The sequence below is a fragment of the Streptomyces sp. NPDC002776 genome, assembly GCF_053592195.1.
In genome coordinates this window covers 1-110,574 of the sequence record NZ_JBSFVG010000022.1, presented here as the reverse complement: position 1 = coordinate 110,574, position 110,574 = coordinate 1, and the positions used below count along the sequence as shown (strand labels likewise).

General features: G+C 71.8%; 68 protein-coding genes and 4 pseudogenes. 25 read left to right on the top strand and 47 right to left on the bottom strand.

Annotated features, from left to right (window positions below):
- From ACWD11_RS31425 to ACWD11_RS31410, 4 genes and pseudogenes are all read left to right on the top strand, one after another.
- Nucleotides 1-5,541 (top strand): amino acid adenylation domain-containing protein (locus tag ACWD11_RS31425; RefSeq protein ID WP_451287073.1); only part of this gene is annotated, 5,541 nt, incomplete at its 5' end.
- Nucleotides 5,538-16,451, top strand: a pseudogene (locus ACWD11_RS31420) (amino acid adenylation domain-containing protein); the annotation flags it as partial. The gene ACWD11_RS31425 and the pseudogene ACWD11_RS31420, both read left to right, overlap by 4 nt.
- A complete protein-coding gene (locus ACWD11_RS31415; RefSeq protein ID WP_451287071.1) occupies nt 16,451-23,590 on the top strand; it encodes an amino acid adenylation domain-containing protein in 7,140 nt (2,379 codons plus the stop codon). The pseudogene ACWD11_RS31420 and the gene ACWD11_RS31415, both read left to right, overlap by 1 nt.
- Before the next feature lie 77 nt (nt 23,591-23,667).
- Nucleotides 23,668-24,486 carry an alpha/beta fold hydrolase gene (locus ACWD11_RS31410; protein WP_451287069.1) on the top strand — a complete coding sequence of 273 codons (819 nt, stop codon included), beginning with the start codon at nt 23,668-23,670 and terminating at the stop codon, nt 24,484-24,486.
- A gap of 66 nt (nt 24,487-24,552) precedes the next feature.
- Here the strand turns inward: ACWD11_RS31410 and ACWD11_RS31405 are convergent, their stop codons facing one another.
- The 24 genes from ACWD11_RS31405 to ACWD11_RS31290 form a co-directional block, all read right to left on the bottom strand.
- The gene (locus tag ACWD11_RS31405; protein WP_451287067.1) at nt 24,553-26,391 is read right to left on the bottom strand and encodes an ABC transporter ATP-binding protein; all 1,839 of its coding nucleotides are present in this window, start codon (nt 26,389-26,391) and stop codon (nt 24,553-24,555) included.
- Nucleotides 26,392-26,439: 48 nt separating this feature from the next.
- Nucleotides 26,440-27,432, bottom strand: a complete 993-nt coding sequence (locus tag ACWD11_RS31400) for a TauD/TfdA family dioxygenase (RefSeq protein WP_389420152.1) — start codon at nt 27,430-27,432, stop codon at nt 26,440-26,442.
- Between the two features lie 119 nt (nt 27,433-27,551).
- Nucleotides 27,552-28,928, bottom strand: a complete 1,377-nt coding sequence (locus ACWD11_RS31395; protein WP_451287065.1) for an alkaline phosphatase family protein — start codon at nt 28,926-28,928, stop codon at nt 27,552-27,554.
- Nucleotides 28,925-30,088, bottom strand: coding sequence for a metabolite traffic protein EboE (eboE, locus tag ACWD11_RS31390; protein WP_451287063.1), 1,164 nt, complete (start codon nt 30,086-30,088; stop codon nt 28,925-28,927). The genes ACWD11_RS31395 and eboE overlap by 4 nt, the downstream gene beginning before the upstream one ends.
- Nucleotides 30,089-30,101: 13 nt before the next feature.
- A complete protein-coding gene (locus ACWD11_RS31385) occupies nt 30,102-30,959 on the bottom strand; it encodes a TatD family hydrolase (protein WP_389420155.1) in 858 nt (285 codons plus the stop codon).
- Nucleotides 30,956-31,588, bottom strand: coding sequence for an EboA domain-containing protein (locus ACWD11_RS31380; protein WP_451287060.1), 633 nt, complete (start codon nt 31,586-31,588; stop codon nt 30,956-30,958). Before ACWD11_RS31380 ends, ACWD11_RS31385 begins: the two co-directional genes overlap by 4 nt.
- Entirely contained in the window at nt 31,585-32,484 is a 900-nt protein-coding gene (locus ACWD11_RS31375) for a sugar phosphate isomerase/epimerase family protein (protein ID WP_451287058.1), read from the bottom strand. The genes ACWD11_RS31380 and ACWD11_RS31375 overlap by 4 nt, the downstream gene beginning before the upstream one ends.
- Nucleotides 32,481-33,326, bottom strand: coding sequence for an SCO3242 family prenyltransferase (locus ACWD11_RS31370; protein WP_451287083.1), 846 nt, complete (start codon nt 33,324-33,326; stop codon nt 32,481-32,483). The genes ACWD11_RS31375 and ACWD11_RS31370 overlap by 4 nt, the downstream gene beginning before the upstream one ends.
- Before the next feature lie 25 nt (nt 33,327-33,351).
- Nucleotides 33,352-34,506, bottom strand: coding sequence for an inositol-3-phosphate synthase (locus ACWD11_RS31365; protein WP_451287056.1), 1,155 nt, complete (start codon nt 34,504-34,506; stop codon nt 33,352-33,354).
- A gap of 30 nt (nt 34,507-34,536) precedes the next feature.
- Nucleotides 34,537-35,322: a hypothetical protein gene (locus ACWD11_RS31360; protein ID WP_389420160.1), complete on the bottom strand. Its 786-nt coding sequence runs from the start codon at nt 35,320-35,322 to the stop codon at nt 34,537-34,539.
- A 59-nt stretch (nt 35,323-35,381) separates the two neighbouring features.
- On the bottom strand, nt 35,382-36,599 hold the full coding sequence (locus ACWD11_RS31355) for an FAD-dependent monooxygenase (RefSeq protein ID WP_451287054.1): 1,218 nt from the start codon (nt 36,597-36,599) through the stop codon (nt 35,382-35,384).
- A gap of 55 nt (nt 36,600-36,654) precedes the next feature.
- On the bottom strand, nt 36,655-37,641 hold the full coding sequence (locus ACWD11_RS31350) for a beta-ketoacyl-ACP synthase III (protein WP_389420162.1): 987 nt from the start codon (nt 37,639-37,641) through the stop codon (nt 36,655-36,657).
- Nucleotides 37,638-39,374, bottom strand: coding sequence for an acyl-CoA dehydrogenase family protein (locus ACWD11_RS31345; protein WP_451287052.1), 1,737 nt, complete (start codon nt 39,372-39,374; stop codon nt 37,638-37,640). The genes ACWD11_RS31350 and ACWD11_RS31345 overlap by 4 nt, the downstream gene beginning before the upstream one ends.
- Nucleotides 39,375-39,419: 45 nt before the next feature.
- A complete protein-coding gene (locus ACWD11_RS31340; protein WP_451287050.1) occupies nt 39,420-40,637 on the bottom strand; it encodes a beta-ketoacyl-[acyl-carrier-protein] synthase family protein in 1,218 nt (405 codons plus the stop codon).
- Nucleotides 40,634-40,879: an acyl carrier protein gene (locus ACWD11_RS31335; RefSeq protein WP_389420165.1), complete on the bottom strand. Its 246-nt coding sequence runs from the start codon at nt 40,877-40,879 to the stop codon at nt 40,634-40,636. Before ACWD11_RS31335 ends, ACWD11_RS31340 begins: the two co-directional genes overlap by 4 nt.
- A 100-nt stretch (nt 40,880-40,979) precedes the next feature.
- Nucleotides 40,980-41,906, bottom strand: coding sequence for a 3-hydroxyacyl-CoA dehydrogenase family protein (locus ACWD11_RS31330; protein ID WP_389420166.1), 927 nt, complete (start codon nt 41,904-41,906; stop codon nt 40,980-40,982).
- Nucleotides 41,907-41,935: 29 nt separating this feature from the next.
- Nucleotides 41,936-42,991: an HAD-IIIC family phosphatase gene (locus ACWD11_RS31325; RefSeq protein WP_451287048.1), complete on the bottom strand. Its 1,056-nt coding sequence runs from the start codon at nt 42,989-42,991 to the stop codon at nt 41,936-41,938.
- Nucleotides 42,988-44,136: an acyl-CoA dehydrogenase family protein gene (locus ACWD11_RS31320; RefSeq protein ID WP_451287046.1), complete on the bottom strand. Its 1,149-nt coding sequence runs from the start codon at nt 44,134-44,136 to the stop codon at nt 42,988-42,990. The genes ACWD11_RS31325 and ACWD11_RS31320 overlap by 4 nt, the downstream gene beginning before the upstream one ends.
- The gene (locus tag ACWD11_RS31315) at nt 44,120-44,392 is read right to left on the bottom strand and encodes an acyl carrier protein (protein WP_389420169.1); all 273 of its coding nucleotides are present in this window, start codon (nt 44,390-44,392) and stop codon (nt 44,120-44,122) included. Before ACWD11_RS31315 ends, ACWD11_RS31320 begins: the two co-directional genes overlap by 17 nt.
- A gap of 24 nt (nt 44,393-44,416) precedes the next feature.
- Complete coding sequence (locus ACWD11_RS31310) at nt 44,417-45,424, bottom strand: 3-oxoacyl-ACP synthase (protein ID WP_451287044.1); 1,008 nt, start codon at nt 45,422-45,424, stop codon at nt 44,417-44,419.
- A gap of 1 nt (nt 45,425) precedes the next feature.
- Entirely contained in the window at nt 45,426-52,382 is a 6,957-nt protein-coding gene (locus tag ACWD11_RS31305; protein ID WP_451287042.1) for an amino acid adenylation domain-containing protein, read from the bottom strand.
- A gap of 14 nt (nt 52,383-52,396) precedes the next feature.
- Nucleotides 52,397-60,574 (bottom strand): amino acid adenylation domain-containing protein, encoded by an 8,178-nt coding sequence (locus ACWD11_RS31300; RefSeq protein ID WP_451287040.1) that lies wholly within the window; start codon nt 60,572-60,574, stop codon nt 52,397-52,399.
- 589 nt (nt 60,575-61,163) lie between these two features.
- Nucleotides 61,164-61,406 (bottom strand): EF-hand domain-containing protein, encoded by a 243-nt coding sequence (locus tag ACWD11_RS31295; RefSeq protein WP_451287081.1) that lies wholly within the window; start codon nt 61,404-61,406, stop codon nt 61,164-61,166.
- Between the two features lie 354 nt (nt 61,407-61,760).
- The gene (locus ACWD11_RS31290; RefSeq protein ID WP_451287038.1) at nt 61,761-62,540 is read right to left on the bottom strand and encodes an NAD(P)H-dependent oxidoreductase; all 780 of its coding nucleotides are present in this window, start codon (nt 62,538-62,540) and stop codon (nt 61,761-61,763) included.
- A 139-nt stretch (nt 62,541-62,679) separates the two neighbouring features.
- Here ACWD11_RS31290 and ACWD11_RS31285 point away from each other — a divergent pair, with 139 nt between their 5' ends.
- Together ACWD11_RS31285 and ACWD11_RS31280 are read left to right on the top strand one after the other, a co-directional pair.
- Nucleotides 62,680-63,528, top strand: a complete 849-nt coding sequence (locus ACWD11_RS31285; protein WP_451287037.1) for a helix-turn-helix transcriptional regulator — start codon at nt 62,680-62,682, stop codon at nt 63,526-63,528.
- Between the two features lie 160 nt (nt 63,529-63,688).
- Nucleotides 63,689-64,050, top strand: a pseudogene (locus tag ACWD11_RS31280) (transposase); the annotation flags it as partial.
- A 45-nt stretch (nt 64,051-64,095) separates the two neighbouring features.
- Here the strand turns inward: ACWD11_RS31280 and ACWD11_RS31275 are convergent.
- The gene (locus ACWD11_RS31275; RefSeq protein WP_451287035.1) at nt 64,096-64,644 is read right to left on the bottom strand and encodes a putative immunity protein; all 549 of its coding nucleotides are present in this window, start codon (nt 64,642-64,644) and stop codon (nt 64,096-64,098) included.
- A gap of 300 nt (nt 64,645-64,944) precedes the next feature.
- On the opposite strand from ACWD11_RS31275, the gene ACWD11_RS31270 reads away from it, so the two are divergent.
- Entirely contained in the window at nt 64,945-65,148 is a 204-nt protein-coding gene (locus ACWD11_RS31270) for a cold-shock protein (protein WP_451287033.1), read from the top strand.
- A 269-nt stretch (nt 65,149-65,417) separates the two neighbouring features.
- Here ACWD11_RS31270 and ACWD11_RS31265 read toward each other — a convergent pair whose 3' ends face one another.
- Nucleotides 65,418-66,821, bottom strand: a complete 1,404-nt coding sequence (locus ACWD11_RS31265; RefSeq protein ID WP_451287031.1) for an FAD-binding oxidoreductase — start codon at nt 66,819-66,821, stop codon at nt 65,418-65,420.
- 695 nt (nt 66,822-67,516) lie between these two features.
- On the opposite strand from ACWD11_RS31265, the gene ACWD11_RS31260 reads away from it, so the two are divergent.
- The 6 genes from ACWD11_RS31260 (at nt 67,517) to ACWD11_RS31235 (ending at nt 77,234) form a co-directional block, all read left to right on the top strand.
- Nucleotides 67,517-69,376, top strand: a complete 1,860-nt coding sequence (locus ACWD11_RS31260; protein ID WP_451287029.1) for a glycoside hydrolase family 15 protein — start codon at nt 67,517-67,519, stop codon at nt 69,374-69,376.
- Nucleotides 69,377-69,421: 45 nt separating this feature from the next.
- On the top strand, nt 69,422-71,131 hold the full coding sequence (locus ACWD11_RS31255; protein WP_451287027.1) for a pyranose oxidase: 1,710 nt from the start codon (nt 69,422-69,424) through the stop codon (nt 71,129-71,131).
- A gap of 29 nt (nt 71,132-71,160) precedes the next feature.
- Nucleotides 71,161-72,102, top strand: coding sequence for a myo-inosose-2 dehydratase (gene iolE / locus ACWD11_RS31250; RefSeq protein ID WP_451287025.1), 942 nt, complete (start codon nt 71,161-71,163; stop codon nt 72,100-72,102).
- A 59-nt stretch (nt 72,103-72,161) separates the two neighbouring features.
- On the top strand, nt 72,162-73,427 hold the full coding sequence (locus ACWD11_RS31245) for an FG-GAP repeat domain-containing protein (protein ID WP_451287023.1): 1,266 nt from the start codon (nt 72,162-72,164) through the stop codon (nt 73,425-73,427).
- Between the two features lie 90 nt (nt 73,428-73,517).
- Entirely contained in the window at nt 73,518-75,881 is a 2,364-nt protein-coding gene (locus ACWD11_RS31240; RefSeq protein WP_451287021.1) for an ABC transporter substrate-binding protein, read from the top strand.
- 45 nt (nt 75,882-75,926) lie between these two features.
- Nucleotides 75,927-77,234, top strand: coding sequence for a hypothetical protein (locus ACWD11_RS31235; protein ID WP_451287019.1), 1,308 nt, complete (start codon nt 75,927-75,929; stop codon nt 77,232-77,234).
- Nucleotides 77,235-77,292: 58 nt separating this feature from the next.
- Here ACWD11_RS31235 and ACWD11_RS31230 read toward each other — a convergent pair whose 3' ends face one another.
- The 4 genes from ACWD11_RS31230 to ACWD11_RS31215 all read right to left on the bottom strand — a co-directional run bounded on the left by ACWD11_RS31230 (nt 77,293) and on the right by ACWD11_RS31215 (nt 80,942).
- Entirely contained in the window at nt 77,293-78,993 is a 1,701-nt protein-coding gene (locus ACWD11_RS31230) for an alpha-amylase family protein (RefSeq protein ID WP_451287017.1), read from the bottom strand.
- Nucleotides 78,984-79,988, bottom strand: a complete 1,005-nt coding sequence (locus tag ACWD11_RS31225; RefSeq protein WP_389420182.1) for a TIGR03885 family FMN-dependent LLM class oxidoreductase — start codon at nt 79,986-79,988, stop codon at nt 78,984-78,986. The genes ACWD11_RS31230 and ACWD11_RS31225 overlap by 10 nt, the downstream gene beginning before the upstream one ends.
- A gap of 287 nt (nt 79,989-80,275) precedes the next feature.
- Nucleotides 80,276-80,569: a hypothetical protein gene (locus ACWD11_RS31220; RefSeq protein ID WP_389420183.1), complete on the bottom strand. Its 294-nt coding sequence runs from the start codon at nt 80,567-80,569 to the stop codon at nt 80,276-80,278.
- A gap of 181 nt (nt 80,570-80,750) precedes the next feature.
- A complete protein-coding gene (locus tag ACWD11_RS31215; RefSeq protein WP_389420184.1) occupies nt 80,751-80,942 on the bottom strand; it encodes an antitoxin in 192 nt (63 codons plus the stop codon).
- A 242-nt stretch (nt 80,943-81,184) separates the two neighbouring features.
- Here ACWD11_RS31215 and ppk2 point away from each other — a divergent pair, with 242 nt between their 5' ends.
- The gene (ppk2, locus tag ACWD11_RS31210) at nt 81,185-82,174 is read left to right on the top strand and encodes a polyphosphate kinase 2 (RefSeq protein ID WP_389420194.1); all 990 of its coding nucleotides are present in this window, start codon (nt 81,185-81,187) and stop codon (nt 82,172-82,174) included.
- Nucleotides 82,175-82,262: 88 nt separating this feature from the next.
- Here the strand turns inward: ppk2 and ACWD11_RS31205 are convergent, their stop codons facing one another.
- A complete protein-coding gene (locus ACWD11_RS31205; RefSeq protein WP_451287014.1) occupies nt 82,263-83,216 on the bottom strand; it encodes a cupin domain-containing protein in 954 nt (317 codons plus the stop codon).
- Here ACWD11_RS31205 and ACWD11_RS31200 point away from each other — a divergent pair.
- Genes ACWD11_RS31200 through ACWD11_RS31190 form a run of 3 tightly spaced genes read left to right on the top strand, consistent with a single transcriptional unit; the run spans nt 83,215 to nt 84,070 of the window.
- Complete coding sequence (locus ACWD11_RS31200) at nt 83,215-83,643, top strand: SDR family oxidoreductase (protein WP_451287012.1); 429 nt, start codon at nt 83,215-83,217, stop codon at nt 83,641-83,643. The genes ACWD11_RS31205 and ACWD11_RS31200 overlap by 2 nt on opposite strands.
- Complete coding sequence (locus ACWD11_RS31195; protein WP_451287010.1) at nt 83,568-83,783, top strand: hypothetical protein; 216 nt, start codon at nt 83,568-83,570, stop codon at nt 83,781-83,783. The genes ACWD11_RS31200 and ACWD11_RS31195 overlap by 76 nt, the downstream gene beginning before the upstream one ends.
- On the top strand, nt 83,780-84,070 hold the full coding sequence (locus ACWD11_RS31190) for a hypothetical protein (protein WP_451287008.1): 291 nt from the start codon (nt 83,780-83,782) through the stop codon (nt 84,068-84,070). Before ACWD11_RS31195 ends, ACWD11_RS31190 begins: the two co-directional genes overlap by 4 nt.
- 198 nt (nt 84,071-84,268) lie before the next feature.
- Here the strand turns inward: ACWD11_RS31190 and ACWD11_RS31185 are convergent, their stop codons facing one another.
- The 5 genes and pseudogenes from ACWD11_RS31185 to ACWD11_RS31165 form a co-directional block, all read right to left on the bottom strand.
- On the bottom strand, nt 84,269-84,460 hold the full coding sequence (locus ACWD11_RS31185) for a hypothetical protein (protein WP_451287006.1): 192 nt from the start codon (nt 84,458-84,460) through the stop codon (nt 84,269-84,271).
- A gap of 10 nt (nt 84,461-84,470) precedes the next feature.
- Nucleotides 84,471-84,917 (bottom strand): class I SAM-dependent methyltransferase, encoded by a 447-nt coding sequence (locus tag ACWD11_RS31180; protein ID WP_451287004.1) that lies wholly within the window; start codon nt 84,915-84,917, stop codon nt 84,471-84,473.
- Nucleotides 84,918-85,179: 262 nt separating this feature from the next.
- Complete coding sequence (locus ACWD11_RS31175; protein ID WP_451287002.1) at nt 85,180-86,337, bottom strand: hypothetical protein; 1,158 nt, start codon at nt 86,335-86,337, stop codon at nt 85,180-85,182.
- A gap of 154 nt (nt 86,338-86,491) precedes the next feature.
- Nucleotides 86,492-86,655 (bottom strand): annotated as a pseudogene (locus tag ACWD11_RS31170) (telomere-protecting terminal protein Tpg); the annotation flags it as partial.
- A 427-nt stretch (nt 86,656-87,082) separates the two neighbouring features.
- Nucleotides 87,083-87,532: a hypothetical protein gene (locus ACWD11_RS31165; protein WP_451287000.1), complete on the bottom strand. Its 450-nt coding sequence runs from the start codon at nt 87,530-87,532 to the stop codon at nt 87,083-87,085.
- Nucleotides 87,533-87,770: 238 nt separating this feature from the next.
- Between ACWD11_RS31165 and ACWD11_RS31160 the strand changes: the two genes are divergently transcribed.
- Entirely contained in the window at nt 87,771-88,151 is a 381-nt protein-coding gene (locus ACWD11_RS31160; protein WP_389420189.1) for a hypothetical protein, read from the top strand.
- A 137-nt stretch (nt 88,152-88,288) separates the two neighbouring features.
- On the opposite strand, the gene ACWD11_RS31155 is transcribed toward ACWD11_RS31160, so the two are convergent.
- Nucleotides 88,289-88,885, bottom strand: a complete 597-nt coding sequence (locus tag ACWD11_RS31155) for an exonuclease domain-containing protein (protein ID WP_451286998.1) — start codon at nt 88,883-88,885, stop codon at nt 88,289-88,291.
- 1,142 nt (nt 88,886-90,027) lie between these two features.
- On the opposite strand from ACWD11_RS31155, the gene ACWD11_RS31150 reads away from it, so the two are divergent.
- Both ACWD11_RS31150 and ACWD11_RS31145 read left to right on the top strand, forming a co-directional pair.
- On the top strand, nt 90,028-90,768 hold the full coding sequence (locus tag ACWD11_RS31150; protein ID WP_451286996.1) for a peptidoglycan recognition protein family protein: 741 nt from the start codon (nt 90,028-90,030) through the stop codon (nt 90,766-90,768).
- Between the two features lie 75 nt (nt 90,769-90,843).
- Nucleotides 90,844-92,418, top strand: a complete 1,575-nt coding sequence (locus ACWD11_RS31145; RefSeq protein WP_451286994.1) for a glycoside hydrolase family 10 protein — start codon at nt 90,844-90,846, stop codon at nt 92,416-92,418.
- 193 nt (nt 92,419-92,611) lie between these two features.
- On the opposite strand, the gene ACWD11_RS31140 is transcribed toward ACWD11_RS31145, so the two are convergent.
- From ACWD11_RS31140 to ACWD11_RS31125, 4 genes are all read right to left on the bottom strand, one after another.
- Nucleotides 92,612-93,895, bottom strand: coding sequence for a protein kinase domain-containing protein (locus tag ACWD11_RS31140; RefSeq protein WP_451286992.1), 1,284 nt, complete (start codon nt 93,893-93,895; stop codon nt 92,612-92,614).
- A gap of 104 nt (nt 93,896-93,999) precedes the next feature.
- On the bottom strand, nt 94,000-97,482 hold the full coding sequence (locus ACWD11_RS31135; RefSeq protein WP_451287079.1) for a protein kinase domain-containing protein: 3,483 nt from the start codon (nt 97,480-97,482) through the stop codon (nt 94,000-94,002).
- Between the two features lie 948 nt (nt 97,483-98,430).
- On the bottom strand, nt 98,431-98,958 hold the full coding sequence (locus tag ACWD11_RS31130) for an aspartate carbamoyltransferase (RefSeq protein WP_451286990.1): 528 nt from the start codon (nt 98,956-98,958) through the stop codon (nt 98,431-98,433).
- Entirely contained in the window at nt 98,945-99,394 is a 450-nt protein-coding gene (locus tag ACWD11_RS31125; RefSeq protein ID WP_451286988.1) for a MarR family winged helix-turn-helix transcriptional regulator, read from the bottom strand. Before ACWD11_RS31125 ends, ACWD11_RS31130 begins: the two co-directional genes overlap by 14 nt.
- A gap of 1,060 nt (nt 99,395-100,454) precedes the next feature.
- On the opposite strand from ACWD11_RS31125, the gene ACWD11_RS31120 reads away from it, so the two are divergent.
- On the top strand, nt 100,455-100,586 hold the full coding sequence (locus ACWD11_RS31120) for a hypothetical protein (protein ID WP_451286985.1): 132 nt from the start codon (nt 100,455-100,457) through the stop codon (nt 100,584-100,586).
- A gap of 441 nt (nt 100,587-101,027) precedes the next feature.
- On the opposite strand, the gene ACWD11_RS31115 is transcribed toward ACWD11_RS31120, so the two are convergent.
- The 3 genes from ACWD11_RS31115 to ACWD11_RS31105 form a co-directional block, all read right to left on the bottom strand.
- Nucleotides 101,028-101,747, bottom strand: coding sequence for an esterase-like activity of phytase family protein (locus ACWD11_RS31115; RefSeq protein ID WP_451286983.1), 720 nt, complete (start codon nt 101,745-101,747; stop codon nt 101,028-101,030).
- Nucleotides 101,702-102,196, bottom strand: a complete 495-nt coding sequence (locus ACWD11_RS31110) for an esterase-like activity of phytase family protein (RefSeq protein ID WP_451286981.1) — start codon at nt 102,194-102,196, stop codon at nt 101,702-101,704. Before ACWD11_RS31110 ends, ACWD11_RS31115 begins: the two co-directional genes overlap by 46 nt.
- Before the next feature lie 779 nt (nt 102,197-102,975).
- Entirely contained in the window at nt 102,976-105,834 is a 2,859-nt protein-coding gene (locus ACWD11_RS31105) for a CHAT domain-containing protein (RefSeq protein ID WP_451286979.1), read from the bottom strand.
- A 182-nt stretch (nt 105,835-106,016) separates the two neighbouring features.
- Here ACWD11_RS31105 and ACWD11_RS31100 point away from each other — a divergent pair, with 182 nt between their 5' ends.
- Together ACWD11_RS31100 and ACWD11_RS31095 are read left to right on the top strand one after the other, a co-directional pair.
- Nucleotides 106,017-106,409, top strand: a complete 393-nt coding sequence (locus ACWD11_RS31100; RefSeq protein WP_389420909.1) for a hypothetical protein — start codon at nt 106,017-106,019, stop codon at nt 106,407-106,409.
- The gene (locus ACWD11_RS31095) at nt 106,406-107,305 is read left to right on the top strand and encodes a hypothetical protein (RefSeq protein WP_451286977.1); all 900 of its coding nucleotides are present in this window, start codon (nt 106,406-106,408) and stop codon (nt 107,303-107,305) included. Before ACWD11_RS31100 ends, ACWD11_RS31095 begins: the two co-directional genes overlap by 4 nt.
- Nucleotides 107,306-107,351: 46 nt before the next feature.
- Here ACWD11_RS31095 and ACWD11_RS31090 read toward each other — a convergent pair whose 3' ends face one another.
- Nucleotides 107,352-107,504, bottom strand: coding sequence for an aldehyde dehydrogenase family protein (locus ACWD11_RS31090; RefSeq protein ID WP_451287077.1), 153 nt, complete (start codon nt 107,502-107,504; stop codon nt 107,352-107,354).
- A 14-nt stretch (nt 107,505-107,518) separates the two neighbouring features.
- On the opposite strand from ACWD11_RS31090, the pseudogene ACWD11_RS31085 reads away from it, so the two are divergent.
- Nucleotides 107,519-107,925: pseudogene (locus tag ACWD11_RS31085) on the top strand (transposase); the annotation flags it as partial.
- Between the two features lie 158 nt (nt 107,926-108,083).
- Here ACWD11_RS31085 and ACWD11_RS31080 read toward each other — a convergent pair.
- Together ACWD11_RS31080 and ACWD11_RS31075 are read right to left on the bottom strand one after the other, a co-directional pair.
- Nucleotides 108,084-108,572 (bottom strand): cupin domain-containing protein, encoded by a 489-nt coding sequence (locus ACWD11_RS31080; protein WP_451286975.1) that lies wholly within the window; start codon nt 108,570-108,572, stop codon nt 108,084-108,086.
- A gap of 97 nt (nt 108,573-108,669) precedes the next feature.
- Complete coding sequence (locus tag ACWD11_RS31075) at nt 108,670-109,491, bottom strand: hypothetical protein (RefSeq protein WP_451286973.1); 822 nt, start codon at nt 109,489-109,491, stop codon at nt 108,670-108,672.
- Nucleotides 109,492-110,490: 999 nt separating this feature from the next.
- Between ACWD11_RS31075 and ACWD11_RS31070 the strand changes: the two genes are divergently transcribed.
- Nucleotides 110,491-110,574 (top strand): GlsB/YeaQ/YmgE family stress response membrane protein (locus tag ACWD11_RS31070; RefSeq protein WP_451287075.1); only part of this gene is annotated, 84 nt, incomplete at its 3' end.

Genomic DNA, 110,574 nt, shown 5'->3' with positions numbered 1-110,574 from the left:
TACGGGCCCACCGAATCCACCGTCAACATCACCGAATACCGCCTCAACGGCACCCAGCAAGGACCGGTGCCCATCGGCCGGCCCTTCGCCAACACGGCCGTCTACGTCCTGGACTCGGCGCTGCGCCCGGTCGCCCCCGGCGTCACCGGCGAGCTCTACCTCGCAGGCCACCAACTCGCCCGCGGCTACCACCACCGCCCCGCCCTGACCTCGGAACGCTTCACCGCCAACCCCTACGGCGGCCCCGGCAGCCGCATGTACCGCACCGGGGACCTGGCCCGCTGGACCACCGACGGCCACCTCATCTACGCAGGCCGCGCCGACCACCAAGTCAAACTCCGCGGCCACCGCATCGAACTCGGCGAAATCGAAGCCGCCCTCGTCAGCCAGGGCGCAAACCAAGCCGCCGTCATCCTCCGCGAAGACACCCCCGGCGACCAACGCCTCGTCGCCTACATCGTCACCGACACCTGGGACGAATCCGCGGCCCTGGCAAGTGTCGCCGAGCAGTTGCCCGACTACATGATCCCGTCGGCCATAGTCACCCTCGATGCTCTTCCTCTGACCCCCAACGGCAAACTCGACCGCAAAGCCCTCCCCACACCCACCTACACCACGACCGGCCGAGCCCCCCGCACCCCCCAAGAAGAGATCCTCTGCACCCTCTACGCCGAAGTCCTGGGCGGCCTCGAACGCGTCACCATCGACGACAACTTCTTCGACCTCGGCGGCCACTCCCTCCTCGCCACCCGACTCACCAGCCGCATCCGCGCGGTCCTGGGCGTCGAACTCAGCATCCGTCAGCTCTTCGAAACACCCACCGTCGCCACACTGGCCACCCAACTGACAGACGCCGACACAGCCCGCACCCCCCTCACCCCACACCACCCCCGCCCAGACCGCATCCCCCTCTCCTACGCCCAACAACGCCTCTGGTTCCTCCACCAGTTCGAAGGCCCCAGCGCCACCTACAACATCCCCACCACCCTCCGCCTCACCGGCACCCTCAACACCGAAGCCCTCCACCAAGCCCTCAACGACCTCATCACCCGGCACGAAAGCCTCCGCACGACCATCGCCGAGGACGAGCACGGTCCGCACCAGATCGTGCACTCGCCGCAGGACGTGCCGCTGACCGTCGTGGAGACCGACGAGGAGGAGCTGGCGGCGAGGCTGACCGAGGCCGCGCATCACGCGTTCGATCTCGGGGACGAACTCCCGGTGCGGGCAACGGTATTCAGGGTCTCCGCGACCGAGCATGTGCTGCTCCTGCTGATCCACCACATCGCCAGCGACGCCTGGTCGCGCGATCCGCTGGGCCGTGATCTGACGGCGGCGTACACCGCGCGCCACGCGGGCCGGGCTCCGGAGTGGGAGCCGCTCGCGGTGCAGTACGCCGACTACGCCCTGTGGCAGCACCAGCTCCTCGGCGACGACACCGACCCCGACAGCCTCGCCGGACGCCAGCTCGCGCACTGGAAGGAGACCCTCGCGGACCTTCCCGAGCAGCTCGACCTGCCCACCGACCGGCCCCGCCCCGCGGTCGCGGGCCAGGCGGGTGACCGGGTGGAGTTCGCACTCGACCCGCGCCTGCACCGTCGTACGGCCGAATTGGCGCGGGCGACGAACACGAGCACGTTCATGGTGCTTCAGGCGGCGCTCGCGGCCCTGCTCACCCGGCTGGGTGCCGGGGAGGACATTCCGCTCGGCACTCCGGTCGCCGGGCGCACGGACCGGGCGGCCGAGGATCTGATCGGGTTCTTCGTCAACACGCTCGTGCTGCGCACCGACACCAGTGGCAACCCTGCCTTCCGCGAACTGCTGGAGCGTACGCGGCGCGCCGACCTGGCGGCCTACGCCCATCAGGACGTGCCCTTCGAGCGGCTGGTGGAGGCGGTCAACCCGGCGCGGACCCTCGCGCATCACCCGTTGTTCCAGGTGATGCTGATCCTGAACACCGCCGACGCCGACCCGGAGGCGTCGCTCGCGCTGCCGGGGCTGCGGGTCACCGCGGAGCGGAGCCGGCTGGGCGCGGCGAAGACGGATCTGGCGTTCGCGCTGGTGGAGACGCGGGACGGGACGGGGCAGGGGGCCGGGATCACCGGCGCGCTGGACTTCCGCACCGATCTGTTCGACCGTACGACGGCACAGTCGCTGGTGGACCGGTTCGTGCGGCTGCTGGAGGCGGTCGTCGCCGATCCCGGCGTCCGGCTGTCCGAGGTCGACGTCCTGGCGGCCACCGAGCGGCGTGAGCTGCTGGGCGGGGCGGCCGGGACGGTGCTGGACGGGCTCGACGCGACGCTGCCGGAGCTGTTCGCGGCTCAGGCGGCCCGCACCCCGGACGCGCCGGCGGTGGTGTCGGGGTCGACGACGGTGTCGTACCGCGAACTCGACGAGTGCGCCAACCGGTTGGCGCATCTGCTGCGCCAGGAAGGCGTGCGGCCGGGAACCCCGGTGGTCATGTTGATGGAGCGGTCCGTGACGCATGTCGTGGCCACGCTGGCCATCGGCAAGGCGGGCGGAGCGTACGCCCCGCTGCATGACACGTATCCCGTGGAGCGGATGCGGTACGTGGTGCAGGACACGGCGGCCACGCTGGTCCTCACCGACCGGGCGGAGGCCGCACGGGCCGGTGAACTCGGCGTCCGGGTCGTGGTCCTGGACGAGCACGGCGCCCCGGCCGGCGCGCGCCGTGAGCAGGTCCCGCGCACCGGGCTGCGGCCGGACGATCTCGCCTACGTGATGTACACCTCCGGCTCGACCGGACGGCCCAAGGGCGTGGCGGTCACCCAGCGCGGCGTCGTGGACCTCGTACGGGACCACTGCTGGCGGCCCGGCACGCACGCGCGGGTGCTGCTGCACGCGCCGCACGCTTTCGACGTGTCCTGCTACGAGATGTGGGTGCCGCTGCTGTCCGGCGGCACGGTGGTCGTGGCACCGCCGGGGCAACTGGACGCCGCCTCGATCGTGGAGTTGATCGCCCGGCACGACATCACGGCGATCCATCTGACCGCCGGGTTCTTCCGGGTCGTCGCCGAGGAGGCGCCGGAGTGCTTCGCCGGGGTGCGGGAGGTGCTGACCGGCGGTGACGTGGTGTCCCCTGCGGCGGTCGCCCGGGTCCTCGAGCACTCCCCCAGCCTGGTGCTGCGCCATCTGTACGGTCCGACGGAGACGACGCTGTGCGTAACGCAGCACGAGGTACGAGCGCCGTACTCGGCCCGTACGACGCTGCCGATCGGGCGGCCGACCGGCAACACCCGGGCATATGTGCTCGACCGGTACCTCCAGCCGGTGCCGGCCGGGGTGGCGGGCGAGCTGTTCGTCTCCGGCAGCGGCCTGGCGCGCGGCTATCTGCACCGGCCCGAGCTGACCGCCGAGCGCTTCGTCGCCGATCCGTTCGGCACTGCCGGTGAGCGCATGTACCGCACCGGTGACCTGGTACGCCTCAATGCGGCGGGCGAGCTGGAGTATCTGGCCCGCGCCGACGACCAGGTCAAGATCCGCGGCTTCCGGGTGGAGCTCGGCGAGGTCGAGACGGCACTGGCGGCGCACGAGGAGGTCGCGCAGGTCGCGGCCGTCGTCCGTGAGGACCGGCCCGGCGACCGGCGCCTGGTCGCCTATGCGGTGCCGGCGCGGCATGCGCCGGAGGTGGACCCGGCCGGGCTGCGCGCGTTCGTACGGCAGTTCCTGCCCGACTACATGGTCCCCTCGGCGGTGGTCGTCCTGGACGGGCTGCCGCTGACCGCGAACGGCAAACTGGACCGCCGGGCGCTGCCCGCGCCGGACTACGCGGCGGCATCGAGCGGGCGGGCCGCCCGCACTCCGGTCGAGGAGCTGCTGTGCACGCTGTTCGCGGAGGTCCTGGGCCTGGACGCGGTGGGTGCGGACGACGGCTTCTTCGACCTGGGCGGCGACAGCATCCTGTCCATCCAGCTCGTCAGCCGGGCCCGCGCCGCGGGACTCACGCCTGCCGTGCGGGACGTCTTCGAGCACCAGTCGCCGGCCCGGCTCGCCGAGGCACTGGAACTGCGCGGCACCGGCCCAACGGCCGCGGCGCAGGTGCCGCAGGTCGATCCGTACGGTCCGGTGCCGGCCACGCCCGTCATCGCGCGGGTCGCCGAACTGGGCCTGGGCGGCGACGACTTCAACCAGTCCGTGGTGGTGTCCGTGCCGCCCGCGCTGGACGGGGAGCGGCTGACCGCGGCCCTGCGGCGGGTGCTGGATCACCATGACGCACTGCGGCTGCGCACCGGCCCCGACGGGACCATGGAGGTGTGCCCGCCCGGCGCCGTGCCCGTCGAGGACGTCCTCACCCGTGCGACGGCCGACGCGGCCGTCTCCTCCGACGTCGAGACGCTGGCCACAGAGCTCGCGGAAGCCGCCCGGGACCGCCTCGCGCCGGCCGCGGGCCGCATGCTCCAGGCCGTCTGGGTGGACCGCGGGGACCTGCGCGACGGCCTGCTGATCCTGGTAGCGCACCATCTGGTGGTCGATTCCGTCACCTGGCGCATCCTGGTGCCGGATCTGGCGGCCGCCTACCAGGGCGACGCACCGGCCCCGACCGGCACCTCCTGGCGGCAGTGGGCCACCTCGCTGCACCGGCTCGCCGCCGAGCCGGCCACCGAGGCCGAGCTGGGGCACTGGCGGAACACGCTCGCCGTGGACACGGAGCGGGCGCTCCGCGTGGACCGGGAGCGCGATCTGCACCGCACGGCGGGCCGGATCAGCCTCACCCTGCCGGCCGAGGCGACGCGGGCCCTGCTCTCCCGGGTGCCGGGCGCCGTCAACGCGAGCGTCGAGGACGTGCTGCTGACGGCGTTCGGGCTGGCCGTCGCCGAGTGGCGGCGCGTCCGCGGCGAGGACCCGGACGCCCCGGTCGTCGTCGACCTGGAGAGCCACGGCCGCCACGAGGACGCCGTGCCCGGCAGCGAACTCAGCCGCACCGCAGGCTGGTTCACGGCCCTGTACCCCGTACGGCTCGCGCCGGACGTCGCCGACTGGACCGCCCTGCGCCAGGACACTGCCGCCCTCGGCGACGTACTGAAACAGGTCAAGGAACAGCTACGGTCCGTGCCCGGACACGGCCTCGGCCACGGTCTGCTGCGCCATCTCAACCCGCGTACGCGGGACGTACTCGCCGCCCTGCCCGAGCCGGAGTTCGGCTTCAACTACCTGGGCCGCCGTACGGCGGCGCCGTCCGGCCCGGCGGAGCACTGGAGCGTGATCGGCGGCGGGGTCGCGGCCTTCCGGCCCGCGGCGCCGATGGCGCACGTGGTGGAGATCAGCGCCGTGGCGCAGGACGGGGAGGACGGGCCCCGGCTGCGCGCCGACTGGACGTACGCAAGCCGCGTGGTCCGCAACGAGGACGCCCGGACCCTGGCCGAGCTGTGGTTCCGGACCCTTGAAGCCCTCGTGGAACTCGCCGACCGCCCCGACGCGGGCGGCCTGACCCCGTCCGACGTGACCCTCGCCTCCCTCAGTCAGTCCGAGATCGAGGAGTTCGAGGCCGACCTTGATTCCGAGTGGGAGAGTGAGCAGTGAGCCGGCAACCGACTCGTTCGCGTAGCAAGATCGAGGACATCCTTCCGCTGTCCCCGCTCCAGGAAGGCTTCGTCTTCCTCAGCCTGCTCCACGAGGGCGGTCTCGACCCGTACGTCAGTCAGGTCGCCTTCGACTTGCACGGCCGGTACGACGACTCCCGGATGCGCCGCGCCGCCCGGGCCCTGCTGGAGCGCCACCCGAACCTGCGTGCCGGTTTCCGGCAGCGCCGCAACGGCGCCTGGGCCCAACTTGTGCTGCGGGAACCTGAGTTGTCCTGGCAGGAGCACGACCTCGGCGCCCTGCCGACGGAGGATCGGGAGCTCGCGGCAGGCCGACTGGCCGCGGAGGAGCGCGCCCGGCCCTTCGACCTCGGCCGCCCGCCGCTGCTGCGCTTCACGGCCCTGCGGCTGTCCGCCGACCATGTCCGCCTGGTGATGACGAACCATCACATCCTGCTCGACGGCTGGTCACTGCCGGTTCTCCTCAAGGAACTCATGGCGCTCTACGACACCCAGGGCGACGTCTCCGCCCTGCCCCGGGTGCGCCCCTACCGCGACTACCTGGCCTGGCTGGGCGAGCGCGACCGGGACGCCGCCCGGGCGGCCTGGCAGCACTCCCTGTCCGGCCTGGAGGAGGGCTGCCTGCTCGCGCCGGGCACGGTCGAGGTCGACGCGGCCCCGGAGAACGTCTCCCTCAGCGCGGGAGAGGCTCTCAGCGAGTCACTGGCCGCCTGGGCGCGGGCGACGGGCGTGACCATGAGCACCGTGGTGCAGGGCGCGTGGGCTCTGGCACTGGCCCAGGCCACCGGCCGGGACGACGTCGTGTTCGGCGCCACCGTCTCCGGCCGCCCGCCCGAGCTGAACGGCGTCGAGCGCATGATCGGCCTGTTCATCAACACCCTTCCCGTGCGGCTGCGCCTCGACCACTCCGAGACCCTCACCGGCCTCTTCCGCCGCCTCCAGCACGAACAGACCGCACTCCTCGACCACCAGTGGCCGGGCCTCACCGACATCCAGACCTGGACCGGACACCCCCAACTCTTCGACACCGCCATGGTGTTCCAGAACTACCCCGTCGAGGAGGGCTCCCTCGACACCCCGGCCGACGGCACCCGGCTCCGCGTCGCCTCGGCCGAGATCAAGGGCGGCACGCACTTCGCCGTCAACGTCGTCGCCACGATGCGCGGTACGGACCTCTCCTTCCGCGTCGACTACCGCCCCGACCTCTTCGACGCGACCGACGCACGCGACTTCGGGGACCGGATACTGCGAGTGCTGGAGACTCTGGTCGCGGAGTCCGATCAGCTCGTGGGGCGGCTGGAGACGCTCGAACCCGACGTGCGGGAACGGATGTTGGTGGGGTGGAACGGGGCCGCTACCGAGCTGCCGGACGTGCCGCTGCATGAACTGGTTGCGCGGCAGGCCGCGCGGACGCCGGACGGTGTGGCGGTGGTGAGCGACGGGAACACGCTCTCCTATGGCGAGTTGAACGGCCGTGCCAACCAGCTCGCGCGTTATCTGATCGCGCAGGGTGTGGGGGCCGAGCAGTTCGTGGCGGTGGCGCTGCCGAAGTCGCTGGACGCTGTGGTGTCGCTGCTCGCCGTGGTGAAGGCCGGGGCCGCCTATCTGCCGGTCGACCCGGAGTATCCGGCCGAGCGGATCGAGTACATGCTCGAAGATGCCGCGCCCGTGCTGACGCTCACCGAGCCGATTCCTTACGAGGTGTATGCCGGGCAGTCGGCCGCCGAGGTCGACGACTCCGAGCGGCGGATGCCGTGGGCTTCGGGACATGCGGCTTACATGATCTACACGTCCGGGTCGACCGGGCGGCCCAAGGGTGTGGTCATCGACCATCACGCGCTGGCCACCTACCTCCACCGGGCCGGTAGCGCCTACCCCGCGATGGCAGGCTCCACCGTCCTGCACTCTCCCCTCGCCTTCGACCTGACCATCACCGCCCTGTGGACCCCCCTGACCAGTGGCGGCACCGTCCAGCTGACCTCGCTGGAAGAGAGCAACAGCCAGCCGACACTGGTCAAGGCCACCCCGAGCCACCTGCCGATCCTGGCCAGCCTGCCCGACAGCGCCTCGCCGTCGCAGACGCTCATCCTGGGCGGAGAAGCCCTGCACGCGGATCAGCTCACCACCTGGCGCGAGCAGCACCCCGACGTTGAGGTGATCAACGCCTACGGGCCCACCGAATCCACCGTCAACATCACCGAACACCGCCTCAACGGCACCCAGCAGGGGCCGGTGCCGATCGGCCGGCCGTTCGCCAACACCGCCGTCTACGTCCTGGACTCGGCGCTGCGCCCGGTCCCGCCGGGTGTGACGGGTGAGCTCTACCTCGCAGGCCACCAACTCGCCCGCGGCTACCACCACCGCCCCGCCCTGACCTCGGAACGCTTCACCGCCAACCCCTACGCTCTGCCCGGCAGCCGCATGTACCGCACCGGGGACCTCGCCCGCTGGACCACCGACGGCCACCTCATCTACGCAGGCCGCGCCGACCACCAAGTCAAACTCCGCGGCCACCGCATCGAACTCGGCGAAATCGAAGCCGCCCTCGTCACCCAGGGCGCAAAGCAGGCCGCCGTCATGCTCCGCGAAGACACCCCCGGCGACCAACGCCTCGTCGCCTACATCGTCACCGACACCTGGGACGAAACCGCGGCCCTGGCAAACCTCGCCGAGCAACTCCCGGACTACATGATCCCGTCAGCCATCGTCACCCTCGACGCCCTCCCCCTCACCCCCAACGGCAAACTCGACCGCAAAGCCCTCCCCACACCCACCTACACCACGACCGGCCGAGCCCCCCGCACCCCCCAAGAAGAAATCCTCTGCACCCTATTCGCCGAAGTCCTCGGCCTCGAACGCGTCACCATCGACGACAACTTCTTCGACCTCGGCGGCCACTCCCTCCTCGCCACCCGACTCACCAGCCGCATCCGCTCCACCCTGGGCGCCGAACTCAGCATCCGTCAGCTCTTCGAAACACCCACCGTCGCCGCACTGGCCACCCAACTGACAGACGCCGACACAGCCCGCACCCCCCTCACCCCACACCACCCCCGCCCAGACCGCATCCCCCTCTCCTACGCCCAACAACGCCTCTGGTTCCTCCACCAGTTCGAAGGCCCCAGCGCCACCTACAACATCCCCACCACCCTCCGCCTCACCGGCACCCTCAACACCCACGCCCTCCGCCAAGCCCTCAACGACCTCATCACCCGGCACGAAAGCCTCCGCACGACCATCGCCGAGGACGAGGAGGGCTCTCACCAGGTCCTGTTGGACTCAGCCGAGGTACCGTTCCGCACCGTAGAGGCTACCGAGGGCGACGTGGACGGCCGTGTCACCCAGGACGCCGCGCAGCCCTTCGACCTGAGCACCGAGATCCCGGTGCGGGTGACGCTGTTCAGGATCTCCGCGACCGAACACGTACTCCTCCTGCTGATCCATCACATCGCCAGCGACGCCTGGTCACGCGGCCCGCTGGCCCAGGACCTCACCACCGCCTACACCGCACGCCTCACCTGCCACGCACCGGACTGGCCCCCGCTGCCGGTCCAGTACGCCGACTACGCCCTCTGGCAACACCAGCTCCTCGGCGACGACACCGACCCCGACAGCCTCGCGGGACAGCAACTCGCACACTGGAAGGAAGCCCTCGCCGGCCTCCCCGAACAGCTCGACCTGCCCACCGACCGGCCCCGGCCGGCTTCGGCGTCGTACGACGGGGGCCGGGTGCCTCTGGAGGTGCCCGCGGAGCTGCACGGGCGGATCGCGGAACTGGCACGGGACACGAACACGACGGTGTTCATGGTGGTGCAGGCGGCTTTGGCGGCGCTGCTCACCCGGCTCGGCGCGGGCCAGGACATTCCCATCGGCACACCGATCGCGGGCCGCACCGACGACGCCACCGACCGGCTCATCGGCTTCTTCGTCAACACCCTCGTCCTGCGCACCGACACCAGTGGCGACCCGGCCTTCCGCGAGCTGCTGAGCCGGGTGCGGGCCACCGATCTGACCGCCTACACCCACCAGGACCTCCCCTTCGAGCGTCTCGTCGAGGCAGTCAACCCCACCCGTTCGATGGCTCACCACCCGCTGTTCCAGGTGCTGTTGACCTTGCACAACACTCATGCGGCGGGGGCCGAGGAGACGACGTCCTTCGCGGGGCTGCGCGCGCAGGTGCGGGGCACGGACACGGTGTCGGCGCGGTTCGATCTGTCGTTCGCGCTGGCCGAGCGGTTCGGTGACGGCAACAGCTGCGCGGGGCTGGGCGGCAGCATCACTTACAGCACGGCGCTGTTCGACCGGGAGACCGTGGAGGAGCTCGCCGGGCGGCTGGTGCGGCTGCTGAGTGCGGCCGTGGCCCATCCGGACCGGCCCATCGGGCAGTTGGAGGTCATGTCGGCGGACGAGCGGCGCCGGGTGCTCGGGGAGTGGAACGACACGGCCCGGGAGGTGCCGACCGAGTCGGTGCCGGAGCTGTTCGAGCGGCAGGCGGCGCGGACGCCGGAGGCGGTGGCCCTGGAGTTCGGTGGAGACGTGCTGTCGTACGCCGAGCTGAACGCGCGGGCCAACCGGCTGGCGCGGTGTCTCGTGGCGCGGGGTGCGGCTCCGGGCCGGCTCGTGGCTGTGGTGCTGCCGCGCTCGCTGGACCTGGTGGTCACGCTGCTGGCGGTGCTGAAGTCAGGGGCGGCGTATCTGCCGGTCGATCCCGGCTATCCGGCGGACCGGGTGACGTACATGCTGGACGACGCGACACCGGCGCTGACCTTGACCGAACCGGTCGGCGAGGCGGAGCTCGCGAGGTACTCCGTGTCCGACCTGAGCGCGGCGGAGCTGCGCGGGCCGGTGGCGGCGGCGCATCCGGCGTACGCGATCTACACCTCGGGGTCCACCGGGCGGCCGAAGGGCGTGGTGGTGCCGCGGGGTGCGCTGGGCAACTTCCTGGCCGACATGGGGGCGCGCGTCGCTCCCGGCGCGCTGGACCGGCTGCTGGCGGTGACCACGGTCGGTTTCGACATCGCGGGTCTGGAGCTGTTCCTGCCGCTGCTGCACGGCGCACGGCTCGTGCTGGCCGACGAGGAGACGGCGCGCGATCCGCGGGCGCTGCTGCGGGCCGTCGAGCGCACGGGGGCGACCCTGGTGCAGGCGACGCCGAGCCTCTGGCAGGGTGTGGCGGCCGAGGCGGCGGGCGAGCTGGCCGGGGTGCGTGTGCTGGTGGGCGGTGAGGCACTGCCCGCGGAACTGGCGCGGTCGCTGGCCGGGCAGGCCCGGTCGGTGACGAATCTGTACGGTCCGACCGAGGTGACGATCTGGGCGACGGCCGCGGAGGTGACCGGGACGAACCGGGTCACCATCGGGCGGCCGCTGGCCAACACGCGGGCGTATGTGCTGGACGCGGCGCTGCGGCCGGTGCCGGTGGGCGTGCCCGGTGAGCTGTATCTGGCGGGGGCGCAGTTGGCCGAGGGCTATCACCGGCGTCCCGGGCTGACCTCGGAGCGCTTCGCGGCCGATCCGTACGGTGCTCCGGGCGCGCGCATGTACCGCACGGGCGATCTCGTGCGCCGGGAGCGGGACGGGGCGCTGCGCTATCTGAGCCGGGTCGACCAGCAGGTGAAGCTGCGTGGCTTCCGGATCGAGCTCGGCGAGGTCGAGGCGGAGCTGGCGCGGATGCCCGCGGTGGCGGAGGCCGCCGTGACGGTGCGCGAGGACCGGCCGGGGGATCAGCGGCTGGTGGCGTACGTCGTCGGCGACGGCGCGGTGCCGGGCGCGGGCGAGCTGCGGGAGCATCTGCGGTCGCGGCTCCCGGAGTTCATGGTGCCGACGGCCTTCGTGATGCTGGACGCGCTGCCGCTCACGCCGAACGGAAAACTGGACCGCAGGGCGCTGCCCGCGCCGGACGAAGCGGTGGAGGAGGCCGGCCGGCCGCCGCGCACCCCACGCGAAGAGATCCTGTGCGGTTTGTTCCGGGAGGTGCTGGGCACCGCGCGGTTCGGCATCGACGACAGCTTCTTCGACCTGGGCGGTCACTCGTTGCTGGCGAGCCGACTGGTGAGCCGCGTACGGGCCACGCTGGATGTGGAACTGTCGGTGCGGCAGTTCTTCGAGACGCCGACGGTCGCCGGACTGTCCGCCGCGCTGGAGGCTGCCGGGCGGGCCCGTACGCCGCTGACGGCGCGTCCCCGGCCGGAGCGGGTGCCGTTGTCGCCCGCGCAGCAGCGGCTGTGGTTCCTGCACCGGTTCGAGGGGCCGTCGGCGACGTACAACGTGCCGACCGCGCTGCGGCTGTCCGGGCCGCTGGACCGTACGGCGCTGGAGCTGGCGGTCGGGGATCTGCTGGAGCGGCACGAGAGCCTGCGCACGGTGTTCGCCGAGGACGAGGCGGGGGCGCGGCAGATCGTGCGGCCGGTGGAGCGGGGGCGCGAGCCCCTGGAGGTGCTGGAGGCGACCGAGGAGAGCGTGGCGGCCCGGGTGGCCGATGCCGCGCGCCACGCCTTCGATCTGACGGCGGAACTGCCGTTCCTGGTCCGGCTGTTCCGGCTGTCCGAGGACGAGCACGTGCTGTTGCTGCTCATCCATCACATCGCCTGCGACGGCTGGTCGATGACGCGGCTGGCCCGTGATCTCACCACCGCCTACGCGGCGCGCCGCGGCGGTACGGAACCGGGGTGGCACCCGCTCGCGGTGCAGTACGCGGACTATGCGCTGTGGCAGCACGAGGCGCTGGGCGACGAGGCGGACCCGGAGAGCGTCGCCGGGACCCAACTGGCGTACTGGAAGGAGGCGCTGGCGGGCCTGCCCGAGCAGTTGGAGCTGCCCACGGACCGGCCGCGTCCGGCGGTCGCGGGCTACGGCGGCGACCGGGTCGAGTTCACCGTGCCGGCGGCGCTGCACCGGCGGCTCGGGGAACTGGCGCGGGCCACGCACGCGACGACGTTCATGGTGGCCCAGGCCGCGTTCGCGGCGTTGCTGACCCGGCTGGGCGCGGGCGAGGACATTCCGATCGGGACTGCGGTGGCCGGGCGCGACGACGCGGCGACCGAGGATCTCGTCGGGTTCTTCGTCAACACCCTGGTGCTGCGCACGGACACCGGCGGCAACCCGAGCTTCCGTGAGTTGCTGGGCCGGGTGCGGGAACGCGATCTGGCGGCGTACGCGCATCAGGACCTGCCGTTCGAGCGGCTGGTGGAGGCGCTCAATCCGGTACGCAGCCTCGCCCATCACCCGCTGTACCAGGTGATGATCACGTTCAACAGCGCGACGGAGGCGCCGGGCGTGGTCGCGGACGCGTCGGGTGACACGGGCCTCGCGGTGACGCGGATGGCGGCCCGGACCGAGGTGGCGAAGTTCGACCTGTCGCTCACCCTGGGCGAGGGGCACACGCCGGCCGGGGAGGCGGCGGGGATGCGGGGTTCGCTGGAGTACCGCACCGAGTTGTTCGACCGGGAGACCGCCGAGTCGATCGTGACGCGGCTGCTGGGCGTGCTCGGCTCGGCGGTGGCGGACCCGGATCTGCCGATCGGCGGAATCGGCCTGCTGGATCCGGCCGAGCGGCACCGGCTGCTGGTGGAGTGGAACGAGACCGCTCGTCCGCAGCGGGAGGCGACCCTGCCCGAGCTGTTCGAGGAGCAGGTGGCGCGGACTCCGGGACGCCCGGCGTTCTCGGCGGGCGGTACGACACTGTCGTACGCGGAGCTGAACGCGCGCGCCAACCGGCTGGCGCATCTGCTGGCCGAGTGCGGGGCGGGCCCGGAGCAGGTGGTGCTGATCTCGCTGCCGCCGTCGGTGGAGCTGGGCGTGGCGGTGCTGGCGGTACTGAAGACGGGTGCCGCGTACCTGCCGGTGGACCCGGGGTATCCCGCGGACCGGGTGGCGGTGATGCTGGAGGACGCCGACCCGGTGTGCGCGCTGACCTCGTTGTCCGTGCCCGGGGAGCTGTTCCCGGCACAGTTGGCGCGGCTGGTGCTGGACGATGCGGAGGTGGCCGAGCGGCTCGCCGAATACCCGGAGCACGATCTCGCGGACGAGGACCGTACGCAGCCGTTGTCGCCGTGGAACGCGGCGTACGTCATCTACACCTCGGGCTCGACCGGGCGTCCGAAGGGGGTGCTGGTCGAGCATCAGCCGGTGGTCAACTACCTCGCGGTGTCGGCCGAGTTGTACCCGGGTGTGGCGGGTGACGCGCTGGTGCACTCGCCGCTGTCGTTCGACCTGACGGTGACCGGTCTGTTCGCGCCGCTGCTGAACGGCGGGTGTGTGCACCTGGCCGACCTGGAGGAGCTGCACGAGCGGGCGTCGGCGGGGGAAGTGCCGCCGGAGCTGCCGCAGATGACGTTCCTGAAGGCGACGCCGAGCCATCTGCCGCTGATCACCGGGCTGCCCAAGACCTGTGTGCCGCGCGGTGAACTGGTGCTGGGTGGCGAGTCGTTGACCGGGCGGGCGGTGCGGTCGCTGCTGGCGGCGCACCCGGGGGCGCGGGTGCTCAACGAGTACGGTCCGACGGAGACGATCGTCGGCTGCACCACGTGGGACGCCTCGTCGGCGGAGGACCTCACCGACGGGGTGCTGACCATCGGCCGTCCGTTCCCCAACACGCGGATGCTGGTCCTCGACCGGTTCCTCCAGCCGGTTCCGGCGGGAGTGCCGGGCGAACTGTACGTGTCCGGGGTGCAGTTGGCGCGCGGCTATCTGAGCCGGCCGGGGCTGACTGCGTCGCGGTTCGTCGCGAACCCCTTCGAGGCGCCGGGCGTGGGGGCACCTCCCACGCCTTTCGGGCAGGGGGGGAGGATGTACCGGACAGGCGACGTGGTCCGCTGGAATCGGCACGGTGAGCTGGAGTTCATCAGCCGCGTCGACGACCAGGTCAAGATCCGCGGCTTCCGGGTGGAGCTGGGCGAGGTGGAGGCGGCGCTCGCCCGTCATCCGGGGGTGGCCGAGGCGGTGGCCGTGGTCCGGGAGGACCGCCCCGGCGACCGGCGGCTGGTGGCCTATCTGGTCGAGGCGGACGACTCGGCGCCCGTCGACGCGGAGGTGCGCGAGCACCTGTTGGCGTCGCTGCCGGACTACATGGTGCCGGCGGCGTTCGTCCGGCTGGACACACTGCCGCTGACCGGGAACGGCAAGCTGGACCGCAAGGCGCTGCCGGCGCCGGACTACGCGGCGCTCAGCACCCGGCGGGCGCCGCGCGATCCGCGCGAGGAGGCGCTGTGCGCGCTGTTCGCCGAGACGCTGGGCCTGGACGCCGTCGGCATCGACGACGGGTTCTTCGACCTCGGCGGCGACAGCGTGCTGTCGATCCAGCTGGTGAGCCGGGCGCGCGGCCAGGGCCTGGTCCTGGGCGTGCGGGACGTTTTCGAGCACCAGACGGTCGCCCAGCTCGCGGAGTCGCTTGCGGCGGCACAGCCCGAGAGCGTCCCGCAGGAGGTCCAGGAGGAGCACGGGCCGGTGCCGCTGACGCCGATCATGGGCTGGTTCGCCGAACTGGGCGGCCCCGTCGAGCCGTTCAACCAGTCGGTGGTCGTGGCGGTGCCCGCGGAGCTGGACCAGGGCCGACTGGTGGGCGCGCTTCGGGCGGTGCTGGACCGGCACGACTCGCTGCGGCTGCGCGTCAGCGCCGACTGGGCGATGTCGGTCGCCGAGCCGGGCACCCCGGACGCGGCCGGTCTGCTGACCCGGCACCACGCGCCGGGCCTGGCGGACGCGGACGCGCACGGCGTGCTCACGGAGCTGGCGTCCGCGGCCCGTGACCGGCTCGCCCCGGCCGAGGGTGTCGTACTCCAGGCGGTGTGGCTGGACCGAGGGCCCGAGCAGTACGGCCTGCTGGTGCTGGTCGCCCATCACCTGGCGGTCGACGCGGTGAGCTGGCGTCTGCTGGTGCCGGACCTGGCCGCCGCCTACGAGGGCCGCGAGTTGAGCCCCCCGGGCACGGGCTGGCGCCGCTGGGCCACGACCCTGCGGGACCTGGCCGAGGACCCAGCCGTCGAGTCCGAGCTGGAGTACTGGGCGGACGCGTCCCGCACGGCCGGGCCCGAACCGGCGCTGGACGCGGACCGCGACACCCACGCCCGCGCCGGGCAGGTCGTCCTCGACCTGGACGCCGGGACCACCGAGGCGCTGCTCACCTGGGTGCCGGGCGTCTTCCACGCCGACGTGGAGGAGCTGCTGCTGACCGCGTTCGGACTGGCCGTCGCCGACTGGCGGCGCGGCCGTGGGCACAGCGCCGACGCGCCCGTCGCGGTGGACCTGGAGAACCACGGCCGGCACGAGCACCTCGCACCGGACACCGATCTCACCCGTACGACGGGCTGGTTCACCGCCCTGTACCCGGTGACGCTGAGCCCCGAGGTCACGGACTGGGCGGAGGTCTGGGACGGCGGCGCGGCGACCGGGCGGGCGCTCAGGCGCGTGAAGGAGCAGTTGCGCGCGGTGCCGGGCGACGGCCTCGGCCACGGGCTGCTGCGCTACGTCAATCCGCGCACCCGGGCGCGGCTGGCGGCCCTCCCGGTGCCGGCCTTCGGCTTCAACTACCTGGGCCGGTACACCGGTGGCCGGGCTGCGGGCGGCGCCGGGGAACCGAACGCGTGGAGCGTGCTGGGCCGCGGTGTGGCGGGCCAGCATCCGGACACCGCGCTGGCGCACCCGGTCGACCTGGTGGCGGGCGCCCACGACACCGAGCAGGGTCCGCGGCTGCACTGCGTGTGGACGTATCCGTCGGCCGTACTGGCCGAGGAGGAGATCCGGCGGCTGGGCGAGGGCTGGTTCCGGGCCCTGCGGGCGCTGGTGGAACACGCGGGCCGTCCGGAGGCCAGCGGTCTGACGCCGTCGGACGTCTCCCTCGCCGCGCTCAGCGAGGACGACATCACACGACTCGAAAGCGAATGGGGTTCCCTCTGATGTCCAAGTCCGGCTTGCAAGACATCCTGCCGCTGTCCCCGCTGCAGGAAGGCATGCTGTTCCACAACCTGTTCGACGGCGAGGAGCTGGACGCCTACAACGTCCAGGTCTTCGTGGAGCTGGCGGGCACCGTGGACACCGACCGGCTGCGGGGGGCCATCGAGGCGCTGCTGAAGCGGCACGCGAACCTGCGGGCCGCGTTCCGGCACGAGGGTCTCAAGCGCCCGGTCCAGCTCATCCCCCGTGCGGTGACACTGCCGTGGCGGGAGGAGGACCTGAGCGGGCTGCCGGAGGCCGAGCGGGAGGCCGTGGCGGAGCGGATCGCCTCCGAGGACCGCTGGCGCCGATTCGACCTGGGGAAGCCGCCGCTGATGCGGTTCACCCTGATCCGCCTCGGCGGCGGCCGGACCCGGCTGGTGATGACCAACCATCACATCCTGCTCGACGGCTGGTCCATGCCGGTGCTGCTGCGTGAGCTGATGACGCTGTACACGGTGCGCGGCGACGGGTCGGCGCTGCCGCGGGTGCGGCCCTACCGGGACTATCTGGCGTGGCTGGAGTCCCGGGACCGGGAGGCGGCCCGGCTGGCCTGGACGCAGGCGCTGGAGGGCTTCGACACACCGAGTGTCGTGGCGCCGCAGCGCGGGGCGCTGACCGCGGCGCCGGAGCGCGTCCACTTCGAGGAGGACGCGGCCGTCAGCGCGGCGCTCACCCGGTTCGCACGGTCGCACGGGGTGACCGTCAACACGGTGATCCAGGGCGCCTGGGGGCTGGTGGTGTCCCATCTGACGGGCCGGGACGACGTGGTGTTCGGGGTGACCGTGAACGGCCGGCCGCCCGAGCTGCCCGGGGTCGACACCATGGTCGGTCTGTTCATGAACACGCTGCCGCTGCGGGTCGCGCTGCGTCCGGCGGAGCCGCTGTCGCAGTTCCTGCGGCGGATGCAGGCCGAGCAGACCCGGCTGATCGACCATCAGTGGATGGGGCTCGCGGAGATCCAGCGCTGGGCGGGCTCGGGCGAGCTGTTCGACACCGCGATGGTGTTCGAGAACTATCCGCTGGACTCCAGCCGGAGCCGTCCCACGGCACCGTCCGCGGGCACGGATCTGCCGACCGTCTTGAAGATCCACTCCCGGGACCAGATGCACTACCCGCTGGGGCTGCTGGCGCTGCCCCGCGAAACGCTGCGCTTCTCTCTCGGATATCTGCCGCAGGTGTTCGACGCGGCCAGTGTCGAGCAGGTGGTCGGGGTGTTCCGGCGGGCCCTGCACACGGTGCTGGACAGCCCGGACCTGCCGGTGGGTGCCGTGCCGCTGCTCGATCCCGGGGTGCGTCGCACGGTCGTGGAGCGGTGGAGCGGCTCGGACGCCGGGCGGCCCGGCGAACTGTTCACCCGCCTGTTCGAGGAGCAGGTCGCGCGGACACCGAACCGGCCGGCGCTGGTCGCCGCCGACGGCCGGCTCACCTACGCCGAGCTCAACGCGCGGGCCAACCGGCTGGCCCGGCGGCTGGTCGAGCTGGGCGTGGGACCCGAGCGGTATGTGGCGATCGTGGTGCCGCGCCGCACCGACCTGGTGATCGGCATGCTGGCGGTGCTGAAGGCGGGCGGGGCGTACGTACCGGTCGACCCGGACTATCCGGCCGACCGGATGCGGCACATGATCGAGGACTCTGCGCCGGTCCTGGTGCTGACCACGAGCGACATGGACGCGGTCGTCGGCGAGGAGTGCGGCTGGCCGCTGACGTTCGTGCTGGACAACCCGCGGCTGAACCGCACCCTGAGCCGGCACCCGGGCGGCGATCTGACCGACGCGGACCGGGCCACTCCCCTGCTGCCGCACCATCCGGCCTACGTCATCTACACCTCCGGTTCCACCGGCCGCCCCAAGGGCGTGGTCACCGAGCACCGGGCGCTGACGGCGTTCGTCCGCCACGGCCGGGCCGAGCAGGGACCGCATGTGCGGGGTCTGTCGGTGATGCAGGCCTCGGCGTCGTTCGACCAGAGCGTCGGGTCCCTGCACACCCCGCTGATCAGCGGCGGCTGCGTGCGGCTCGCGGACCTGCCGACGCTGGCGGAGGCCGCGGCGGTCGAACCGGACTTCCGCCGGGCCACGTTCCTGAAGGCCACCCCGTCGCATCTCGCGATGCTCTCCACGATGGACCGCGAGGTGTCCCCGTCAGGGCTGCTCACGCTGGGCGGCGAACAGTTGCGCGGCGACCACCTCACGGCGTGGCGGGCGGAGCACCCGGAGGTGACCGTGGTGAACGTCTACGGCCCCACGGAAGCCACCGGCCACTGCCTGGAGCGCTGGATCAAGCCCGGCACCGAGATCCCCGAGGGCCCGGTGCCGATCGGCACCCCGCACGCGGGCGTGCGGGTGTACGTCCTGGACTCCGCGCTGCGGCCGGTCGCGCCCGGCGTGGCCGGCGAGGTGTATCTGGCGGGCGAGCAGCTGGCCCGCGGCTATCTCAACCGCGCCCGGCTGACGGCCGAACGCTTCCCGGCCAACCCCTTCGGCGCCCCGGGCAGCCGGATGTACCGCACCGGCGACATCGCCCACTGGACCGACGACGGCGAACTGGTCTTCGTCGGGCGCGCGGACACCCAGGTCAAGCTGCGCGGCTACCGGATCGAGCTGGGGGAGATCGAGTCCGCGGTCGCCGCCCAGCGGGGCGTAGTGCGCTGCGCCGTGCTGCTGCGCGAGGACACCCCCGGCGACCAGCGGCTCGTGGCGTACGTCGTCACCGATCCGCAGCGCTGGGACGAGACCGCCGCCCTGACGGGCCTGGCGCGGCGGCTGCCGGACTTCATGATGCCGTCGGCGCTCGTCCCGCTCGACGCGCTGCCGCTGACCACGAACGGCAAGCTGGACCACAAGGCCCTGCCCGCCCCGACCTACTCCACGGCAGGCGGCGGCCGGGCCCCGCGCACTCCGCGCGAGGAGATCGTCTGCGCGCTGTTCGCCGAGATCCTGTCGGTGTCCGACGTGACCGTCGACGACAACTTCTTCGACCTCGGCGGCCACTCCCTGCTCGCCACCCGGCTCGTCAGCCGGATCCGGTCCACGTTGGGCGTGGAACTGTCCATCCGGCAGTTCTTCGAGACGCCGACGGTCGCCGCCCTGTCCGCTGTGCTGGACGGTGCGGGCCGGGCCCGCACGCCGCTCACCGCACGGCCCCGGCCGGAGCGCGTCCCCCTCTCCTACGCCCAGCAACGCCTGTGGTTCCTGCACCAGTTGGAGGGGCCCAGCCCTACGTACAACATCCCGACCGCGCTGCGGCTGACCGGCCCGCTGGACCGGCGGGCGCTGGAAGCGGCGCTGCGGGACGTCGTCGCCCGCCACGAGAGCCTGCGCACGGTCTTCGCCGAGGACGAGGACGGTGCGCACCAGATCGTGCTGGGCCCCGAGCGGGCCGAGCTCGTCTTCGAGACCGCCGACACGAGCGAGGACCGCTGGGAGGAGGATCTCGCCCAGGCGTCCCGGTACTCCTTCGACCTGAGCACGGAACTCCCCGTCCGGGCCCGGCTGCTGCGCGTCGGTGACACCGACCACGTGCTGCTGCTGCTCATCCACCACATCGCGAGCGACGCCTGGTCGCGCGGCCCGCTGGCCCGCGATCTGGCCGCCGCCTACACCGCGCGCTGCACGGGCCGGGCGCCCGACTGGCAACCGCTGCCCGTCCAGTACGCCGACTACGCGCTGTGGCAGCGTGAGGTGCTCGGCGACGACGGGGACGGCGACAGCGTCGCCGGGGCCCAACTGGCGTACTGGAAGCAGGCCTTGGCGGGCCTGCCGGAGCGGCTGGAGCTGCCCGCCGACCGGCCTCGTCCCGCGGTGGCGAGCCAGGCGGGCGACCGGGTGGAGTTCACGCTCGGCGCCGAACTCCATCAGCGGCTGGGCGAGTTGGCGCGGTCCACGGACACCACGCTGCACATGGTGCTCCAGGCCGCGCTGGCGGCCCTGCTGACGCGGCTGGGCGCCGGCGAGGACATTTCCCTGGGCACGCCGATCGCGGGGCGCACCGACGACGCCACCGATCAGCTCGTCGGCTTCTTCGTCAACACCCTGGTGCTGCGCACCGACACCGGCGGCGACCCGACCTTCCGCGAGCTGCTGGCCCGGGTCCGGGCAGCCGACCTCGCCGCCTACACGCACCAGGACCTGCCCTTCGAGCGCCTCGTGGAGGTCCTCAACCCCGCCCGCTCCCTCGCCCATCATCCGCTGTTCCAGGTGGTGCTGGCCGTGCAGAACGCCGGTCCGCGCCCCGGCGACACGGCCGGTCTGCCGACGCTGCCGGGCGGCCTGGTGGTGTCCGGGCTCGGCGGGACGGCCACCGCGGCCAAGGTCGACCTCGGCTTCTCGGTGGTGGAGCGCAGGGCGGAGGACAACGCGCCCGTCGGCGTCGGGGGCGTGCTGGACTACAGCACGGACCTGTTCGACCGCCGGACGGCGCAGTCGCTGGTCGACCGGTTCGTGCGGCTTCTCACCGACGCGGCCGCGCGGCCCGAGGCGACGCTGAGCCGGCTGGAGGTGCTCGGCGCCGAGGAGCGGCAGCGGGTGCTGCACGAGTGGAACGACACCGCCAGGAACCTCGCGCCCACCACCTTGCCGGACAGCTTCGAGCGGCATGTGCGGGAGCAGCCCGACGCCGAGGCCCTGGTGTTCGACAGCGCCTCGCTGAGCTACGCCGAGCTGGACGCCCGTGCCAATCGGCTGGCGCGGCTGCTGGTGGCGCGGGGCGCCGGGCCGGAGCGGCTGGTGGCGCTGGCGCTGCCGCGCTCGGCGGAGCTGGCCGTCGCCGTCCTCGCGGTGACCAAGGCGGGCGCCGCCTATCTGCCGCTCGACCCGGGTCATCCCGCCGGGCGGATCTCCGACACGCTGGCGGACGCCGCGCCCGTGGCCCTGCTGACCACGAGCGCCGTCGCGGCGGAGCTGCCGGAGACGGACGTACCGACGCTCGTGCTGGACTCGGCCGGGACGCTGGAGCAGCTCGCGCAGGCGGACGCGGCCGCTGTCACCGACGCCGACCGGCTGTCGCCGCTGCGGCCCGCGCATCCGGCGTACGTCGTCTACACCTCGGGAACCACGGGCCGGCCCAAGGGGGTGACGGTGACGCACGCGGGCCTGCCCGGGTTGGTGGACATCTTCACCGCGCAGTGCGGGGTGGTGCCCGGCAGCCGGGTCCTGCACCACCTCTCCCCTGGCTTCGACGGCGCCTTCTGGGAGCTGACGATGGGGCTGCTGACCGGGGCGACGCTCATCATCGCTCCCCCGGAGCTCACCCCGGGGCGGGAGCTGGCCGAGCTGGCGGTGCGGGAGTCGGTCACGCACGCCGCGATCACCCCCGGTGTGCTCCAGCTGATCCCGGAGGGGGCGCTGCCGGACGGCATGACCCTCGTCGTCGCCGCCGAGAGCTGCCCGCCCGAGCTGGTCAAGCGCTGGTCCTCCGGCCGTCTGATGCTCAACTCCTACGGCCCGACGGAGGCGACGGTGTGCGCCACCATGAGCCGCCCGCTGGCCGGGCCGGTCGCCCCGCCGATCGGCGGCCCCATCGCCGACACCGCCGTGTATGTGCTGGATGCCGCCCTGCGGCCGGTCGCCCCGGGCGTGCCGGGTGAGTTGTACGTCCGGGGCCCGGGTCTCGCCCGCGGCTACCTGGGCCGCCCGGCGCTGACCGCCGACCGCTTCGTGGCCGCTCCGTTCGGGGCGCCGGGCGGGCGGATGTACCGCACCGGTGACCTGGTGCGGTGGAACGCGGACGGGCAGCTGGAGTACCTGGGCCGCACCGACACCCAGGTCAAGGTGCGCGGCATGCGCGTGGAGCCGGCCGGGATCGAGGCGGTCGTGGCGCGCCGGCCGGGGGTGCGCCAGGCCGCCGTGCTCGTCCGCGAGGACACGCCCGGCGACCGGCGGCTGGTCGGCTATGTGGTGCCGGAGGAGGGCGCGGTCGTGGACGGCGCGGCGCTGCGCGGGCAGGTCCGCGAGGTGCTGCCCGAGTACATGGTGCCCGCCGCGTTCGTGGTGCTGGACAGGCTGCCACTGACCGCGAACGGCAAGCTCGACCACCGGGCGCTGCCCGCGCCGGAGTTCCGGGCGGGCGACGGCCGTGCCCCGCGCAGCCCGCGCGAGGAGGCGCTGTGCCGGCTCTTCGCCGAGGTGCTGCGCCTGGACCTCGTGGGACCCGACGACGGCTTCTTCGACCTGGGCGGCCACTCCCTGCTGGCGGTACGGCTGATCGAGCGGATCCGTGCCGAGCTGGGCGCGGAGGTGGCCGTACGGGATCTGTTCGCGGCCCCCTCGGCCGCCGAACTCGCGGCGCGGCTCGTCTCGCGCGGTGACCGCGAGCCGATGGAGCGGCTGCTGCCGCTGCGCGCGACCGGCTCCGCACGGCCGCTGTTCTGCATCCACCCCGGGTCCGGGATGAGCTGGTGCTACGCCGGTCTGGTGCGCCATCTGCCCGCGGAGATCCCGGTCTACGGCATCCAGGCCGCGGGCCTCGACGGCGACAGCGGGCTGCCCGCGACGCTGGAGGACATGGCGGCCGAGTACGTCGACCTGATCCGGCAGGCGCAGCCCGAGGGGCCGTACCGTCTGCTGGGCTGGTCGCTGGGCGGCAACGTGGCCTTCGCCATGGCGAACGAGCTGCGCGCCCGCGGCCAGGAGGTCGAGCTGCTGGCGTTCCTGGACGCCTACCCGCGGCGGGCGTCCGCCGGGCCCGAACCCGCCCTGGCCGAGGTCTTCGCCCACAACCTGCGTGACGCCGGCTTCGAGGTCCGCGAGGAGGAACTGGCCTCGGGCGCGTTCCCGGTGGCCCGCTACCGGGCGTTCCTGGAGGCCAGCGGCGATCCGATGGGCCGCCTCGACGAGTCCGAACTTGCCGCCGTGTTCAAGGTGTTCATGAACAACGCCCGGCTGATGCGCGGCCATGCGCCGGGCCGCCACGACGGCGACGTCCTGGTGCTGACCGCGGAGCGGGTCTCCGGCGAGAAGCTGGCGCGCCGGGACCACGAGTCGTGGCGGCCGTACGTATCGGGCCGTATCGACCGGGTCGGCGTCGACGCCGACCACCTCGGCCTTGTGCAGTCCGACGCGGCGCTCGCCCGGATCGCCGAGGCGCTGGCCGAGCGGATCGGCTGAACTCCCGCGGGGCGGCGTCACCGGACGCCGCCCCGCCTTTCGTCCCTGCCCGCCACTCCTCACGGAAGGTCACCGCCGTGCCGTTCCTCGACGTCAATGGCGTCCGGCTCAACTACTACGACAACTCACCCCCTGGGACCGGGACTTCGGCCCCGCCCGTGCTGCTGGTCATGGGCTCGGGCGGCAGCGGCCGGGCCTGGCATCTGCACCAGGTACCGGCATTGGTCGCCGCCGGGTTCCGGGTGATCAGCTTCGACAACCGCGGGATCGCCCCCAGCGACGAGGGCGCGGACGGGTTCGGCATCGACGACCTGGTCGCCGACACCGCCGCGCTGATCGAGGAACTGCGGCTGGGCCCGTGCCCGGTGGTGGGAATCTCGATGGGCGCACACATCGCCCAGGAACTCGCCGTGTCCGGGCCCGAACTGGTCGACCGGCTGGTGCTGATGGCCACCCGCGCCCGCTCGGACGCGCTGCGTACGGCGCTGTGCCGGGCGGAGATGGAGCTGTACGCCCAGGGTGTCCGGCTGCCCGCCGCCTACGAGGCGGTGGTGCAGGCCATGCAGAACCTCTCCCCGCGCACCCTCGACGACGACCAGCGGGCGCGCGACTGGCTGGACGTGCTGGAGCTGACGCGGGTGTCGGGCCCCGGGCACCGGGCTCAGCTCGCGGTGGGCGCCATGCCGGACCGGCGTCCGGCCTACCGGGGCATCCGGGCGGCCACCCGGGTCATCGCCTTCCAGGACGACCTGATCGCCCCGCCGGCGCTGGGCCGCGAGGTCGCGGAGGCCATCCCCGGCGCGGAGTTCGAGATCGTGGCGGACTGCGGGCACTACGGCTATCTGGAGGCGCCCGAGGCCGTGAACAAGCTGATCCTGGAGTTCGTGGGGCGGTGAGAACACGGCAGGACAGGACGAAGGGCCTCCCGGCCGAAGCCGGGAGGCCCTTCCGTCGTCACGGTGTCACTTGATGAGCAGCTGGTGCGCGGCCAGTTCGCGGTACAGGGGGTTGGTGTCGGCGAGTTCGTCGTGGCGGCCTACGGCGACGACCTCGCCGTGTTCCAGCACCACGATCTGGTCGCTGTCGACGACGGTGGACAGCCGGTGCGCCACCACGAGCAGGGTGCGGTCGGTGGTGACGGAGCCGATTGCGTCCCGCATCAGCACCTCGTTGCGGGCGTCCAGATTGCTGGTCGCCTCGTCCAGCAGCATGATCGGTGGGGCGGCGAGGAAGGTGCGGGCCAGCGCCAGCCGCTGGCGTTCGCCGCCGGACAGCAGCACACCGCCCTCGCCGACCTCGGTGTCGAGGCCCTGCGGGGCCCGCATGACGATGTCCTCCAGGTTGACCGAGCGCAGCACCTCGCGCATGTCCTCGTCGGTGGCGTCGGGCGAGGCCAGGGCGAGATTGTCCCGGACGGTTCCGGCGAGGACGGGCGCCGACTGCTCGACGTAGCCGAGCTTGTGGCGCAGAGCGGGCCGCGGCAGGTCGCGTACGTCGGTGCCGTCGACGCGGACGGTGCCCGAGGTGACGTCGTAGAACCGCTCGACCAGGGACAGCAGCGTGGACTTGCCCGCGCCGGAGGGGCCGACGAGCGCGGTGCGGGTGCCGCGCGGCACCATCAGGGACACGTCCTTCAGGACGGTCTCGCCGCCCTCGTAGCCGAAGGTGACCTGGTCGAACTCGATCGCGGGCGGTTGCGGGGCGGTCGGCTCGGGCTCGCCGCGTTCGCGCACCGACAGCAGGGCGGCGGGGGTGTCGGTGAGGTCGGACTCCTGCGGCAGCTCCATGACCTCCTCGATCCGGTGCAGGGCGCCGAGGCCCGACTGGAGGCGGGAGTAGGCGTTGAGGGCGCGGCCGAGCGGGAACCACAGCGTGAACAGGAACAGCAGGAAGGAGACCAGGTCGCCGACCTCGATGGCGCCGGAGGCCACGCGGGCGCCGCCGACGCCCAGGACCACCAGGAACGCGACCTGGACAGTGGTGGACGTGATCGGGTTGATCAGCGACTGGAGGCGCGCGATGCGCAGTCCGGCGTCGTGGGCGTGCCCGGCGAAGGCGTCGACGGCCCGTGCCTCGCGCTCCTCGGCGCCGCTGGCCCGGATGGTGCGGACGGCCGAGATGGCGCGCTCCACCGCGGAGGTCATCTCACCGACTCGGTCCTGGGCGTCCCGGGAGGCCCCGCGCACCTGCCGGGACAGTCCCACCACGGCCAGGACACCGGTCGTCAGGCCCAGGGCCGTCGCCCCGAACAGCAGCGGGTCGATCAGGAGCATCATCACCGCCGAGCCGCCCACCAGCAGGACGTTGGTGACGATGTCGAACAGCCCGGAGGTGACCACGGCGCGCAGCAGGGTGGTGTCGGCGCCGACGCGGGAGAGCAGGTCCCCGGTGCGGCGCCGGTCGTACTCGGCGATGGGCAGCCGCAGCAGCCGGGCGACCAGTCGGCGGCGGGTGCCGAGGACCAGGCCCTCGGCCACGCGCTGGAGCAGATAGTCACGGAACCCGCTGAGCACGGCCCCCGCGAGCAGGGCCGCCACGAGCAGCCCGACCAGCCCGGCCACTCCTTCGTCGGCCTCCATGCGGGTCAGCACGTCGCGGATCAGCAGCGGCTGACAGAGCGTCAGCAAGGTGACGGCCAGCGACAGGAGCCCGACGGTGCCGAGGACCGGCCAGTGGCCCTTGAGGTGGGGCAGCAGCGTACGCAGACCCACGTCCCCGGTCCGCCCGCCGGCCGTCCCGGCGGGTGCCGCCGTCCGCGTGGGCGCGGGCGCGGGCCGCTCCCTGGTCTGCGTGCTGGTCATCGCTCTGCCACCTTCTGTCTCGGTCCGGTCGGTCGGCCGTACGACGGGTCAGCCGGCCGCGCCGAGCACATAGCCGTCGGCCGGGCGCAGCGCGCGGGAGCGGCGCAGATCGGTCAGCACGAAGGTGCGCTGGAGCCAGCGGTCGGTTCCGTCGTAGCGGGGGGTGAACTCGGTGCGGCCGTGCACGGTGACCCGGTTGTCGACGATCGCCAGCTCTCCGGGCTGGAGCCGGTGGGTGGCCGCGGTGCGGTCGAAGTGGTCCTGGAGCACCCGCAGCGCCTCGGCGGCGCGCTCGGTGGCCGGGCTGGTGGCGGCGATGTCGACCCGGATGTCCGGGTCGTGGGGGTCGCCGGTGAGCACCGGGGCCGGGGCGGTCTCGACGTCCCCGAGGCCGAAGGAGGGCGGCGGGGCGGTGACGAACTCCGGTGCCCACAGCGCCCGTACGGTCTCGGCGGGCAGCAGCGGCAGCACCTGTCGGATGCAGGCGGTGCGCAACCCGGCCCGGCCCTCGGGGTCGGCGCGCAGGCACAGCAGCATCACGAAGTCGGGGCGGTGCTCGTGGAAGGCGTTCTCGTTATGGAAGGTGAGCAGGGTGGAACCGGCGTTGCCCTGGAACTCCTCCATGCCGGGCACGGGGACGACGTCCTGGACGAGGGCGCCGCCCTTCTCGGGGCGGAACGCTCCGGGGTCGCCGAGCCCGGAGGCGATCATCAGCAGCAGCGCTGCGGCCAGGGAGGGCTCCCGCTGGACCGATCCGTTCACGCTGGGGGTGGGCGGGAGTTCCATCGCGTCGACCGGGAGTCCGCGCAGCACCAGTGCCCCCTGCGGCCCGGAATACCGGCGGAATTCCGCGAGAATTCGGCGGGGCGCCGGCGGCAATTCGTGCCAGGAATTCCGGGCGGCCGCCACCCACTCCGGATCATCGGGCCGACCCGAGGTGCGGCCCGCGAGTTTCCAGGCGATTTCCTCGACGAGCTGCGTGTCCTGGCCGGTGAGGGTCATGTCGTAGGGCGCAGTCGCACGTCCGGTATTCACAGCCATCTTCGGACAGCCTCCGTCCACATCGCTATCGGGTGCACTCCGGACGCTAGGGCGGGGCGTTATCGGCCGCGTATCGGTTCAGCATGTCCGGAGATGCTCTCCGAATTTCCACCCGGCGTTCATGGGCGCAGTTCGGCCAGGTCCAGGAGCAGGTCCTTCACCTCGGTCGCCGCGATCATGTCCCGGACCGGGGCGCCGGCGTCGGAGACCAGCAGCACCGGGCCGTCCTGGGGGTCGTCGGGCAGGCGTCCATGGCTGCCGCGCACCCGGGAGCCGTCCAGGGGGATGACGTTCATCGTGTAGCGCAGGCCGAGCTTCTTGCGGGCCAGCGCCTTCACCGCGCGCAGCTTGACCAGCGGATCGGTGTGGTCGAAGGCGAGTTCGGCCGGGTCGTAGCCGGGTTTGCGGTGGATGTCGACGGTGCGGGCGAAGTCGGGGGCCCGGAGGTCGTCGAGCCAGTAGTAGTAGGTGAACCAGGAGTCCGCGGCGGCCACGGCGACGAGATCGCCGGCGCGTTCGTGGTCGAGGCCGTGTTCCTTCTTGCCGGTGTCGTCGAGGAGCTCGGCCACGCCGTCCACGCCTCGCAGCAGCTCCGCGACCCGGGGCCGGTCGGCGGGGTCGCGGACATAGACGTGGGCCACCTGGTGGTCGGCGACGGCGAAGGCACGCGAGGTCCAGGGGTCCAGGTACTCCATGCCGTCCTGAGTGTGCACGTCCAGCAGTCCGGCGCGGCGCAGGGCGCGGTTGAGATGCACGGGCCGGGTGACCGTGGTGATGCCGTACTCGCTGAGGACGACCACCGTGACGCCGTCGCGGCGGGCGTCGTCCAGCAGCGGGGCGAGGGTGCGGTCCAGTTCGGCGGCGGCGCGGCGGGCGGGCCTGCCGTGCGGGCCGTGCCGCTGGAGGTCGTAGTCGAGGTGCGGTACGTAGACCAGGCTGAGGTCCGGTCGGCGGGTGCGCAGCAGATGGCGGGCGGCGTCCACGATCCACCGGGAGGAGGCGATGCCCGCGCCGGGCCCCCAGTACTGGAACAGCGGGAAGTCGCCCAGCTGGTCGGTGAGTTCGTCGTGGAGCGCGGGCGGGCGGGTGTAGCAGTCGGGTTCCTTGCGGCCGTCGGCGTAGTAGACGGGCCGCGGGGTGACGGTCCAGTCGACGTCGGCGCCCATGGCGTACCACCAGCAGACGTTGGCCACGGTGTAGCCGGGCCGCAGCGACCGGGCGGCGTCCCAGATCTTCTCGCCGCCCACGAGCCGGTTGTGCTGGCGCCACAGCAGGACGTCGCCCAGTTCGCGGAAGTACCAGCCGTTGCCCACGATGCCGTGGCCGGCGGGGAGGCGGCCGGTGAGCAGGGTGGACTGGACGGAGCAGGTGACGGCGGGCAGCACGGTCTCCAGCCGGGCGCGCCGGCCCTGCGCGGCGACCTCCGCGAGGTGCGGCATGTGGGGCAGCAGGCGTGGGGTCAGGCCCACGACGTTCAGCACGAGCAGCCGTTTCACGGGGCGTCCTCCAGCGTCAGGCCGAGGTCGGTCAGGGTGTCCCGGGTCCAGGCGAGTTCGCCGGCGATGCCGTCGACCAGGTCGGTTCCGGTGGGTGCGCCGGGCAGCACCGGCCAGGTGTAGGTCTCCACCTCGACGTGGTCGGTGCGGGCCGTGCCGCCGCCCAGCAAGGCGGTGAGCGCGGCGGTGAGTTCGGGGCGGGTGCTGCGCAGCGGCGGCGGCAGCTCGCGCTGCACGGGCACGTGGTAGTGGATGCGCCAAGGGCCTTCGGCGGGCAGCGCGCCCGCGAGTGCCTCGGGCAGGTCGTCCACGGCCAGGGGCGCTCCGGTGGCCGCCTCCCGGGTCTGGTGCAGGAACCGCCGTTCGTCGAAGGCCGCCACCGCGGCGCGCACGGCTGGGTCGTCGGGCCGGTCCACGTGTACGGCGCAGGAGGCCTGCGTCTTGACCACCGGCAACCGGGCGGCGGCCAGCCGGGCCAGGGCGGGGCCGGGTTCCTCGTGTGCGACGGCGAGATGGCAGGTGTCCAGGCAGACGCCCAGCCACTCCCGGTCCACCGAGTCGAGCAGCCCAGCCGCCTGGCCGGTGGTCTCGATCAGGCACCCCGGTTCGGGTTCGAAGCCGACGCGGACGCTGCGCCCGGTGTCGGCGGCGATCTTGGCCAGGCCCTCGGCGAGCAGGTCCAGATGGCGGCGGAGCAGGTTGTGGCGGTCCGGGGCGAAGGGCTCGCGCCAGGCGAGCGGAAGGGTCGAGACCGAACCGCGCGCCGCGTCGGCGGGCAGCAGCCCGGTGAGCACGCGGGCGCAGGCCAGGGTGTGGGCGAGCCGGGCCGGTTCGGTCCAGTCGGGCCGGTAGACCGCCTTCTTGACGGTCGGGGCGTGGAAACCGGTGTAGGGGAAGGCGTTGAGCGTGACGACCTCCAGGCCGCGCCGGTCCAGCTCCGCGCGCAGGGCCCGCACCGCGCCGGGGTCGGTGTCGAGGACCGTCACGACGGGGGCGGCCAGCCACAGGCCGAGGCCGATCCGGCCGGCCCCGAGCCGTGCGCGGACGGGCTCGGCGAAGCGGGAGAGCTGGGCGACGATGCCGTCGAGGTCCTCCGCGGGGTGCACGTTGGTGCAGTAGGCCAGGTGGACGGTGGTGCCGTCGGGGTGCCGCAGACGCACGTCGGGCCGCCTCCTACCTCTCCCCGCGCCGGATGGAGCTGCCCTCGAACTCCGCGGCGGGCGCGGCGTCAGGGGCGTCGAGCTCCAGGCGTCCGCTCCGGCCGTAGAAGGCGACCGGGTTGCGCCACAGCACCTTGTCCACGGCGTCCTCGTCGAACCCGGCGGCGCGCATGGCGTCGGCGGTGCGGCGGGTCTTGAGCGGGTCGCTGCGGCCCCAGTCCGCGGCGGAGTTGACCAGCATCCGGTCCGTGCCGTACTCGCGCAGCACCGCGACCATGCGCTCCTCGCTCATCTTGGTGTCGGGGTAGATCGAGAAGCCCGTCCAGCAGCCGCTGTCGGCGACCTCGGCGACCGTCACCTCGTTGAGGTGGTCGACCACGACCAGCGACGGGTCGATGCCGGACTCGCGGATCACGTCGAGCGTGCGGCGGGTGCCCTCGGCCTTGTCCCGGTGCGGGGTGTGGACGAGGACGGGCAGCTCGTACTCGACGGCGAGCTGGAGCTGGGCGGCGAACGCCTTGTCCTCCTGCGGGGTCATCGAGTCGTAGCCGATCTCGCCGACGGCCACGACCCGGTCTCGGACCAGGTAGCGGGGCAGCACGTCGAGGACCTCGGTCAGCCGCGGGTCGTTCGCCTCCTTGGGGTTGAGGGCGAGCGCGCAGTGGTGCCGGATGCCGAACTGCTCGGCGCGGTAGGGCTCCCAGCCGAGCAGGGCGTCGAAGTAGTCGGTGAAGGAGCTGACGCCGGTGCGCGGCTGGCCGAGCCAGAAGGAGGGTTCGACCAGCGCGCGGACTCCCGCGGCGGCCATCGCCTCGTAGTCGTCGGTGGTCCGGGAGGTCATGTGGATGTGGGGGTCGAAGATGCGCGTCACGTCGTGGCCTCCGTCGGTGCGGGATGGGTCGTGAGGAAGGCCAGGACATCGGGCGGGACCGGCCTGGCCGCGGCGCGGCGCTCGGTCGCGAAGTCGGCCATCATGCGGGCGAGTTCGGCATCGGCACGCTCGTCGAGACCGGCCACGCCGGCCAGCGGGATCCCGACGAACACACACTTCAGGACGGCCTGCCGGAAGGCGTGGGCGTCCAGGTGGCGGGCGCCGTAGGGGCCGAGGGCGGCGGCGATCAGCCGCGGGTCGTTGGTCCGCAGGGCGTCCTCGGTCAGCCGCAGCGCCCGGTCCCCCAGGCCCGAGGCCTGCTCCAGCAGGGGCAGTGACCTGAGCACGGCCCGCCGTTCGGCCGCCCCGCCGAGGCGGTACAGCCGCGTGGCCACGGCCGCGAGCTGCGCGCCGCGCAGCGGCAGCGCGGCCAGCAGCAGGGCGCGAACGGCGTCGTCGACCGTCCATCCGGCCTCGCCCTCGCCGGTGTCGAGCGGGTCGCGTCCGCAGCGCCGGGCGGCCACGGCGAACAGCCCGTCGACAGCGGTGACATCGTCGCTCACCGCTGTCCGGGCGTCCGCCAACCAGATGCGGGCCCGCTCGGGCAGCAGCGCCTCCAGACGTGTCATGCCACGGCCTCCTTCCGCACGGCGGCCCGCGCCGAGTGCTCCGCCGTGCGCAGGAAGGCCAGCGAGTCCGCGGCCACGGTCACCGCGGCGTGGCTGTGGCGGGGCAGCTCGACGGCGACCAGGCCGCGGTAGCCGGTGTCGGCCAGCGCGGCGAGCACGGGCGGGAAGTCGATCTCGCCCGTGCCGAACTCCAGGTGCTCGTGGACGCCCCGGCGCATGTCGTCGATCTGGACGTTCACCAGCCGTCCGGCGACCCGCCGCACGCAGTCGGCGACCGACTGGAGTTCCAGGCAGCGGCAGTGTCCGATGTCCAGGGTGAGGCCGAACACGTCCGGGTTGCCCAGCCTGCGACTCAGCTCGTCGTAGGCGTCGAGCGTGTCGACGAACATGCCGGGCTCGGGTTCAAAGCCCAGCGGCACCCCGGCCCGTTCGGCGGCCTCGACGACCTGGGCGCAGCCCGCCAGGAGCCGGTCCCAGACGGTGTGTTCGGGCAGGTGCGGGTCGGGGGTGCCGCTCCAGAACGACACGGCCTCCGCGCCGAGTTCGGCGGCGATGCGCACGGCGCGCAGCAGCAGGTCCACCCGGCGTTCGGTGCCCTCGTCGGACATCAGCACCGGCTGGTGCTTGCGCCAGGGGTCGAGGACGTAGCGGCCGCCGGTCTCGACGACCACGGCGAGGCCGAGCCGGTCCAGGCGGGCGGCGAGCCGCCGCACCCGCTGGGACAGGTCATCGGCGAACGGGTCGAGGTGACGCGGGTCGAGGGTCAGCGCCACGCCCTGGTAGCCGAGGTCGGCCAGCACCATGAGGGCGTCGTCCAGGGTGTGGTCGCCGAAGCCGTTGGTGCCGTAGCCGAAGCGCAGCGGGAGGGGCGGGGTGGGGCTGGGGGTGGTGGTCATGTCGGGGACACCTTTCTGCCCAGTCGGCGGGCCAGCGGCAGACCCGCGGCGAGCGCGGCACCGAGGGCACCCCGGCCCGCGGCGGCGGTCAGCGCGGCCTGGAGCGGCAGCAGGCCGTGGATGCCGGCGCCCACCGCCTGCCGTACCCGCAGGGACGACGGGGTGCGGGCGGCGGCGATCTGCGCGCGGGCCCCCGCGGCGGTGTAGACGGCCGTGCACACGGCCGCGGCCACCTGGTCGGCGGGCCGGGCGCGGCGCCCGCGGGCGAGGGCGGCGGCGCCGACGGCCAGACCGCCGGCCAGCGAGGTCAGCGGCACCGCGCGGGGCGCGCCGTGCACCTCGTACCGGCTCAGCCGGGTGAGCAGGGCCGTGTGCAGGCCGACGGTGGCGGCCGTGGGCAGCGCCCGGCGCAGTCCGCCGGGGCCCGCGCCGGCCAGCACGTCGAGGGCGCGGGCGGCCGCCATCGCCGGGGCGGCCGCCCGGGTCGGTTTGAGCGCGAGGTCGTACGCCCAGACGGTCCCGGCGAGCGGCAGTGCCGTGAGCAGCCCGCGCCGTCCCTGGGCGAGGACGGCGAGGCCCAGGCCCGCTGCGGTGAGCGAGCCGGCCGTCGCGAGGGCGGCCGCGGGGCTGATCTGCCCGCTGGGGATGGGGCGTTCGGGCCGCTCCACGGCGTCGAGGTCGCGGTCGGCGTAGTCGTTCAGGGCCATGCCGGCCCAGTACAGGCAGACCGAGGAGGCCACCGTGCCGAGGGTCGACGGCCGCAGCGGCCGCCCCGCCGCTGCCGCCCCGGCGAGCACGTCGCCGGGGACGGAGAGCGCGGCGGGGGCGCGCACCAGCCGCATCAGGGTCCGCGCGGAGGGCGCCACGTCAGCGCCCCACGGCGTCGCCGAGGCCGCGGGCCCAGTCGACGAGGGCGGCGTACTGCACCTCCAGGCCGTGTTCGCCCCCGCCCAGCGGGTCCTTGAAGAAGAAGCCGAGCTCGGGCAGCGGGCCCGCGAGACCCGCGCGGTGGGCGAGGGCCGTGAACCGCGCCAGGTCGAGCACGAGCGGGGCGGCCAGGGCGGAGTCGCAGCCCTGCCAGGTGAACTGGAGGGACATGCGCACGCCGAGGAAGCCCTCGAAGGTGACGTGGTCCCAGGCGGTCTTCCACTCGCCGAGGTCGGGCACGTGGTGGATGTGTACCCCGCCCTCGACCGGATGACCGAGGACGCCTTCGAGGACGAGCGCCTTGGAGTCGGTCTTGCTGGCCGCGCTCGCGGGGTCGGCGAGGGTCGCCCCGTCGCCGCCGCCGAGCAGGTTGGTGCCGGACCAGGACCGCACCCGCAGGGCACGGTGGGCGAACATGGGTGCCAGCGCCGCCTTGAGCAGCGTCTCCCCGGTCTTGCCGTCCCGGCCCGCGTACGGCAGCCCCCGCTCCCTGGCCAGTTCGTCCAGGGCGGGCAGCCGCGCCCCCGTCGACGGGGTGAAGTCGACGAAGGCGCAGCCCGTCTCCAGCGCGGCCCACGCGTACAGGGCGCTGTCGGGCAGCACCGGCTCGCCGCGCTCCAGCGCCGCGCGCAGCAGGCCGAGCGAGGCGTGGGCGGGGTGCGGCTCGGCGGGTGGCTGCGTGGAGGAGACATTGACGACGACGACCCGGTCGAGGCGGTGGCGTTCCCGGAACCGGGTCAGGTCGGACGCGACCGCGTCCGCCGCGGTCCGCCCGGCGGGACCCTCGGTGTGCGGGGCGGGACGGATCTCGGCGTCCGCCGCGCCGAGTTCCCCGGCCACCAGGTCCGGCAGTCCGGCCGGCAGGACGCCCTCCTCGGCGAGCTGGCCGGCCCGTTTGGCGAGCGGGGTGTCGACGACGTCGTGTCCGCCGAACACCAGCTCGTCGAAGCCGGGCAGGGGCAGATCACGGAAGGGGCCGAGGGTGCTGACGCACCCGGTGGCGGGCATCAGCCCGGCGCGCAGCGCGGCGGCGCCCGCCACGGTGGTCGTCGCCACCGAGCCGCGGGCACCCACCAGCCAGATTCCGGTACGCATGAAAGTCCTCTCAGGGCCGCCCTCGGCCGGTCAGCTCATGCCTTCGGGAAGGGGGTAGGACTGGAAGTCGCGGTCCAGGCGGGTGAGCGAGCGCGGCAGCCACTTGGCGGCCTCGCGGGCCACGGTGGCCTGCGGCAGGGGCTCCTTGACGTTCCACTGGTCGGGCTTGGCAATGGTCTGGATCGCCCAGGCCATGGCGTTGATCGGCGCGATGCGCTCCCAGCGGTGGCGGTCGATGCCCAGCAGGGTCATGGCGCGCATGAAGATGAACCAGATGTGGTACCCGGGCGGCGGGTTGCCGTTCATGGTGTGCACCGGGCGCTCACGGCGCGGGTCGTAGAGGACGCCCTGCGCGAAGTCGGCGAAGGCGCCCACGAGTCCGCGGCCGTACGGCCGGTAGAGGGCGTCGAAGACGCCGAGCTGTGCCGTGGACAGCACCTGGAGCGGGCCGCGGATCGGGGTGACGTACTCGGTGAAGTTGTGCGGGTAGTCACGGGACTTGGCCATGCTCATCCAGGTGTCGAAGATGGCACGCTCCCACTTGTCGCCGAGGGCGGCGGCGATGTCGGCGTAGGCCTGCTCCAGCTCCGGACCCGAGTTGTAGAGGGTGACCTCGTCGAACTGGTACCAGAGTTCGTTGGCCCGGCGGTCGCCGAGCATGCCCGGCACGTCGGGGAACTCGGCGTGGCCGGGGGCGGTTTCGACGGCGAGGGCGCCCGGGGCGGCGAGGAGCTGACCGCCGGCACCGAGGCCGAGGGCGGCGGCGGTGCCCAGGGAGGTACGCAGGACGCTTCGCCTGCCAAGGTTTTTCTGCACGGTTCTTCCTGTTCTGTCGTGAGCGGGTGGGACGGAAGGTGGTAGGACGCGGGTCGGACTCAGACCGGTAGACCGGCCGGGGAGATGGCTGCCGGGAGGTCCGCCTCGGCGTCGTGGCGCTGGATCCAGGAGACGTCCTGGACCAGGGACGCCATGGAGTCCTTGGGCGCGGTCCCGTCCGCCGCGGGGCGCAGCCGCTGCGAGCCGCTGTCGCGGGAGCCGAGCTGGACCCGCGCGGTGTGCGGGCGGCGGACGTCTTCGTAGCCGCGCAGCGCGTCGGCGATCCGCTCGCGCGAGCCGGCGGCCGGGGAGGTGTGCGGGGCGTCCAGGAAGTGGGCGAGGACGGCCGCGTCCTCGACGGCCTGGCCGACGCCCTGGCCGTGGTGGGGCAGCATCGGGTGCGCGGCGTCGCCGAGCAGGGTGACCGCGCCGCGCCCCCAGAAGGGCAGGGGTTCGCGGTCGTACAGCTCCCAGCGCCGGGTCTCCCGCACGGCGGCCACCAGGGCGGTGACGTCGGGGTTCCAGCCGGAGAAGGCCGCGGCGAGGGCGACGGGATCGCCGGGCGCGCTCCAGGACTCCAGGTGCTCCTCACCGCCCGGGACCACGGCGACGAAGGTGAGCTGTTCCCCGCCCCGCACCGGGTAGGCCAGCATGCGGGCGTCGGGGCCGGCCCACACCAGCACGGTGTCGTCGGGCAGTCCGGGCACGTCCCGGCGGTCGACCAGCCCGCGAAGTGCGCTCTGCCCGGCGAAGACAGGCAGGTCGGGGCCGTGCAGCGCGCGGCGGACCACCGAGTGGACGCCGTCGGCGCCGATCAGGACGTCGGCTTCCTCGACGGCGCCGTCGAGGAACTCCAGCCGGACGGCGTCGCCGTCGTCGGTGAACCGCGCCAGCCGGCGGCCGAGCCGGACCGTGCCGGGCGGCAGCAGTCCGGCGAGCAGGGCGTGCAGGTCGGCGCGGTGGATGGTGTAGTACGGCGCCCCGAACTCGGCGCGCCAGGCCTCGCCCATCGGCCTGCGCACCAAGGTGGTGCCGCCCGCCCACTCCCGCACCTCCATCGCCGCGGGTTCCACGCCGCGCGCCCGCAGGGCCTCGCCGAGGCCCCAGCGCTCAAGGATCCGGGTGCCGTTGGGGGTCAGATGCATCCCCACGCCGACTTCGCCGAGCGCGGGGGCCTGTTCGTGGATCCGCACCTCGTGACCCGCCCGGGTCAGGGCGACGGCCGCGGCGAGTCCGCCCATTCCCGCGCCGACGATCGCGATCCGTACCTTGGGCACCGGATGTTTCCTTCCGTATCGGTGACAGAGCGTTGAGGGGAGGGCCTGCGGGCGCTCAGGCCCGTGCGTCGCACACGGGTTCCGTGTCGGACCAGACGAGTGCGGCCGAACCCCAGGTGAGGCCGCCGCCGAAGGCGGTCAGCACGAGGCGGTCGCCCTCCCGGACCTGGCCCGCGGCAGCCGCGTCGGCGAGGGCCAGCGGGATGGAGGCGGCGGCGGTGTTGCCGACCTCGGCGATGTTGGAGATGACGCGCTCGGGGGGCAGCCCGAGGCGCTTGGCGACGGAGGCGAGGATGCGCTGGTTGGCCTGGTGGCCGACGAAGGCGTCGATGTCGTCGGTGCTCCAGCCCGCGGCTTCGGCCACGGACCGGGCCGACTCGGTCATCGTGGTGACGGCGCGGGTGTAGACCTCGCGTCCCCGCATGGTCAGGTGGTCGGCGCCGGGCGGGATGGTGATCAGGTCGGCTCCGGTGCCGTCGCTGCCGAGTTCGGCATGCAGCAGCGCGCCAGGGGTGTCCCGGTGACCGCGTTCCAGGACGACCGCTCCGGCGCCGTCGCCGAAGACGACGGCCGTGCCCCGGTCGGCGGGGTCGACGATGGAGGAGTAGACGTCCGCGCCGATGACCAGGGCGCGCTCGAAGGTCCCGGCGGTGATCATCGCGGCGGCGGCGGTGAGGCCGTAGACGAATCCGGAGCACACGGCGGACAGGTCGAACGCGGCCGCCCGGAGGCCCAGTCGGGAGGCGACCGTGGGGGCGGTGGCCGGGCAGCGCCGGTCGGGTGTGGTGGTCGCCAGCAGGACCAGGTCGCAGTCGTCCCGGCCGGCGGACTTCAGCGCGGCGCCGCCTGCGGCGACGGCCAGGTCGCCGGTGCCGGTGCCGGGTGCGGCACGGCGACGGCGTTCGATGCCGGTGCGGCTGTGGATCCAGGCGTGGTCGGTGTCCAGGTGCCGGGACAGGTCGTCGTTGGTGACGACGGACTCCGGCAGACAGGTGCCGAGTCCGGTGACGACGGCCGCCGGGGCGGGGTGCGGGCCGGTCATGCGGGGGTGCCTCCTTCCGGTGCGGTCATGGGAGCGGCAGCGGCCCGAAAATCCTCGTGGGCCGCGGTCACATGGCGTTCGGCGAAGTCCGGGCGGGCGATGGGGGCGGTGATCAGTTCGTCCGGTACGGCGAGGGTGCCGAGGAGCTCCAGCCCGTCCAGCGGGGCCGCGGCGGCCGCCTGGCGGGTGTCCTCCAGACGCAGGACGGCGTCGGTGTCGAGGATCCCGGCCCGCAGTCCGGTCAGGGCGTGCTCCAGCAGACAGGCGGCCGCGTACTGGCCCAGCAGCCGGGTGCCCAGCGGGCCTTCGGGGTGGGCTGCCCAGTGGCCGAGCGCCAGCGTCTGGCAGACCGCGCGGGTCCAGCGGGTGCTGGCCTCACCGGGTCCCGACTGCTCGACGCGGTCGAGGAGGACGTCGCAGATCTGCCGCATCAGCAGCACGGTCTCGGCGCCGCCGGCCACCGCGACCGCCTCGTCCAGCACGGCGTCGAACTCCTTGCGGTGGCGCAGGGCGTAGCGCGACGCCTGATAGCCGAGGACGGTGTTGTCACCGCCGAAGGTGACGGCGATCTCGTAGTCGTGCAGCAGCGGGGCGATCTGGTTGTCGTCGTGGTAACCGAGGCCCCCGCACAGTTCACGGGTCTCGGCGAGGGTGTGCCGCGCGTCGCCGGTGCAGCCCGACTTGCCGCAGGAGATCAGGGCGTGCACCACCTGGTCGCGGGCGGGTGGGTCCTGGGCCGCGCGGGCCACGGCGACCGAGGTCAGCGCCGCCATGGCGTGGCGGGCCGCGAGCGCCCGGCAGACGGCGGTGGACAACCGTACGCGGTAGTGGGCATGGCCGATCAGCGGTGCCCCGAACGCCTGCTTGACGACCGCGAACCGGGTGGTGACGGCGCATGCGAGGAGCTGGGCGTGGGCGGCGCCCACGGACGGGAAGAGCCGCTCGTGGGTGAAGGTGGCCAGGCACTCCTCGAACCGCCGGTGGCGGGGCAGCGGGGAGCGGTAGGTCCCGTCGGAGCCGACGGCGGCCCACCGGTCCATGAGCGCGGACAGCGGCAGACGACAGTCGGTGAAGGTCAGCACCCCGGTCTGATTGGCCGTCACCCCGCCTTTGGGCTCGGCGCGCCCGATGCTCACCCCGGGCAGCACTCGGCCACCCTCGCGCAGCGGCACCCGGAACCAGTGGTGGCCCTCGTCGCGGCCGCCCACGACCAGGCGGCCCAGCACCATGGCCACGTCGCCGGTGTACAGGCTGTTGCCGATCCACACCTTGGCGTCGGCGGGGCTCGGAGTGTTCAGCACCAGGGTGCGGTGCGTCGGGTCGAGGACGGCGGTGGTCCGGACCCGCTTGAGGTCGGAGCCCGCGTGCAGTTCGGAGGCGGCGAAGCAGTACACCTTCGCCATCCGGTCGATCTCCGGCCCGTAGGAGCGGAGCTGGCCGGGGCCGCCGTGGCTGAGCAGCGCGTCGCCCGCGATCTGGTGCGAGACCAGGACGTTGAGCAGGGACAGGTCGTAGGCGCCGATCCAGCCCATGGTGCGCAGGAAGCCGGGGAAGGCGTCGCTGTCCCCGCGGCCCAGCCAGTCCGAGTTGGCGGTGAGTCCGGCCCCGTTGAGGAGCCGTGCCCGGCGCAGCGTCAGCAGACTGTAGTCGTACAGGCTCTGGCCGGCCGGACGGACGGGGGCGAACTCGGGCCCGGCCAGCACTCGGGCCAGTTCTTCTTCGCGATGCGTCATGGACTCCCCCAGGATCGGGTCGCTCGGTTCGGTGGCGGCGGCGGGTCAGGCGTCGAGCACCAGGGCGCAGTTGCTGCCGCCGAACCCGAAGGACGTGCTCACGGCGACGGTCGCGTCGTGCCGGCGGGCGCCGCCCAGCACCAGGTCCAGGTCGGGCAGGAGCGGGTCGGACCGTTCGGTGTGCGCGATCGGCGGCAGGATCCCGGTGCGCAGGCTGCGCAGGGTCAGTACGGCCTCGATGGCACCGGCCGCGCCGAGCGTGTGGCCGAGCAGCCCCTTGTTCGCGGTGACCGACGGGCGGTGCGGGAAGAGCCGCGCGATGAGCCGGCCCTCGGTGAGGTCGTTCGCCGGGGTCGAGGTGCCGTGGGCGTTGACGGTCTGCACGTCGGCGGGGCTCAGGCGGGCCTGTTCCAGCGCCTGGCGGACGGCGGCCTCGGCGCCCGCGCCCTCGGGATGCGGTGCGGTGGGGTGATGGGCGTCGGAGGTGCTGCCGTAGCCGAGCAGCCGGCCCAGCACCTCGGCGCCCCGGGCCCGTGCCTTGGCGGGCTTCTCCATGACGACGGCGGCCGCGCCCTCGGAGATGACGAAACCGTCGCGGTCGGCGGAGAACGGCCGGGAGGCATCGGGCCCTTTCTGCTGGGACAGGGCGCCCATGCGGGCGAAACCGGAGACCACCAAGGGCGTCACACCGGCGTCCGTGCCGCAGGCGATCACCGTGTCGCACAGTCCCGCGTCCAGCAGGGTCTTGCCCAGGCCGATGGCCGCCGCGCCGGAGGCGCAGGCCGCGACCACGGTGTGGCTGGGGCCGGTGATCCCGTGGCGCAGGCTGATGGCGCCCGCCGCCATGTTGATCAGCGAACGGGGGTGCAGATACGGCGAGACGATCCCGGGACCGCCGCGGCCGAGCCGCTCCTGCTGCTCGTGCAAGGTCGTCACGCCGCCGAGTCCGCAGCCGACGACGACGCCGACCCGGTTGCCGTCCCAGCTGTCGGGGTCCAGGCCCGAGGCGGCGAGCGCCTCCTCCACGGCGGTGAGGGCGAAGCGGATGAACGGGTCGGTGCGCGCGGTGCCCCGCCCCGCGAGCTGCCCGGGACGCAGGGGCGGCACCCGCAGGCTGTGCAGAACGCCGGTGTCCTCCAGCGGCTCGGGGTCTCCGGCCGGCAGCGAGCGGGCGGCGCACAGCGCGTCCCAGGTGGCGTCGGTGTCGGTGCCGGCCGGGGTGACCAGTCCGGTGCCGGTGATGGCGACGGGGCCGTCGGTCACGCCGCTTCCCGGCCCGGTGCGGCCAGGGCGACGATGTCCCCGACGGTGAGGTCGGCCATGCGGGTCTCCTCGCCCTCCAGATCGACGCCGGTCTCCTCCTTGATGCGGACGATGAGCTCGGCGACGGCAAGCGAGTCCAGTTCCAGGGTGCGCAGGCTGACGTCGTCCGCGATCTCCGCCGGATCGACCTCCAGGTCCTCGGCCAGGATGCTGTGCACGAGCGTCTTGGTGTCGGTGCTCATTTCTGTCGTCACCTCTGTCGGTTGTCGGGTTGCTGACCGGCGCTGCGCGCGAGGTCGGATCCACTGTGCTGGCGCCTGATATGAGCCACGTATCGCGCCGTTATCGCGTGTGCGAGGGCACGGGGCCGGGTGTGCCGGAGGGCCTGAGCGGCCCCGGATAGGCGTGGAAGCCCTGCCCGGTCTTGCGGCCGAGCCGCCCCTCGGCGACCAGTCCGGCGAGCAGGGCGCAGGGGGTGAAGCGGTCGTCCTCGGTGAGGGTGCGCAGCACGTCGAGCGTGTCGACGACGGTGTCGAGGCCGATGAGGTCGGCGGTGCCGAGCGGGCCCATGGCGTGTCCGAAGCACTCCTGGAAGACCCGGTCCACGGTCGGGGCGTCGGCGGTGCCCGCCTGGACGACCGCGGCCGCGTCGTTGACGGTGGCCATCAGGACACGGTTGGAGACGAAGCCGGGGCCGTCGGAGACGACGATGCCGTGTTTGCCCATCCCGGCCAGCAGGCCCAGGGCGCGATCGAGGGTGTCGGCGCCGGTGCGCGGGCCGCGGACGACCTCGACGGCGTCCTTGGCCCAGGCGGGGTTCATGATGTGCATGCCGAGGACCCGGTCGGGCCGGGCGGTGTGTGCGGCGAGCCGGTCGATGGGGATGGCGGAGGTGCACGAGGCGAGGACCGCGCCGGGCGGGCAGAGGGCGGCGAGGTCTTGGAAGAGCTCCTCCTTGAGCGGGATGCGCTCCGGGGCGCACTCGACGACGAAGGACACGTCGCCGAGCTGCCGGAGCTCGTCGGTCCAGCGCACGCGCGGGGGCAGCAGGCCCGGCGTGTCCCGCGGGGCCTTGCGCAGGAGTACGGCGGCCCGGGCGCCCTCGCGCAGTCGTGCGGGGCCGTCGGCGAGGGCGCGGGGGTCGGGGTCGACGACGATCACGTCATGGCCTGCGGCGGCCAGGCACTGGGCCACCCCGACGCCCATGGTGCCGGCGCCGACGACGCCGACGCTGAGCGGGGGTGGTGGCGGCGCGGTCTCGGGTTGCATCGGCTCTCCTCCGAGCGGGGTCAGCGGGGTCAGGGCTGGGCGACGACGCGCACCGCGCCGTCCGGGGCGGGGGGAGTGCGGGCGGGGTCGTAGCCGAGGAGCAGGCCCGTCTCGGTGCGTTCGAGGACCTCGAAGCCGCTGAACCGCAGGTTCACCAGCATCACGCGGTTGACGTCGGTGGGCACGAACTCGGCGAGGGGGCGGCGGCCCGCGGCGAGCGCGTCGCGCAGCAGGTGGCCGATCAGGGCGGGGCCGATGCCCCGGTTGATCACCCGGCAGGACAGCAGCAGGAGCCTCAACAGGCTGGTCCGCTCGTCGAGTTCGCTCAGCGCGAGGCCGACGGTTCCGTAGGAGCCGAACCGGTCCTCCAGGCTCGCCACGAGCACCTGGTGCCCTTCGGAGGTGCACAGGTCCCGCAATTCCGCCATGTCGTAGGTGCGGCCGGTGGTGTTCAACTGGTGGGTTCGGACCGTGAGTTCGTGAGCGCGGTCGAGGTCGTCGGCGGTCGCGGGGCGCACGGTGAGGACCAGCCCGAGCGAGGCGAGGAACTCCTGCGGCGGTCCGGTGTGGTTCTCCTGGGCCTGTCGGCGCCGCGCTTCGCTGCGGTAGAGCCGGCGCCGGGCCCGGCTCTCGCCGGTGACGTACGGCGGCCGGTAGTCGGGCAGCCCGGGCAGCAGCGGGGCGTGTTCGGCGGGATGGCAGCGTACGACGGGCAGGGCGGCGGCGACCTCGGCGCGTTCCACGGCGTCGTTGTCGATGAACGCGATGGTGTCCAGGCCGATGCCGAGGGTCCCGGCGATCCGGCGCACCGCCTCGGACTTGGTTCCCCAGCCGATCTCCACGACGGTGAACAGCTCGTCCAGGCCGAGGCCGGTCAGATGGGCGACGGCGGTGTCGTGGTCGCCGCGGCTGGCGACGGCGTGCAGGATGCCCCGCGCGTCCAGGGCCTTGAGCGTGGCGACGGCTCCGGGAGCTGGGCGGGGGGTGTCCCCCTCCAGGACCGTGCCGTGCCACAGGGTGTCGTCCAGGTCCCACACCAGGCACTTGACGAGGGGGGCCGGCGGGGAACTCGCGGTTTCGCTCATGCGTGAGCCTCCCGACGGGCGGCGTGGGCAGCAGAGTTGAAGCCGTAGCGGCGCAACAGCCGTTCGGCGATGTGCAGTTCGGCGACGTGCGCGGACCCCTCGATGAGCTCCATGACCTTGGCGTCGCGGAAGAAGCGCCCCACGAGGCTGTCGGGAGCGCAGCCGGCGGCCCCGAGGGTCTGTACGGCGCCGCCGGTGACCCGGACCGCCGCGCGGGCCGCCGCGTACTTGGCGACGACGGTGTCCGCGACCGCCTCGGGCAGGCGCTGGGCGCGTGCGTGTGCGGCCCGGGCGCACAGTTCACGGGCGGCGGCGGTGTCCACGGCGCAGCGGCCCAGCAGGGCGCGGACCACCTCGTGCTCGGCGAGCACGGCACCGCCCTGGGTGCGCCGCGCGGCGTGCTCGGCGGTGGCGTCGAGGACGGCCTCGGCCATGCCCACGCACCCCCAGGCCACGGTGAAGCGCCCGTGGTCGAGCGCGGTGGCGACGACGTGCGAGAGGCCGAGCCCGACAGGTGCGAGGAGGTGGTCGCGGGGCACGCGCACCCGGTCGAGGGCGAGATGCGCGACGGCCGCCGCGCGCAGGCCGAGTTGTCCTTCGACGGGCTCTCTGCGCACGCCCGGCCGGTCGCCATCGACGAGGACCGCGGCGGGGCGTCCGTCCGCGGTGCCCAGGACGAGGAAGGTGTCGGCGGTCCGGCCGAAGGTGACCCAGCGTTTGTGCCCGCTGATCTCGATCTCCTCCCCCTTCTCGGTCACGGAGGCCGTCACGGCGGACAGTTCGGTGCCCGCGTCCCGCTCGGTGGCCGCGAACGCGGCGCGCCGCTCGCCGCGGGCCAGCGGCGGCAGCCAGCGGGCGCGCTGGGCCGGGGTGCCCCAGCGCAGCAACGCGGCGGTGACCATGTCCTGGACGGTGACCAGGGCACGCAGGGCGCTGCACGCCCCGCCGAGGTGCGCGCACACCTCGCCCAGCTCGGCGGGGGTGCCGCCGCCGCCCCCGTGTGCGGTGGGCACGCCGACGCCGAGGAGTCCGGCCCGGGCGGCCTCCGCGACGACGGAGTCGGGCAGTTCACCGACGCGGTCCCAGTCGGCGGCGTCCGCGCTCGCCCGGGCGGCGAGGGCGGCGGCGCTAGCCGTTGGCGGCATCGGTCACCGTCCCCGGGGAACGGTCGCCCGTCTTGGCGGTGACGAACGCCAGGATGTCGGCCGCGGTCCGGAAGTTGCCGACGTCGAGGTCCTCCGCCTCGACGGTGAGCCGGAAGCGGTGCTCGACGAACGCGACGAGCTCCAGCGCGAAGAGCGAGTTGGCGCGCCCGTCGGCGAAGTAGTCGTCGTCGGGCCCGACCGGGCTGCCCAACGCCCGGGTGAGGAAGGCCAGGACGTCCTCGGCCGCTGTTGCCATGGGATCTCCGGAGGTCTGGTGGGTCTACAGCTGGTAGGTGTGCTCGTGGTCACCGCCGGTGGCGACCAGGAGCAGGCTCCAGGCGGCCACCGGGCTGGCGTTGATCAGGACAACCGGTCCGCCGTCGGGCAGTTCCCCGCGGCGCAGGGCCGTGTCGAGGTTGAGCAGGACGTCGGCGGGGCCCAGGTGTCCGTAGTGGCGCAGGTTGTCGCGGCAGGCCGGGAGCAGGGCCATGTCCAGGGCCTCCTCCAGGAAGGCGAAGCCACCCGTCGAGAGGTTCTGGCTGACGTATCCGCGCACGTCCTCGCGGCGCAGGCCGTTGCGCTCCAGCAGCCGCCGCAGCAGCTCGCGCAGCCGGTTGCGGGTCTCCAGGGCGAGCCGGAAGGAGTACGCGGTGGGGTCCCGGCACTCCTCGCGCCAGTCGGCGACGCGGCGGTCGCGGAAGGGCACGTGGAACAGGTCCCAGTAGGCGCCGTCACTCTCCTGGAGGCAGTCGAGGATGCGCAGGTCGCCGGCGCGGGCCAGCAGCAGCGCCTGTCCCGCGTCGCCGCTGACCGTCACGGGATGCCGGTAGCGGGCCGGCGTCGCGGGCTTGCTGCCGTGGACGACCAGGACGTGCTCCAGGTCCGGGTCGGCGGCGAGGAGCCCGCGGGCGGTGAGCAGGGCCGGGGTGATCGACACGCAGCCGAGACCGCCCACGGAGAAGGTGAGGGCCGCGTCGGCGCCGAGCAGGTTCTGCAGCCGGGTGGCTTCGGAGACCATCAGCCGCTCGGGGGCGCGGGACTCGACGACCACGAGCGCCCCGAGGTCCGCGGCGGCGACGCCCGCCTCGGCGAGCGCCTGCCGGGCCGCGTCCAGGGCCAGCGCCGTCTCGTCGAGCGCGTCGTCGGCGCGGATCCGGTCGATGCCCAGGGCCAGGCACAATTCGCGCTCCGCCGGGTGGAGCGCGGCCAGTTCAGGCAGGTCGGCGAGGTCGACGCCGCGCTCGGGCAGGTGCCAGGCGGCGGCGCGGATCGCGAGCGGCGCGGCCATCTCAGCCCTGTCCGGCGAGTTCGGCGAAGGCCTCGGCGAGTCGGTCGGCCAAGTCGTTCATCCGGTCGGCGGCGAGCCGCTCGTCATGCACCAGGTGGACCTCCAGGGCGCCGCCCGAGATCGCGCTGGTGACCACCGTTGGCACGTACGACAGCAGTGTGTTCTGCTCGAGGGCCAGCGGCCCGGAGCGGATCCATACCGGGTCCTCCCCCGTGCGCAGTTCCTCGCCGCCGGTCGCCGTGTGCTCGACGAGCAGGTCGGGCTCGGGCAGGCTGCGCAGCACCGCAGTGGCCGGGGTGAGCGGGCTGAGGTGGCGCAGGATCCCGTAGCCGACACCGTCGTTCGGCACGGAGCGCAGGATCTCCGCGGCGGCGGGGACTACCGTGTCGGCGCGCTGTCCGGGGCCGACCGGCAGCAGCACCGGGTGGGCGGAGGTGAACCAGCCGAGCGCGAGGGAGCGGTCGTCGGGACGGTAAGGGCTGGGGGCGCCCGAGCCGACCGTCAGCAGGCAGGCGTCGGGCTGCCCGCGCCACCGGCTCCAGGCGCAGGCGACGGCGGCCGCGGCCGCTTCCCGCCCGGCCGCCCCGGACCTCTTCAGCTCCCGGGCCACCTGTTCCGGGGGAAGCGTACGGCGCAGCACGACCGTGCCGGTGCACGGTCCGGCAGGCCGGTCGGGCAGTGTTCCCGTGCTGCGGCCCGCCTCCAGGACAGCGGTCCAGTGGCCGAGTTCGCCGGCCAGTTCGTCGGACTGCGCCGACTTCAGCAGCCGCTCGGTCCAGTGCCGCCACGCCCGCCGTCGTACGTCGCTCCGGCCCGACGGGGCGTCTGTGGAAGCGCCGTATCGGAGCGCGGAGTTGAGCTCCTCCAGCAGCGGTACGGCCGAGATGTGGTCGTAGGCGAAGTGGTGCACGGTGAGCAGCAGGATGCCGGTGCGACGTGGGCCGCGGTCGTAGAAGCGGGCGCGCAGCATCGGGCCGCGCACCGGGTCGACGGCGGCGGCGAGCTCGGTCTTGTCGGCTTCCAGGACGGCGGGTACGGCATCGTCGTCGAGCAGCGGCAGTGCCCTGACGTCGACGACCGTGGACGTCTCGGCCGCGGCGCGGACCAGACGGTGGCCCAGCGCGTTGCTCCTGAGGCGGAAGCGCAGGGGTTCGTGCAGCCGCACCAGCCGGTCGAGCGCGGCCCGCACCGCGTCCGCACGGACGCCGGGGGCGGTCTCCAGCACCTCGGCGACGATCAGGTCACGTCCGTGGTCCGGCGCTCTGTCCAGGATCGCGTGCATGAGCGGGCTGAGGACGATGGGGTCGTCAGCGTCGTCGTGGGCCGCCGGGGAGGTGGGCGCGGCCAGGGCCGCGAGGTCGCGCAGGGTGGGGTGGACGAGGACGTCGTGCGGGGTGAGGGCGAGCCCGGCGCGCTCGGCCCGGGCCGCTACGGCGACGCTGAGCACCGAGTCTCCGCCGATGGCGAAGAAGTCGTCGTCAGGACCGACGGGCCGCCCCAGCAACTCGGCCCAGATACCGGCGAGGACACGCTCGGCGCTCTCGTCGGAGGTAGGTTCCGTCGGGGATCCGGCGGGGACAAGTCGTGCGGGCACGGCGGCTCCAGGGGTGGCGGGGCGGGGGTTCGGATCCTCAACACCGCCCGCGGGCAAGGCGCCGCGGGCCAGCTTGCCGTTGGCCGTGCGCGGGAGGTGGCGGTGGGTGAGGATGCGGGCCGGGAGCATGGCGGCGGGCAGCAGACGGGCGAGCCGGTCGCGCAGGTCGGCCTCGGCGGGCAGGGCCTCGCCCGCGATGTGCGCGACGAGCCGGGGTGCGCCGTGGGTGTCCGGCTCCGCGCCGACCACGGCCTCCCGCACCCCCGGCTGCTGGAGCAACGCGCGCTCGATCTCGGCCGGTTCGATGCGGTGACCCCGGATCTCCACCTGGTCATCGGCGCGCCCCTGGAAGTCGAGCGTGCCGTCGAGACGGACGCTCACGACATCCCCGGTGCGGTACATGCGCGCACCGGGCACTCCGGCGAACGGGTCGGCCACGAAGCGCGCGGCGGTCGGTCCGGGCAGGCCGTGGTAGCCCCGGCCGACGGCACGGCCGCCGAGGTACAGCTCTCCCGGCCGGCCGGGCGGCACGGGCCGCAGACCGGCGTCGAGGACGTGGGCGCGGACACCGGGCAGGGGACCGCCGATGCCGGGGAGCGGACCGGCCTGGTCCGGCGTGACCTCGCCGCACGTGCCCACCACGGCGCACTCGGTGGGCCCGTACATGTTCAGCAGCCGGAAGGACGTGCCCGGAGCGGGCCGGACCCGCAGCCGGTCACCGCCGGTGGCCAGCACCCGCAGTCCGGGCACCGGCACGTCAGGGGCCTCCGCCAGGACGAGTTCCGCCATCGGTGTGGGCAGACAGGCGACCGCGATCCGTTCGTCGGCGAACCCGCGGAGCAGCGCGGCCGGCGTACGGAGAGCGTCGTCGGCGAGGTACAGGGTCGCCCCGTGACGCAGGGTCCCGAGGATCTCCAGCACCGACCCGTCGAACCCCGGCGCGAACCCCTGGGCCACCCGGTCCCCCGCCCGCAGCCCGGTCTCCCGCCCGAACCACGCCAGCAGGTTCTCCAGCGCCCCGTGCTCCACTGCGCACCCCTGCGGGCGTCCGGTGGAACCGGAGGTGAAGGCCACGTAGGCGAGCCGACGCACCTGACCGGAACCACGGGTGAGCGGCACGCCACCACGCCCCGGGCGGCCCGCGTCGTCCGGCGTCACCGCGGTCCTGCCGTCGGCGTGTGCGGCCGTGAGGTCGGGTGGGCCGACGAGGACGGGAGCGTCGAGGTCCGTGAGGATGCCGGCGAGCCTGTCGGGCGGGGCGGCCGGGTCGAGGGGCACGAAGGCCGCGCCCGCCTTGAGCACGCCGAGCCAGCCGACCACCAGGTCCGCGCCGCGCGGCGCGAGCACCGGCACCACCGTGTCCGGCCCGGCGCCGGCCTCCGACAGCCGTGTGGCGAGCAGTTCGGACCGCCGGTCCAGTTCGCCGTAGCCGCAGGTCTGCCCGCCGTGCACGACGGCCGGCCGCTCCGGGTCCTCGGCGGCGATCCGCCGCACCGCCCCCGTCACTTCCCCGTCGGGCACTCGCGGCTCGGCACTGGAGACGAGGTCGCTCAGCGGACGGTCCGGGTCCTCGATCGCGGCGGCGATCAGCGCGAGGAATCGGTCGGCGAGCCTTTCCACCGTGGCGCGGTCGAACAGGTCGACGGCGTACTCCACATAGCCGGGCATGGGCCCGTCCGCCTCGTCGCTGAACCCCAGGGTGAGGTCGACCTTGGCGGTGCCGGGCGCGACGCCGGCCACGGCCGCCGCGTCGGTCGTCACGGTGAGGCCCGGCAGCTCCGCGGTGTGCGGGGCCGTGTTCTGGTGGGTGTAGCAGACGGTGTACAGCGGATGCCGGGACGGATCGCGCCGCGGGTTGAGGTCGGCGACGATCCTCCCGAAGGGCACCTCCTCGTGGTCCAGGACGCCGGTGACCGTGGTCGCCGTACGCCGCACCAGGTCACGGAAGCCGGCGCCGCCGTCCACGGGCGTGCGGAACGGCAGGACGTTGTTGAAGTAGCCGACGAGTTCGTGCGTGGTGGGGCTGAGACGACCGCTGGAGGCCGCCCCGACGACCACGTCCCGGTGCCCGGCCCACAGATGCAGCAGGGCGTTCACGGCGGCGAGCATCGTGACGAACGTCGTCACCCCTTCACCCCTGCTGAACTCCCGGACCGCCCGCGCCTGTTCGTCATCGATACACAGCTCCAGCAGATCTCCGGCGTACGACGGGACAGGCGGCCGGTTCCGGTCCGAGGGGAGTTCGGCGGGCCGGAGGCCGTCCAGTTCCGCCCGCCAGAACCGCAGTCCGGCGTCGAGCGCCCCGCCGGCCAGCCGGTCGCGCTGCGCCACGGCGAAGTCGGCGTACTGGACCGGAAGTTCGGGAAGCCGGGCGGGCCGCCCCTCGCGCCGGGCGGCGTAGTGCTCGGCGAGGTCGCGGAAAAACACCGCGGGCGACCAGCCGTCGAAGACGATGTGATGCCAGGTGCACAGCAACAGATGGTCGTCCTCGGCCAGGGTGACCAGGGTGGTCCGCAGCAGCGGCCCTGCCTCCGTACGGAACGGCGTACGGGCCTCCTCGACCGCGATCCGGCGCGCCTCCCGCTCGCGTTCCGCCGCCGGCCGGTCCCGCAGGTCGAGGACGGTGAGGTCGGGCGGTGCGGCGTCGAACACGGCGTAGGGCCGGCCGTCGTCCTCCAGGATCCGGGTGCGCAGCACTTCATGACGTAACGTCACCCCACGCACCGCGGCCCGCAGGGCGTCGATGTCCAGGGCGCCGTGGTAGCGCAGTTGTCCGGGGATGTTGTAGAGCGGGCCCTTGGGCAGCAGACGATCCAGGTACCAGAGCTGTTCCTGGTTGACGGAGAGCGGGAGGCGGCCGGTGCGGGGGACGGCGGTGACGTCCCGGTCGGTCCCGTAGTCCACAGGGCCGTCGGTACCTGCCGCGGTCGCCTTCCTGGAGTCGATGAGCGCGGCCATGTGCCGGACCGTCGGGTTCTGGTAGAGGTCGGCGAAGGTGATGCGCACGCCGAAACGGACCCGGGCCTCGCGGAGCAGGGTGATACCGGCGATGGAGGTGCCGCCGAGGTCGAAGTAGTGGGACTCGGGACTTATGCCGGGAGCGTCGAGGACGCGGTGCCAGATCTCCGCGACCGCCCGCTCCGTGTCGTCGTCGGCGGGCGGGGCCGCAGGGGCGGGCGACGGTGCGGCCGGGCGCGGGGCCATGTCGCCCTGCCGCTGATCCGGTGATCCGTACCAGCAGGGCACGGCCTCGAAGGGATACGTCGGCGCCTCGACCCGCTCCAGGTCCCGGCCGTCGTAGGCACCGTTCCAGTCGACCTGGACGCCGAGTTCGCAGAGCCTGCCGAGCGCGCGCAGCACGCCGTGGCGGCCGGAGTCGGCGGGCAGTGCGATGACCGGCAGTCCGGGCGCCAGCTCGCGGATGCGCCGGGACAGCACACCGTCCCCGCCGAGTTCGAGGAGGACGGCACCCTGCTGCACGAACCCGCGCACGGCGCGCAGCAGGCCCGCCTCGTCGACCTGGTCCGTCAGCGAAGCATCCGCGGCCCGCGTCACCGCCTCGGCCCAGTCCAGTCTCCCCCGCGCGACCTGCACCGCGAGGTTCCCCGGCCCCGACCCGACCAACCGCGCGGTGTCCAGACCGAGCGCCCGCACGAGCCGGTACAGCCCCGTCTGCCGCACGAGCAGCCGCCGCACCGGCGCATCCTGCGGCGCCGCATCTCCGGCCTCCGCCAGTGCCGGGAACTCCCCGCACAGCTTCTGCCACGTCCGCTCGTCCGCGTCGGCGACCGTCGCGTCCCCGGAGCAGAGCAGGACCAGCGGCGGGTCCGCGGGAGCCGGTTCGGCGGGGACAGTTGCGGTGCGCAGCGCCCGTGCGAGGTCGGCGGTGTCGCGGGCGACGACGGCGACACGGTGGCGGTGGTGGTCGCGGCCGCGGTTGAGGGCGTGGGCCACCTCGGCGAGCGAGTGCCCGGTGGTCTCGGCGAAGTCGGCGAGTGCGGCGAAGTGACGGTCCAAGGCCCCCGGCGTCGCGGCGGAGACCATGACGAGCTCCCCGCCCCGCACGCCGCGCCCGCCCCGACTCCCGCCGGTCCGGCGGGCCGGTGCCTCCTCGACGACCACGTGCACATTGGTGCCGGTCAGTCCGAAGGAGCTGAGCCCCGCCCGGCGCGGGCCACCCCCCTCGCCCTCGGGCCAGGGCCGGGCCGTGTCGTTGACGCGGACGGGGCTGCCGGAGCCGAGCAGGGGGTGCGGCTCGGTGAAGCCGGGCGTCGGGTACAGGGTGGTCCGGCGCAGCCCCGTGACCACCTTGAACAGGCCCGCCATGCCCGACGCGTGGTCGAGGTGGCCCAGGTTGGCCTTGACGGCGCCGATCGGCAGCGGCTCCCCCGTCGCCCCGGCGCTCAGGAGGGCCTGCCGCAGTCCGGCCGCCTCCACGGCGTCGCCGAGCGCCGTGCCGGAGCCGTGGCACTCCAGGTATCCGGCGGAGGTGACGGGCAGACCCGCGTCCCGCCAGGCGGCCTCGATCACCTCGGCCTGGGCGTCCCGGCTGGGCGCGCTCATGCCGGTCGCTCGGTAGCCGTTGTGGTTGACGGCGGTCCCGCGCAGTACGGCGTGGATGTGGTCGCGGTCGGCCAGCGCCCGGGACAGCGGCTTGAGGACGACGATTCCGCCGCCCTCACCGCCGACGGTGCCATCGGCCGCGGCATCGAACGGGCGGCACACACCGTCCGGCGACTCGATGCCCGGCAGCGGCTCGTATCCGGCCAGCGGCCGCAGCACGGTCCGGAGACTCACCCCACCGGCGATCGCAAGCTCGGCCTGTCCGGAGCGCAGTTGCTGCACGGCGAGGACGACCGCCGCCAGGCTGCCGCTGCACGCGGTGTCGACGACGTGGCAGGGGCCGGCCAGGTCGAGCAGATAGGCGACGCGGGCGGCGCTCGCCGACGGCAGGGTGCCGAGGATGCGCTGCGGGTCGTCGTCGGGGACGAGTCCGGCGTAGGCGGGGTCGGGTGCGCTGAGGACGACCGCGGTGCGCGAGCCGCGCAGCTCGCCCGGGGCGTGGCAGGCGTTCTCCACCGCCCGGTGCACCAGGTGCAGCGCGAGCCGCTGATGCGGGTCCATGGTCTGCGCCTCATGCCGGGAGAGCCCGAAGAAGGCGTGATCGAACAGGTCGATGCGGTCGAGGTAGGCACCGGGCGCGTACGAGGTGCCCGGGTCGCCTCCGGCGTACCGCACCCGTTCGGCGCTCGGCGGTGCCACGGCGACCCGTCCGGCGCGCAGATTGTCGTGGAGCACGTCCAGGTCGTGAGCGCCGGGCAGCGCCACCGCGACTCCGACGATCGCCACATGCTCGTGCCCCATCGCGTCCTCCCGCATCACAGTTCCCAGTCGCCGGTGCCGTCGTCCACGGCATCCGGTCCCTCGTCCGCCGCGCGCTCAGCCGTTCCGACGTCGACTCGGTCAACCGGCGCGGGAGCGGGGCCCGACGGTGGCCCGCCCCGCTCGTCCAGGAGTTGGGCCATCTCCTCCACGGTGGAGTGTTCGAGGAGGTCCGCGATCGGGATCGGTTCGCGCCCGGGCGGGTTGAGTCGTGCGGCCAGTTCCAGGAGGCTCAGGGAGGTTCCGCCGGCCTCGAAGAACTTCTCCCGCGCGCTGATGCCGTCCCGGCCGACGAGCCGGGCCCACTCCCGGGCGACCCAGCGCTCGGTCGCGCCCCGCGGAGCGCGGCCGGTGACGGGCCGGGTGGGCGGCGCGGCGTCGAGGCGGTGGCGGTCTACCTTGCCGTGCGGGGTGAGCGGGAGGCTGTCCCGCACCAGCCATGCCGAGGGCACGAGGTGGCCGGGGAGCCGCCGGGCGAGGTCCGCGCGGACGGCGTCAAGCGCGTCCTGAGTGCCGTCGACGGAGGTCGCGGGGACCAGATGGGCCGTCAGGCGTCGTGTGTGGCCGGTGCCGTCGGCGGTGACGGCGGCCTGGGCGACGGCCGGATGGGCGGTCAGCGCCGCCTCGACCTCGGCGGGTTCCACCCGGAATCCGCGCACCTTGACCTGGTCGTCGACCCGCCCGAGGAACTCCAGCCCGCCGTCGCCCCGGCGGCGGACCCGGTCGCCGGTGCGGTACATGCGGGCGCCCGACGGCCCGTACGGACAGGCCGTGAACCGCAGGGCGGTCTGCGCGGGCTGCTCCCGGTATCCGCGGGCGAGCCCGGCGCCCGCCAGGTACAGCTCGCCCGCGGCGCCGGTCGGCACCGGCCGGAGCCGGGCGTCCAGTACGTACACGCGCGTGCCGGGCACGGGGGTGCCGATCGGCGGTTCGCCGTCGCCCGTGAGCGGGCCGCTGACGGTGGCGCACACCGTGCTCTCGGTGGGCCCGTAGGCGTTGAAGACCGTGTTCCGCACGGCGAGCCGGGCGGCGAGCGCGGCGGGCAGGTGCTCGCCCGCGGAGACGACGGCCGTCGCGCGGGGCAGTGCCCCGTCGGGCAGCATGCCCAGCACCGCGGGCGGCAGTGTGACGTGGGTGACGGCCTCCCGGGCCAGGGTCCGGGCGAGTTCAGGGCCTGGCCGGAGCCGTGCGGCGGGGGCCAGGACGAGGGTGGCGCCGGTGAGCAACGCCGCGCACGTCTCCCAGAAGGCGGCGTCGAAACTCGGTGCCGCGAACTGGAGGACGCGGCTGCCGGGACCACCGGCGCCCGTGCCGCGCACCGCGGCCAGCATGCCGGTCACTCCCCGGTGGGTGACGTCGACTCCCTTGGGACTGCCGGTCGATCCGGAGGTGAAGATCGTGTAGGCGGTGCTGTCCGGCCGTACCGATACCACGGGCGCGGTGTCCGGCAGGCCGTCGAGCAGGACCCCGTCGAGAGCGACGACACGCACCGTACCGGGCCGCCAGGGGGCGTCCTCGCCCGTCCGGGTCAGCAGGAGTGCGGCGCCGGAGTCCGCGACGGCGCGTGCGGCGTGCTCGCCGGGGTGGTCGGGGTCCAGGGGCAGGAAGGCCCCTCCGGCCTTGAGGACGGCGAGTTGGGCGGCGATCCGGTCGATGCCGCGGGGCAGGGCGACCGCGACGAGGGCCTCGGGCCGGGCACCGCACTCGATCAGGTGGTGCGCGAACCGGTTGGAGCGCGCGTCCAGCTCCGCGTAAGTGACCCGTTCCGCCCGCTCCCCGTCGCCGTACGAGAGTGCCGTCGCGTCCGGCGTACGAGCCGCTTGGGCCGCGAACAGGTGGTGCACGCAGGCCGGTTCGGGCGCACCGGGTGTTCCGGCGGGGTCGCGCGGCGCGCTCTCGCCGGTCAGGGGTACGGCCGCCACCGGCGCGTCCTGCGCGACGGCCTCCAGGGCGAGCAGCGCGGTGCGGAGCTCGTCGGCCAGCCGGGCGATCTCGTCCGGGGTGAACACGGTGGTGTCGTAGTCGACTTGGAGCACGAGAGCACCACCGGAGTGCACGAGCAGCGACAGCGGATAGTTGGTGGTGTTGTCGGTGTCGAGGCGGACGACGCGGACCGTGCCCACGCGCACGGCGGCCGGGTCGTAGGGGATGTTGTCGAAGGCGAGGGCGGTGTCGAACCGTCCGGCGGCGCCCGGCAGTTCGGACAGCGGGAAGGTGGCGTGCCGTCGTGCCTCGACCTGACGGTCCTGGACGGCGCGCAGCCAGTCCAGCAGCGGGGCGCGCTCGTCGACGCGGATGCGCACGGGCAGCGTGTTGACGAGCAGCCCGATCATGCTCCCGGCGTCCGGCAGGTCGGCTTCGCGGGTCGAGACGGTGGCGCCGAACACGACGTCGTCCGTGCCCGCGTGCCGGGACAGCAGCAGTGCCCACGTGGCCTGGACGAGGGTGTTGAGGGTGAGCCGGTGGCGCCGGGCGAAGGCGCGCAGCCGCTCGTGCTCGGGCAGCGGGATCGTGAGGGTGTGCCCGGCGTGCGGCCCGCTCCGGCCGCCCGGCGCGGGACGGCGGTCGTACGGGAGCGGCGTCGGCGCGGTGCGACCGTCCAGCTCCGCCTGCCAGTGGGCGCGGCTCTCGGCCTGGTCGCGGTCGCGCAGCCACTGGACGTAGTCCGCGAAGGGCCTGCGCGGCACGACGGCCGGGGCACGTCCGGCGGCGAGGTCCTCGTAGGCGGCGAGGACGTCGGTGAGGATCTCCGACACGCTCCAGCCGTCCACGAACAGGTGGTGGGTGGTCCACAGGACCGTCATCTCGTCGTCGCCGGTGCGGGCGAGGGCCAGCCGGAGCGGCGGTGCCTGCCGCGGATCGGGGTCCTGCGCCCGGTCCCGCTCGGTCAGTGCCGCCAGCGCGTCCCGCCGGGCGTCCGGGCCGAGCCCGCGCCAGTCGTACGCCGTGACGGGCACCCGGAACTCCGGGTGCACGATCTGCTCCGGCCGCCCGCCGCAGGGCAGGTGCACGGTGCTGCGCAGGGCCGGCGACTGATCGACGACGTGCTGCCAGGCGCGGGCCAGCGCGTCGGCGTCCGTGATGCCCGCGAGAGTCAGGGTGATGCGGCGTGCATAGAGGTCCCGCCCGGCCAGGGAGTGGTAGAGCAGCCCGGCCTGGAGGGGGGTCAGCGGGTAGCGGTCGCGTCGGACGGGGACGCTCTCGGCCGCGGGCGCGACCGCACGCGCCGCCTCGGCCAGGGCGCGCACCGTGGGCCGCTCGAACACGTCCTTCGGGGTCACCGCGAGACCGGCCGCGCGGGCCTCGGCGACGAGCCGCACGCTGGTGATGGAGTCGCCGCCGAGGTCGAAGAAGTCGTCGTCGACACCGACGCGTTCGACCCCCAGGGCCGCCGACCAGACGCCCGTCAGGGTCCGCTGCACCGGCGTCTCGGGCGGCGCGTACGCCGACTCCGGCGCGCGAGCGGGCCCGGGTCGGGGCAGGGCGCCCCGGTCGATCTTGCCGCTCGCGTTGAGGGGCAGAGCGGATACGGCGACGAAGGCGGACGGGATCAGGGCGGCGGGCAGGGTGCGTCCGAGCAGACGGCGCAGGGCCGTGCCGGCGGGGGCGTCCCGGCCGGGGCGCGGCACGACGTAGGCCGCCAGCCGTGCCTCGCCCGCCTCGTCGCGCCAGGCCGTGACGAAGGCCTCGGCTACATCGGGGTGAGCGCGCAGCGCCGCCGCCGTCTCGGCCGGTTCGACGCGGTGGCCGCGGATCTTGACCTGGTCGTCGACGCGGCCGAGGTGGGTGAGGGTGCCGTCGGCCCGTGGCCGCACGAGGTCGCCGGTGCGGTACATGCGGCTGCCGGGCGGACCGAACGGATCGGCGATGAAGTGTGCCGCGGTCTGCGCGGGCTGCCCCAGGTAGCCGCGCGCCAGACCGGCCCCGGCGATGTGGAGTTCCCCGGGCGTGCCGACGGGAACGGGGCGGAGCCAGGGGTCCAGGACATGGTGCCGCGCACCCGCCACGGGCCGCCCTATGGGCACACCGTCCGCACCTGCCACCGGATCCGCGGCGCCGCGCGGCACCAGGTGGGCGGTGGAGCACATCGTGGTCTCGGTCGGCCCGTAGAGGTTGCCGAAGGAGTGTCCGGCCGCCCAGGCCCGCGCCGTGTCCGCGGGGCACACGTCGGCCGCCGAGCAGACGAGCACCGAGTCGGGCACCGCGGCGGGGTCGAGGGTGCCGAGCAGGGCGGGCGGCAGCATCAGTACGGTCGTACCGTCGGCGCGGACCCGGCGGGCCAGCGCCTGCGGGTCGAGCCGCTCCTCGGGCAGGCTGAAGCACACGGCCGCCCCGGTCAGCAGAGGCATGAGGATCTGCCACAGGCCGCCGTCGAACGCGCAGGACAGATGCTGGAGCATCCGTGCGCCGGGCCCCAGTCCGAGCGTGCGTCGGCTGTCGGCGGCGAGGGCGGTGAGCCCAGCGTGCGGGATCTGCACACCTTTGGGCCGCCCGGTCGACCCGGAGGTGTGGACGACGTAGGCGAGGTGCTGCGGCAGAACCGGCCGCCGGGGCGCGGTGCCAAGGTGCCGGGCGATCGCCGTGCGCTCCTCCTCCGCGTCAAGGCGTACGAGGGGCGCGGCGCCCTCCGGCAACAGGGCCGCGTGCTCGCGGTCCGTGACGATGACGAGCGGTGCCGCGTCGGCGATCACATCGGCGCGCCGCCGCGGCGGGTGGCCGGGGTCCAGGGGCAGGAAGGCGCCTCCGGCCTTGAGTACGGCGAGCGCGGCCACGACGAACTTCGGGCCCCGGTCGAGACAGATTCCGACGACGGTGTCCGGGCCGACGCCCAGGCCGACGAGATGCTGCGCCAACTGGTTTGCGGCGTGTTCGAGTTCGCCGTACGTCACGTGCTCCCGCCCGTGTACGACGGCGGTCGCGCCGGGATCGCGGCGTACCTGTTCGGCGAACACCTCGTGCACACAGCGGCCGTCCTCGGCGGGGCCGCCGTCCAGCCGGAGGGCCGGATCCCGCCGCTCGGCGCCGGCCAGTTGGGGCAGCTCACGCAGCGGCCGGTGCCCCTCCCGCCCGAGCCGGTCCAGCAGCTCCTGAAGGGCGCTCGCCAGCCGCTCAACCGTAGCCGCGTCGAACAGGTCCGCGCGGTACAGGAAGTCCGCCCGCAGCCCGTCGTCCGCGTCCCGGAACTCGACGGTCAGGTCGAAGTCGGCGGCCACGGCGGGCACGTCGTCCTCGGTGACGGTCAGGCCGGCGAACCTCCGCGGGCGGGCCGGGGTGTTGGCCATCACGATCAGTACCTGGACCAGCGGGTCCTGACCGGAGTGGCGGTCCGGCGCGAGTTCCTCGACGAGCCGGTCGAAGGGAAGTTCAGCGTGGTCCACGGCCCCTGCGACCATGTTCCTTACCCCACCCAGCAGTTCGGCGAAGCTGTGCCGCTCATCCACGCTGCCGCGCAGCACGACCGTGTTGGCGAAGAACCCGACCAGCCCCTCCAGGTCCACGTCGTCGCGCCCCGAGACGACGGTCCCGACGGCGATGTCCTGTCGGCCCGTGCGCCGGGCCAGCAGCAGCATGCAGGCGGCCAGCAGCGTCACGTACAGCGTGGCGCCCTGCTCGCGGCCCAGCGCGGCGAGCCGGTCGCGGAGCTGCGGGGGCAGAGTGCGCCGGAGGCGGCCCGCGGAACCGGTGCGTGCGGTGCGGGGCCGGTCTCGGGGCAGTTCGAGAGGTGCCATGCCGTCCAACTGCCGCCGCCAGTAGGCGAGGTGGCGATCGGCGCGGCCGTTCTCCGTCAGACGGTGGTGCTGCCGGACGGCGTGGTCCGCATGCCGCAGAGGCAACGGCGGGAGGTCGGGCGCCGTCTGCGCACCGGCCACGGCGGCCGAGTAGCAGATTCCGAGTTCGGCGGCCAGCACTTCGTAGGACCAGTCATCGGTGATGATGTGATGCGCCGTCAGGGTCAGGAGGTGCTCGTGCTCGCCGAGCCGGACGAGCCGGGGGCGCAGCAGCGGCAGTTCGGCCAGATCGAAGGGGCGGGCCAGGTCGGCGTGTTGCAGTCGTTCGGTCGCGGCCTCGCGCTCCAGCCCCGGGAGCCCGCTGAGGTCGCTGTGCGCCAGCCGCAGCCGGGCCCTCGGATGCACGACCTGGACACAGCGGCCCGCCTCGCTGACGAACGTCGTGCGCAGCCCTTCGTGGCGCGCGACGACCCAGTTCAGCGCGACGTCCAACGCGACCGGGTCCAGCGCTCCGACCAGCCGTAACGCCAGGCTGACGTGGTAGGCGGGGCCGGGATCGTACTGGTGCAGGAACCACAGCCGCCGCTGAGCGTGGGAGGGCACCAGCCGAAGCAGGGCGTCGCCTTGAGCACGGGGGTCGCGGGGCGCGGTGGCAGGACGCTCGTCGGCTCGGTCCCGGCCCTCGGTGCGTGTGGCGTCCGTCTCCGTGGCCAGGGCCGCCAGTGTGGGGGCCCGGAACAGGGCGCCGGGCGGGAGCGGGGCGCCGAGGGCGGCGCGGGCGCGGGCGGCCACCTGCATGGCGAGGACCGAGTCGCCGCCGAGGGTGCGGAAGAAGTCGTCGTGCCGTCCGATGCGCTGCACGCCGAGGACCTCGGACCAGACGCGGGCCAGCATCCGCTCGGTGTCGGTGCGCGGGGGCTCGAAGCCAGCGTCGGCCGACCGCGGCGGGCGGGGGTCGGGCAGCGCACGCCGGTCGGTCTTGCCGCCGGGCAGCCGCGGCAGCCGGTCCAGTGCGACGAAGACCGTCGGCACCATGTGCTCCGGCAGCCGCCCGGCGAGACGGTCACGCAGCCGGGTGGGGTCGGGTTCTGCGCCGTCCTCGGTCACCACATAGCCGACGAGCCTGCGCCGCCCTCCGTCGTCCTCCTTGACGGCGACCGCCGCGTCCCGCACGCCGGGGCTCGCGACCAGCGCGTTCTCCACCTCGGCGGTCTCCACCCGGTGGCCGTGGATCTTCACCTGCCCGTCGGTGCGGCCCAGGAAGTCGAGGTGCCCGTCGGCCCTGCGCCGGACCAGGTCGCCGGTGCGGTACAGCCGCTCACCTGCGGCGCCGCGGGGGTGGGCCACGAAGGCGAGCGCGGTCGCGCCGGGCCTGCCGTGGTAGCCGCGCGCCAGCCCAGGCCCGGCGATGTACAACTCCCCGGTTCCGCCCGCGGGTACGGGCCGCAGGGCCGCGTCCAGGACGTGGACGGTGGTGCCGGCGATGGAGGGCCCGACCGGGACGGTCGCCGCGCCCTCGATCACCTGCTCGTCCAGGAACAGGACACAGGAGTCCACCGTCGTCTCGGTCGTGCCATAGGCATTGACCACCGTGCTGCCCGGCGCGACGGCGGCCAGCAGTTCCCGGCAGTCCTCGGCGAGCCAGCCCTCCGACCCGACGGACAGCAGACGCATCGGCGGGATGCGCGTGCCGCGCGAGGCGGCCTCCCGGGCCAGCAGCTTGGCGAGCGAGGGCACCAGCTCCATGGCGGTGCCCCCACTGCTCGTCACGAGTTCGAACAGCCGGGACGGATCGGTGATCACGTCCTGTTCGGCGATGACGACGGTGCCCCCGGCGAAGACGGAACGCAGCAGGTCGGCGAGGAACAGGTCCACGGAGAGCCCACTGACGGACACCAGCTTCAGGGCGGCCGTACGGAGCCCGTACAGCCGTTCCCAGGCGCTGTGCAGACTGATCAGGTTGGCGTGGGTCACGAGTACCCCCTTGGGGGTGCCCGTGCTGCCGGATGTGTACATCAGGTAGGCGAGGGAGGCGGGCGCCGGGCGGGCCCGTACCCCAGGCGGTGCCGACCGCTCGCGCAGCTCCTCCAGCAGAACGGGGCGGGGGCCGTGCGGCAGGAGCGGGGTCAGGCGGCGCCGGGTCACCACGAGGCCCAGGCCTGCGTCCTCGGTCGTCCGGCTCAGCCGCTCGGGCGGATGGACGGGGTCGAGGGCCACGTAGGCGCCTCCGGCCTTGAGGATGCCCAGCACACCCACGACCATGTCGAAGCCGCGCTCCACGCAAAGGCCGACCAGGACGTCCGGTCCGACGCCGAGACGGACGAGCTGCCCGGCGAGCCGCTCGGCGCGCTCGTCCAGTTCCCGGAAGTCCATCCGGTGCGCGCCGTGTACGACGGCGATCGCGTCCGGCGTCCGGGCCGCCCGCCGCTCGAACACCTCGTGCACGTGCAAAGGCTCCGCACCCGCCGCCATGAACCCTCCGCACACCTTCGGCCGCTGTCCGCCCGAACGACCGGGCGCCTGAATGCGGAATCGATGATGGTGCACGTAGATATCGACCCGGCTATGTCCTCGTTATCCCGTTCGCCGTCGAAGGCGGTGCGCGTCGAGCGAACGCATCGAGGGGCTGTTCCGAAGTGTTCGGAACAGCCCCTACCGTGACCAGGGCCTCCCGGAGTCAGACGGCCCGGTTGCAGTCAGTCCGCGGCCGAGACCCTCACGCGCCGGGAGAAGCCGCCCGGTGCACACGAGGTGGGCGAAGAACCGCCAGGAGTGGCCCGCGGTGCATGCGCTGCACGACGGCTCGGAGGAGGCCGCGTATGCGAACCCAGCGCTCTTCGGACGCCTCCTGGAGGCTGCGCTCTCTTCGAGCCCGAGGCCGCCGTACTCAGCACCAACTTCGGCGGATCGCCGCTATGGCCCGGAAAAACGTCCGGAGTACCTCCTGCTCCCCCGCACTGGCGCCAGTCGCGACGGCGTACTCGAGCCCCCAGCGGCCGATCTGGCCACCGCCCTCAGCAGCCTTCAGCGCTGATCAGCTCCAGCCGAACCGTCGGTCCACCACCGCGGTGAACTCGGCGAAGCTGAGTGCGGCGTCGCCGTTCTGGTCGGCGGCGTCGAACAGAGCGGAGGACGCGTCGGCATCCCGCACCCCCCAGGACGGGATGACGCCCGTGGCGGCCAACGACGGTCCCTTCCTCCGCAGGGCAACGATCACCTCCTCACGGGTCAGCAGCCGCACGCCGAACCACCCGGGTTCCCCCACCCCCACCAGCAGCCCATCGGCCCAGAACCCTACCGGCAGGCGCACCCGCGTCTCAGCCTCCTGCGCTTCGCGGACTGTCTGCATGCGATGACCGCCCGTAAGCGTGCTTGTGTCCGGGCGCGGAGCCGTCACGCCGGTCTCCGAACTGAGGACGCAAGGGTGCACCGCCCCTAAGGAGGGCTGCGCAGCCCGATTGCAGTGACGGCCGTGACTGCCTCTCAGGCGCGGCTCGGGGACGGCTCCGATTCAGCTGCAAAGCGGGGATGGTCCACGGCCGAGAGCAGGTAGCCGGCCGCCACTGCCCCCACAGCCCTCGCCACTGCTCTTGGGTCCGCGCCTCGGCTCCTCCTGTTCCATCGATGGCGGTCAGCCGCGCACGTGCAGCCCGAAACTCGTGCGACCCGCCGGTTCCAGCCCCTCCTTCAGGTGCAGCGAGGGGATCTCGTAGTCGCCGAAGTTCTGCCGCCGGAATGCGATCGGCTCGGTCGATTCCAGGGTGAGCAGGCGCTGTTCGAAGGCCTTGGCGACGTCCGCATAGTCTTCGCCGGTCATCCGGTCAGCGCCGTACAGCACGAACGGCGGCAGCACCTCGATGCCCGGGTAGTAGAGGATGCCGTGCTGGATCGGGAACAGCAGATCGTCGATGGGGCCGTTGATCCCGCGAGCGGCGTAATGCGACTCCGGGCCGCCGGCGGTCACCGACAGCAGAGCCCGCCTGCCCGCCAGGGTGCCTTCGCCGAAGCGCTCGCCGTACTTGGTGTCGCTGTGCTCGCCGACGCCGTAGGCGAAGTGGTACGTGAAGACCCGGTCCACCCAGCCCTTGAGGATCGCGGGCATCGTGTACCACCACAGCGGGAACTGGAAGATGATCGTGTCGGCCCACAGCAGCTTCTCCTGCTCGGCGCGGACGTCCGCGGTGAGCGTCCCGGAGTCGAAGGCCCGGCCCGAGTCCAGGGCGACCTTCAGCGGACGCGAGGCGCTGGTGCCGTAGTCCGCGGCGTCCACGACCGCCTTCCAGTGCATCGCGTACAGGTCACTCACCCGTACCTCGTGCCCGGCGTTCGACAGCGTGGACACCGCGAGGTCCTTCAGGGAGCCGTTGAGCGACTTCGGCTCCGGGTGGGCGTAGACGATCAGCGTCTTCATGGGAACTCCTTCGGATCGAATGCCTCCGATCCTGGACGCCACGGCGCCCGGCGTTCAGGGGCTCATGTTCCGTCGGACGGGACTTCCTGGTACCGGCAGGACCACCTTCACGGGCCCCCGCCGAGGCCATACTGGGCACATGGACGATCTCGCGGGCTTCCTGCGGACCCGGCGTTCCCGGGTCGACCCGGCGGCTGCCGGCATCCCCACCGACAGCCGCCGCCGGGTCGAAGGGCTGCGCCGCGAAGAGGTCGCGCACCTGTCCGGAGTCAGCGTCGACTACTACGTCCGCCTGGAGCAGGGCCGCGCGACCCAGCCCTCCGAGCAGGTTCTCGACGCCCTCGCCCGCGTCCTCGGCCTCGACGAGACCGAACGCGGACACCTCTACCGGCTCGCCCGGCAGCGCCGCCACCGCGCGAAGGCACCAGGCGGGCGGGTCCGGCCGGAGCTGCTGCGCGTCCTGGACCTGGTATCCGACGCACCCGCGCTGATCATGAACCACCGCACGGACGTACTCGCCGGAAACCGCCTCGCCACACTCCTCTACGGCCGCCCGGTGCCGGGCCTGAACACCGCACGGCACATCTTCCTCGAGGAAGCCGAGCGCGGACTTTACGCAGACTGGGAGAACTGCACCCTCGACGTGGTCGGGCACCTGCGCCTGGCCGCCGGCAAATACCCCGAGGATCCCCGCCTCGCCTCACTCATCGGCGAGCTGGCGATGGGCAGTGAACGCTTCCGCCGCCTCTGGGCCCGCGCGGACGTACGCGCCCGCACACATGGACGCAAGGCCTACCGGCACCCCCTGGTCGGACTGCTGGAACTGCACCAGGAGAACTTCGCGCTGCCCGACGAATCAGGCATCGAGCTACTGGTGCTGTCCGCGTCCCCCGGCAGCCCCGCCGAGGACGGACTGCGCCTGCTCGCCGGCCTGGGCGCTGACAACGGCAATGACCATCCCCCAGTGAACGCCCAGATTCGCGAGTAACTCAACGACGCCCCCCCCCCCCCCGCCACATAAGAGGCGGGGATGATGCCGGCTGCTGTCGGGGCTGCTGGACAGTTCGTTTTCTGTGTGCGGCGGGGTGCCTCCCAAAGTGCTGTACATCAGCTGTCCATTCCCGGGCTCTGGTCCACTTGTTGTAGCGGGCGGCCGACCGGAGAAGCGCCCCCGCCGCGAGATCGTCGACGCGATCCGGTACGTCGTCGATACGGGCTGCAAGTACGGCCGCAAGCGCCATCTGGTCGTCGACACCCGCAGCCTTCCCTTCATGGTCGTGGTCACCCCCGCGGACCTGCACGACGCCGCAGCCGCAGCCGCGAAGGAAGCCCTGTTCCCCTGCGCCTGATGCACCCCGCGATCACGATCGTGCGGACCGCCTCTGCCTATGCTGGGAAGCTCGTCGACTGGGCGAAACAGCACCTCAACCTCACCATGAAGCCTGTCAGCCGTCCCAAGGACGCCCCCGGCTTCGACGTGCTGCCCCGCCGCTGGGTCGTCGAGGTGTCGCGCTGGGACCGTGGTCAGCGGGCCGCGTCATCTGGGCGCTGAGAGTCATTCAGTGAGGGTGAGCGAACGAAGGTCAGCGTCCAACATGCGAATCAGTTCACCCACCCGTCCACCGCCACCTGGTGCCGCTGGGAAGCGTTTGAGCACCTCCACGACGACCGGTGTCGCACGATGCACCACTCGCTCAATATGTTCGGCACCAACGCCCCGATTGTCGCCAGCGACGAGCTCGGCTGCTCTGGCCGCGTGAGCGCCGGCACCGAGAATGTGCTTGACCTGGGTGGCCTTCGCCAGCGGATGCAAGTACGCGGCGCCGGCCGCGGACATCGCTGCCCGCGCTGCCTCGCGCGCAGCCGCGGTTTCCGCACTCTTGGCTGCCTTGAGGGCCGCCCACGCTGTGTCGCGCAAAGACTTCCCTCGCTCACCACCCCGGGCGAACTCCCACGCGGCACCGATAGCGTCTCGAGGCCGCGAGTCGTCAGGCTGGTCTGCCTCGAATATTCCGAGCACCACTTCCGCGCACGCCGCCGCGAACGCGGTGACCTCACGAAGGTCTTGCTTGCTCAGAGCGATCTCGCTCTCGTCCTCTGCCATGAATCCATCCTCGACCATCGCGCTGGACAGCAAGGTGGCAGGGGAGCTCCGGGCTGCTGGAGCGTGGTCCGGCCTCTTCGGCAATCGGCGCGGGCGTCTGCGATCTCGGTGACCAGCCGCTCCTGCAGGTACTCCCCTCAGGCTGCGTGCAGGAAGCATCTGCGGATCCGCCGCCCGGCACCGATCCTGGTGGTCTGCTGTCATCCAATCGAGGCGTTTGACGGCGAACCCGGTCGTTTCGTCCTTCCCGTCAGCGAACCTGGTCGTACGAGGTGACGCACCGAAGGGGCGGAAGCACTGATGGCACAAGGCGTTGTGAAGTGGTTCAACGCAGAGAAGGGCTTCGGGTTCATCGCCCAGGACGGGGGTGGTCCGGACGTGTTCGTCCATTACTCCGCGCTCGGGGGCAGTGGCTTCAAGAGCCTGGACGAAGGCCAGCGGGTCGAGTTCGAGACCGTCCAGGGCCAGAAGGGCCCACAGGCGACCGACGTTCGCATCCTGTAGCCGATCGACATGAGGTCGCCCGGCTTCTCACGCAAGACACAGAAGGTGGGCCGGGCCACGAGGCCGCAGACGTGATCAACATGTCTGCGGCCGCCGCCAGTGCTTCGCTGCGGCCTTGCGCGCCACCCCGGTCAGCCGCCGGCCGCAGCCGGTTCCGTCCGCCACCTGACAGGCTGGCCATCTGCGCATACACCCCCCGGCGGGCCGCTGACGGCCGGGCAACCCGTGCGAGAAGCCGCCTGAAGCAGCCGTGGCCAGGGCTGATCCGGTCAGGAGAGTGCTGTCGTGGTCTCGGCGACTCCGATGTTCTGGCCGTAGCGGAAGAGGCCGGTCGGGTCGTAGTGGCGCTTGACGCCGGTGAGGCGTTGGTAGTTGGCGCCGTAGTAGGCGTGCTGCCAGTCAGGCAGGTCCGGGTCCGGGAAGTTGACGTACGCGGCGGAGGTCTCGAGCCTGTGTCGCAGCGTGCGGTGCATCGTCCGCAGTTGGGCGAGCAGACGGTCTGCTTCCTTGCGGGGGGTGTCGGGGTGCCAGTGACTGCCGATGTCGATGACGAACGTGCCTCGGCGGTGTGGGTATGCAGTGTCACCGGGGGAGGGCTGGGCGCTGGAGCCGCCCATGGCGAACAGTGTCACGTAGCCGGCGTTGCCCTTGCGGCCTGGCTGCCAGTCCTCGATCCAGCCGATGATGTCTTCGACAGCGGGGTGGCCGATGCCGCGGTCGGGCACGAGAGACTTGGAGGCGCTGGCTGCGGGCTGACCCGGGCGTTCCATCAAGTAGTCCTGGGCGTCCCAGAAGTGCCTCTCCTGCACGAATGACTTGCTCGGGCGCAGGGACAGCACGGGCGCGAGCGTCCGGCGCAGGCCTTCCTCGTCGCCCAGACGCTGACCGAGGAGCCACAGCGTCCCACCGCCGCCGTCGCCGTTGTTCTTGAAGCCGATCCGCACGTCGAGGGCGTTGTGCTCGTCTGCGGCCAGGGCTTCCTGAACGGCGGTCATGACCACGACGCCCCGTCGGACGGGAAAGGTCAGGTCGAACACGGTGGCGCGCTGGGCGGAGACGTCGACGGCCTCGAAGGTAAAACCGGTGTTGATGCCGAAGTTCCCGCCGGCCCCGCCGCGACAGGCCCAGAACAGGTCCGCGTTCTCCCGGGCGCTGGCCCGCACCAGGGAACCGTCGGCCAGCACCAGGCGAGTCTCCACCAGCCGGTCGCATGTCAGTCCCCACTTGCGGTCGTTGAAGCCCAAGCCCCCGCCCAGGGTCAGCCCCGCCACGCCCACGCCGGGGCAACGGCCGCCAGGGAAGTACAGGTTCGCCGCTTTCGCCTCGTAGACGTCGGAGTTGGTGGCACCGCCGCCCAGCACCAGCCGGTGACCGCTGGGTACCACGCTGCGCATACGGCGTAGGCTGATCAGCAGTCCCGTGGTCGTGGAGTATCCGGCGTAGTTGTGGCCGCCTGAGCGGACGGCGAACGGCATCCCCTGGTCGGCGGCCCAGCCCAGCGCCGCCCGCACGTCCTTCTCTGTGGCGCACGCGGCAATGCCCGCCGGCCGCACCGCCGCATACCGCCGGTTGTCCGGCAGCACCAAGCTCTCGTAGTGTGCGCTCCCCGGCCGGTAGAGCCCCGCTCCGCCGCTCAACGCCCGTTCCAGCTCCCGCCACGCCGAGGCCGGCATGCCGGGTCCTGAGGCCGGCGGGTGTTGCCCAGCGGCCTGAGCGGCACCCTCGGTCATCCGACCGGCACCGGCCAGGGCCATGGCCTGCGCTCCGCGCCACAGAACCTTCCGACGACTGATCACCATTACGCCCTCCGCACTCATCACGGACACACCGGTGCAGGCGGGTCCGTCGACCTCGACGCCGGCCGATGTCAGCCCGGGCCGTCGGCCACATCGTGTCGACCAGCGGGAAGAATCGGGCACGCCACGCCGCTCAGCAGCCGTTAGTCGTACCGATCACCGCCCCGATCGACCACCCACCTTTCAGATGCTGCTGCTACATATGCCAGTAGCAGGAGAAGTGCCATCTGACATGCCAGTAAGCCATATGCATATGCCGGAGTCGCGCTCTCTTATGCGGTATGCCACCTTGAAGAGGCGGTCCGGCGGACATGCGCGAACTGCCAAGGCAGCCTTCTCGCGAAGGCCGGCCTGGGTCGGCAAGCGGCTTTCCGGCCGTCGGCTGCCGTCAGGCCTATCAGGCGTGCCCGCACGTTCGGCGCCCGGTTCCACTGCGGGCGCTCCATCCATTCACCACAAGGTGCCGCTCTGGCGCGGCGCGCCCCGCCCGTGAAGCGGAGCCGTGGCGCGCCGTCAGACAGGCGCGAGCGTTCTCCGGCGGTGCCGTGCCGCCGGTGTAAGGGAGTGTCGGAATGCCCAGTGCCATCGAGGACTACGCGTTCCTGGGAGATCTGCATTCGGGTGCGCTGGTAGGAAGGGACGGGTCGATCGACTGGCTGTGCCTGCCCCGGTTCGACTCACCGGCGTGTTTCGCCGCCCTGCTGCACGACCAGAGCGCCGGCCGCTGGCTGCTGGCCCCGGCGTCGGGCGGCCCCGCCACTCATCGCCGCTACCGGGACGACACCCTCATCCTGGAGAGCGAGTGGCACACCGCCGAGGGCAGTGTGCGGGTCGTGGACTGCATGCCGCTGCGCGGGGAGGCATCCGACCTGGTCCGCCTGGTGGAAGGCATCAGCGGACGCGTCACCATGCGGATGGATCTGCGGCTGCGTCCCGACTACGGCCGCATCATCCCCTGGGTGAACCGGACCGGCGGCGGCCTGCGGGCCGTGGCCGGCCCCGACGCCTTCTGGCTGCACACGCCCGTGGCCGTCTACGGCGAGAACATGGCCACGAAGGCCGAGTTCACCGTCGAGGCAGGACAGCAGGTGCCGTTCGTCCTGACCCACAAGCCCTCCCATCTGGCCAGCCGTACCAAGCCCGTCGATGCGATCGCCGCCATCGCGGACACCGAGCGGTTCTGGCGGTCCTGGATGAGCCGATGCACCTACCAGGGGCAGTGGCAGCAGGCGGTGCGCCGTTCGCTGATCACCCTCAAGGGCCTGACCTACCAGCCCACCGGCGGGATCCTCGCGGCGGCCACGACATCGCTGCCCGAGCAACTCGGAGGGTCGCGCAACTGGGACTACCGGTTCTGCTGGCTGCGGGATGCCACCTTCACGCTGCAGGCCCTGGTCGGCACCGGCTACCTGGAGGAAGCGTCCGCGTGGCGGGAGTGGCTGCTGCGCGCGGTCGCCGGCAACCCGGCCGACCTGCAGATCATGTACGGCCTCGACGGCACCTGGCGGCTGCCCGAGTACTCCCTCGACTGGCTGTCCGGCTACGAGAACTCCAGCCCGGTCCTGGTCGGCAACGCCGCGGCCGGCCAGTTCCAGCTCGACGTGTGGGGTGAGGTACTGGAGTGCTTCTACGTATCGCGCGAGGCGGGGCTGCCGGCGTCCGACCCCGCCTGGAACGTGCAGCTGGCCCTGCTGGACTTCCTGGAAGGCAACTGGAGCGAACCCGACAGCAGCCTGTGGGAAGTCCGCGGCGATCCCCGGCACTTCGTGCACTCCAAGGTCATGGCCTGGGCGGGTCTCGACCGGGCCGTGCGCTCGGTGCTGCACCACGGCCGCTGGGGTCCGGTGGACCGCTGGGAGGACCTGCGCGACCGCATCCACGCCGAGGTGTGCGCCAAGGGTTTTGACACCGAGCGCAACACGTTCACCCAGTTCTACGGCTCCAAGGGCCTGGACGCGGCGCTGCTGTTGCTGCCCCGGGTCGGCTTCCTGCCGTGGGAGGACCCGCGGGTGCGGGGCACCGTGGACGCGGTACGCCGCGAGCTGGGCGAGGACGGCTTCCTGTTGCGCTACCGGCCCGAGGCGGACGGCGGCGTGGATGGACTGCCCGGCGACGAGGCCACGTTCCTCGTCTGTACCTTCTGGCTCGCCGACGCCCTGCACGGCACCGGCCGCCGACGCGAGGCGAGGGAACTGTTCGAGCGGCTGCTGGACCTGCGCAACGACGTGGGACTGCTCAGCGAGGAATACGACCCGCGCACCGGCCGCCATCTGGGCAACACACCCCAGGCGTTCAGCATGGTCGGCCTCGTCAACAGCGCTCTGTGGCTCAGCGGCACGGCCGACATCACCTCCGTCGACGGTGACGGCCATGCCCAGCATGCCGTCGAGGCCGCATCCCGGAAGCAGCGGCCCACCCGTGCGCGCCGCTGACGACGGTGCCGCGGTGCACGACCCACCCCGTGTGAGAGGAACCTCATGAACGACAACGACGTGCTCACCACCGAGTACGACGCGCTGATCATCGGCAGCGGCCCGGTGGGCTGCACCTTCGCCCGCAAGCTGGTCCAGGCCGGCAAGCACGTCCTGATGATCGACGCCGGGGCGCAGCTGTCCCGGAGATACGGCGAACACCTCAAGAACAGCTACCTGTTCCAGAAGAACATCGACCTGTTCGTCTCCGTCATCAAGGGCAACCTGCTGCCCCTGTCGACCTCGACCAACAAGGAACCGGCCCTCACCCTCGACCCCTCGGCGTTCGCCTACGACCCGGACAAGTACGCCGGCTTCTCCATGCGCAACCAGAATCCCGAGCAGAAGAAGCACACCAACCTGCCCGCGGCAGCCGCGACGTACGCCGTGGGCGGCATGGCCACGCACTGGACGTGCGCCGTTCCCCGCTTCCACGCCCAGGTCGAGCGGCGCAACGGCGACCAGGAATACCCCATCGACGACAAGAAGATGGACGAGCTGTACGACGAGGCCGAAACGCTGCTGGGCCGGCAGACCTCCGTCTTCGCCGCCTCCGCCCGGCATCTGCTGGTCAAGCAGGTCCTGAAGCAGACGGGCGAGGAGTTCGCCGATGTCGCCGAACTGCCCCTGGCCGTCAGCGAGCGCGCCGACTCCGAGAAGACCTCCGCGGTGACGTGGTCCGCGTCCGACACCGTCCTCGGGGACCTGGCCGAACCCACGCACCGGCCGTCCGAGGGATCGTTCACCCTGCTGCCCGAGCACCAGTGCGTACGCCTGGAGATCACCGGCGCGGGCAGGCGGCAGAAGGTCGACCATGCCGTCGTACGCGACCTGCGCGACCTGCGCCGCGAGATCCAGCTGCGGGCCAAGACGTACGTGGTGGCGTGCGGCGCGGTGCCCACCCCGCAGCTGCTGTTCAACTCCGGGATCACGCTGCCCGCCCTTGGCCGCTACCTCACCGAACAGCCCATGTCCTTCTGCCAGGTGGTCCTGCAGCAGGAGCACATGGACAACATCGAGGAGATTCTGCGCGGCGTGAGCGGCAGCGACGACGCCCCCGCGGCGTCCGCCGCCGAGCGGGTCGCCGCCTACCGCGCAGCCCAGCTCAAGCGGCTGCACGGCGGTGACAAGAACGCCGATCCCGTGCCCTTCCCGCCCGCCGAGCGCGACCCGAACCTGGCCCTGCTGGTGACCGAGGAGCGGCCCTGGCACTGCCAGATCCACCGCGACGCCTTCACCTACGGCGCCGTGCCGCCCAACGTCGATCCTCGGCTCATCGTGGACCTGCGCTGGTTCGGCATCTCCCGCCCCCGCCCGGAGAACAAGGTCACCTTCTCCCGCAAGATCCGCGACACCTTCGACATGCCGCAGCCCACCTTCCACTTCCGCCTCGACACGGCCGAACGGAAGGAGACGGACCGCATGAACGAGCACATGCTGCGCACCGCCGCCGCCCTCGGCGGCTTCATGCCCGGCTCCGAGCCGGTCTTCCTCACCCCCGGCCTGCCGCTCCACATCGCCGGCACCACCCGCATGGGCACCAGCGAACTGGACAGCGTCGTCGACGAGTACTCCAAGGTGTGGAACGTCGACAACCTCTACCTCGGCGGCAACGGCCTGCACCCCTTCGGCAACGCCTCCAACCCCACGCTGACCAGCGTCGCCATGGCCGTCCACGCGGCCGAGACCATCCTCAGCGGCCACCCCGGGCACTGACCCACCCCCGCGACCCCCAGGACTGTCACATGAGGCCAGACACCACTGCCCTGCCCGAGGGCATCCACCTCGGCATCACCCCCACCTGCTGGACCAACGACGACTTCCCGCTGATCGGCAACGACATCCCGATGGAACAGTGCCTCAGCGAGATCGCCCTCGCCGGCTTCGAGGGATGCAGCATCGGCCACAACTTCACCACCGACGTCGACGCGCTGACCGCCGCCATGCACCTGCGCGGTCTCAGCGTGAGCGAGCCGTGGGTGAGCACCTACTTCACCGTGCCCGACGGCGCCGAACGCACCGCATGCGACCTGCTGAAGGTGCTGGAGTTCCTCAAGGACTTCAACGCCGGCGACCCCCCGGTGAAGACCACCACGATCGGCGTCGCCGAGTTCGGCCACTCCATCCACCTGCAGTCGCTGAGCCTGCGCAGCAACCGGCCGGAGTTCACCGACGAGCAGTGGACCGACCTCTGCAAGGGCCTGAACAAGATCGGTGAGATCGTCGCGAGTCAGGGCTTCAACCTCGCCTACCACCCGCACATGGGCACCGGCGTACAGACCGAACAGGACGTCGACCGCCTGATGCGCGACACCGACCCGCGCCACGTCGGCCTGCTGCTCGACACCGGTCACCTCACCTGGGCCGGCGCCGACGTCCGGGGCGTCATCGAGCGCCACCGGGAGCGGATCGCCCACGTCCACCTGAAGAACGTCCGCAGCAGCGTGCGCGCGGACCGGACGCTCGCCTCCGGAAGCTTCCGCGAATACGTCGAGGCCGGCATCTTCACCGTCCCCGGTGACAGCGACGGCGACGTGGACTTCGACACCCTCCTGAAGATCCTTCGCCCCGGCGACTCCTACCGGGGCTGGCTCGTCGTCGAGGCCGAACAGGATCCCCGCGGCGGACAGCCTCCACTGCACTACGCGCAGACCGCCCACGGCTACCTCACGCAGACCCTCACCTGACCTCTGCTCACCGACCGGCAGTCGCCCGGTCCCCCACCCCCCAGCATCGGAAGGCCCCCATGGCCGCACACACCCCCCTGAACCTCCGCACGCCCAAGTTCGACCGGGAAGTCGTCGCCGACCACCTCAACGACGGTTACTGGGTGGAGGCGCCCGACATCGACGGCGACACCCGGCCCGACCTCTTCGGCTACGGGCTGTCCCTCGGCGAGATCTACTGGTACAAGAACCCCGGCTGGAAGCGGCAGTTGGTCGCGGACGGCTTCCACATGCCCATCGGTGCCCACTGCGCCGACATCTCCGGCAACGGCCGCCCCGACATCGTGGTCTGCTACGAGCTGTACGGACAGGGCGGACGCATCGACGACCCCGACCTCGACGGCGGGAAGATCGACTGGATCGAGAACACCGGCAAGCCCGACGCCGACGTGCGCTGGGAACGCCACTACATCGGCCGTGAGACCGGCATGCACCGCCTGCGCGTCGGGCACTTCACCCAGACCCGCAAGCCCGAAGTGATGGGCGTGCCCTGCGTCGGCCCCCGCCATGTACACGGCCTCATCCCCGTCGTGCTGTTCAGCCCCAACAACGACGTACGCAAGCCCTGGGAGAAACGCGTCGTCGACGACAGCCACTTCCGCATGATCCACGGCGCGGAGCTGACACAGAACCCGCTGCCCGGCTGCGAACACCTCGACTCGATCCTGCTCGCCTCCGAGGAAGGCATCAGCTGGCTGCACTACGACGAACGCGAAGGCCGGTTCACCACCACCCACATCGGCTCCGGCGAGCTGTCCCAGTTCCAGCAGACCGGCTTCAAAGGCAGCGGCGACGTGGGCGCCGGCCGCATCGGCGACGACCCGCACGCCTACATCGCAGCAACCGAGCCCTTCCACGGCAACACCCTGGCCGTCTACGTCAAGGAGCAGCCCGGCGCCCCCGTGGCGGAGGCCACCTGGCGGCGCGTCGTCCTCGACGTGTTCGGTGACCCCAACGAACTGGGCGAGGGCCCCGGCCACCAGATCCTCTGCGCCGACTTCGACAACGACGGCGACGACGAATTCCTGGTCGCCCTGCGCGGCCCCTGGCCCTGGCAGGGCGTCTTCTACTACAAGGCGATCGACATCCAGGCCGGCATCTTCACCAAGTGGCGCGTCTCCTCCGACTCCACCGCGCGCATCGCCATCGGCGACTTCAACGGCGACGGCCGCCTGGACTTCGCCACCATCGCCTACAAGGTCGACAAGTACTTCGTCGCCCAGGACGCCAAGCTGTCCGTCTTCCACAACGCCATCGACGGCATCACGCCAAACGACGCCGAATAGCGCGACCTCGACGCGTGCGGCTGCGCCGGCCACCCGGCCACGGAGCCGCACGCAAACGGCGCACCGCATGCTCGCAGGAAGGAGACGGACGTGGTCACGCCCGGTGACGACACCGGCAGGGACACCGACGACGGCCGGTCTCCCGGCTCGAAACCCCCGAACGCCGACGCCGCACCCGCGGGCGCGACGGCGAGCGGTCTGCGCCCCAGGTGGCGGACCCGCCGCGCACGCCTGACCGCAACGGCCACCCTGGCCCTGCTCCTGGTGACGGCGGCCGTGAGCCTGCCCTCCCTGCTGAGCCCGGCGCCAGAGCCGGTGCACGTGGCCGTGGTGACCAGCCACACGGGCCCGGGAGCCGTCCGCGGGCAGGAGATCACCCGCGGCGTCCGCTTCCACATCGACCGGATCAATCAGAACGGCGGCATACGCGGCCATCCCATACGGCTGCTGCCCTACGACGACCGCGCCGACCCGGCGACCGCGCGCCGCACGGCACAGCGCATCGCCCGCGACGACCGTGTCGCCCTCGTGATCGGCAACACCAGCAGCCCCACGGCCACCCAAGCCGCCCCCGTGTACGCCGCTGCCCGCATCCCCTTCATCACCCCCACCGCCACGGCCGACAGCATCACCGCGAACCCCTGGAGCTTCCGCACGACCTACACGAACACCTATCAGGGGCACTTCATCGCCGCCTACGCCCACCATGTGCTCGGCGCACGCAGCGCGACCGTGCTGCACGTGGACAGCACCTACGGCGCGTCCCTGGCAGACGGCTTCCGCCGCGCCTTCGCGACCACAGGGCGCGTCCACCGCGTCGTCGCTCTCGGCGACCACGGCGGCAACCCGCGCCAGGACCAGTTGCAGGAGGCGCTGGAGGCTGCCCGCACCGACCCGGACCGAGGTCCGGTCATTCTCGCCCTGCCGGAAGACCCCGCACTGGCCACGCTGACCTACCTGCGCCGCCATGGCGTGCGTGCCACCGTCATCGGGGGCGATGACCTGTCCAACACCCAGTTCGGCTCCCGCCTGGCCGCCTCCGACCTGGAACGGACGGCACCCGGCTCGATGACCGGACGGTTCTACGCCGCCTCACCCCAACTCGCCGACAGCCTCACCGGAGCCGGCTTGACCTGGGCAACCGCCTTCCGGGACCGCTACGGCACCATGCCCTCCTGGAAGGCGATGTCAGGACAGACGGCGGCCGACATGGCCGTGCACGCCATCAGCCGGGCAAAGATCCACCATGCCCACGTGAGCGAACGGGACAGGACAGCGATCCGCGACGCGCTGGCCGCCATGAACACTCCGGGCAAGGGCATCCCAGGCCTGTACGGGCGGGTCTTCTTCGACCGAACCCGCTCCCTGCACCTGCCCGTCACCATCGGCATCGTCCAGTCCGGAGACATCGTTTCCGCTCCCGTCCAGCTGACCGAGTACAGCCCGGAGGAGGATGTCGACGTGGCCCAGGAACTGGCCGCCAAGCGGGCCGTCTCCTTCGAGGGCAGGGTGCTGGCCCGTCAGCAGATCGTCTACACCGGTATCAACGTCAACCGGATCAGCACGCTCGACACCCGCGAAGGCACCTTCAGGGCGGACATCTTCCTGTGGTTCCGCTACAGCGGCAGCGACGAGGCCACGGACGTGGAGTTCCCCAACCTGGCGGATGACAAGTTCAAGTGGACCGCCCCCGTCCGCACATCGTCCGCCAACGGTGTGAAATACCGCCTCTACCAGGTCGTCACCACCTTCAGCACCTCGCTGGACTTCCACCGCTTCCCCTTCGACCAGCAGCATCTCGCCATCACCTTGCAGAACCGCATCCAGCCCTCCTCCCGCGTCGTCTACGTCGTGGACCGGGCCCTGGTGAAACAGGACCGCGTGGAGGCACTGAACAGCGGCAAGGACGTCCGGCAGACCATCGACGGCCTGCCCAACTGGACGGTGCGCGATCTGAGTCTGTACAAGGCCGCCGTGGGCAGCACCGCGCGGCTCGGCGACCCGGACCTGTCGCAGGGCGAACACGGCGTTCACTACGCCCAGTACGTCGCCGACGTCACAGTGGCCCGCGACGTGGCACCCTTCCTCGTCAAGAACCTCCTGCCGCTGCTGCTCAGCGCCGCTGTCACCTACGCCACCCTCTTCTTTCCACGCGACCCCCGCTACACCAGCACCCGCGTCTCCCTGGAGGTCACCGCCATGCTCAGCGCCGCCGTGCTGCTGACCAACGTCACCAACTCCCTGCCGGACATCGGATACACGGTGGCACTCGAGTGGGCCTACTACTCCTTCATGTTCCTCGTGGGCACATGCGTCTTCATCTCGCTCGCCGGCGCCTGGCTCCAGGAACACGACAACATACGGGCCTGGAACCGGCTCGCGCTTGTCTCCCGCGTCTACTATCCGGTGTTCTGCGTGTCGGTCTTCCTCGTCTACGTCGCCCAACTCGGCTGAATTCGCTGCGGTGACGTGGTGAAGACGCCGAACCACGATCCACTGGTGCACCATCTGCGAGCTGCCGCCCGAGGAATCGACCTGCTCGCCCTCGCCGCCGGCGCGCTGTTCGCCGTCACGCTCGCGGTCGTCGCGCATCGACACCAGCGACTGGACTTCGCAGATCCCGGTCCCGCACTCGGCGCCGTCGTGATCACCGGACTGGCCCTGCTCCTGCTGGCCGGCCTCGCCGGCATCCGCCGACTGAGGGTCCACCGCCTGTGGCTGGCCAGCGCATGGACCGCCGCTGTCCTGCTGACCGGCACCGTACTCATCTGGTACGCGGTGATGACCGACACCTCGCACACCCTCGCCCGCGGCACGCAGGTCACCAGCATGCACGACACCGACGCCTACCTCACCCGCCACACCCCCGCACCGGTGCACCACGTGCGCGTGCCCACGGGTGTGTTCATCCAGGCCCTGCGCTTCACGGGCCCTTACGACGTCGAGGTGAGCGGATACATCTGGCAGCGGTACGCCGACTCGGTGCCGGCCGCCATCGAACGCGGCGTCGTCCTGCCGGAAGCCGACGACTCCTACGAGCCCCGCAAGGTCTACGACGTCCACCGCGACGGCGAGCACGTCATCGGCTGGTACTTCAACGTCCAGATCCGGCAGGTGTTCGACTACCGTACCTACCCCCTGGACGAACAGGACGTGTGGCTCCGCCTGTGGCACCCCGACTTCGAGAGCAGAGTCCAGCTCGTCCCCGACCTGGCCGCGTACCCGCCCTGGCGCGCGCCGGCCGCGTACGGCCTCGACGCGAACTTCGTCCCAGGCAACTGGGCCGTCAAGACCACGTCCTTCAGCTACGACACCCCGCGCTACTCGGTGAACTTCGGACAGGGCCGCCAGTACCGCCAAGAGGCGCATCCAGAGCTGTACTTCAACATGCACATGGCCAGAGAGTTCGCCGCACCGCTCTTCGGGCGGATCATCCCCCTGGCCTTCATCGCCGTCCTCGTCTTCGCCTCCCTCTTCGTCACCACGAAGAACACCCGGCGCTTCCCGCTTGCCGGATTCGACGGACTGACCGTGGTCGAATTCGCGGCGGCCATGCTGCTGGTGCTGACCGTCGACCACAACACCGCACGGAACGAAACCGGCTCCCACGGCATCACGTACATCGACTACGTCTACTTCTGCCTCTACTTCATGACCATCGCCGTCGTCTGGAACGCACTGCTGCTCTCCCGCGGCCCCCACCTCGCACTGATCCAGTGGCGGGACAACCTGGCTCCCAAACTGCTGTACTGGCCCGTCCTCGCCTTCCTCCTGTGCTCCATCACGGCTCTCACGTTCCTGCTGTGAAACGCGACGGGTCGGGGCGGCCCCGACGATGGGCTCGGGGCCGCCACTCATGGGCCGGTCAGCCGGACGCGATGCTTTCGGGGTCGTCCGCCGGGGTGCCGACGCGGAGCCACCGATAGCCGTACGGCGGCAGGTCGACGTGGAACTTGCCGTCCTTGCCTGCCTTGAGACCGGTGTGCTGCTCGTCGAGCAGGTCGGTCAGCCGTCCGCCGGATCCGGCCTCGGCCAGTTCCAGCCGTACGGTGTGAGGCTGGTCCGCGAAGTTGTGTACGGCCAGCACGGTGCCGTCGCCGTCACGGCAGACGTGCGCCAGCACGGCGTCCTCCCCCGTCGTGAGCAAACGGTAGTCACCCCAGGCGAGTTCGGGGGCCTCCCGGTAGCGTTCGACGAACAGACGGATGCGGCTCAGCAGGGAAGCAGGATCGCGGCTCTGCTCGTACACGTTGATCTTCTGGGGACCGAACGCGCCGTCCACCAACGGATTGGGGAAGGCGTCCGGCTCGGCGGTGGAGAACCCGGCGGCCTTCTGCGGGGTCCACTGCATCGGGGTGCGTACGGCCTGGCGTCCCTCCGCGGCCAGGTTCTCGCCCATGCCTATTTCCTCGCCGTAGAAGAGCACGGGGGTGCCCGGCAGGGTGAACAGCAGGCTGTAGGCCAGTTCGACGCGGCGCCGGTCGCCGTCGACCATCGGCGGGAGCCTGCGGCGCAGCCCTCGGTCGTACAGCTGCATGTCCTTGTCCGGGCCGAAGGAGGCGAACACTTCGGCCCGTTCGTCGTCGCTGAGTTTGTCGAGGGTGAGTTCGTCGTGGTTGCGCACGAACGTGGCCCAGTGGGCGTCGCGCGGTGCCGCGGGGCGCTCGCTCAGTGCGGCGGCCAGCGGCCTGGCGTCGTGGCGTGCCATCGACAGGTACATCTGCTGCATCGCGACGAAGTCGAAGCACATGGTGAGTTCGTCGCCGCGGTCCGAGGAGGGGTCGCCGAAGAAGCGGGTGGTGTCGTCGTAGGGCAGGTTGACCTCGCCGAGCAGGACCGCCTCGCCGTTGCGGCGGCCGAGGAAGGCACGCAGGTCGGCGAGGTACTCGTGCGGGTCGGGCAGCTCCCCCGCGTCGCTCTGTCCGTCGGTCTCCAGCAGGAAGGGCACGGCGTCGACCCGGAAGCCGGACAGGCCGAGCTGGGTCCAGAAGCCCATGATGCGGGCTATCTCGTCACGGACGTCGGGGTGGGCGACGTTGAGGTCGGGCTGCTGCTTGTAGAAGCGGTGCAGGTAGTACTGGCCGCTGCCCTCGTCGTACTCCCACAGGCTGTCCTCCGCGTCGGGGAAGACCACGCCCTCGGGGCCGTCCTTGGGGGGCTCGTCCTTCCAGACGTACCAGTCGCGGTGGACGGAGTCCCGGCTGGAGCGGGCGTCCTTGAACCAGGGGTGGTCCTCGGAGGTGTGGTTGACGACGAGGTCGGCGATCACGCGGATGCCGCGGTCGCGCGCGGTGCGGACGAACTCGGTGAAGTCGCCGAGGGTACCCAGGCGCGGGTCCACGCCGTAGAAGTCCGTGATGTCGTAGCCGTCGTCACGCTCCCGCGTGGGGTAGAAGGGCATCAGCCACACGCAGGTCACGCCGAGGCGCACCAGGTGGTCGATGCGCTGGGTGAGCCCCGCGAAGTCTCCGATGCCGTCGCCGTTGCCGTCCTGGTACGTCTCGACGTCCAGGCAGTACACCACCGCGTTCTTCCACCACAGGTCGGACGTGCGGGTCAGACGCATCGGTACTCCTTGGCCGTGGCGGGGATCGGGCGGGTCACGTCGAGTCGCGGCAGTACCTCGGCGCCGAACGCGTCGATGAACGCGGCCTGTTCGCGACCCACGTGGTGCAGCATCACGGCCTCGAACCCCAGGTCGGCGTACTCCTGGAGCCGGGCGGCGTGCCAGCCGAGGTCGTTGGAGACGTTGACCGTGCTCGCGACCTGCTCGGGGGTGACGTGCTCGCTGACGACGTCGAACAGTTCCGCGGAGTCGAGGTCCCAACTGACCGGCGGGGAGTGCACGTTGGTCCGCCACTGATCGTGCGCGAGGGCGAGCGCCTCGGCCTCGTCGGGCGCCCAGCTCAGGTGCACCTGGAGGTGGAGGGGCCCACGGCCGCCCGCGTCACGGTACGCGCCGATGATCTCGCGCAGGCGTTCGCGCGGGGCGTTGACCGTGATCAGTCCGTCCGCCCACTCGGCGCACCAGGCCGCGGTGGCAGTGCTGCACGCGGCTCCTATCAGCGGCGGTTCCTCGGGCGGCAGCGTCCACAGCCGGGCCCGGTCCACGCTCACCAGCCCGTCGTGGCTGACCTCCTCGCCCCGCAGCAGCGCCCGGATGACGTCGACGCACTCCCGCAGGCGCGCGGAGCGGATGTCCTTGCGGGGCCAACCCGCGCCGGTGATGTGTTCGTTGGAGGCCTCTCCGGTGCCGAGCGCGGTCCAGAACCGGCCCGGGTTCATGGACGCGAGGGTGGCGATCGCCTGGGCGACGACGGCGGGGTGGTAGCGCTGGCCGGGCGCGTTCACCACACCGAACGGCACCTGGTCGGTGGCCTGGAGGGCGGCTCCGAGCCATGACCAGGCGAAGCCGGACTCCCCCTGACGCACGCTCCACGGCGAGAAGTGGTCCGAGCACATAGCGGCGGAGAAGCCCGCCTGCTCCGCGCGTACCACGGCGTCGAGGAGATCCGCGGGTGGAATCTGCTCGTGCGAGGCGTGAAATCCGTAGACAGTCATGGCAACCGACTACCCCCCGGACGGCCCCTCAACGGGCGCCGACCCCACGGGTATCGGCGCCGTCGGAACTCCCGCGCCGCATGATGCCCGTGGTGGGTTGAGGGGCGCGGGAGAGGACCTCGGGAGGTGCCCTCGCAGGACGACCACGGGAAAGCGCCCTCGGGCGACCTCAGCAGGCCCGCTCCGGCGAGAACCGTCTTGCGCCTTGCGTTCCTCAGCGCTGACGGCTTCGTGTCCGGCCGAGCGCCGCCGCGTCTCCGCAGGCCCCGGGCTCGCAGGTCCGCGTGTCAGGCGCTCGCGTGGCGACGGACGGCCGGCCTGCGGGGAGCCGCGTGGTGGGCGGGCCGGTCGCCGTCCTTCGACCGGTGCTGCCTCAGCCACAGGGTCGTCGCGGACAGCAGACCGGCGAAGACGACCAACAGGAGTACGGGCACCCACATCTGCCGGCTACCGGGGTTCTGCCAGCCTCCCCAGGCGGCGGTCGCCGCCCAGAGAAGAGCGCCCAGCGCGTAGAAGGCTCGGATGCGGCGCATCTGCCGTACCGCCCGCAGGAACTTGGAGTGATCGTTCTTCGGTGCCATGCGCGGCGTGTACCCCCTATCTCTCGACTCGATCAGCCTGAGGGGGACTTGTCGCAGCGGGGGCAGGGGACGACGACCTGAGGCCGGCTGTCCTTGACGGCCGGAGCCCCATACGGCCCCTCGGCCACACGTCTCCGGCCCCCGACGCTGTGCGTCGGGGGCCGGAGGCCGGTCATGTGGGTCACTCCGTCGTGCCGCTGTCCCGGTAGGAACGACGAGCCGCGTCGGCGGCCTTGTCGGTATGGGCGTCGTACTTGTTCCCGGTCCGCTCGTCGACCATGCGCTCAGCGCGCGTCACGCCCTTGTCGGCCTGGTCCGGGTGGCCCTTCGCCATTGCCTTGGCCTTGTTCGCCATGTCACCCAGCTTGCCCATGGGATACCTCCCGCGATAGCGCGTGCGTCGTACCCGGCGGCGAGTACCCGGGGAGCTGGGGGCAAACCATCCCGAACGGACCGGCAGGCGAACCACGCGGACGGACATGGACGGCCGGGCAGCGGGCACTCGGCAAGACCCGGACGGTCCGCCCTGTCGCCCCCTCCCCCTCTCGTCTCGGGAGCGGAACGCAGCAAACTGTCGACGTCGTGAGCAGGAGGAACCCGCCCGTGGTTGATTCAGTGAGGCCGGCTACACCGGCCGCGGACCCCGAGGGCACGTCCGTGCCGTCGGAACTGCTCGCGGGGCTGCTCGTGGACGAGCAGCGGCCCGAGCAGCCCATCCTGCTGGCCGGCGACGGCAATCCCCTCGACACCTGGCGCGAGAACTATCCCTACGAGCAGAAACTCCCGCGGAAGCCGTACGAGCGGGAGAAGCGGATCCTTCAGATCGAGCTGCTGAAGCTACAGAAGTGGGTGCGCGACACCGGGCAGCGCGTCGTGGTGGTGTGCGAGGGGCGGGACGCGGCCGGCAAGGGCGGCACGATCAAGCGGTTCACCGAACGCCTCAACCCGCGCGGAGCCCGGGTGGTGGCGCTGGACAAGCCGAGCGAGAGGGAGGCCGGGCAGTGGTTCTTCCAGCGCTACGTCCCCCATCTGCCCGCTCCCGGGGACATCGTCTTCTTCGACCGGTCCTGGTACAACCGGGCCGGTGTGGAACGGGTGATGGGTTACTGCACCCCTGCCGAGTACCGGCACTTCCACGCCCAGGCGCCCGTTTTCGAGAAGCTGCTCACGGACGACGGCATCACGCTGGTCAAGTTCTGGTTCTCGGTCTCGCAAGGTGAACAGCGCACCCGGTTCGCGATCCGCCAGGTCGATCCCGTACGGCAGTGGAAGCTGTCGCCCACCGACCTGGCCTCGCTCGACCTGTGGGACGCCTATACGAGGGCGAAGGTCGACATGTTCCGCGCCACGGACACGCCGTACGCGCCGTGGACCGTGGTGAAGAGCAACGACAAGCGTCGGGCCCGGCTCGAAGCGATGCGGCATCTGCTGCTGCGCTGCGACTACACGGCCAAGGACGAGGAGGCGGTCGGGTCAGCCGACCCGCGGATCATCGGCGCCGCCAACACTCTCCTGGAGAGCGGGGAGGAACCCACGGACCTCTCCCCCACCCCGCTGTCGCCTCAGAGCAGCGGCCCCGGGCAGCACCCGGAAGAGGAGGACTGAACGTCAGCGCGGCACCGCCGTGCGACGCACCGCCCGGATCCCCTCACCATCGTGACGGAATTCGTTGCACGGGGGACCACGGGCGGCGCTACGCAGCCCTACGAGAGAATTCTCTTCTACGCCGGCGACCCTGCGGCCGCCGAAGCGCCAGACGGCGTTGCCGCAAGTAGGTCATAGGCGGTTGCCCGACCAGGGCATGGAAGCGCCTGGCGAGGTGTGCGCGTGACACGCCGGATTTCGCCGCGAGTGCGGGCAGGGTCCACGGGTGGGCGGGGTCGGCGTGCAGCAGGCGCAGTGCCGGGGCGAGTACGGGATCGCTGTAGGCGAGGTACCAGTTGGGGATTTGGGCGCCAGGGCGGGTGAACCAGGCGCGCAGGGCCGTGATCAGCATCAGGTCCATCGTCCGGTCCAGGAGGATCTGCTGCCCGGGTTCCGCACGGGTGATCTCCTCGAAGAGCGCGTGGCTGACCGGGCAGTTCCCTACGGACGCCTCGATGACGGCAAGGGGCGGCAGGGCCGAGAGCAGCCGGCCGGGCGCACGGGTGTCGACGGTGTAGAGACCGTTGATCAAAAGGGTGCGGTCCGGCTCTGCGGCGTACCGGACGTCCGGACCAGGGATCTGCGGGGGAAGCAGTTCCTCGCCCTGTGCCGTCGTACAGCGACCTCCGGCCTGGATCACCACGTCCGGTTCTGTTACCGGGGCGTTGGCGATCACATACGGCACGCCCCCGCACACCACCGCCACATCACCGGGGCCGAGCCGGACCGGGGCGCCGCCTTCAAGGGTGATCCAGGCGCAGCCGTGGATCAGGACCGCCAGGGCCAGTGGTGAGCCGTCCTCGAAGCGTGCCGCCCAGGAGCCGGTCAGCAAGGACTGGTTGACGACCGAGCCACTGGTCCGTACCCCGTTAAGGAGATCGGCCAGCGGATCGATGCCGGTCAGTCCCGAGGGATCCGTGCCGGCCAGCGTAGACGAACCGGTATGGACGTGAGCCTGTGCGGTATGGGCGCGGCAGTCGGCGACTGGTTGAGTCGAGGCCATGAACGACGAGATCATCCTGGTGACGGGTGCTACGGGCAAGACCGGCCGGCGGGTGGCGCGGCTGCTGCAGGAACGGGGCGTGAGGGTTCGCACGGCCTCCCGTTCCAGCACACCGTCCTTCGACTGGACGGACCGCACCACCTGGGAGCCCGCGCTGCGGGAAGTGACGGGGATGTACCTCGTGGTCCCCGACCTCGGCAGCCCGCAAGCCGCCCAGGCCATCGGTGCGTTCGCCCGGCAGGCCGCAGCGGCCGGAGCACAGCGGGCGGTGCTGCTGTCCGTGCCCGAGGGCGGGGCGGGGCGGGGCGGGAACACGCCCTTGCCGCAGAACGGGCCCTGGAACACTCCGGCTTGGACTGGACGGTGCTGCGACCGCGGTGGTTCTTCCAGAACTTCAGCGAGGACTTCCTCTACCACCCCGTACTGAGCGGCGAGGTACGACTGCCCGCCGGGGACGGCATGGAGGCATTCGTCGACGCCGAGGACATCGCCGACGTGGCCGTCGCCGCCCTCACGGAAGCCGGGCACGCCGGGTGGCACTATGAACTCAGCGGCCCCAGACCATGACCTTCCGCGACGCGGTCGAGGAAATCGCCCGTGCCACCGGCCGTGACATCCGCTACGTGCCACTGCCCCTGCAGCAGTACGCGCAGGAACAACGCGCACACGGTGTACCCGAGGAATGGGTGCAACTGTCCATCAACCTGTACGAGTACATCCGCACCGGTGGCCTCGCCTCCTTGAGCGACGGCATCCAGCGAGCCCTCGGCCGCACCCCGAGGAACTTCACCGATTACGCCACCACTACCGCCGCAGAGGGCGCCTGGTCCATACAACGCTCATCTGACCTCTGACGCCTGCCCCTTCCCGGCAGCAGAGCTCCGTAAGCCGACCTCCCCACCCGCACGTGCATGCTGCGGCCCGGCCGACTCGAGGGCCGTCCCATGGGGTTCCTCAACGACGCAGACCCTGCGATCGACCGCCTCTGACGGATGGCCACCAGCATCTCGCCACTGCCATCAGGGGGGTTGCATGGAGTTGGAAGCAATGGCCTACTCGTCGGCGCGGGCCACAAGCAGCGGCTGGAAGAAGCCTGTCTCCTGCGGCATCCGCCATCGGGCGTCGACAAAGCCAGCCTCGGCGGCGAGGCCGGCCAACCGGACCTGGCTGATGGCCCAGTAGGTGGTCCGGCGGACCGCGACGCGCCATTCTCCGCCTGCCGGAAGGAGTTGGAAGTGCTCCAAGTCGTAGTGCTCACCGTCGTCGTGCCATTGCCAGAGCTGGAAGGTGACGGTCCATGCTCCGCCGTCGGCGCAGTCGGTCCGGTGGACTTGTGGAGGCGTCGAAACGGGGTGCTCGCGCAGCAGATCGTCGTAGGGGCGTGTGCTGACCAGCAGCAGGCCCTCTGGGCGCAGCACGCGGCGCATCTCGGCCAAGGCGGCGTGCACATCCTGCTCTGTCAGCAGGTGGGGAAAGCGAGTTGTCAGCGCAGACGACGACGTCGAACCGGCCATCGGCAAACGGGAGACGCCGCATGTCGGCGGCTGCTGTGCGCAGGCTGAGGCATTGGCGGGTAGCCTCCCGGGCAACACGGGCCACGGCGCGAGGGCTGAGATCGTTGCCGGTGACACGGTGCCCGCACAGCGCCAAGCCGATGGCCTGCGTGCCGGTGCCGCAGGAACAGTTCGAGCACCTCGACACGATCCCGACCGATAACGGCGTCGAGGGCGTCGTCCTGCCGGCGCATGCCAGCGTCCCACACGCAACCTCTACCGCGACGGCTGTCCCCGAGGACACCACCCAGCCACCCTCATGACCCGGTTCCACCAGGCGTGGTGGCGGGGCGCGGCGGGGGACGCGGCAAGGGCTGTTACGGCGCTTATTGACCCCCAGCGCTCAGGTAGCGCACCGCCAGGTGCCGCGCTCAGGTTCACAGTTTGGTGTGCGCTCAGTCCACCCGTCCCTATGGGGCGATACTCCATGAGCCGCGTGACTGAACGGACAGCAGACCAGCCTTCCTCGGGGCGACGGCCGTAGCCGTGAACGGCCCGTCGCCCCGGCACAGGAGCGACCCGAGCCTGAAGTCCGGCCGAAGGCTGTGGAGTGAGAAAGCGCCCCCGTCGTGCTGGGTGATCCGCAGGGGCACCTGGCCGCCAGGATGCCGCACGACGTAGGAGCCGGTCGATCCCAGTTCTCCCTCCAGAAGCGGAATCTCCTCCTGCGGATGCAGCCAGAACTGCCACCTTCCCCTGGTATGCACTTGGAGGCGTATCTCATCCCGGCCGTCGGCCTCGACCGGAACGATCGCCCGCGTCAGCAGGGAGCCGTGCGTGAGGATCTGCCTGGGTCTCCTGTTGTCGTCGGGCGGGCTGGTGAGCTCAACCCACGAGTTCGTGGTCCGCTCCAGGTGGACCACCAGCAGAGCGGGCTTCCGAGGGTCAGTACGGACCAGTTGGACTCCCGTATTGCCGCGGCTCTCCCGGCGCTGCCGCACACCCGTGTGCTCGGGCCAGGTCTCGTAGGGATCGGGAGAGGCGAGGGGGAAAGGGCGGGGCGGAAGAGCTGAGGTCGGCCGACGCCCCATACGTCTCTGCGCGCCCGCGTCGGCGGCGCCGGCCAGGTTCGGGACCGGCCCGGTCTGCGGGGCGAGCCGTTGCTCCCGCAGCCCGTTCTCGATCGCTGGCCTCCCCTCGGCCAGGCGTACGGCATCAGCTGCGCACACAGCGATCATCCGGGCCGCACCCTCGGAAGGAGCCCAGCGGACCTCCTCGGTCGACTGTCCGTGACGGGGGTCGAAGAAGCACAGGGGACGCCGCTGCGGGCGTGGCCGTCCTTCGACCACGGCGTCCACGCAGGCCAGCGCATGGCGCCCCTCGTCGAGGGCGCGCAGCACATCGGCGGCGTCCCGGAGGTTTCGATCGCCGACAAAGTTCTGCTTGGCCTGCTCGTAGGCGTCCAGCGCCCGTTGGTAGTCAGCGAGGAGACCAGGGTCATCCTGATGCCGACCCGGCACGAAGGGATGCCCGGCAAGCATCTCGCCAAAGGCGGTGATCTCCGCATCGACCAGGGCAAGTTCATCCTCGCGTCTGCGTCCGCTGAACAGACCGGCGATCGCCCTCACTATCCCCGTCAGCCATACATATGATCGTAGTCGTGTCGGCCGGGTCGGGTATGTCACCTGTCGCCCGCTGTTCCTCTTCCCTGCCAACCCAAGCGCTCGTCCGCCAAGGCAAGTGCTCAGTCACATCCCGGCCTCAGCTGTTCGGGAAGGGCCTCTATAGGTCGAACTCCACCTGCTCGATGTCCGTGAACCGGACCTCCTCCAACTGCTCGGCCCGGTGGCCGCCGTCCTGGAAGTACACCTCCTTGAGCGCCTCGGCCACGATCTCCTGCATTGTGGCCTCGCTGGTGCAGCCTCTTGTGCGGCAAAGAGGTGGGCCCGCTAGACAGTACGACGCCCAGGAAATACACCGTCGACTCCCCCGCCTGGCTGCCCTCTGCCTCAGGGCCGCGCAGCAGGGAGGCGACGGCGCGCGGTGTTCGTCTCACGCGGCGTTCCGCAGGGCTGCTCGGCGCGCACTGGGACGGCGTGGCAGGCGCAGCGCGTCGTGCAGAGGGGTGCCCAGCGCTGCCCAGGTGTGGAGGCCGGTCGCGGTCGGCCCAGTACACCCGGTGCCGCTCGCCCCACGCCCACCTCCAGCCAGGGCGTGGCCGAAGGGGCCGCAACGGGGATGTCAGCGGCCCGACCACCCCGTACGCCCGTAACGGCCCAGGCGGATTCCCCGGCAGCTGCGAAGGCCGGCCCCCCCACCTACCGCGACAGTCGTCCCAGCGGAGTTGGGGGCGCGACGCGCAGGTCGGCCGGGTCAGGGGCCCATGCACGGAGAAGGCACACCGGGCAGCTTGTTGTCCGGATGGGCGATGAAGTAGCTGGCCATCCAGCCGTAGGTGCCGCGGGTGTGGTTGTCGACGAAGACCCAGTACGGGTTGGAGCCGACCGTCTGGCCCAGCGTCTGGCAGTGGACCTCCAGCCGGTCGCCCGGCTGCGCCTGACCTGTGACGTCCGGGCAGTTGGTGGTGGAAGGACTCTCCCCGCAGGCCCATCCGTTCACCCGTTGCAGGTCGTTGCGCATATTGACGTCGGACGCCCAGGTGGTGAAGAACGAGCCCGCGGCCAGCTCACCAGAGGCCGCCTGCCCCACCGAGCGCATGGGATGGGACTCTTGGGCAGACGCCGTACCGGCGCCGAGTACCAGAGTGCCGAGCAGAGCCGCGCTGCCGCCCAGACGGGCGACACGGCCAAGTGCCGTTGCCATGAGGGTTTCCCTTCCAAGGGAGCCGAGTGCGCGCCGGCCTGATCGGGCCGGCGGGAGTGAACTACGCCATCAAGACGGGATCGCGGCCCGCCCTGTATGAGACGTGCCCGGAGAAAAACCGCCCGCCGCAGTACTCATACGACAACGCCCTTACGCCGGTCCCAGTGACGAGGCGGCGCTACGCCGCCCCGGCCGACCGCGACCCCTTGAGGTCCCGTATCCGACGGAGCGTTCAACGATGTCCCTGCTCAAAACCCGTGTCGCCGCCGCCGGCATCGCCGCCGGCGCCGCTTTCACCCTGCTCGCCTCCGCCACAGCAGCCGAGGCCCGTCCCGACGCGTTCTATGTCTCGCTGCAGCCCAACAGCAACATCCGCACCGCTCCCAACACCCAGAGCCAGATCCGCGTCAACACCGGCCCCACCGTGGACCGGTACCACATGTACGGTCTCTGCTACGTCCGCGGCGAAACGGTGACCGCGGGTGGATACACCACCAACGTCTGGTACGCCGGCAACATCTACGACAGCCAGGGCGCCCAGTACAACGGCTATTACGTCTGGGGCGGCAACGTCAACGTCGGCACCGACCCCGCCGACACCGTCGACCCCTGCTCCTAACCACCGCCGCACCCCACGCCGCCGACAAAAAAGACAAGACAGTCCCTACCAGGCTCTGCCGCCACACCCTCAGCGATCTGATCCGACGTCACCGGACATCCAGCCGCCGAAACTGCAAACCCGGCCAACCTTCACGGTCAAAGCCCTAGGACGACAGTGCCTGCGACCGGCCATGCCCCGCGGCCCAACAGATCGAGGACGAGGGCGGCGATGTTCCACGCGTCGTCCTCGCCGCGGTGATGGCGTCCCTCAAGCGGCAGTCCGGCGATCTGCAGAGCGTGGTCCATGCCGGGTTTCTTGCGCAGCCCGTAGGCCGCGGTGAATACGGCCTTGGCATTGGTGTGGGTGCGCTCCGTCGGATAGCCGAACGGGTAGGCCACCCCGTCGGCCTGACTCTGCCGAGCGAATTGCCGACGGTCGTACTCGCCCCAGCTTGCCCAGGGGCGCTCCCCGGCCTCGTACTCCTCCACGAGGATCCGGCATGCCTCGGCGAAGGTGACGCCTCGTTCCACCTCGGTTTGCGTCAGTCCGGTCAGTTCAGTGCAGAAGTCGCTCACCGTCGACCGGACGGGGCGAACCACGACACGGTGCCGGGACAGGCGGCGCCCTGCCGACACGTCCACGACGGTGAGACCAATCTCGATGATCTCGTGCACGGAGCCGGGCGGCGGCCGTCCGTCCCAGCAGGTGGCTTCCACATCAATGACGTTCAGCAGGGACGGTCCGTGGCGCATGAGGCCGAGGGTAGGGCTGTGCACCTGGTTCCGGCACCTCAGTTTCTTCACGTCCACACCGTCACCGCCCACGCGACCTCATCCGCGACCAACCTGCGCGTTCACGCCCAGCCGACGGTGGTGGCGGACCACCGTGCAACTGTCGGGAGTGACCGGGCAGTTCGCCCCCTAGGGGGCACCACACCATGCGGCTGCCGCTTAGCTCCTGCCGCCGGAACCGTGCGCTTCGCCACGGGAGTTGCCCATCGCCTCTAGGCCGACCTCATCAGCGCTGGTCGCGGACCAGTCCCTGTGCCCAGATGTTCGGCGGACCACGGAGAAGGGCAACCGTCCGCAGTGGCGGTGGCGGGCGTTGGTCGAGGGCTCCGTCGACCGCTGCGCGTTGCGCGAGAACCTGCCCAGCAGCCGCGTGTGCGGGCAGCGGCCGCCGGGACCGTGAAGGCGCTGACGGTCGTTCCGGGCGGGTCCGCGAGCGACCACGGGTCTTGCGACGAAGAAGGGGCGGGATCATCGATCCCCGCCACGTGCTAGGGCCGGAACAACTGCCAGTGCTCCCGCGCACGCCGACACCCCCTGCGCCTCCCGCAGAACACCCGCAAGCAGTTCGGCACTGGCCCATGACCCCGCCGAGGACCAAACCGAGCTTTCGAAGGGTCAGCAGCGCCCCAGCGTCTCCGAATCAACGGCGACACCCCGCTTTCCCCTCCCAGGCCACCGTCGGCCCAAGCGGCAGCAACCGAGTCGCCCCACGGGCCAGCGGCGCCAGTCGATCCACGGCCACCAACAGCGGAACAACTTCCATGCCGGTACGTCGGACGACGACTACCGCTGTCTTGACTGGAACCTGTCAACGTATCAACAATTGCTTGTACCTCCCCACCCCTTGGAGGACCGTTGACCCACGGCCCGTCTCGCCGCACGACCCTGCTGGCGGCAGCCGCCGGTGCGTTCGCGCTGCCCGCCATATGTTCCGGACCCGCGCGTGCCGGGACCCCCCTGCCGCCGGGACGCCGTGAACTCCCCATCGTCACGCACCCCCGCCACCCCGGCGCCGTCCACGGCCCCGAAGCCGCGCGCGGGGCCCACACCGAACCCCTGAACGCCGCCGTCAACTGCGCCCTGGATAAGGGAGGGCGGAGCTGATGGCCACGTTCGTCACCCGCTCCCAGTGGGGCGCCAGGGCGCCCAGGAGCGTCAGCAGCGACATCACCCCGGCGCAGGGCGGTGTGGTCGTCCATCACGTCGACGCCGTGAAGGTGGCCAAGGCCGATCACGCCGACTGCGCCGCCCAGGTGCGGGGCATCCAGAACTTCCACATGGACGACAACGGCTGGTCGGACATCGCCTACAGCCACCTCGCCTGTGTCCATGGCTACGTCTTCCAAGGCCGCGGCGAGTACGTCCGCACCGCCGCCCAGGGCACCACGCAGGGCAACGACGACTGGTACGCGGTCTGCGCGCTGACCGGCGGCTCCAGCAGCAGCTACGACACCATCACCGCCGGGCTCATCGACGCCATCCGCCACGGCATCAACCGCCTGCGGGTGTCGGGCGGCGCCGCGCGGGCCATCACCGGCCACCGGGACCACCACGCGACCGCCTGCCCGGGCAACCTGTACGCCAGGGTGCTCAGCGGTGAGGTCAACCCCGGCGGCGGCCCCCTGCCCTACCCCGGCGTCAGTTTCCGCCAGCCGCCGACCTTCGTGCACGCCAGCGTGGCGACCTGGCAGTACCGGATGAACAGCGCGCACGGCTACTCCCTCACCGTGGACGGCCAGTACGGGCCGGGATCCGACTCCGCCTGCCGCAACTTCCAGTCGCGCAAGGGACTGAGCGTGGACGGCGTCGTCGGACCGGCCACCTGGGGCGCCACGTTCGCCTAGAGCCGGCCCAGGCCCACCGCCATCCCACGACGTACGCCCGCAGCCGACGAACTCCACCCGAGGGGACACCTCGACATGCGCTTGCCTCGCGTACTCACGACCCTGGCGGCGGGCCTCGGCCTGCTCCTCGGCGCGCTCACCGCGCCGGCCGCCCACGCCCGCGCCGACGACGGCGCGGCGGCACCGGCCCAGTGGCGCAGCTACTGGGTGGACGCGTTCAACCCGGGCATCTACACACCCGCACAGGTCACGGCCCTGGTCGAGGACGCGTTGGACGTCAACGCCAACGTCCTGATCGTGCAGACGGCCCGGCGGTACGACTGCTTCTGCAACAACGCCCTGTACCCGCGCACCGACGCCGCGATCGCCCCGGAGCCCTACGACCCGCTGGCGGAAGTGATCCGACAGGGACACGCGGCCGGACTGCAGGTGCACGCCTGGGTCAACGTCAACACCATGTGGAACAGCAGCACCCCGCCCCGCTCCCCCGACCACGTCTTCAACCAGCACGGCCCGAACGCCACCGGAGCCGACCGCTGGCTCAACAAGAAGGCCAACGGCCAGGAACTGGTCGGTGCCAACGCCTATGTAGACCCCGGCCATCCGGCGGCCGTCGACTACATCGTCCGCGGCATCCAGAGCATCGTGCGCAACTACGACGTGGACGGCGTCAACCTCGACTACGTCCGCTACCCGGACGGCAGTTCCACCACCACCCACAGCGACTGGGGCTACAACGCCGTGTCCGTCGCCCGCTTCCAGCAGGCGACGGGCCGGACGGACGTACCCCTCCCGTCCGACACCGCCTGGAGCGACTGGCGGCGCAGCCAGGTCACCCAGCTGGTGCGCAGGATCTACCTCGGAGTCTGGGAGGTCGACCCGCGGGCCCGCCTGTCCATGGACGCCATCACCTACGGACACGGGCCGCAGGCGGTCGGCGGCTGGCGGGCCACACGCACGTACGCCGAGGTCCTCCAGGACTGGGCGGGATGGCTGGCCGAGGGGATCATGGACACCGCCGTGACCATGAACTACAAGCGCAACTGGAATCCGGACCAGGCGCGGATGTTCTCCGAGTGGTCCGAGTTCCTGGCCGACCACCAGGGCGAGCGGCAGGCCGTCAACGGACCCGCGCTGTACCTGAACGGCGTCGCGGACTCGCTCAGCCAGGTCAGGGAGGCGCTGAGGCCCAGCGCTGCTGGCAACACCGCGGCCGGCTGGAGCGGTTATTCGTACGCCGCCCCCAGCAAGGACGTGGCGGCCAACGGCCTGGCGGCCGAGCGGGCCAAGCTGGAGCAGGCGCTGATTCAGGGAGAGGACGCGCCGTTCAAGGACGAGGCGGCCGTACCCGGCATGCCGTGGAAGACGGCACCCCTGGACGGGCACGTCACCGGCAGGCTCCTGCTCCGCAGCGGCGGTCCGCTGGACCAGGTACCGGTGAGGCTCGCCCCGCTCACCGGTGACGGCCGGGTGACCACGCGGCTCAGCGACGGCTCGGGCTGGTTCGGCTTCGCCCATGTGGAACCAGGTCTGTATCTCCTCACCCTCTCCCTGCCGGAGGGCGTGATCGGCGCCCCGAAGACCGTGGTGAGGGTGACGAAAGGCGGCATCGCGAAAGCGGCGTTCCCGCCGTTCCTCGCCAGGCCCTGACGCGGCGACTGCGACGGTAGGCAGCACAGCACCGGGGTCCTCCATCGGCCCGGGAACATCAACGCCTCCGCCCCAGCCCCAACCAGCAGAACTGCAACCTCACTGCTCGACCCCGACCGTCACTTCAGGGATCCGCACCCAACGGCTTTTGAGCGGCATGGCCAAGGCCACTGCTGTCACGAGGACGTGTCGTTCAGATGGCTGTTTCCAGCGCCTGCCGGAAGGACTCCGCGGTCGTGGTCACGATGCGCGGACTGTCGATCAGCGCCTCGTCGATCACGTCGGCGAGGCGGCGCGGGATCGACGGGTCGCGGTCTCTGATCGGCACAGCCGCATCCCGAAGCAGCACCATGATGGGGTCCGCATTCGGCGGAAAGGTACGCGGCGTGGTCCCGGTCAGCATGCGGTACAAGGTCGCCGCCGTGGCCCAGACATCGACCTCCGGCTTGGCGTATTTGTAGTCCACGACCTGCGTGCGCGGCATATAGGCCACTGTGCCCGCCACCGCCCCGGTGCGGGTGAGCCCCGACAAGCCGGCCTGGTCGAACGCCTTGGCCAAGCCGAAGTCACTGATCTTGACCGTCGTGGGGGTACCGGATGTGCCGCCCGCGCCGGACGCGCCGAGTGCCGTGAAGAGGATGTTCGACGGCTTGATGTCCCGGTGCACCAGGCCATGACGGGTGTGAGCGTAGTCGAGCCCGTCGAGCACCTGGGCCGCAATCGCGACGGCCTCTGTGGGTGGCAGCGTGCCGCCCCGAGCGGTCAGCAGTTGCGACAGCGTGCCGTACGCGCAGAACTCGCAGGCCAGGTAGAACGTGGCGCCGTGCGAGCCACTGTCGTGGTAGCCCACGATGCCGGGATGCCGCAGACCGCGGACGCTCTCGATCTCCCGCAGGAAGGCGTTCCTGGCACGGTGACCGACCGCCACCTCGGCCAGCAGCACCTTCAGCGCCACGAGTTCGCCGGTGTCCAGGTGCCGGGCGAGATGGACGACACCCTGCCCGCCCCGGCCGAGCTCGCGCACCACCTCGTAGCGGTTCATACTCGCCGCCTGGGACAGCAGGCCCCGCACGAGGGCCTGGGGGTCCTTCCGGCAGGCGCCGCAGATGATGTCGCCCGGGCGCCCATGGTCGGCATACTCTGGCGCGTCGCACCCGCAGTGGGCGCAGTACATCCGGGTCGGCTCCAGCGTGGGGGCGCCAGTGAGGGTCTCCACCCGCAGCAGCGTCCGGCCGATGCGCACCTCGTCGCCGTGGGCGAGGTCGCGTTCCGGGAACGCGGTGCGCGCTGCCTGCTTCGGCGTCTGGCCTGCCCGGCGTCTGCCGATCTCCTCTCCGTTGACGAAGGTGCCGTTCAGGCTCCCGAAGTCCCGCACGCGCACGTCGGGCGGGTTGATGTCGAAGAGGCAATGATGCCGTGAGACACGCCGGTCATCGTCCGGCAGCCTGGGCCAGCAGTCGGAGGCCCTGCCGAGCACACAGGTCGTGCGTTCGGTGAAGGAGAACGTCCGTCCCGCGGACGGGCCTTCCCGCACGGACAGGATGACAGCCGCCGGGTCCGCCCCGGCCGCCCGCTCCTCTCTCATACCGTTTCGCCTTCAGGAAATCGGTACTCCCAGTCCAGCTCCCAGACGCAGGTGACGCCCCGGCGGTCGATCGAGGTCACGAGGTGGCCGTTGTCGCCGATCCCCAGCCACATGATCTCCCCCTCGTGGTTTTCCAGGCTGCGCAGGCAGCCGCCGGTGCCAAGGTCCCACACCCGTACCAGACCGTCACCCCCGCCGGTGACGGCGAAGTGGCCGTCATCGCTGACCAGAACCCTATGGACAGGAGGGCGTACGGCGTTCCTGACGACATGCCGGCACCGGCCTGAGACAAGGTCCCAGATGCGCAGTGTCCCGAAGTTGTCGACGGAAGCGCCGCTCCCGCCGTCCACGGAAGCGCCCACTTGCACTGAGGCGACCACGGCATCGGGGTGACGTTCGTGGCCCGCCAGCACATGGCGGCACGTCCCCGCCGGTGCGTCCCACACCTCCACCCTGCCGTCCCCATGGGTCGACAGCAGCAGGTTTCCGATCCTGCTCCAGGAGATCAGTGAGTCGTCCCGGCTTCTCAGCTCCTGGAGGCATCTCCCGGATCGCACGTCCCAGATCCGCCGCACCCCCGGCAGCCCCCAGGAAAAAGCGATGCGCCCGTCGGCGCTCATGGCCACGTCGAAAACCGTATCGGTGTGGCCGACGAGCCTGCGCCGGCACTCACCCGTCACCAGATCCCACACGCGGATGACCGCACCGTCCGAGGTGAGCCCGATCCGGCCGTCGGCGCTCACCGCCAGCGCGTGAAACCGCTCCGTGTCGCTGCGCAGCACATGTAGGCACCGTCCCCGCTCCACATCCCAGACCCGTGCGGTGCCGTCCAGGCTGCCCGTCGACAGTGCGATCCGATCGTCATAGCTGAGCACGAGAGCGCCGACGTTTCCGCTGTGGCCCTGGAGAAGGTGACGCAGACTCCCGTCCTTCAGGTCCCACACCTGGACGTCATGGCAGTCCGTGCTGCGGTTCAGCATGATCGGGATCTTGTGGCCCGCCACGCGTGGCTCGTGACCCACGAGAGACGGGGTGGCGCCCAGCCACGCCCCGGACAGAGTGGCGCGCTGCCCGGTTTGCGCCAACTCGTGCCAGCGGTCGAGCAGCGGGCGGTGCCGCTGGTACCCAGGCATGGCCCGCGCCCGGCGGATCTCCTGGGCCGCGGCGTCGATGCGGCCCTGGGCAATCAGCTTGGTCGTCCGGTCCAGGGCGCCGCGCACCATGCCGCTCTCCTGGAGCCGGTCGGTGACCGGCCGCGGGCGTGGGTAGCTCCAGGCGGCGGCTGGCCCCGCCCCGGTCCATTCCCGCACGGTGACGGTGCCGTTCCGGTCCCCCATCAGTACGGTGCGGCCATCATCGCCGAAAGCCAGCGAGATGGGGTCGCCCTGCTCCTTCCAGGTCTGCAGGCACCGCCCGGTGGCCGTTTCCCAGAGTTCGACGGTGTGGAACCGGGCGAAGAGCGCGTGCCGGCCGTCGGCGCTCACCGCGAAGATGTCTGCGGGTGCGCCGGGGCGGGTGATGGCGCGTCTGGTGCCCGCCGCGAGGTCCCAGACATGCACCGTGCCCGCGGCCTGGCCGGTCCAGACCTCCTTGGTGACGAGGATCCGGCCCTCGGAGTCGAGTGCGGCACGGGAGAAGTCTCCCTCTACGGTGCCGAGCAACCGGCCGGTACGTGGCTCCCACACCCATGACGGGCGACCTCGGTGGTCAAGTGCGAACGCGACACTCCCGTCCGCGCTGAGGACCGCCCTGCGGATCCCGGCGTCCCTCGGTCCCTCGTCCAGCGCCCGCAGGTACCGGCCGGTACTGGCGTCCCAGACGCGGATGATCCCGGTGTCATGTGCCGTCAGTACCAGCCGTCCGTCCGCACCCATCGCGACGCCGCGGGCCTCTTCCAGGCCGTCTTCGGCGGCGCCGGTGTGGGCGAGGGTGTGGCGGAGCCGGCCGGTGCGCAGGTCCCAGATCTGCGCCGGGCTGCGGTAGTCGCCGGTGACGGCTGTGCGGCCTGCTGCGTCGATCGCCAGGAAAAGGACGCCGTGCTCGGCATCCGTCACCTTCACAGTCCGCACACTGCGGCCGTCTGCGAGGTCCCAGACGCGGATCGTGCCGTCCGAGGACGCGGACACGCCGGTCCGGCCGTCCTGGCTCAGGGCCACCGCGTTGACATCGCTGGTGTGTCCGGTCAGGACCCGGGGCGGAGCGAATCGAGGAAGGCGGTCGGCCTGGTCGAGCGCCGCGGTGCTGTCCCGCCTGTCGGACCCGCGTCCGGTGGCGGCCCGCAGCGCCTGCCGGGCGGCCTGGGCGTCGCCGCGTTCCAGCTGCACCAGGCCCAGCAGATACTCGCCCGTGCCGTCCTCGGAGCGCGCCGCGCGGACCCGCTCCAGGTCGGCGACGAACTGGGCATCGGTGATCCGTGCGGTACGCCACAGATGCAGGCCGCGGTTGTACACCGTGTGGGGGTGGTGGGGATCGGCTTCGGCGGCCCGCTGCCACAGCTCCTCTGCTTCCTCGGTCCGTCCGAGATCCAGCATCGACAGGGCCTGGTTGCACAGCTCGTCGGCGAGGCGCCCCGCCGTCTGCGGCTCAGGACGCGCGTACGGCTCCCCGCACGCCTCGCCGTAGACGGCTGCCGTCTCGGCGGCCAGCTCGCCCATGTCCCGGGGTCTGTCGCCCGGATCCCAGGCGAAGCAGCGTTGCAGCAGCGCGACAAGACCGTCCGGTACGGTGTTCCTCTGGTCGGCGACGTAGGCGGTGAACACCTCCGCGGCGGTCTGCCCGTACCGGCACGGCGGGCGCCCCATGAACATCTCCAGCACGGTCAGCGCCCACGACCAGGTGTCGGTCGCCCGCGTGAGGCGGGTTCTCGGCCGCCCGGAGTCCGCAGTCCAGATGGCAGCCTCTGCCTGCTCCGGCGAGCAGTACGCCGGGGTCATCCCGCCGAACCCGGCCAGCACGCTGGCGCCCGGCACTACTGCCGTGCTCTCCCCGGCCGCGGCACGGGCCCTGGCCAGACCGAAGTCCGTCACCTTGACCGTGCCCTCGCGATCGAGGAGCACGTTGGCTGGCTTGACGTCCTGGTGCACGAGGCCGTGCCGGTGGGCGTGTTGCAGCCCCCACGCGGTCTGGACGGCTATATCGAGAATCCGGCGCAGCCGATCCCGGCGACCGCCCGCGTAGAGGTGCCCTTCCCGAACGGCCTCAGCGAGGCTGCCCCCGTCCAGCCATTCGGCAAACACCCTGGGCACGCCCCCCAGCCTGCGCACATACACACAGTTCACCGTGTGCGGATGCTCTCCCAACCCCACCCACGTCGCCGCCTCGGCTTCGAAATCACGCAACCCCCTCCCGGTGGACACCAGTTGGGACCGTGGAGCCTTCACCGCAAGTTCCACGTTCCACCCACGGTGCAGCACCCGGTAGACCAGACCCATCCCCCCACTGCGGATCACATCCCGGACCTCGTACAGACCGAGGATCACCTCTCCCGGCCGCCACACAGCCGGCACCTGACCATCCACCACCTGCCGCTCCCCTCCCAGCCGACCGCACGAACACTGGATGATCGATTCCAAGGGATCAGCTGCACGCACCCCCACCCCGCCACGGTAGGAGTCCGACGGCGCCGACCACACCCCATCGACCCTGGCAAGATTTCCGTGCAGCTGGGCGTGACACCGCGCCGGTGACGCTCCGTCAGGGCACGCGGTATGGTCAGCGAGTGTGCGGCCTGTTTTGCCGCACCTTCATGCGATACGGATGACGAGTTGACGGCTTGCTGTCCGGACTGCGGTCGTGGTTCGGCGCGGGTGCACAGCCGCTGTACGCGTACGGTGGCCGATCGGGCTGTCGGTACGGCGGTTGTTCTGCGACAGCCGGCGCTGCCGACGGCGGACGTTCGCCGAGCAGGTCGACAGGCTCGCGGTTCGCTGGAGGCGCCGCCGACCTCTGCTCCCGTACTTGGTGGAGATGGTCGGCGTGGTGTTCGTCGGCCGAGGCGGAGCCCGGCACTGGCGCATTCTGAAGGCGCCCCTGTCTCGGCCCCGCGTACTGTTCCACCTGATGCGGACGCCTCTTCCGCCGACAGCGATCCCGGGGTGCTGGACATGGACGACTTCGCAGTGTATGCGGACGTCTACGGCACTCTGCTGGTGGATGCTGACACCCGGCTGCCGATCGAGCTGTGGGCGGGGCGCGACGCCGGGCAACTGGCCGACTGACTGAGGACGCATCCCGGTGTTGAGGTGGTCTGCCGGGGCGGCTCGCTGGTCTACCGACAGGGCATCGCCGACGGCGCGGCAGGGCCGACCGAGCGGAGTGCGGTTGCTCCGCCACCGCGTCATCGTCGTCGCCTCACTCCGACGCCGCCGCCGCCAGCGACGGAGCGTCACCGGCGCACGGTGTCATGCCCCAGCTTCACGGAAATCGAATCAATGGCCGGACTCGGCGTGCGCGCCGTGGTCACCGAGCTGAGCCTCGAACCAGTCGCGAAGGGCGTCGACCAGCGCGGAATCGTTGGTGGTGTAGGTCAGGGTGGCTCCGTCGGCACGTTCCTCGTAGCGCACCTCAATACGGTCATGCCCGTCCCGCAGTTCGGCGAGGCCGGGCATGTCGGCGCCGTGGATCCGGGCGGGGTCGGCAAAGTCACCCCGGCTGAACGCCTCCGCCTCATTGCGCAGGTGAGTGCGTATCAGGCCGATCTGCTCGGAGTCACCGCGCTGGTCGGCCACGACATCCTGGACGCCCCCCGTCGCTGTGGACGTGAAGCGGTGGGTCGTCTGCTCGAGATCGAAGGGCATGACTGTCTTACCCCGTTCGGCCACTGAGGCCTGCCGCTCGCTCCGGCCCTCGCCCGACCCCTGCTGCGAGCCGCCCGCCACCAGCGTGACAGCCGTCACCGCGCCGACGAGCACCACACCCGCGCCCGCCACCAGGGCCCGGCGCCTACTGCTCTTCATCCAATGCCTCCACCATCACATCGAGGGCGTGCAGTACCACCGCTCTTTCATGGACCGGGATCGAACCGAGCAACCGGGAGAACCGCTCCCGTCGCGCTTGAGCCAGATTCTGCGCCGCCCGCTGCCCCGAAGGCGTGAGCCGCAGGACAACGCCACGTCCGTCATCGGGAGCCGGAGCCCGTTCCAACCAGCCACGAGCGGACATCTGCCCCACCAGCCGGCTCACCGTGCTCTTCTGCAGCCGCAACCGCCGGGTGAGTTCGACCTGCCGCATCTCGCGCTCCTGCGCGAGCTCGCCCAAGGCGTGTGCCTCGGAGACAGAGATGGGCTGGCCGCAAGGGGTAGTTTCCGGCTGGTGCAACCCGAAGGCGCGAACGAAGCTCCCCAGCGCCTCTTGTAGGACGGCCGGGTCATCAGCCCTGTGATCCCTGGACATGGTTCGACCGTACAACCAGAAGGTTCGATGACACAACCAGTTTCAGGGTGCTCGGGCAGAGTCGCTGATGCGGACGTAAGGAGCCGGAGAACCTGAGCTGTGGTGGAGCGTGGGCTTCGAGCCAGGGTCCGTACGGCGTAGAGCGTGCCGAGGGACGGCGGCCAGACCGCCGAGAAGGAGCCGCAGCGCCACCTCCGGCAAGCGAGGCTGGAAGCGAGCACTGAAGTATCCGCCGACCAGTCCACCCAGCGCGCAGGCGAACCCGAGCCATGAGCGGGATGCGCCATGCCGCGGGTGATCAGGGACAGCAGCGCATAGGCACTCCCACCAATGACCGAGGGGGCGAACGTCGCGGCGTGCATGGCCGGCGCCACCCGCGCCATGGGCAGATCTCGGGCGGCGAGGATCGGCCCGAGGAGGGCTCCGGCGCCGACGCCGTAAGTGCCGCCCACGGCCCCCACCACCATGGCAAGGCTGGTGAGCGCAGCCAGGGACGGCGCGCGCCACCCGCCGGTGCACGTTCTGCGGTCCACGGGCATCCGGCTCCCGGGGCCAGCATCCGCGAGCGAGGCTGAGTCACTGCGGGCGATTGGCGTGGTCGGGCGGCTTCGTCGCAGTCGGCACAGCGGGCCGACGAGGGCGCCTGCGGTGTGCGGACCTGTGCATACGCCACGCCCCGGCGCGGTACGGCTACATGAGCCTCTTGAAACACCGCTCCACGCGGCCGGCGGTCGTCCAGACGGGACGCTCGCGGGCGGTGTCCGGGTGTCGGTGGTCGAGGGGCGCATGGTGAGCGGCGCGGACAGTGCCGCGTCGGCGGACGGCATAGTCAGGTCGGTCCGGCGCGGGGCGTGCGGCCCGCGCGGTCAGGTCTGTGCCGTGCAGGCGCAGCACGTCGATCACGATCAGGTGGGCAGGCCAGTTCTGCCCTCAGATGCCCGTGGTACGCCTGTCCGGAGCGAACTGGGCGTTCTCGTTCGGGGGACGACGCGGTTATTCCAAGACAGCACGGGCATCGCTGCCACTGACCGGATCGGTACCCGACAGACAGAAGCCCACTGTGTCTCTTCGGTCCCTCATTGCGCCTGCGGGCGCTGCTGCCGGCGCCCTCGACCTGCTCATGGCCGTGTCCGGCTCCGCGTCGGCGGCGACCGGCCAATTCCGCTACTCGTACACCACCGTCGACGGATAGGATCCCGCCAGCGGCGAGTGCATCAACCTCCCAGCGCCGGGTTCCGCACCCGGATCTGCTTCCCGAGCACCCAAGAACTTCACGAGGCCTGTCTTCTCCTGACGAGGCCGACCACAAGCACGTCCGTTCATACCGGCCGCTCCGGCACCCAACCGCCCCAGCTCCGTGGTCGGCGCGACACCGGTGGCGCGCCAGCGACGGGCGTCAACGACGGCGAACTGCGGCTCCAGGGCGGCCCGGCGCCGGGCGTACGGCCACACCTTGAGGTCCTGTGCCGTCCAAGCGCAGGACCGGGCTGCCGGCTTCTGCAGCCGTGCTGCCCGCATCGGGGACTCGGCGGCCCGAACCCCGGTCATCCGTCATCTGGGAAAGCGGCTCGCGCTACGGGTTCATGACATCCCGCAGCGCGATCGCCCCTTCACGATGTGGCGTTGCGGGTTTTCAGCGGATGCCGAGTGCGACGATCTGGGTGACCTCGTCCTGGGCGAAGTTGTCGTCGCTGACCAGGAGCAGGGTGCGTTCGCCATTGGGCGGGGGCGGGCCCCAGGTCATGCCTTCGGTGTTGTCGACCGCGGACAGGTCCAAGTCGTGGAAGTCCGTGACCAGCTTCTTGCGCATGGGCACGACCTTCGTGCCGGCCAGGGAGTCCATGTTCTGCACCTCGGTCGCGCCGCGAGTGGTGGCGTCGTAGATGCGGATCTTGAATCCTGCGCCCGCCACCCAGGTACGTTCGAGTACGAGGTAGCGGCTGGCGTCTTCGGGGAAGGCCAGGATCGCGGGCACGCCGGTGTCCGGGCCCCATGGGCTGGTCTGGTCGGGCTCGGTGAAGATCTTTTCCAGGGGGTAGGCGAACTGCCCGCGGACGTCGCCCTGCCGGTTCTGCTGGGTGACGCGGACCAGGGCACCGTGTTCCAGGTCGGGCTCCGGGCCGTCCTGGAACAGCGGCCCCTCTACGGCACTGGTGAGCGTGCTGTTGTGGTCGCCGAAGGTGATCGCTTCCACCGCCTTGTTCCGTCGCAGACCCCAGTCCTGCCTGGTCGACTCGTACTGGCGGGGCAGAGGCAACTGACCGAGATGCCGGCCGGTCCGGGTAGCGAACTGGATCGTCGGCTGGATCAGCGGCGACTCGACGACTTCGGCCGGTCGCCCTCCTGGGCCCACCAGTACCGGCAGCTCAGCGGGTCGACCCGCAGCTCTTCCGGGTCCACCACGTTGCCGTCGCCGACGTTGGCCGGCGGATACGTCGAGCCGTCCGGCTGCAGGAAGGGGTGCGTGCCGGTGAAGTCGACGGAGTGAACCCCGGCGCTGTCCACATCGATCCTGGCGGTGTAGAAGCGGGCGGGCTGCAGGGCTGAGCGGTCGTCGCTGACCATCACGTACTCGCCCGTACATGGATTGCGGTCGATGCCCGACAGGCCGCCAACCGTCGTGTTCCGGAAGGAGAGTTTGTGCGGAACGATTTTCTCGCCCAGCAACCGTGCCTGCGCCCCGATCTCGGAGCGATTCGTGGGAGCGTCGGTGTCGCCGGGCTGGGCTGCCGCCGCGGAGGTCATCGTGGCCGCCAGCGCCAGGGCCGCGGCGCAGGCGCGGCGACTCAAAGAAGCTTTCATGACACCGAGCTTGACCCAGCGCCCCCGCCCCGCTCAGTCACCCATCAGGGTGACCGGACCCATGGCGTCGCCCTGCCGTGTGGCTGGTGGGGTCGGCGAGTTGAGGACGCACAACTGAGTTCCAGCTGTGCGACCAGGGGCACGACGGTGACGGCGCCTGGTGGTGTGCGTCGACGCCGGAATGGATGGCACGTCCCGAGGTCATGCGAGCCCGGCGTACTCGCCGATTCAGCCGCGCCCAGCAATCCTCGGAGTCGTTGGGCAGGAGAGTGGATCCCCGCCCTGGTGATGGGCCGTCCCGGCGATCTCCTCGCGGCGTGTTCCCGGCGCTGCCGCGATGCTGCGTGATCAGTGTCGGAGGGAACGGCTGGCCCCGGGGGCGAGGCATCCCGGCTACGCCGACGTCCGGGCCCACGGGCTGGGTTTGGACAGCTCGTTGCGACTCGCCGTCCGGGTAAGGATGCGGCTTGCGCGGCCGCGGGACGCCGACGGTGGACTCGATGGCCGCGAAGTCGGCATGGGCCGCCTCGGGGTGGTCGCTGGACCGGGCCGGGTACGTGGTGGTGACGGCCGGGACGGCACAGGCCGGGCGGGACGACGGAGCCGGTCGAGTGTGCCGACCGGGCCACCGGCCTCGCCGAGGCCAACGCAGTCGTCCGACTCATCGTCAGCGAACGTACAGACAGTATGGAGCGCTTACCGGACGAAGAGCCCCGGTCGTACTGCGACCGCGCCGAACGCGATAGCCGTCCACTCCGTCGCCATCGTGGTCGCGCCCATCAGTGACCGGCGTGGACATACCCGGCCCACAATGAAGGGCTGGCCGGATACCGGTCACGCAGGTCGCGTACGGCCCGGTGCAGCGCCCGGGCCGACAGTTCGGTGCGGGGTGGGGCGCTGCCGCCGTGGGTGAGGCCGGCGTAGGTGGCGCGGGTGATCTCCACCGAGGTGGTGTCGTTGACCGGCCAGAGGGTGCCGATGACGCGTCGATATCCGGCGAGTTGGAGGGCCCCGGTGATGTGCAGTGGCTCGTCGGTGTTGTCCGGGTGCGTGTTGGAGGTGCTGCAGGCGGACAGGAAGGCGAGGTCGGCGTAGGGCAGTTCCATGGCGGAGAGGTGTTCCACGGTCAGCGGTCGGACGAGGTGGTCGTGGAGCAGCAGCATGCCGGCGCCGGGATTGTCCCAGGAGGTGAGGCCGTGGCAGGAGAAATGGGCGATGGGGCAGGCTGGCAGCGCGCGGACGACGTTCCCGTACGTGGCCTGCGCGCCCGACAGAACCAGGGCGTTCGGCAGCAGTTCCGTGAGGGCCGCGGCCTCTGCCGCAGCCCCCGGCAGCGAGGGGGCGCTCTCGGCGTCGGGCACCGCCACGACCAGCGTGTGCAGGGCTGTTCCGGCCGCCGGGGGACTGTTCCGGTCTGCCAGGGCGCGCACAGTGGTTGTGTAGGAGGAGACGGCCCGGTCCATCACCGTCGCCTTCCCGCCGCTGTCGTGATGACCGGCGGCATGGAGCGGGAAGTACGCCATCAGGCCGACGGGGCACCACCAGATGCGGGGCAGGGGCTGCGTATCGGAGGACGGGGCGGTGAGGCCCAGCGCGTCGAGCACGGGTGCGGTGACGTGGTCCCACAACCAGCGCAGGATCTCGTCCAGGTCCCGCTGGGCGTCCCGACGGGCGAGCAGTGACGGGTCGTTCGGGGCGACGAAGACGGCACGAGCCAGGCGCAGGAGGTGAGCGATGACGTCGGCCTGCGTCAGGCCGGTCAACGGGACTGCCAGGACGGGCTGTTCAGCGTCCGCCCGCAGGATGAGTGCGTCGCATCGGCGCTCGGCGATGTTCACGAGCACTACAGGGCCCTGATCGGCGTGGTGGCGCAGCGCCTGGACGGAGGGCGCCCGCAGGAACCCTTCCAGCCCGTCGAGGCTCCGGATCCGGCTCATCAGGTCGTCCCAGGTCCCGTCATTCCCGTCGCGGGCACGGGCGTTGAGGGCGGTGCGCAGCCGCAGGAACTCGGCATGGAGCTGGGGTGACCGGTGCCGCAGCAACCTGATGTCACGGGCCTCCAGCGTCCGGCCGTGCCGGATTCCGCGCGACAACTCCAGGATCTCCAGAGCCCGTTCCGGTCTGCCGAGCTCCAGCGCGGCGGCAGCGGCACCGTCCGCCAGACCCTCGATCTGTCGGAGCCCGATGACGTTGCCCCTGTAGGACAGCCAGTCGGGGGTGAGTTGCGGCAGCAGGGCAACCGCGGCTTCGTAAGCGGTGAGTGCGGCGTACGGGTCGCCGAGAGCGGCCTCCATGGCGCCCAGGTGCTGGAAGCTCTTGATCCGCACGCTGGGCGGTCCGGCGGCGGACGCGGCCTCGGCGAAGACATGCCGTGCCTGGCGTCGCCACGCGGCGGTGGCGCCGTCGCCGTGCCTGGCCAGGTCGCGCAGGGTGACGCCCAGATACCACAGGCGATCGCCACGTTCCCGGTGTCCGGCCGGTGTGGCGGCCGCCACGTGCTGTAACAGCCCCAGCGCCTCATGCAGTGCTACGGCGTCCGCGCCGCGCGCGTCCACGCTGGAGCGGTACAACAGGATCGCAGCCAGGGAGAATTGTGCCTCTGTGCGCCAAGGGCCGGGCTCGGGGGCGGCAGCCACGGCCGTGCGGGCGGTCAGTTCCGCCTGGCTGAGCGCGAGTTGATCGTTGGTCATGGCATGCAGGGAGGCCAGCGACTGAGTGAGGTCGATGAGAGTGTCGGCGTGCTCGTCGGCGGCCGACGGTGTCTCGATCGTCGCCTGCATCAGGTCGATGGCCCGGCGCATCAGGTCGGGGTCCCTGCGGTCCTGGGCGAGCAGCCTGACGGCGGATGCGAGACGTGTCCGACGCGTGTTGAACTCGGGATCGCTCCTCGGTGTGGCCGCGAGGCACTGTTCGCTCAAGTCGACGGCCTCGACCAGCAGTCGCGTGTCCGTCGTCGCGTCGTGCAGTGCCCTCAGAGCGCGTACGAGATCGAACTGTGCCCCGGCACGCTCGGAGGCACTGCCGGCCTCGGACAGCGCCTCGCGTGCGAGGCCGACGGCTTCCTGGAGCGGTTCGACGTGTGCGGTAGCACCCGCGAGATGCCGCAGCGAGGTGATCAGGGCCGTCCGGAACATGGGGCGGAGCTCGTCGCCGGGCGGGACGGTGGCATAGCCCTCGCGTGCCACCTGGACGGCCTCGACGGGTGCGTCCCGGTCCCCGCTCCGCTCGAAGTGCTCACCGAGCTGGACCACCAAATAGAATTGGTTCACTTGACGCATGCCGTCGCCATGCGGCGTCGCCGCCACGGCCTCGCGGAAGGCGAGCACTGACTCGGCCACGGGCTCGGGGGAATCCGTGCCCTGTGCGATCGTGAACAGTCGCTGCCCAAGGCTGTTGAAGACCCGGCCGCGGCCGTAGTGGCCCGGCGGCACCAGCGGAACGCAGCGATGCAGCAGGGCGATCGAAGCGGTAAGGTCCGCTTCCCGCGCCGTGCCGGTTCTGCGGTCGGCGCGGTCGGCGAGCAGTTCCGCGGCAGTGAGCAGCACTTCGAGATCGTACGGATCTTCGGTCGCCAGTTCGTGCAGCCCGGCCAGCACGTCGGACGGGTCGGTGCCCCGCCTCTCATGCACTTCGGCCATGAAGAGCAATTTGCGGCGCTTCCACTTACTCATCGCGTCCTTGCTTCCTGCTGGTCCCCCGCGGCGTCCCGGCATCACACCGCCGCTCACCGTAGCGGGATGTAGGTGATCCTGGGGCCCTGGAGTCACCAACTCTGGGATTGTGTAACAGATATGGCCATCGCCAACGAAGGGAGCGCTCGGTGGACGAACTCGCGGAACGACTCAGTCGCGTGTGCACACTCATGGGCGCGGGCGAGCTGGAGGAGGCGGCGCGTGAGGCAGGCGCGACGGAACTCGTCGGGGCTGTCCTTGCGGCACTGCGCGGAGAGGAACCTGTGGCACGCTCCGTGCTGGAGCGTCGGCTGGACACCCTGGACGACCGGATGGCCGCGGCCGGCTTCGGCATCGTGACCAGGGCGGCGAAGGGCATGCCGACGCTGCCGGGGAACAGCCCCGGGCGTCCGGTGGTGCACCGGTGGACCTGTCCCGCCGCCCACCCTTGCGAGCGGTTGCCGAGCGCGGAGTTGCACCCGGAGGCCCCCGTGTGCGCGATGACTGGCCGTCCCTTCGTCTACGGCCGGGCCCGGCTGTGACCACCTTTCTGTCCGCCCTCGCCGTCAAGGCCGCCGAGAAGTGGCTCGCCCTGCTCGTCCTGCCCGGCGTGGTCTATCTCGCCGGTGTGGCCGCCGCCCTCGCATTGGGACACCCTCACGCCCTGGACCTAGCTGAACTCCAGTCGTCCAGCGACCAGTTGGCCACCCACCCAGGAGCCTCCAACGCCGGTGTGATCCTCCTCGTGGCCGCCGGTGTGCTGGCGGCGGCCACGCTGGCCGGAATGTGCGCCAGAGCGTCGGCCCTCATCGTGGAGCTCCTGTGGACCAGTCGGGGCGACCGGTGGCCCGCGCGCCTTCTCGTACGGCGCCGCGTCCACCGCTGGCAGCGGGCCGACGCGGCGTGCGAGGCGGCCGGGACCCGCGCCGAACTCGCCTGGGCCATCGAACGCCGCGAGGCCATCGCCCTCGTCCGCCCCCGCCGGCCCACCTGGACCGGCGACCGCCTCCACGCGGCCGACCAGCGGGTGTACGACGCCTACGGCCTGGACCTCGGCGCCGCCTGGCCCCGGCTCTGGCTGACGGTGCCCGATGCGGTCCGGGCCGAACTCCTCTCCGCACGCCAGGCCTACGGCGCCGCTTTCGGGCTCGCCGGATGGGCCCCGCTGTACCTGCTGCTCGGCGCCTGGTGGTGGCCGGCGCTGCCCGCCGCCGCGGTCATCGCGGCCACGGCATGGATCCGGGTCCGCTCGGCGACGGCGGTGTTCGCTGATCTCGTCGAGGCCACCGTCGACCTGCACGCGATCACCCTGGCCCAGGAACTCGGCCTGACTGGCGAACGGCCACCCCTCACCAGGGACGTTGGCGACGCCATCACCACCACCCTGCGCAAGGATGCGCCGCCCGACCCACACCGTGATCCGCCGGGCGCCGTCTGACCGCGGCGTCCCGCCTCCCGGCAGATCAGCACACCGGCACCGCCCACTACTGGTACTCCAGCAACTCCGCGACGCCGCCCCGCCCGCTTTCCCGGCCCGGTCCGGACTGCTTGACGCCGCCGAACGAGGCAGCCGGGTTGAACAGAAGATCGATGTTGAGGCGAACCGGGCCGACCTCCAGGCGTTCACCGAGGCGCAGGGTGCGGTCGAGGGCGGCAGCTCGCCCCGCTGTTCGGCATTTCGCGGGCGACCGTGTGCCGGGTGATCGAACGGCTCGGACCGTTGCTCGCGCTCGAGCCAGCCCCGGCCTTCCAGAAAGTGCCCCGAGCGGCTGTGGATCGTGGACGGCACCCTCATCCCCGTCCGCGACCGCGAGGCGGGCGCGTCCGCACGAAACTACCGCTTGTCGGCGAACGTGCAGGTCATCGTGGACACGGACACCCCGCTGGTGGCCGACACGGACACCCCGCTGGTGGTGGCCGCGGCCCGGCCGGTGCCTGGTACCACCGCGGATACGGAGGCCTGACGGCACTCCGACCCTGGCCGATCACTGCGAGGAGCTGACGGTCCTCGGCGACGGCGCCTACATCAGCACCGGTCTGATCGTCCTGCACCGCAAACTCCGACGAGGGCTGTCGCCCGCATGCACAACCTCGCCCTCACCACATGAGACGACAGGCCAGCCGCCCGCTCCCAGCTGCACGACCACAGCCTTCTGCAACACCCTTTGGCCATGCACGGCCACGGGGCGCTCGACGGATTCGTCTCCTCGCGCCGGCTAGTTCCGCTTCATTTCGACCTCGACGAAGGCCAGCGGCGAAGTGCCGACGTTGATGACCTCGTGTTCGCCGCCCGCCGGGCGGACGTAGGACTCTCCAGTCCGTAGCTGCGAAGAGGTGACCGAGCCGTCGGGGGTGATCACCTCGGTTTGGCCGTCGGTGACGGGGACGACGACGTAGTCGTACTCGTGCACATGCCGACCGGTGCTCTGGCCGGGCTCGAAGTCCCAGCGGGTGACCCGCACTCGCTCGTCCTCGTGCTGCACGCTGGCGCGGGCCGTGGTCGTCATGACCGGTCTCCTTGCTGTATTTGCCGGGTGGTCGGCGGACATTACTGGTAGCAGGCTAGCTTTCGGGTCCCGCTGTAGCGGGAAGGGGAGGTTGCCACCTGTGGTCGCGGTGCGCTGGGCGAGCAGATCGGCGACCAGGGCGAGCGTGGGCCAGGTGAGGCGGCCGTGGTGGGCGACGGCGTGGGCCCAAAGGATCACCTGGGACGGTGAGTAAGGAGACGCCGCGCTGCTGCCCGGAGAGACCTGTTCAACCTCATGACCGACCAGCTCTCCCCCGCCTCCGACACGGCGCAAACTATGCCGGACTCCGAGCGTTCCCTAGGCCAGCGCCGGAAGCCCGTGCCGCCCGACCGGAGCAGCTGCCCACCGGCGTGAGGCAGTCCTCCAGCGCCGCGCGCTGACTGCCAGGGAGGTGATCGCCCAGCGGCGTTTTACGGGGACTGTGCTCGCCCGCGCAGACCCAGGCGCGCTCGTCCTCGTCGTAGGACCAGGAGGCAGCCCCCCACATCGGGTGTCCTTGGAGGAGACTGCGAGCCAAGGGCTCGCAGTCGTTCGGGGCATCGTGAGCGATGAGTGCGTCCTTCACCCGGGTGACAGCTTCGGCGGGGATGTTCGCATCGCCCAGCACGGGCAGCAGCAGAAGCAGCCGGACGTGCGGGTCAATGACTCCCTCCCCGTCCCCCGGGGCGTCCAGGAGAGCAGCGAGCTCGGCCCAACACAGGCCGGGGCCGATGCGGTCCTCGTCAGTGCTCGCGAGGACCAGGTCGCTCCTCCGCCAGTCGGGGTGGGCGAGGAAGTAGTCGGTGGAGGTGTACTCCTCACCACTGTTGTAGTGCACCAGGACGCTGTGCCCACCCGCCAACGGAATCCGGAACACCGGCCAGGCGGCCCTGTCACACAAGCGCTCCAGCATGGCCTCGACGTCCGCCGGGTCAACGCCGAATGACTCCACCAGCACATCGTCATACAGGTCGATCAGGTGGGCGGCGAAGAACTCCGGCTCCGCCAGCAACGGCACACCATCAACCACCGGAGAAGAGGCATACAAACGACGCGCCATGACCATGCCGTGATTCTCCCGCCCGATGATCGCGACTGTGCCATCGCCCCCGGTCAAGAACGTCCTCCACGTGGCGAGGCGGACGTCGAGCCGTCCATGGGACGGAGTGCGCCGAGTTGGATTGTTCCGGACCGGTTGTGGAAGACCGCGAAACCGCTGGTCCCACCATCGAGGGCGCGGCCCCACGGCGACGGAACGCAGGACACGCGCGATGAGTCGCTCCTCGCGACCTTCTTCTACTGCCTGGTCAGCGGATGCGCTCGGTGTCGGCCGCCACCCTGCTCCGGGATATCAAGGTCGGGCCGCCACCCGCACAAGGCCGCACTGCATCCTCTCGGCGACGCCGACCTCATCGATGTCACCCGCGTCGTCCTCGTCACCGCGCACGGCAGGGCTGAAAGGCGGGCGGATACGAATACCCGAGCCCGTGGAGCGAGGCCGGGTTCGATGCACATCCTGTCGGACGCGAACGGACCGCTCCTTCTCGGCGGCATGCGGCAGCCCGGCTGGCAACACCCCCGACATCAAAGAGAACAAGGCCCCATGACCGAGGGTCACCCATCGAACCACGACCCCTACCGCGGCCGATACTTCAAGCCCCAGCCTCTACACGCGGACAACGCCTACGGCCGTGCCGAGCTAGCTGGTCGGCGACCACCAGCAAGGTGCCGTGCTTGGCCTGCAACTTCCCAGCTCGGACAGTTCCCGCACAAGAGCCACACCCATTGATCATCAGCGGGCGGCCGTGACGTGGCAGTACCGCACAGGGTCTTCGAGTGCGACCAAGAAGCGGGCCCGTGCGGCCTTGACCCATCCTGCCTTCTGCGGCGCCTGGCGTGCACATCTCGGTTTCTGCCTCCAGGCGCGCACGCGGGCAGAGGAGGAGGCCGGTAGAACCGGAGCTCCACGCTCTCTGGTCGCAGCCCTCCCATCTGATGCCTGCTCGTCTCGGGTCAGGAGCTGGCACAGCTGGGTGCGGAGAAGATGTTTGTTCGGGCGCGATCGGTGCAGACGATGAACTTACACATCCTTTATACGACGAAGTGGAGGGACACCATGGGCATCATCGCGTGGATCCTGATCGGCCTGCTCGCCGGCGCCATCGCCAAGGCTCTGATGCCGGGCAAGGACCCGGGCGGC

What these genes read in the sequence shown, in the direction of transcription:
- ACWD11_RS31405 (WP_451287067.1), bottom strand. Translation starts at nt 26,391, where the DNA reads ATGACCAGCACGCAGACCAGGGAGCGGCCCGCGCCCGCGCCCACGCGG.
- ACWD11_RS31330 (WP_389420166.1), bottom strand. Translation starts at nt 41,906, where the DNA reads ATGCAACCCGAGACCGCGCCGCCACCACCCCCGCTCAGCGTCGGCGTC.
- ACWD11_RS31225 (WP_389420182.1), bottom strand. Translation starts at nt 79,988, where the DNA reads ATGACTGTCTACGGATTTCACGCCTCGCACGAGCAGATTCCACCCGCG.
- ACWD11_RS31400 (WP_389420152.1), bottom strand. Translation starts at nt 27,432, where the DNA reads ATGGCTGTGAATACCGGACGTGCGACTGCGCCCTACGACATGACCCTC.
- ACWD11_RS31275 (WP_451287035.1), bottom strand. Translation starts at nt 64,644, where the DNA reads ATGGCAGAGGACGAGAGCGAGATCGCTCTGAGCAAGCAAGACCTTCGT.
- ACWD11_RS31325 (WP_451287048.1), bottom strand. Translation starts at nt 42,991, where the DNA reads ATGAGCGAAACCGCGAGTTCCCCGCCGGCCCCCCTCGTCAAGTGCCTG.
- ACWD11_RS31255 (WP_451287027.1), top strand. Translation starts at nt 69,422, where the DNA reads ATGAACGACAACGACGTGCTCACCACCGAGTACGACGCGCTGATCATC.
- ACWD11_RS31375 (WP_451287058.1), bottom strand. Translation starts at nt 32,484, where the DNA reads ATGACCACCACCCCCAGCCCCACCCCGCCCCTCCCGCTGCGCTTCGGC.
- ACWD11_RS31190 (WP_451287008.1), top strand. Translation starts at nt 83,780, where the DNA reads ATGACCTTCCGCGACGCGGTCGAGGAAATCGCCCGTGCCACCGGCCGT.
- ACWD11_RS31370 (WP_451287083.1), bottom strand. Translation starts at nt 33,326, where the DNA reads ATGCGGCTGGTGCGCGCCCCCGCCGCGCTCTCCGTCCCCGGCGACGTG.
- ACWD11_RS31380 (WP_451287060.1), bottom strand. Translation starts at nt 31,588, where the DNA reads ATGACACGTCTGGAGGCGCTGCTGCCCGAGCGGGCCCGCATCTGGTTG.
- ACWD11_RS31130 (WP_451286990.1), bottom strand. Translation starts at nt 98,958, where the DNA reads ATGAAGAGCAGTAGGCGCCGGGCCCTGGTGGCGGGCGCGGGTGTGGTG.
- ACWD11_RS31270 (WP_451287033.1), top strand. Translation starts at nt 64,945, where the DNA reads ATGGCACAAGGCGTTGTGAAGTGGTTCAACGCAGAGAAGGGCTTCGGG.
- iolE (WP_451287025.1), top strand. Translation starts at nt 71,161, where the DNA reads ATGAGGCCAGACACCACTGCCCTGCCCGAGGGCATCCACCTCGGCATC.
- ACWD11_RS31155 (WP_451286998.1), bottom strand. Translation starts at nt 88,885, where the DNA reads ATGCGCCACGGACCGTCCCTGCTGAACGTCATTGATGTGGAAGCCACC.
- ACWD11_RS31335 (WP_389420165.1), bottom strand. Translation starts at nt 40,879, where the DNA reads ATGAGCACCGACACCAAGACGCTCGTGCACAGCATCCTGGCCGAGGAC.
- ACWD11_RS31125 (WP_451286988.1), bottom strand. Translation starts at nt 99,394, where the DNA reads ATGTCCAGGGATCACAGGGCTGATGACCCGGCCGTCCTACAAGAGGCG.
- ACWD11_RS31320 (WP_451287046.1), bottom strand. Translation starts at nt 44,136, where the DNA reads ATGCCGCCAACGGCTAGCGCCGCCGCCCTCGCCGCCCGGGCGAGCGCG.
- ACWD11_RS31205 (WP_451287014.1), bottom strand. Translation starts at nt 83,216, where the DNA reads ATGGCCTCGACTCAACCAGTCGCCGACTGCCGCGCCCATACCGCACAG.
- ACWD11_RS31220 (WP_389420183.1), bottom strand. Translation starts at nt 80,569, where the DNA reads ATGGCACCGAAGAACGATCACTCCAAGTTCCTGCGGGCGGTACGGCAG.
- ACWD11_RS31265 (WP_451287031.1), bottom strand. Translation starts at nt 66,821, where the DNA reads ATGCCGGCCTCGGCGTGGCGGGAGCTGGAACGGGCGTTGAGCGGCGGA.
- ACWD11_RS31415 (WP_451287071.1), top strand. Translation starts at nt 16,451, where the DNA reads ATGTCCAAGTCCGGCTTGCAAGACATCCTGCCGCTGTCCCCGCTGCAG.
- ACWD11_RS31145 (WP_451286994.1), top strand. Translation starts at nt 90,844, where the DNA reads ATGCGCTTGCCTCGCGTACTCACGACCCTGGCGGCGGGCCTCGGCCTG.
- ACWD11_RS31200 (WP_451287012.1), top strand. Translation starts at nt 83,215, where the DNA reads ATGAACGACGAGATCATCCTGGTGACGGGTGCTACGGGCAAGACCGGC.
- ACWD11_RS31245 (WP_451287023.1), top strand. Translation starts at nt 72,162, where the DNA reads ATGGCCGCACACACCCCCCTGAACCTCCGCACGCCCAAGTTCGACCGG.
- ACWD11_RS31290 (WP_451287038.1), bottom strand. Translation starts at nt 62,540, where the DNA reads ATGAAGACGCTGATCGTCTACGCCCACCCGGAGCCGAAGTCGCTCAAC.
- ACWD11_RS31110 (WP_451286981.1), bottom strand. Translation starts at nt 102,196, where the DNA reads ATGAAAGCTTCTTTGAGTCGCCGCGCCTGCGCCGCGGCCCTGGCGCTG.
- ACWD11_RS31260 (WP_451287029.1), top strand. Translation starts at nt 67,517, where the DNA reads ATGCCCAGTGCCATCGAGGACTACGCGTTCCTGGGAGATCTGCATTCG.
- ACWD11_RS31305 (WP_451287042.1), bottom strand. Translation starts at nt 52,382, where the DNA reads ATGGGGCACGAGCATGTGGCGATCGTCGGAGTCGCGGTGGCGCTGCCC.
- ACWD11_RS31365 (WP_451287056.1), bottom strand. Translation starts at nt 34,506, where the DNA reads ATGCGTACCGGAATCTGGCTGGTGGGTGCCCGCGGCTCGGTGGCGACG.
- ACWD11_RS31310 (WP_451287044.1), bottom strand. Translation starts at nt 45,424, where the DNA reads ATGGCCGCGCCGCTCGCGATCCGCGCCGCCGCCTGGCACCTGCCCGAG.
- ACWD11_RS31285 (WP_451287037.1), top strand. Translation starts at nt 62,680, where the DNA reads ATGGACGATCTCGCGGGCTTCCTGCGGACCCGGCGTTCCCGGGTCGAC.
- ACWD11_RS31230 (WP_451287017.1), bottom strand. Translation starts at nt 78,993, where the DNA reads ATGCGTCTGACCCGCACGTCCGACCTGTGGTGGAAGAACGCGGTGGTG.
- ACWD11_RS31165 (WP_451287000.1), bottom strand. Translation starts at nt 87,532, where the DNA reads ATGGCAACGGCACTTGGCCGTGTCGCCCGTCTGGGCGGCAGCGCGGCT.
- ACWD11_RS31345 (WP_451287052.1), bottom strand. Translation starts at nt 39,374, where the DNA reads ATGACGCATCGCGAAGAAGAACTGGCCCGAGTGCTGGCCGGGCCCGAG.
- ACWD11_RS31350 (WP_389420162.1), bottom strand. Translation starts at nt 37,641, where the DNA reads ATGACCGGCCCGCACCCCGCCCCGGCGGCCGTCGTCACCGGACTCGGC.
- ACWD11_RS31105 (WP_451286979.1), bottom strand. Translation starts at nt 105,834, where the DNA reads ATGGCCGAAGTGCATGAGAGGCGGGGCACCGACCCGTCCGACGTGCTG.
- ACWD11_RS31160 (WP_389420189.1), top strand. Translation starts at nt 87,771, where the DNA reads ATGTCCCTGCTCAAAACCCGTGTCGCCGCCGCCGGCATCGCCGCCGGC.
- ACWD11_RS31315 (WP_389420169.1), bottom strand. Translation starts at nt 44,392, where the DNA reads ATGGCAACAGCGGCCGAGGACGTCCTGGCCTTCCTCACCCGGGCGTTG.
- ACWD11_RS31215 (WP_389420184.1), bottom strand. Translation starts at nt 80,942, where the DNA reads ATGGGCAAGCTGGGTGACATGGCGAACAAGGCCAAGGCAATGGCGAAG.
- ACWD11_RS31150 (WP_451286996.1), top strand. Translation starts at nt 90,028, where the DNA reads ATGGCCACGTTCGTCACCCGCTCCCAGTGGGGCGCCAGGGCGCCCAGG.